The organism is Streptomyces sp. NPDC042201 (assembly GCF_055582185.1).
The window spans coordinates 1-113,158 of record NZ_JBVJDS010000011.1; the positions used below are offsets into that span (position 1 = coordinate 1).

At 68.7% G+C, this 113,158-nt stretch carries 95 protein-coding genes, 1 tRNA gene and 14 pseudogenes (1 of these 110 cut by a window edge); 47 read left to right on the top strand and 63 right to left on the bottom strand.

All coding sequences use genetic code 11. The annotated features are described in order from the left end of the window. Positions 1-218: 218 nt before the first annotated feature. On the bottom strand, positions 219-1,007 hold the full coding sequence (locus ACZ6MZ_RS25075; RefSeq protein WP_384184346.1) for an SAM-dependent methyltransferase: 789 nt from the start codon (positions 1,005-1,007) through the stop codon (positions 219-221). 227 nt (positions 1,008-1,234) lie between these two features. Continuing rightward, positions 1,235-1,948, bottom strand: coding sequence for an SDR family NAD(P)-dependent oxidoreductase (locus ACZ6MZ_RS25080; RefSeq protein ID WP_469354416.1), 714 nt, complete (start codon positions 1,946-1,948; stop codon positions 1,235-1,237). Between the two features lie 240 nt (positions 1,949-2,188). On the opposite strand from ACZ6MZ_RS25080, the gene ACZ6MZ_RS25085 reads away from it, so the two are divergent. Next, positions 2,189-3,088 carry an aminoglycoside phosphotransferase family protein gene (locus tag ACZ6MZ_RS25085; RefSeq protein WP_469354418.1) on the top strand — a complete coding sequence of 300 codons (900 nt, stop codon included), beginning with the start codon at positions 2,189-2,191 and terminating at the stop codon, positions 3,086-3,088. Between the two features lie 111 nt (positions 3,089-3,199). On the opposite strand, the gene ACZ6MZ_RS25090 is transcribed toward ACZ6MZ_RS25085, so the two are convergent. From ACZ6MZ_RS25090 to ACZ6MZ_RS25110, 5 genes are all read right to left on the bottom strand, one after another. Then, positions 3,200-4,060, bottom strand: a complete 861-nt coding sequence (locus tag ACZ6MZ_RS25090; protein ID WP_469354420.1) for an alpha/beta fold hydrolase — start codon at positions 4,058-4,060, stop codon at positions 3,200-3,202. A 155-nt stretch (positions 4,061-4,215) separates the two neighbouring features. Next, complete coding sequence (locus ACZ6MZ_RS25095) at positions 4,216-4,389, bottom strand: hypothetical protein (RefSeq protein WP_389792383.1); 174 nt, start codon at positions 4,387-4,389, stop codon at positions 4,216-4,218. Between the two features lie 766 nt (positions 4,390-5,155). Further along, complete coding sequence (locus ACZ6MZ_RS25100) at positions 5,156-5,377, bottom strand: hypothetical protein (protein WP_384184360.1); 222 nt, start codon at positions 5,375-5,377, stop codon at positions 5,156-5,158. A gap of 75 nt (positions 5,378-5,452) precedes the next feature. After that, positions 5,453-6,157, bottom strand: a complete 705-nt coding sequence (locus ACZ6MZ_RS25105) for a hypothetical protein (RefSeq protein WP_389792381.1) — start codon at positions 6,155-6,157, stop codon at positions 5,453-5,455. A 294-nt stretch (positions 6,158-6,451) separates the two neighbouring features. After that, positions 6,452-6,718 carry an ATP-binding protein gene (locus tag ACZ6MZ_RS25110; RefSeq protein ID WP_389792378.1) on the bottom strand — a complete coding sequence of 89 codons (267 nt, stop codon included), beginning with the start codon at positions 6,716-6,718 and terminating at the stop codon, positions 6,452-6,454. Between the two features lie 119 nt (positions 6,719-6,837). Between ACZ6MZ_RS25110 and ACZ6MZ_RS25115 the strand changes: the two genes are divergently transcribed. Continuing rightward, positions 6,838-7,497 (top strand): lysophospholipid acyltransferase family protein, encoded by a 660-nt coding sequence (locus tag ACZ6MZ_RS25115; RefSeq protein WP_384184371.1) that lies wholly within the window; start codon positions 6,838-6,840, stop codon positions 7,495-7,497. Next, positions 7,494-8,173 (top strand): annotated as a pseudogene (locus ACZ6MZ_RS25120) (integrase); the annotation flags it as partial. The gene ACZ6MZ_RS25115 and the pseudogene ACZ6MZ_RS25120, both read left to right, overlap by 4 nt. A gap of 120 nt (positions 8,174-8,293) precedes the next feature. On the opposite strand, the gene car reads toward ACZ6MZ_RS25120, so the two are convergent. The 10 genes from car to ACZ6MZ_RS25170 all read right to left on the bottom strand — a co-directional run bounded on the left by car (position 8,294) and on the right by ACZ6MZ_RS25170 (position 22,922). Then, positions 8,294-11,683, bottom strand: coding sequence for a carboxylic acid reductase (gene car, locus ACZ6MZ_RS25125; protein WP_469354422.1), 3,390 nt, complete (start codon positions 11,681-11,683; stop codon positions 8,294-8,296). Between the two features lie 193 nt (positions 11,684-11,876). Further along, a complete protein-coding gene (locus ACZ6MZ_RS25130; protein WP_469354424.1) occupies positions 11,877-13,538 on the bottom strand; it encodes a carbamoyltransferase N-terminal domain-containing protein in 1,662 nt (553 codons plus the stop codon). A gap of 115 nt (positions 13,539-13,653) precedes the next feature. Further along, positions 13,654-14,910, bottom strand: coding sequence for a cytochrome P450 family protein (locus ACZ6MZ_RS25135; RefSeq protein ID WP_469354426.1), 1,257 nt, complete (start codon positions 14,908-14,910; stop codon positions 13,654-13,656). Between the two features lie 28 nt (positions 14,911-14,938). After that, positions 14,939-16,363 carry a class II 3-deoxy-7-phosphoheptulonate synthase gene (locus ACZ6MZ_RS25140; protein WP_469354428.1) on the bottom strand — a complete coding sequence of 475 codons (1,425 nt, stop codon included), beginning with the start codon at positions 16,361-16,363 and terminating at the stop codon, positions 14,939-14,941. A gap of 23 nt (positions 16,364-16,386) precedes the next feature. Beyond that, entirely contained in the window at positions 16,387-17,331 is a 945-nt protein-coding gene (locus tag ACZ6MZ_RS25145) for an AurF N-oxygenase family protein (protein WP_469354429.1), read from the bottom strand. Between the two features lie 13 nt (positions 17,332-17,344). After that, on the bottom strand, positions 17,345-17,911 hold the full coding sequence (locus tag ACZ6MZ_RS25150) for a hypothetical protein (RefSeq protein WP_469354431.1): 567 nt from the start codon (positions 17,909-17,911) through the stop codon (positions 17,345-17,347). Positions 17,912-17,919: 8 nt separating this feature from the next. Beyond that, on the bottom strand, positions 17,920-20,016 hold the full coding sequence (gene pabB, locus ACZ6MZ_RS25155) for an aminodeoxychorismate synthase component I (protein WP_469354740.1): 2,097 nt from the start codon (positions 20,014-20,016) through the stop codon (positions 17,920-17,922). Further along, on the bottom strand, positions 20,016-20,846 hold the full coding sequence (locus ACZ6MZ_RS25160; protein ID WP_384184388.1) for an arylamine N-acetyltransferase family protein: 831 nt from the start codon (positions 20,844-20,846) through the stop codon (positions 20,016-20,018). The genes pabB and ACZ6MZ_RS25160 overlap by 1 nt, the downstream gene beginning before the upstream one ends. Positions 20,847-20,860: 14 nt before the next feature. Next, complete coding sequence (locus ACZ6MZ_RS25165) at positions 20,861-21,688, bottom strand: UbiA family prenyltransferase (RefSeq protein WP_469354433.1); 828 nt, start codon at positions 21,686-21,688, stop codon at positions 20,861-20,863. Between the two features lie 79 nt (positions 21,689-21,767). After that, positions 21,768-22,922 carry a cytochrome P450 gene (locus ACZ6MZ_RS25170; RefSeq protein WP_469354435.1) on the bottom strand — a complete coding sequence of 385 codons (1,155 nt, stop codon included), beginning with the start codon at positions 22,920-22,922 and terminating at the stop codon, positions 21,768-21,770. Between the two features lie 860 nt (positions 22,923-23,782). On the opposite strand from ACZ6MZ_RS25170, the gene ACZ6MZ_RS25175 reads away from it, so the two are divergent. Together ACZ6MZ_RS25175 and ACZ6MZ_RS25180 are read left to right on the top strand one after the other, a co-directional pair. Next, a complete protein-coding gene (locus ACZ6MZ_RS25175) occupies positions 23,783-24,166 on the top strand; it encodes a hypothetical protein (protein WP_469354437.1) in 384 nt (127 codons plus the stop codon). Between the two features lie 22 nt (positions 24,167-24,188). Beyond that, positions 24,189-25,496, top strand: coding sequence for a cytochrome P450 (locus tag ACZ6MZ_RS25180; RefSeq protein WP_469354438.1), 1,308 nt, complete (start codon positions 24,189-24,191; stop codon positions 25,494-25,496). Positions 25,497-25,773: 277 nt separating this feature from the next. Here ACZ6MZ_RS25180 and ACZ6MZ_RS25185 read toward each other — a convergent pair. From ACZ6MZ_RS25185 to ACZ6MZ_RS25195, 3 genes and pseudogenes are all read right to left on the bottom strand, one after another. After that, positions 25,774-25,977, bottom strand: a pseudogene (locus ACZ6MZ_RS25185) (transposase family protein); the annotation flags it as partial. A 184-nt stretch (positions 25,978-26,161) separates the two neighbouring features. Then, positions 26,162-26,992, bottom strand: coding sequence for a methyltransferase domain-containing protein (locus ACZ6MZ_RS25190; RefSeq protein ID WP_384184405.1), 831 nt, complete (start codon positions 26,990-26,992; stop codon positions 26,162-26,164). 242 nt (positions 26,993-27,234) lie between these two features. Next, positions 27,235-28,143, bottom strand: coding sequence for an SAM-dependent methyltransferase (locus ACZ6MZ_RS25195; RefSeq protein ID WP_469354439.1), 909 nt, complete (start codon positions 28,141-28,143; stop codon positions 27,235-27,237). A gap of 635 nt (positions 28,144-28,778) precedes the next feature. Here ACZ6MZ_RS25195 and ispH point away from each other — a divergent pair. Beyond that, complete coding sequence (gene ispH / locus ACZ6MZ_RS25200) at positions 28,779-29,729, top strand: 4-hydroxy-3-methylbut-2-enyl diphosphate reductase (RefSeq protein WP_384336048.1); 951 nt, start codon at positions 28,779-28,781, stop codon at positions 29,727-29,729. A gap of 112 nt (positions 29,730-29,841) precedes the next feature. Next, positions 29,842-30,780, top strand: a pseudogene (gene ispG / locus ACZ6MZ_RS25205) (flavodoxin-dependent (E)-4-hydroxy-3-methylbut-2-enyl-diphosphate synthase); the annotation flags it as partial. 131 nt (positions 30,781-30,911) lie between these two features. Here ispG and ACZ6MZ_RS25210 read toward each other — a convergent pair. Beyond that, positions 30,912-31,205: a LuxR C-terminal-related transcriptional regulator gene (locus ACZ6MZ_RS25210; protein ID WP_384184414.1), complete on the bottom strand. Its 294-nt coding sequence runs from the start codon at positions 31,203-31,205 to the stop codon at positions 30,912-30,914. A gap of 272 nt (positions 31,206-31,477) precedes the next feature. Between ACZ6MZ_RS25210 and ACZ6MZ_RS25215 the strand changes: the two genes are divergently transcribed. Then, on the top strand, positions 31,478-31,798 hold the full coding sequence (locus ACZ6MZ_RS25215; protein ID WP_384184416.1) for a hypothetical protein: 321 nt from the start codon (positions 31,478-31,480) through the stop codon (positions 31,796-31,798). A gap of 191 nt (positions 31,799-31,989) precedes the next feature. Here the strand turns inward: ACZ6MZ_RS25215 and ACZ6MZ_RS25220 are convergent, their stop codons facing one another. Beyond that, entirely contained in the window at positions 31,990-33,171 is a 1,182-nt protein-coding gene (locus ACZ6MZ_RS25220; RefSeq protein WP_469354441.1) for an MFS transporter, read from the bottom strand. A 420-nt stretch (positions 33,172-33,591) separates the two neighbouring features. Here ACZ6MZ_RS25220 and ACZ6MZ_RS25225 point away from each other — a divergent pair, with 420 nt between their 5' ends. Then, positions 33,592-33,885: a DDE-type integrase/transposase/recombinase gene (locus tag ACZ6MZ_RS25225; protein WP_469354742.1), complete on the top strand. Its 294-nt coding sequence runs from the start codon at positions 33,592-33,594 to the stop codon at positions 33,883-33,885. Between the two features lie 124 nt (positions 33,886-34,009). Here the strand turns inward: ACZ6MZ_RS25225 and ACZ6MZ_RS25230 are convergent, their stop codons facing one another. After that, complete coding sequence (locus tag ACZ6MZ_RS25230) at positions 34,010-34,390, bottom strand: hypothetical protein (RefSeq protein ID WP_389785698.1); 381 nt, start codon at positions 34,388-34,390, stop codon at positions 34,010-34,012. Between the two features lie 63 nt (positions 34,391-34,453). On the opposite strand from ACZ6MZ_RS25230, the pseudogene ACZ6MZ_RS25235 reads away from it, so the two are divergent. Further along, positions 34,454-34,943 (top strand): annotated as a pseudogene (locus ACZ6MZ_RS25235) (transposase family protein). Between the two features lie 804 nt (positions 34,944-35,747). Here ACZ6MZ_RS25235 and ACZ6MZ_RS25240 read toward each other — a convergent pair. From ACZ6MZ_RS25240 to ACZ6MZ_RS25250, 3 genes and pseudogenes are all read right to left on the bottom strand, one after another. Beyond that, on the bottom strand, positions 35,748-36,668 hold the full coding sequence (locus ACZ6MZ_RS25240) for a PucR family transcriptional regulator (protein WP_469354443.1): 921 nt from the start codon (positions 36,666-36,668) through the stop codon (positions 35,748-35,750). A gap of 480 nt (positions 36,669-37,148) precedes the next feature. Next, positions 37,149-37,766 (bottom strand): annotated as a pseudogene (locus tag ACZ6MZ_RS25245) (IS256 family transposase); the annotation flags it as partial. Beyond that, entirely contained in the window at positions 37,667-37,936 is a 270-nt protein-coding gene (locus ACZ6MZ_RS25250) for an NAD(P)-binding protein (protein ID WP_469354744.1), read from the bottom strand. The pseudogene ACZ6MZ_RS25245 and the gene ACZ6MZ_RS25250, both read right to left, overlap by 100 nt. 389 nt (positions 37,937-38,325) lie before the next feature. Between ACZ6MZ_RS25250 and ACZ6MZ_RS25255 the strand changes: the two genes are divergently transcribed. Both ACZ6MZ_RS25255 and ACZ6MZ_RS25260 read left to right on the top strand, forming a co-directional pair. Beyond that, positions 38,326-39,843: a GMC family oxidoreductase gene (locus ACZ6MZ_RS25255; protein ID WP_469354446.1), complete on the top strand. Its 1,518-nt coding sequence runs from the start codon at positions 38,326-38,328 to the stop codon at positions 39,841-39,843. An 80-nt stretch (positions 39,844-39,923) separates the two neighbouring features. Next, positions 39,924-40,276, top strand: a pseudogene (locus ACZ6MZ_RS25260) (integrase core domain-containing protein); the annotation flags it as partial. A gap of 215 nt (positions 40,277-40,491) precedes the next feature. Here the strand turns inward: ACZ6MZ_RS25260 and ACZ6MZ_RS25265 are convergent. Next, positions 40,492-40,617: a hypothetical protein gene (locus tag ACZ6MZ_RS25265; RefSeq protein ID WP_469354447.1), complete on the bottom strand. Its 126-nt coding sequence runs from the start codon at positions 40,615-40,617 to the stop codon at positions 40,492-40,494. 18 nt (positions 40,618-40,635) lie between these two features. On the opposite strand from ACZ6MZ_RS25265, the gene ACZ6MZ_RS25270 reads away from it, so the two are divergent. Beyond that, positions 40,636-40,932 carry a GNAT family N-acetyltransferase gene (locus ACZ6MZ_RS25270; protein ID WP_469354746.1) on the top strand — a complete coding sequence of 99 codons (297 nt, stop codon included), beginning with the start codon at positions 40,636-40,638 and terminating at the stop codon, positions 40,930-40,932. Here the strand turns inward: ACZ6MZ_RS25270 and ACZ6MZ_RS25275 are convergent. After that, positions 40,887-41,372 (bottom strand): annotated as a pseudogene (locus ACZ6MZ_RS25275) (IS5 family transposase); the annotation flags it as partial. The gene ACZ6MZ_RS25270 and the pseudogene ACZ6MZ_RS25275 overlap by 46 nt on opposite strands. Before the next feature lie 167 nt (positions 41,373-41,539). Then, positions 41,540-41,926 (bottom strand): annotated as a pseudogene (locus ACZ6MZ_RS25280) (transposase); the annotation flags it as partial. A 447-nt stretch (positions 41,927-42,373) separates the two neighbouring features. Between ACZ6MZ_RS25280 and ACZ6MZ_RS25285 the strand changes: the two are divergent. Then, the gene (locus ACZ6MZ_RS25285; RefSeq protein ID WP_469354449.1) at positions 42,374-42,736 is read left to right on the top strand and encodes an enolase C-terminal domain-like protein; all 363 of its coding nucleotides are present in this window, start codon (positions 42,374-42,376) and stop codon (positions 42,734-42,736) included. Positions 42,737-42,834: 98 nt separating this feature from the next. Here the strand turns inward: ACZ6MZ_RS25285 and ACZ6MZ_RS25290 are convergent. The 10 genes and pseudogenes from ACZ6MZ_RS25290 to ACZ6MZ_RS25335 all read right to left on the bottom strand — a co-directional run. Beyond that, positions 42,835-43,302 (bottom strand): annotated as a pseudogene (locus tag ACZ6MZ_RS25290) (hypothetical protein); the annotation flags it as partial. 66 nt (positions 43,303-43,368) lie between these two features. Beyond that, the gene (locus tag ACZ6MZ_RS25295) at positions 43,369-44,604 is read right to left on the bottom strand and encodes an amidase (RefSeq protein WP_469354451.1); all 1,236 of its coding nucleotides are present in this window, start codon (positions 44,602-44,604) and stop codon (positions 43,369-43,371) included. A gap of 40 nt (positions 44,605-44,644) precedes the next feature. Beyond that, a complete protein-coding gene (gene hpaC, locus ACZ6MZ_RS25300; RefSeq protein ID WP_469354452.1) occupies positions 44,645-45,169 on the bottom strand; it encodes a 4-hydroxyphenylacetate 3-monooxygenase, reductase component in 525 nt (174 codons plus the stop codon). 53 nt (positions 45,170-45,222) lie between these two features. Further along, complete coding sequence (locus tag ACZ6MZ_RS25305) at positions 45,223-46,176, bottom strand: PDR/VanB family oxidoreductase (protein WP_389785684.1); 954 nt, start codon at positions 46,174-46,176, stop codon at positions 45,223-45,225. Positions 46,177-46,221: 45 nt separating this feature from the next. Beyond that, a complete protein-coding gene (locus tag ACZ6MZ_RS25310; protein WP_389785682.1) occupies positions 46,222-46,989 on the bottom strand; it encodes an SDR family NAD(P)-dependent oxidoreductase in 768 nt (255 codons plus the stop codon). Beyond that, positions 46,986-47,486 carry an aromatic-ring-hydroxylating dioxygenase subunit beta gene (locus ACZ6MZ_RS25315; protein WP_469354455.1) on the bottom strand — a complete coding sequence of 167 codons (501 nt, stop codon included), beginning with the start codon at positions 47,484-47,486 and terminating at the stop codon, positions 46,986-46,988. The genes ACZ6MZ_RS25310 and ACZ6MZ_RS25315 overlap by 4 nt, the downstream gene beginning before the upstream one ends. A 19-nt stretch (positions 47,487-47,505) precedes the next feature. Continuing rightward, the gene (locus ACZ6MZ_RS25320; protein ID WP_469354457.1) at positions 47,506-48,780 is read right to left on the bottom strand and encodes an aromatic ring-hydroxylating oxygenase subunit alpha; all 1,275 of its coding nucleotides are present in this window, start codon (positions 48,778-48,780) and stop codon (positions 47,506-47,508) included. After that, positions 48,777-49,145 carry a hypothetical protein gene (locus ACZ6MZ_RS25325; RefSeq protein ID WP_389785677.1) on the bottom strand — a complete coding sequence of 123 codons (369 nt, stop codon included), beginning with the start codon at positions 49,143-49,145 and terminating at the stop codon, positions 48,777-48,779. Before ACZ6MZ_RS25325 ends, ACZ6MZ_RS25320 begins: the two co-directional genes overlap by 4 nt. Before the next feature lie 37 nt (positions 49,146-49,182). After that, on the bottom strand, positions 49,183-50,352 hold the full coding sequence (locus ACZ6MZ_RS25330) for an acyl-CoA dehydrogenase family protein (RefSeq protein ID WP_469354459.1): 1,170 nt from the start codon (positions 50,350-50,352) through the stop codon (positions 49,183-49,185). Positions 50,353-50,492: 140 nt separating this feature from the next. Continuing rightward, positions 50,493-51,731: an ROK family transcriptional regulator gene (locus ACZ6MZ_RS25335; RefSeq protein ID WP_389785672.1), complete on the bottom strand. Its 1,239-nt coding sequence runs from the start codon at positions 51,729-51,731 to the stop codon at positions 50,493-50,495. Positions 51,732-51,957: 226 nt separating this feature from the next. Between ACZ6MZ_RS25335 and ACZ6MZ_RS25340 the strand changes: the two genes are divergently transcribed. From ACZ6MZ_RS25340 to ACZ6MZ_RS25405, 14 genes are all read left to right on the top strand, one after another. Beyond that, positions 51,958-53,067 (top strand): Gfo/Idh/MocA family protein, encoded by a 1,110-nt coding sequence (locus tag ACZ6MZ_RS25340; RefSeq protein WP_389785670.1) that lies wholly within the window; start codon positions 51,958-51,960, stop codon positions 53,065-53,067. Beyond that, on the top strand, positions 53,064-53,984 hold the full coding sequence (locus ACZ6MZ_RS25345; protein ID WP_469354461.1) for a sugar phosphate isomerase/epimerase family protein: 921 nt from the start codon (positions 53,064-53,066) through the stop codon (positions 53,982-53,984). Before ACZ6MZ_RS25340 ends, ACZ6MZ_RS25345 begins: the two co-directional genes overlap by 4 nt. 62 nt (positions 53,985-54,046) lie before the next feature. Next, positions 54,047-55,156, top strand: coding sequence for a Gfo/Idh/MocA family protein (locus ACZ6MZ_RS25350; protein ID WP_469354463.1), 1,110 nt, complete (start codon positions 54,047-54,049; stop codon positions 55,154-55,156). Positions 55,157-55,195: 39 nt separating this feature from the next. Beyond that, on the top strand, positions 55,196-56,086 hold the full coding sequence (locus ACZ6MZ_RS25355) for a sugar phosphate isomerase/epimerase family protein (RefSeq protein WP_389785662.1): 891 nt from the start codon (positions 55,196-55,198) through the stop codon (positions 56,084-56,086). 102 nt (positions 56,087-56,188) lie between these two features. After that, entirely contained in the window at positions 56,189-57,697 is a 1,509-nt protein-coding gene (locus ACZ6MZ_RS25360; protein ID WP_469354465.1) for an ABC transporter substrate-binding protein, read from the top strand. A 39-nt stretch (positions 57,698-57,736) separates the two neighbouring features. Further along, entirely contained in the window at positions 57,737-58,678 is a 942-nt protein-coding gene (locus ACZ6MZ_RS25365) for an ABC transporter permease (protein WP_389785659.1), read from the top strand. Continuing rightward, entirely contained in the window at positions 58,675-60,435 is a 1,761-nt protein-coding gene (locus tag ACZ6MZ_RS25370; RefSeq protein ID WP_469354467.1) for a dipeptide/oligopeptide/nickel ABC transporter permease/ATP-binding protein, read from the top strand. Before ACZ6MZ_RS25365 ends, ACZ6MZ_RS25370 begins: the two co-directional genes overlap by 4 nt. Continuing rightward, positions 60,432-61,289 carry an ATP-binding cassette domain-containing protein gene (locus ACZ6MZ_RS25375; protein ID WP_469354470.1) on the top strand — a complete coding sequence of 286 codons (858 nt, stop codon included), beginning with the start codon at positions 60,432-60,434 and terminating at the stop codon, positions 61,287-61,289. Before ACZ6MZ_RS25370 ends, ACZ6MZ_RS25375 begins: the two co-directional genes overlap by 4 nt. Next, positions 61,286-61,753 (top strand): nuclear transport factor 2 family protein, encoded by a 468-nt coding sequence (locus ACZ6MZ_RS25380; protein ID WP_469354472.1) that lies wholly within the window; start codon positions 61,286-61,288, stop codon positions 61,751-61,753. The genes ACZ6MZ_RS25375 and ACZ6MZ_RS25380 overlap by 4 nt, the downstream gene beginning before the upstream one ends. Further along, positions 61,750-62,022 carry a hypothetical protein gene (locus ACZ6MZ_RS25385; RefSeq protein WP_389785650.1) on the top strand — a complete coding sequence of 91 codons (273 nt, stop codon included), beginning with the start codon at positions 61,750-61,752 and terminating at the stop codon, positions 62,020-62,022. The genes ACZ6MZ_RS25380 and ACZ6MZ_RS25385 overlap by 4 nt, the downstream gene beginning before the upstream one ends. 1 nt (position 62,023) lies before the next feature. Continuing rightward, positions 62,024-62,641: a response regulator transcription factor gene (locus tag ACZ6MZ_RS25390; RefSeq protein WP_389785648.1), complete on the top strand. Its 618-nt coding sequence runs from the start codon at positions 62,024-62,026 to the stop codon at positions 62,639-62,641. Positions 62,642-62,659: 18 nt separating this feature from the next. Continuing rightward, positions 62,660-64,120 (top strand): ATP-binding protein, encoded by a 1,461-nt coding sequence (locus ACZ6MZ_RS25395; protein ID WP_389785646.1) that lies wholly within the window; start codon positions 62,660-62,662, stop codon positions 64,118-64,120. Then, positions 64,113-66,668: a family 78 glycoside hydrolase catalytic domain gene (locus ACZ6MZ_RS25400; RefSeq protein WP_469354474.1), complete on the top strand. Its 2,556-nt coding sequence runs from the start codon at positions 64,113-64,115 to the stop codon at positions 66,666-66,668. The genes ACZ6MZ_RS25395 and ACZ6MZ_RS25400 overlap by 8 nt, the downstream gene beginning before the upstream one ends. Then, the gene (locus ACZ6MZ_RS25405) at positions 66,665-67,879 is read left to right on the top strand and encodes a metal-dependent hydrolase family protein (protein ID WP_389785643.1); all 1,215 of its coding nucleotides are present in this window, start codon (positions 66,665-66,667) and stop codon (positions 67,877-67,879) included. Before ACZ6MZ_RS25400 ends, ACZ6MZ_RS25405 begins: the two co-directional genes overlap by 4 nt. Positions 67,880-68,538: 659 nt before the next feature. Here ACZ6MZ_RS25405 and ACZ6MZ_RS25410 read toward each other — a convergent pair. Continuing rightward, positions 68,539-68,612: transfer RNA gene (locus tag ACZ6MZ_RS25410), tRNA-Pro, on the bottom strand. A gap of 104 nt (positions 68,613-68,716) precedes the next feature. Between ACZ6MZ_RS25410 and ACZ6MZ_RS25415 the strand changes: the two genes are divergently transcribed. Further along, complete coding sequence (locus ACZ6MZ_RS25415) at positions 68,717-69,181, top strand: DUF309 domain-containing protein (RefSeq protein WP_469354476.1); 465 nt, start codon at positions 68,717-68,719, stop codon at positions 69,179-69,181. Positions 69,182-69,238: 57 nt separating this feature from the next. On the opposite strand, the gene ACZ6MZ_RS25420 is transcribed toward ACZ6MZ_RS25415, so the two are convergent. The 3 genes from ACZ6MZ_RS25420 to ACZ6MZ_RS25430 are packed head-to-tail and all read right to left on the bottom strand — an operon-like array spanning position 69,239 to position 72,086. Then, on the bottom strand, positions 69,239-69,880 hold the full coding sequence (locus tag ACZ6MZ_RS25420) for a LutC/YkgG family protein (protein WP_469354478.1): 642 nt from the start codon (positions 69,878-69,880) through the stop codon (positions 69,239-69,241). Continuing rightward, positions 69,877-71,370 carry a LutB/LldF family L-lactate oxidation iron-sulfur protein gene (locus tag ACZ6MZ_RS25425; protein ID WP_469354480.1) on the bottom strand — a complete coding sequence of 498 codons (1,494 nt, stop codon included), beginning with the start codon at positions 71,368-71,370 and terminating at the stop codon, positions 69,877-69,879. The genes ACZ6MZ_RS25420 and ACZ6MZ_RS25425 overlap by 4 nt, the downstream gene beginning before the upstream one ends. Further along, positions 71,367-72,086, bottom strand: a complete 720-nt coding sequence (locus tag ACZ6MZ_RS25430; protein ID WP_389785635.1) for a (Fe-S)-binding protein — start codon at positions 72,084-72,086, stop codon at positions 71,367-71,369. The genes ACZ6MZ_RS25425 and ACZ6MZ_RS25430 overlap by 4 nt, the downstream gene beginning before the upstream one ends. A 138-nt stretch (positions 72,087-72,224) precedes the next feature. Here ACZ6MZ_RS25430 and cobF point away from each other — a divergent pair, with 138 nt between their 5' ends. Next, a complete protein-coding gene (cobF, locus tag ACZ6MZ_RS25435) occupies positions 72,225-72,998 on the top strand; it encodes a precorrin-6A synthase (deacetylating) (protein ID WP_469354482.1) in 774 nt (257 codons plus the stop codon). A 155-nt stretch (positions 72,999-73,153) separates the two neighbouring features. Here cobF and ACZ6MZ_RS25440 read toward each other — a convergent pair whose 3' ends face one another. Further along, on the bottom strand, positions 73,154-76,465 hold the full coding sequence (locus ACZ6MZ_RS25440) for a family 78 glycoside hydrolase catalytic domain (RefSeq protein ID WP_469354484.1): 3,312 nt from the start codon (positions 76,463-76,465) through the stop codon (positions 73,154-73,156). A gap of 372 nt (positions 76,466-76,837) precedes the next feature. On the opposite strand from ACZ6MZ_RS25440, the gene ACZ6MZ_RS25445 reads away from it, so the two are divergent. Both ACZ6MZ_RS25445 and ACZ6MZ_RS25450 read left to right on the top strand, forming a co-directional pair. Continuing rightward, on the top strand, positions 76,838-79,225 hold the full coding sequence (locus ACZ6MZ_RS25445; RefSeq protein WP_389785626.1) for a galactose-binding domain-containing protein: 2,388 nt from the start codon (positions 76,838-76,840) through the stop codon (positions 79,223-79,225). 333 nt (positions 79,226-79,558) lie between these two features. Next, positions 79,559-80,470, top strand: coding sequence for an MIP/aquaporin family protein (locus ACZ6MZ_RS25450; protein ID WP_469354486.1), 912 nt, complete (start codon positions 79,559-79,561; stop codon positions 80,468-80,470). A 165-nt stretch (positions 80,471-80,635) separates the two neighbouring features. Here the strand turns inward: ACZ6MZ_RS25450 and ACZ6MZ_RS25455 are convergent. The 4 genes and pseudogenes from ACZ6MZ_RS25455 to ACZ6MZ_RS25470 all read right to left on the bottom strand — a co-directional run. After that, positions 80,636-81,352, bottom strand: a pseudogene (locus tag ACZ6MZ_RS25455) (cupin domain-containing protein); the annotation flags it as partial. After that, positions 81,346-82,284, bottom strand: coding sequence for a DUF6807 domain-containing protein (locus ACZ6MZ_RS25460; RefSeq protein WP_469354748.1), 939 nt, complete (start codon positions 82,282-82,284; stop codon positions 81,346-81,348). The pseudogene ACZ6MZ_RS25455 and the gene ACZ6MZ_RS25460, both read right to left, overlap by 7 nt. A 47-nt stretch (positions 82,285-82,331) precedes the next feature. Beyond that, positions 82,332-83,483, bottom strand: coding sequence for a Gfo/Idh/MocA family protein (locus ACZ6MZ_RS25465; RefSeq protein WP_469354487.1), 1,152 nt, complete (start codon positions 83,481-83,483; stop codon positions 82,332-82,334). A 192-nt stretch (positions 83,484-83,675) separates the two neighbouring features. Next, positions 83,676-84,086 carry an ATP-binding protein gene (locus tag ACZ6MZ_RS25470; protein WP_384184471.1) on the bottom strand — a complete coding sequence of 137 codons (411 nt, stop codon included), beginning with the start codon at positions 84,084-84,086 and terminating at the stop codon, positions 83,676-83,678. Positions 84,087-84,312: 226 nt separating this feature from the next. Here ACZ6MZ_RS25470 and ACZ6MZ_RS25475 point away from each other — a divergent pair, with 226 nt between their 5' ends. The 3 genes from ACZ6MZ_RS25475 (at position 84,313) to ACZ6MZ_RS25485 (ending at position 86,546) form a co-directional block, all read left to right on the top strand. Further along, positions 84,313-84,570: a DUF5133 domain-containing protein gene (locus ACZ6MZ_RS25475; RefSeq protein WP_469354749.1), complete on the top strand. Its 258-nt coding sequence runs from the start codon at positions 84,313-84,315 to the stop codon at positions 84,568-84,570. After that, positions 84,567-85,781 carry a phospholipase D-like domain-containing protein gene (locus tag ACZ6MZ_RS25480; protein WP_469354491.1) on the top strand — a complete coding sequence of 405 codons (1,215 nt, stop codon included), beginning with the start codon at positions 84,567-84,569 and terminating at the stop codon, positions 85,779-85,781. Before ACZ6MZ_RS25475 ends, ACZ6MZ_RS25480 begins: the two co-directional genes overlap by 4 nt. Before the next feature lie 270 nt (positions 85,782-86,051). Then, complete coding sequence (locus tag ACZ6MZ_RS25485) at positions 86,052-86,546, top strand: MarR family winged helix-turn-helix transcriptional regulator (protein ID WP_469354493.1); 495 nt, start codon at positions 86,052-86,054, stop codon at positions 86,544-86,546. Here the strand turns inward: ACZ6MZ_RS25485 and ACZ6MZ_RS25490 are convergent. Both ACZ6MZ_RS25490 and ACZ6MZ_RS25495 read right to left on the bottom strand, forming a co-directional pair. Further along, entirely contained in the window at positions 86,514-86,891 is a 378-nt protein-coding gene (locus tag ACZ6MZ_RS25490) for an STAS domain-containing protein (RefSeq protein ID WP_389673110.1), read from the bottom strand. The two genes, ACZ6MZ_RS25485 and ACZ6MZ_RS25490, sit on opposite strands and share 33 nt — an antisense overlap. A gap of 251 nt (positions 86,892-87,142) precedes the next feature. Beyond that, positions 87,143-87,655, bottom strand: a complete 513-nt coding sequence (locus tag ACZ6MZ_RS25495; RefSeq protein WP_384184482.1) for a MarR family winged helix-turn-helix transcriptional regulator — start codon at positions 87,653-87,655, stop codon at positions 87,143-87,145. A 78-nt stretch (positions 87,656-87,733) separates the two neighbouring features. On the opposite strand from ACZ6MZ_RS25495, the gene ACZ6MZ_RS25500 reads away from it, so the two are divergent. Then, on the top strand, positions 87,734-88,912 hold the full coding sequence (locus tag ACZ6MZ_RS25500; RefSeq protein WP_469354496.1) for a PP2C family protein-serine/threonine phosphatase: 1,179 nt from the start codon (positions 87,734-87,736) through the stop codon (positions 88,910-88,912). A 74-nt stretch (positions 88,913-88,986) separates the two neighbouring features. On the opposite strand, the gene ACZ6MZ_RS25505 is transcribed toward ACZ6MZ_RS25500, so the two are convergent. The 4 genes from ACZ6MZ_RS25505 to ACZ6MZ_RS25520 form a co-directional block, all read right to left on the bottom strand. Further along, complete coding sequence (locus tag ACZ6MZ_RS25505; RefSeq protein WP_389785608.1) at positions 88,987-89,457, bottom strand: ATP-binding protein; 471 nt, start codon at positions 89,455-89,457, stop codon at positions 88,987-88,989. A gap of 112 nt (positions 89,458-89,569) precedes the next feature. Beyond that, the gene (locus ACZ6MZ_RS25510; RefSeq protein WP_389785606.1) at positions 89,570-90,013 is read right to left on the bottom strand and encodes a response regulator; all 444 of its coding nucleotides are present in this window, start codon (positions 90,011-90,013) and stop codon (positions 89,570-89,572) included. Beyond that, entirely contained in the window at positions 90,010-91,743 is a 1,734-nt protein-coding gene (locus ACZ6MZ_RS25515; protein WP_469354499.1) for a sensor histidine kinase, read from the bottom strand. The genes ACZ6MZ_RS25510 and ACZ6MZ_RS25515 overlap by 4 nt, the downstream gene beginning before the upstream one ends. A 14-nt stretch (positions 91,744-91,757) precedes the next feature. Further along, positions 91,758-92,900, bottom strand: a complete 1,143-nt coding sequence (locus tag ACZ6MZ_RS25520) for a PP2C family protein-serine/threonine phosphatase (RefSeq protein WP_469354752.1) — start codon at positions 92,898-92,900, stop codon at positions 91,758-91,760. 448 nt (positions 92,901-93,348) lie between these two features. On the opposite strand from ACZ6MZ_RS25520, the gene ACZ6MZ_RS25525 reads away from it, so the two are divergent. Both ACZ6MZ_RS25525 and ACZ6MZ_RS25530 read left to right on the top strand, forming a co-directional pair. Beyond that, complete coding sequence (locus ACZ6MZ_RS25525) at positions 93,349-93,762, top strand: ATP-binding protein (RefSeq protein WP_469354501.1); 414 nt, start codon at positions 93,349-93,351, stop codon at positions 93,760-93,762. Positions 93,763-93,895: 133 nt separating this feature from the next. Beyond that, positions 93,896-94,249 carry an STAS domain-containing protein gene (locus ACZ6MZ_RS25530; protein ID WP_469354503.1) on the top strand — a complete coding sequence of 118 codons (354 nt, stop codon included), beginning with the start codon at positions 93,896-93,898 and terminating at the stop codon, positions 94,247-94,249. Positions 94,250-94,304: 55 nt separating this feature from the next. Here ACZ6MZ_RS25530 and nhaA read toward each other — a convergent pair whose 3' ends face one another. The 7 genes from nhaA to dnaK form a co-directional block, all read right to left on the bottom strand. Continuing rightward, positions 94,305-96,140 (bottom strand): Na+/H+ antiporter NhaA, encoded by a 1,836-nt coding sequence (gene nhaA / locus ACZ6MZ_RS25535; RefSeq protein ID WP_389785715.1) that lies wholly within the window; start codon positions 96,138-96,140, stop codon positions 94,305-94,307. A gap of 104 nt (positions 96,141-96,244) precedes the next feature. Further along, a complete protein-coding gene (gene trxA, locus ACZ6MZ_RS25540; protein WP_469354505.1) occupies positions 96,245-96,688 on the bottom strand; it encodes a thioredoxin in 444 nt (147 codons plus the stop codon). Next, entirely contained in the window at positions 96,685-99,315 is a 2,631-nt protein-coding gene (clpB, locus tag ACZ6MZ_RS25545; protein WP_469354507.1) for an ATP-dependent chaperone ClpB, read from the bottom strand. Before clpB ends, trxA begins: the two co-directional genes overlap by 4 nt. Further along, positions 99,306-99,689, bottom strand: coding sequence for a chaperone modulator CbpM (locus ACZ6MZ_RS25550; protein WP_389785593.1), 384 nt, complete (start codon positions 99,687-99,689; stop codon positions 99,306-99,308). The genes clpB and ACZ6MZ_RS25550 overlap by 10 nt, the downstream gene beginning before the upstream one ends. Beyond that, complete coding sequence (locus ACZ6MZ_RS25555) at positions 99,686-100,699, bottom strand: DnaJ C-terminal domain-containing protein (protein ID WP_469354509.1); 1,014 nt, start codon at positions 100,697-100,699, stop codon at positions 99,686-99,688. The genes ACZ6MZ_RS25550 and ACZ6MZ_RS25555 overlap by 4 nt, the downstream gene beginning before the upstream one ends. 7 nt (positions 100,700-100,706) lie before the next feature. Then, a complete protein-coding gene (locus ACZ6MZ_RS25560; RefSeq protein ID WP_469354511.1) occupies positions 100,707-101,276 on the bottom strand; it encodes a nucleotide exchange factor GrpE in 570 nt (189 codons plus the stop codon). Positions 101,277-101,285: 9 nt separating this feature from the next. Then, positions 101,286-103,190 (bottom strand): molecular chaperone DnaK, encoded by a 1,905-nt coding sequence (dnaK, locus tag ACZ6MZ_RS25565; protein WP_469354513.1) that lies wholly within the window; start codon positions 103,188-103,190, stop codon positions 101,286-101,288. 311 nt (positions 103,191-103,501) lie between these two features. On the opposite strand from dnaK, the gene ACZ6MZ_RS25570 reads away from it, so the two are divergent. Both ACZ6MZ_RS25570 and ACZ6MZ_RS25575 read left to right on the top strand, forming a co-directional pair. Then, on the top strand, positions 103,502-105,193 hold the full coding sequence (locus ACZ6MZ_RS25570) for a PucR family transcriptional regulator (protein ID WP_469354515.1): 1,692 nt from the start codon (positions 103,502-103,504) through the stop codon (positions 105,191-105,193). Between the two features lie 65 nt (positions 105,194-105,258). After that, a complete protein-coding gene (locus tag ACZ6MZ_RS25575) occupies positions 105,259-105,519 on the top strand; it encodes a hypothetical protein (protein WP_384192681.1) in 261 nt (86 codons plus the stop codon). Positions 105,520-105,566: 47 nt separating this feature from the next. On the opposite strand, the pseudogene ACZ6MZ_RS25580 reads toward ACZ6MZ_RS25575, so the two are convergent. Continuing rightward, a pseudogene (locus tag ACZ6MZ_RS25580) lies at positions 105,567-106,313 on the bottom strand (NmrA family NAD(P)-binding protein); the annotation flags it as partial. A gap of 2 nt (positions 106,314-106,315) precedes the next feature. On the opposite strand from ACZ6MZ_RS25580, the pseudogene ACZ6MZ_RS25585 reads away from it, so the two are divergent. From ACZ6MZ_RS25585 to ACZ6MZ_RS25605, 5 genes and pseudogenes are all read left to right on the top strand, one after another. Then, a pseudogene (locus ACZ6MZ_RS25585) lies at positions 106,316-106,652 on the top strand (ISAzo13 family transposase); the annotation flags it as partial. Between the two features lie 30 nt (positions 106,653-106,682). Beyond that, positions 106,683-106,820: pseudogene (locus ACZ6MZ_RS25590) on the top strand (hypothetical protein); the annotation flags it as partial. A gap of 555 nt (positions 106,821-107,375) precedes the next feature. Then, positions 107,376-107,769, top strand: a pseudogene (locus tag ACZ6MZ_RS25595) (polymorphic toxin-type HINT domain-containing protein); the annotation flags it as partial. 483 nt (positions 107,770-108,252) lie between these two features. Further along, the gene (locus ACZ6MZ_RS25600) at positions 108,253-108,594 is read left to right on the top strand and encodes a DUF2750 domain-containing protein (protein WP_469354755.1); all 342 of its coding nucleotides are present in this window, start codon (positions 108,253-108,255) and stop codon (positions 108,592-108,594) included. A 339-nt stretch (positions 108,595-108,933) separates the two neighbouring features. Further along, positions 108,934-109,539, top strand: coding sequence for a hypothetical protein (locus tag ACZ6MZ_RS25605; RefSeq protein ID WP_469354518.1), 606 nt, complete (start codon positions 108,934-108,936; stop codon positions 109,537-109,539). A 412-nt stretch (positions 109,540-109,951) separates the two neighbouring features. Here ACZ6MZ_RS25605 and ACZ6MZ_RS25610 read toward each other — a convergent pair whose 3' ends face one another. After that, positions 109,952-111,427, bottom strand: coding sequence for a family 43 glycosylhydrolase (locus ACZ6MZ_RS25610; protein ID WP_469354520.1), 1,476 nt, complete (start codon positions 111,425-111,427; stop codon positions 109,952-109,954). Positions 111,428-111,592: 165 nt separating this feature from the next. Here ACZ6MZ_RS25610 and ACZ6MZ_RS25615 point away from each other — a divergent pair, with 165 nt between their 5' ends. Together ACZ6MZ_RS25615 and ACZ6MZ_RS25620 are read left to right on the top strand one after the other, a co-directional pair. Then, positions 111,593-112,510, top strand: coding sequence for a carbohydrate ABC transporter permease (locus tag ACZ6MZ_RS25615; RefSeq protein ID WP_389785577.1), 918 nt, complete (start codon positions 111,593-111,595; stop codon positions 112,508-112,510). Beyond that, a protein-coding gene (locus tag ACZ6MZ_RS25620) for a carbohydrate ABC transporter permease (RefSeq protein ID WP_469354522.1) crosses the window boundary here: on the top strand, positions 112,507-113,158 show its 5' portion. The gene runs 305 nt beyond the window's last position; only the first 652 of its 957 coding nucleotides appear in the window; the start codon lies at positions 112,507-112,509; the stop codon falls past the right edge of the window. Before ACZ6MZ_RS25615 ends, ACZ6MZ_RS25620 begins: the two co-directional genes overlap by 4 nt.

A 113,158-nucleotide genomic window follows, 5' to 3' on the forward strand; every position in this document is an offset into this window, starting at 1 on the left:
AACGCTCGGCTGGGAAACCCCAGCCGAGCGCCTGCAAAAACTACTCGCGGCCCGATCAGACCAACCACGTGTTGCAACAACCCCTAGAAACCGCCACCGGGTCGTGGGGCCCTGGTGGAGCGGGTACGGGTCGAGCGGTTACGTACGCGGCCTCAAGACGGACAGGTAGGACGGGCGTGTACGACGGACAGGCAGGAGGGGCGGGGACGGGTGGGGCGTCAGCCGCCGACGCGGGCCACTCCGGCGTAGATGCCGCTGCCCTCGGCCTCCGGGGCGGACGTGCCCTTGAACCACTCCGGCGCCGTCACCAGTCCCGGCTCGACGAGGTCGAGCCCGTCGAAGAAGCGGCTGACCCCGGCGCGGGCACGGAAGCCCAGCCGGATGCCGCCCTTCGCGTACTCGGCGGTGACCCGCTCCGCCATCTCCGGATAGAGGTCGGATGCCGCGTGCGACAGGACCAGGTAGCTGCCGGCGGGCAGCGCGTCCACCAGCGTACGCACGATGCTGTACGGGTCCTGGTCGTCGGAAATGAAGTGCATGAGCGCGATCAGCGAGAGCGCGATCGGCCGGTCGAAGTCCAGGACGCCACGGGCGTGGTCGAGGATCGCTTCCGGCTCCCGCACGTCTGCCTGGATGTAGTCGGTGACGCCCTCGGGCCTGCTGATCAGCAGGGCCTCCGCGTGGCGCAGGACGATGGGATCGTTGTCCGTGTAGACGACCCGCGCCGTCGGCACGACCTCCTGGACGATCTGGTGCAGGTTCGGCTGCGTGGGGATGCCCGTACCGATGTCGAGGAACTGGTCGATGCCGTCGCCGGCCAGCCAGGCCGCCGCGCGGCGCATGAACTCACGGTTCTGCCGCGCCGCGTCCTTCGCCATGGCCGGAAGCTGCTCCCCCACCTCCTGGTCGACGCGGTAGTTGTCCTTCCCGCCCAGAAGCCAGTCGTAGACGCGTGCCGGATGCGGCCTGCTGGTGTCGATCTGGGGCTTGGCTGTACCGGCCGTCATGACGAGCTCCGTTCACAAGAGGTAGACGCGAAAAAGACAGGCGAGAACCGAGGGGCGGCCGTCGGCCGGCCACCTGCCCTGGCCATGGACTCGCGCGGCCGGGACGCGGTGTACCACCGGGACGAGGTTTACCACCCGACCACCGCCCTGTCAGCGCAGTCTCCCACAGCAACTTGGCGGCGATCATGGGGCGTTGCCCCTCGACGCCGGTCAGAGCCGTACCGGGGTCACCACGGGACCGGGCCGTCGGCGGCGAAGTAGCCGCCCGTCGGACCGTCGGCGCCGATCGTGGCCAGGCGCACGATGATGTCGGCGCCCTCCTGGACCGTCTTGGTACCCCTGTGGTCATTGAGGTCGGTGGCGGTGTACCCGGGGTCGGCAGCGTTGATCTTGAACTCGGGGAGCGCCTCGGCGTACTGGACGGTGAGCATGTTGACCGCGCTCTTGGAGGAGCCGTAGGCCGGGAACCGCGCCGCCTCGAACCGTTCGGGATCGGTGACGCGGGCCAGTGAGCCCAGACCGCTGCTGACGTTCACCACCACGGGGTGGCCGGCGGCGGACAGCAGCGGCAGGAAGGCGTGGATGACCCGCACGATGCCGAAGACATTGGTGGCGTAGATGGTCTCCAGGTCGGCGGCGGTGACCTCGCTGATCGACTTCGAGCCGTCGGCGACGCCGGCCTCGTTGGTCACGATGCCGGCGTTGTTGACCAGCACGTCCAGCAGCCCCGCCTCCTCGCGGACCAGCTCCACCGCCGTCCGGACCGACTCGTCGCTGGTGACGTCGATCGGCAGCGGGCGGGCGCCGATCAGCTGTGCGGCTTCCCGCCCGCGCCGGATGTCACGTGCCCCGAGGAAGACGGTGTGCCCCGCCACGACGAGACGCCGCGCTGTCTCCAGGCCCAGCCCCTTGTTGGCACCGGTGATGAGTGTTGTTGTCATGCCTGTCACTCTCACCCCGACGGACGCGGCCAGCGAGTGCACCGTTCCTCCTGGGCCCGGCACCACCAGGCTGCGACGCGGAACGCGCGTCCGCTCGTTGCCTCGCGGGAAATGAGTTGACCGGCGATGTCCCGGAGCGTTCATATTGCCGTCGGCCGGCGACCATCGGCGGTCCGGTACCTCCGCGCAGCCGCGTCGCCCTGTCGCGTGGTGGAATCACCCCGGTTCAGGAAGGTATCCATGCGCGCCGGCACGATGCACGCTGAGGAGTGGGACATCGACGTATCTCTCGTGCGTCGGCTGATCACCGCGCGGTTTCCGCAGTGGGCGGGCCTTCCCGTCACCCTGGTCGACTCCGCCGGCACATCCAATGCCATGTATCGGCTTGGCGAGGACATGGTCGTACGGCTCCCCCGCGTCGCGGGGTCCGCCAACGATGTGGAGAAGGAGCACCGGTGGCTGCCGCGGCTCGCCCCGGGGCTTCCTGTTGCCATTCCCGTACCCCTGGGCCAGGGAATGCCTGCCGAGGGCTATCCCTGGCCGTGGTCCGTCTACCGCTGGCTCCAGGGCGAGAATCCGGCTGTCGAGCGCATCGCGGAACAAGGCTTGCTCGCCAAGGATCTGGCGGAGTTCGTCGCCGCGTTGCGCCAGATTGATCCCACGGACGGGCCTCTCTCCTACCGCGGCGAACCCCTGGCGATGCGGGACGCCGCGACGCGCGACGCGATCGAGAGACTGTACGGAATCGTCGACACCGGCGCGGCGACCGCCGCATGGGACGCGGCCCTGCGGACCCCCGCACGGCCCGGCCCGGCGGTCTGGATCCACGCGGACCTGCAACCGGGGAATCTGCTGACCGTCCGTGGGCGGCTCAGCGCCGTCATCGACTTCGGGTGCCTGGGCCTGGGCGATCCCGCCGTCGACCTGATCGCGGCGTGGTACGTGCTGCCGGCCGACGCGCGCGGAGTCTTCCGCACCGCTCTGGAGGTCGATGACGCGGCCTGGGCGCGAGGCCGTGGCTGGGCGCTGTCGATCGCGCTCGACGAACTGCGTTACTACCGGGACACGAACCCGGTCATGGCAGCCATCGCACGACACGTAGTCCATGAGGTGGTCACCGATCACGCGCACGCCGCGTGACACCAGCCTGAGCAGCGCCCAGCGCAATCCGACCGTCCGGCCCAACCGCAGCTCGCAACCCTTCCCCCGGTGGGCCGAGGCCGCACCGGGGGAAGGGTTGGCGACGAGCCGTCAGCTGACCGCGTCGATGGCCGCGTCGATGACCTTGGCGACGGCCGCCGGATGGGAGATGAGCGTCAGGTGCGAACCGCCCTTGAAGGTGGTGATCTTCGATCCGGCCCGACGCGCCATCATCAGCTCGGACTCCGGCGTGATGATCTGGTCGCCTGTGCTGATGAAGTACCACGAGGGGATCGTCTTCCACGCCGCGTACGCGGACGGAGTGTCGAACACGGCCATGGACGCGGCGCGCTGCGAGGCCCAGAGGTCGGCGGCCTGCTGGACCGGCAGGTCCTGGGCGAACTTCTTGAGGAAGATGTCCTTCTTCAAGTACAGGTTCGTCACGCCCTCCGGGGCGTTCGCGTACGGAACGCTGTCGAACAGGGTGTTCGCGGGAGCGTTGAGCGCGGACGTCGCGCCGCTGAGCGATCCGGTGGTCTCACCCACCGCCGGCGCGGCGGCGTCGACGTACACGAGGGCCTTCACGTTGTCCGTCTGCGCGGCGGCGTTCGTGATGACCGAGCCGCCGTACGAGTGGCCGACCAGCACGACGGGGCCGGCGATGCTCTTGACGAAGTCGGCCACGGTCTCCGCGTCGGTGGTGAGGTTCTCCAGCGGGTTGGCGATGGCGCGCACGGTGTACCCCTGGCGACTGAGGATCCTCACCTCACCGCTCCAGCTCGAAGCGTCGGCCCAGGCGCCGTGGATCAGCACCACCGTCGGCTTGGCGTCAACACCACCGCCCTCGGGGACGGCGGCCCGGGCACTCGTGGCGGGAGCGGTGGTGGCGAACACCGTGGCGGTAAGGACGGCGGCGAGCGTATACCTGCGACGCGGACGTATCCGCGGGGCGGGAGTGGACGACACGGCCATCTGCTTCTCCTTCGAACGGCGGATGGGCTGGCCTCAGCGTCATCGCCCCGCGACGGCACGGCGCGCGTTGAGGAGCACGCGGGTGAATGGGAACCGCCACCCGGGTGACAATCTCCACGCCTGCGCTAAACGTCCGGCGCCAGGGGGAATCGGGCTCAGCCGGCAAGGGCCTCGACGAGGGAGGCGACCGCTCCCACGGTCACCCCGTACCCCGGGATGGCCACCACCGGCCACGGCACGGATCGGGGTACCAGCACGCGTACGCCCCCGTGCGACGCGTCCCGGGAGACATGAAGAGCCCCCACGACAACAGCAGTGAACAGCGCCACCAGCACGAGCGCATAGCCAACGACGACCTTGGATCGTCCGGAGCACGGGATCCGGCTGTCTCACCTAGGAACGCGACGTGCCCGCAGGCGTCTTGGCAGAAGGCCGCCGGCGCTAAGCGGACACCCGAAGACATACGGCCGCGCCCGCCGTAACCGTCGTGAGGGCCAGGAGCCCGGAAGCCAGTGGAGTGATCCCAGGTGTCGTCACCTCTACGCGCCCGTACCCCGCCCAGTCGCATGCGGAGCCGACCGGAAAATAGGTCGTAGAGAGGTCGACCGGCGCTGAGGAGGAAGGACCGTTCTCGAACCCCACCTTGAGCAGGCAGCGGTCGATCTTGGTGGCGTCACTCAGGGAGGATGTCAGCCACAGCCCGCCAAGGTAAACCAGCACGGTCGCCGCAGCTGCCCACAAAGCCGCCCTGGTAAAGATCTTCTTCCATACTGACACTGCACATCATCCTCCACGCCCGACGACGGGAAAGGGGGCCGAACCGCAGGAACATCAGGGTGAGGCACCGTGGCAGGGCCTGGTCGCCCGCCTGGTGGAGGTGGTGCGGGAGGTGAGGGCCTGGGCCGCTCGCGGGGCGGGTTCACCACCCAGCTTCACCTGAGCGCGGACGGCCGCTGCCGCCCCCTGTCCTTGATCGTCACACCGGGACAGCGGGCGGACCGCACGCAGTTCACCCCGGTCCTGGAGAAGATCCGTGTCCCGAAGCTCGGGCCTGGCAGGCCCTCTGGCTCCGCTCGTGAGCGCCAGGATCAGCTCTTATCCGTCTTCCGGCAGATGGAAGTAGACGGTCCCCGACCGCCAGGGACCGTGCTCGGTCATCTCTGACTCGATCACCACGTCCTGGATCTCAACAGGGCCCAGCACTTCAATGGCATCGGCCAGCCGTCGCAAGAGGGCCGGAACACTATCGCAGCCCGGGCCAGCGGGGTTGGCCTGCGAAAAATGGCGCACGGTCCAATGCTTCGGAGTGTCAATCATGGGCAGATCGTAAGGCCTGCCGTCACCTGGCCAGCAGGCCGACCGCCAGGCCCTGTCCGGTCGGGCTTGGGCGCGTCAGTCGGTGGGCGATAGGGCATCGTCGGGGGCGGCGAGGTGCTGGAAGAACTCCTCAAGCAAGGTGAAGAGCCCTGCGACAGCGTGTTGGTGTTCGTCTTCGGACCACGGCTCGGACGGACGGCCGCCCTCGGGAAAGACGACCTGCACGACCTGCGCGGACCAGACGAGGTTCTGGCCGACCCGGTATGCGTCCGCGAGCCACTGCCGGAATCCGTTCAGCAGTGCTCCGCCGACGGCATGGTCGTAACCGTTGAGGTAAGCCGTCACCGCGTCGTAGGTGATGCGACCGACGTATATGCCCGGCCGCTTGCTGAAGCTCTCCCAGAACCTCTGGTGCGACTCGACCGGCTTCGTCCTGTCCCGGCACCAGGCGGCCGGCAGCCGGGAACGGTCGGTGCCGATGCCCCAGGTGGAGTACGACACTGCCTCTGCTCCGACGCCCAGCGCCGTCAAGAGAACGGCCATGCGCTCGGCCGGATCGACAGGTCCGGACTTCCTGACCCAGACACACGTTCCCGATGGATCACCCTCGTGATGGGTGACGACGAAGTCCGTTCCGCCGAGCGTGAAGAACGCGGCACGCACGGCTCCGTGCCCGTCCCACGACTCCTCGATCGCCAGCCTCAGCCGCCGAGCCACCGCCTCCAGATCCACGGAGAGCAGCGCCAGCGAAACCAGCGGTTCGGTCGCGGCGTGAAACATCGAACGCTGCCACGCCGGATTGCCTCCATCGTCTTGAAAGGACGTCGCAGGCGCCCAATCAGCCTCGGGATCCGGAAGGTTGATCATCTCGGTCACGCGCCCAGTCAATCAGTCGTACTCAGGTCTGCTCGTCGTCCTCCGGCTCCCCGCTGTCGGAGGCGAGGGCCGGGGCCCTACCGGTCGTGTCGGGTTCATTAACCGTGCTGATCCGCAGGCACCCGTCTGTGCCGAACATCTCGATCAACTGCGACAGGTGGGCTCGGGCAATGCTGCGCGTGGGGGACTCTCCAGTAGTCACCCGCGTCCCTCCAGGTCCGCCCACACGATCTTGCCCCAGCGCCGCTCATCCGTGCCCCAGTCGGCCGCCGGCGCCGCCACCAGGAACAGGCCGCGCCCGTCCTCGTCACCATCGCCCGCCTCGCGCACTTCGGGCCGCAGCCGCTTGCAGTTGATCTCTGTACGGGTGACCGGCAGCGCGTCGATGTCGGCGGCCCGGTAGAGCGCGATGTCGACGGTCCCAGCCTGCGACGGAGGTTCTGCGCGCCGCCCGTCGATGATCACCCGGGCGTCCGCACCGGCGCCGGTAACGGCAGGCGTGAAGATGAGTACGACGACTCACGCACCAGCGGAGACCGCCACCGATGATGAAGATCACCACCGTCGAGACCGGGAGACCTCTCATGCTCAGCCGCATCGCCGACATCCTGGTGCCCGCCGTCGGCCGCCTGTCGGTGACCACCGACGCCGACACCGCACTCACACCGGGCAGCATCATCGCCGCGAACCACACCTCACTGGCGGACCCGGCTATCGTGCTCGCCGCTCTGCGCCGGCTCGGCGCCGAGCCGGTCATCATGGCGGCCGCCGGCCTGTGGCGTGTCCCGCTCCTTGGCCGCGCACTCGCCGGCGGGGGGCACATTCCAGTATTCCGCGGAGACCGGCGGGCCGCGGCCTCACTCGACACCGCCGCGGAAGCCCTTGGGCAGGGGCGGATGGTCCTCATCTACGCCGAGGGCGGCCTGCCCCGCCGCAAGGACGCCGCTGAGGCCGCGCCCGGGATCTTCCGCAGCGGCCTCGCCCGTCTCGCCGAGCGCACCGGCGCCCCCGTCGTCCCCGTGGGCCAGGCCGGCGCCCGTCGCGTCACCTCGGGAAGCGTCACCAAACAGCTTGCGGGTTTGACCACCGCACCGGTGCGTCGCCCGGACCTGCATGTTCACGTGGGTGCGCCGCTGCTGCTGACCGGCGGGCGCGAGGTGCGCACGGCAAGGGCCCGGGCAGCGGTGACTATCGCCTGGCGGACGGCAGCCGCCCACCTGGGCGAGCCCTTCCCCTGCCGATGAGCGACCGGGACAAGGACGCGGAAATCCTCGCCCTGCGCCATCAGATCACGGTGCTGGAACGCCAACTCGGCAACGACAGAGTGCGGTTCACCCCGAGCGACCGTGCGTTCCTGGCGGCGTTGCTCCACCGACTCCCGGTGGAGGCGCTGCGCAGGGTGCGGTTGGTGGTCCGGCCGGACACGGTGCTCCGCCGGCACCGGGACCTGGTCGCACGCCGCCACGCCGCCACATCCCGGCCGAAACGCCCGGGACGGCCGCGGACCGTGCGTTCCATCCGCGCCCTGGTCCTGCGCCTCGCGCGGGAGAACCCCAGCTGGGGATACCGCCGCATCCACGGCGAACTCCTCGGCCTCGGGATCAAGGTGGCCGCCTCCACCGTCTGGGAGATCCGGTCACCCTGTCCGGGGCGCGGCTGCATGTGTTCGCGGTAATCGAACACGCCGGCCGCCGGATCCGGATCCTCGGCGCCACCGCACACCCGACCACCACATGGGTGACGCAAGCCGCGAAGAACCTCGTCATGGACCTCGAAGGCGCCGGCTGCCGAGCCCGGTTCATGATCCGTGACCGCGACGGGAAGTTCCCCGCACTGTTCGACACCATCCTGAACGACGCGGGGATCGAAGTCGTGCTCAGCGGCGTACGGATGCCGCGGATGAACTCGATCATGGATCGTGGTGGGCTGCCCCCTGACGAGTTGTCCCCGGTCGGGCGCACCGGCTCTGGGTGGAGAGGTTCTGGCCGACCACACCTGGACCGGGAGACTCGACCGGAGACTTCGCCAGATACAGCGTGGTCAGGCGGTCATCAGGCGCCGCAGGTCCGTCACGTACTTGCGGATGAGAGTTGGGGACAGGCGCGGCACATCCCGATCCGGTCCAATGCCGGCCTCCTGGACGGCCGCCCGGAAGCGGACCGACGGGACGTCCGAACCGGGCACAGCCTCTCCCGGTTCCTGGAGGCCTTGCAGCAAGGGAAGGACGGAGTACTGGCGCTGTGCCTCGGGCAGGTTGCGCAGGGCGGCTTCGATGCGGACGAGCCAGTCACCGTAGCCCGCGATCCGCTCGATACCGTGGCCGTCCTCGATGAGCCACTCCACGAACGTGTCGAGTGAGATGCCGTCATCGTGCGGGTTCACCAGGTTGAAGGTCCGGTACCCGGAGGTGCTCCGTCCCAGCGTGACAACCGATGCCGTGGTGAAGTCGACGGGCAGGCCGTCGTAGTGGGCCCGCGGCCCCTCGCCGCTGTCGGTCCGGTAGAAGGAGTCCGGGGCCACGCCCGTCGCGAGGAGGCTGAACAGCAGTCGGCTGAACATGTCGTGCACGTTCAGCTGCCCGGTGTACCGGCTGTGCGCGAGGATCATGCTGGAGCGGAACACCGTCACCGGCAGGTCGCACAGGTCGTGCGCCTCCCGCAGCAGCACCTCCCCTGCCCACTTGCTCGTCGTGTACCCGCCGGCGTACCCGTCGTCGACAGGCTGGACCGGCAGCGCGGCGCGCACGTCGGTGTCCTCGTCGAGAGGCTGTCCCCTCCGGGATCTGGACACGGCCACGCTGGAGATGTACGTGAACGGCTTGAGCCGTTTGGTCAGGGACAGCCGGATGAGCTCCGCGGTTCCGAGGACGTTGGCGTCGAACAGGTGGCGGTAAGGCAGCACGTGGTTCACCAGGGCGCCCGCGTGGACGATCAGGTCCACCTCACCGGTCAGCCGTTCCCATGTCGCGTCGTCCAGGCCCAGCCTCGGCTCGGCGATGTCTCCTGCCAGCACTTCCAGGTGTTCTGCGGCCAACTCCCGATAAGTGCGAGTCAGTTCGGAGTCGTCGCTGCCGAAGGCGTCGGCCAGTCGCTGTCCGGCGGCATCCTGGTCCTTGCTGCGGACCACGACGATCAGCCTGCCGTCGGCCGGGGCCAGCCGATGGAGCCACTCGAGGGTGAGGAAGCGCCCCAGGTATCCGCTCGCGCCGGTCAGCAGAACGCGGCGTGGCTCCCCGGCGGGGCGCGGGAGGTGGCGGGCGCCGTCGAGAGTCGCCGCATCGATGAACCGGCCCAGGACGAGGTCCTTGGCGTGCGTCTCGCCGGCGTCCTCGCCATGCACCGACGCGAAGGTGGGTCGCGTCACGGTGGCCGTGCGCTTGGCCTCGACGTAGGCGGCCAACTGCCGCAGGTCGTGCGCGGGGCTGATGATGACGTCGACCGGTACCCGGACACCGAAAGTGTCGTGCAACAGGTTCGACAGTGACACCGCGGACAGCGAGTCGCCGCCGAGGTCCCGGAAGTGCGCGGAGGGACTCACCTCTGTCGCCGAGCCCACCAGCAGCGCTCGCGCGGCCAGCTGGACCGTCTCCAGCACCGGCCGGTCGCCGCCCGTGCGGCGCAGTTCGAGCAGCTCCTGGGTCTCGTGGGCCGATATCTCGGCGTACAGATGCTCCAGTCGCTCGCCGTAACGCTCCACGAGCTTGGGCCACAACAACTTTCCCTGGTCCGACAGCAGGCCGTTGGCCTGGCTGAACGGCTCGGCCTCGAGCAGCAGACCCCTGGGGATCTCGTACGAATTGAGGCCCGTGTCCTTCGCGATCCGCTGGAGCGATTCGCTCAGCGGCTGTTCGAGACGTACCCGGTCGTCCCCGTACCGCCGCAGGGCATCGGGGGTGGGCACGACGACAGCGAGCAGGTAGGAGCGCTCGCTGTTGCCGTAAAGGAAGATCTGCCGCACCAACGGGCAGGCGGCGAATATCGATTCCAGCCTGGCGATCGACACGAACTCGCCCTGGGACAGCTTCAGGACACTCTTGCGGCGGTCCACCACGGCGATACGGCGTGGACCGAGCTCCGCGACGATGTCGCCGGTCCGGTAGTAGCCGTCCTCGTCGAAGAGATCCGCCGTCAGCTCGGGATGCTTGTAGTAGCCGGGGATGCCGTCGGCTTTCAGCAGGAGCTCGCCGCGCGGGTGGGGGGCGTCGGTGCGGAAGTAGCCCAGCTCGGGCACGTCGGCCAGCTTGTAGTCGATCACCGGCGGGCTCTGCAACACGCCGTCGGCCGCGATGCCCATGACCTCCGTGGAGCCGTACCCGTTGTGCAGGGGAACGCCGAGAAGGGCCTCGGTGAACTCGGTCAGTGCGGCGGACAACGGCGCGGAGCCGGTTCCGGCCACGCCGACGCGCCCTCCGAGGACGTCCTCGCGGAGTTGCTTGAGCACCTCGGTCGCGGCCCGCTCCGGGTCGGTGCCCGTGGAGGTCCGCCGGTCCAGCTCGCTCTGGTAGAGCTGGTGGAGCATCTCGCACAGACGGGGCACGAGGAACAGCTCGGTGGGCCGTACGAGAGCGGTGTCCTCGAAGAATGTCGACAGGTCGCTGCTGGCGGTGAAGCAGCTGGAGCCTCCGCGGGCCAGTGCGTTCGTCAGCAAGAAGTGGCCGGCGGCATGGCTCAGCGGCATGTAGTTGATGGCGACCATGTCCGTACCGGCCCGCTTCGCCCGGTCCTCCCACATCACCCTGGCGAGCCGCTCGGTGTACATCGCGCCCTTCGGCGTTCCCGTACTCCCCGAGGTGTAGACGAGCATCGCGAGGGGATCCTCGTCGTCGCCCGGGATGTACGGCGGAGCGTCGGGCAGGCCGGCGCCGCGGTCGAGAACCGCCGACAGGGCGACGACCTCCACGTCCCGTCCAGCCTCGGCCAGGCTGTCGCGGGCGGCGGCGAATCGCTCCGCCTGGTCCTCGGCGCGCGGATGATAGTCGAACACGACCAGCCGCCGGACCGAGGGAGTGCGCAGGGACAGCTCGGTCGCGGTGCCCAGTCGCTCGATGCTCGCGGCGACCAGAACCGGCTCGGTCTCCGCCATGATGGACGTCAGATTCTCGGTCGGCGCACTGATCTGCAACGGAACGTTGACGGCGCCCAGATAGCCGCACGCCAGATCCAGTGTCGCGTAGTCCCGGCTCGTGAAGCCGAGGAGGGCGACACGGTCGCCCGCGACGAGAGGGCGCTGCAAGTGGTGATGCCATTCGCTCGCCACTGCGCCGATACGGCTCCACAACTGCCGGTAGGTGGTCATTTCGTAGCGCGGCAGCAGACGGGCCGACACGCGCCCGGTCCGGGCGTCCCGCACGAACTCCCTCGCACGCTCACCGACGGCGGGCCGGTCCTGATAGCGCTCAAAGGCATGTGCCATTACTTGCGCGAGTCGCACGGTGATCTCCGCGTCGTATAGGTGGCGGACTTGTCCGGACCGGCGGCCTGCGATTCCCCTCGCCGGGAGTCGGGGGGCCGTCTCTCCAGGGCGCGACATTTTACAGGTGCCGCGTAATCAGCGGGTGTTGCGGAACCCGGTGATCCAGGTGCCGATTCTCAGCCGGGCCTGTGCACGGACCGGCAAGAGAACGTCACCCCACTCGGGGGTTCGTATAAAGCGTCCCCCCGGACCAGATGTAACGAGTCCCGCCCCAACGGGCAGCTGACTCGACGTCGGGGAAGAAACCCCGTCCCTCGAGGTTCGCGCTCGTGTTGCACAACACGGGTACTCCGCTGATTTCCGCGTAGGCGGTGAGGATACGAGCGGTGTCGGTGTCCTGAGTCGACGCGATGGTCTGGAGCCGAGCGGTACCGTCCAGGTGAACGACCGCCGGGACGCGTTCGGCCCAGCCGGGCCGCATGCGGTGCTCGAAGATCATGTAGGGGTCGGGCGTGCCGGGGGCGAAGACCTCCGACGCACGGTCCTCCAGGCAGATGGGCGCGACGGGCCGGTACGGGGCTCGGTTCTTGATGTCGTTGAGCCGGTCCTTCATCCGGGTGTCGGTCGCGGGCGCCAGGATGCTCCGGTTGCCCAGAGCGCGCGGGCCCAGCTCCGCCCGGCCGGAAAGGACGACCACCGGTTCGCCCTCGGTGTGCAGGAGGGCGGCCAACTGCCGCTCGTCGCAGGGCTGTGCCCGCCACCCGTCGGGAAGGGTGCCGGTAGTGATCCGCGGTCCGCTGTAGACATCCCACTCCAGCGCCGTCCGGCCGCGCCGGAACATCTCGCAGGCCGCTGTTCCGATCGCCGCCCCCGCGTCGTTGGGAAAGGGCGGGACGAAGACCTCCCGAAAGACCTCGCTGGCCCGAATCTCGGTGTTCCACTTGATGTTGAGCGCGCAGCCGCCGCCGAGCACCAGGTTGTGGCCGCCGTCCGGGAAGCGGCTGCGCACCGCCGTGGTGAGCCGCGCGAGCAGGTTGTGGCCGATGTGGGCCTGATAGGTGGCGATGAGGTCCGCGTTGGACAGACCCGGCATCAACTCGTCCCTGTTCGCGGCGACCTTGTCGCCCAGCACGCCCACCTTGTCGAAGGGGAGGTCGCGGAACTCGGCCATGAGGTCGTCGAAGACGGCGAAGGCACCGGTCTCGACCCGGCCTTTGGCCGCGTACGCCATGGCCTTCCCCGCGACGGAGAGGTGTTGGCGGATGTACGTGTCCGACGTGACGTCGTCGGTCTTGAGCAAGTACGGTTCGAACCGCGAGCAGAAGGCCGCGAAGCTGCCTCCGAGGACGGGCAACAGGGCCTCGACGAAGGTCACTTCACGGGTCGCGGCCCGCACATGGTAGAGGCGCGGCGTGATGAGGCCGTCCCAGACCACGACGAACGCGTCTTCGCCCCTGGCGGCGAACGGGCTTGAGCAGTACGTGCCGATGAGATGGTTGGCGACGTGGGTGTAGCCGGCGTAGTTGTCGAAACCATGGCCGCTGAAGGTGTGGCGTTGCAGCGGCCCGTCGTCGCCGGGGCTCTCGAGATACGGTGCGACCCGGAACTGTACCGGCAGGCCACCGGCGTTCACCTTGACGGCGGTCCGGCCCGCGTCGTCTTTCGTGTACCAGCCGTCGACCACGAACTGATCGACGTCGGCGAGTGACAGACCCTCCGCGGCAAGGATCTCAGTCACACGTTCCAGGTCTCCGAGGGAGCTGTAGCGTTCGCCGTTGTTCAGCTTCTCGATCTCGTAGCTGAAGAGAAGGCGACCGTCTTCGATGACGGCAACCCCGCCGTCGTGCGATGCCTTGATCCCGCATATGAGCATGTGGTCAGCCACACCTTTCTGAGAGTCGAATTGACCGCTGCCAGCCGTTCACCTGGACCAGAACCGCAGACGAAACCCTCGAACACGTCATGCCCGGGCGTTCAAGGAATTTCGTTCACGCGCCACTAGGTCCTGTCCGGCGGTTCAGCCGTACCGGCAGTGAGTGGAGCCCGCGAATGATCGTGCTGGTACGCCACCGCAGTTCCTCAGGATCGGCCGCGAGCCTCATGGCGGGGAACGCGTCGAGCAGGGCGCCGAACGCCACCCGCACCTCCACCCTGGCCAGCGGCGCCCCGAGGCAGTGGTGGATGCCATGTCCAAAGGCCAGATGGCCGCCGTCAGTGGGCCTGCGGACGTCCAGCGAATGCGGATCGTCGAAGTGCTGTGGATCACGATTGGCGGAGGCAATCGCCAGCAGCACGAAGTCGCCGGCCGGGATCTCGACGTCACCCATGGTCAGGGACTCCGTCGCACACCGGAAGGAGGCGTGCTTCAGTGGGCTCTCCAGCCTCAGGAATTCCTCGACCGCGCCGGGGAGGAGGGAACGGTCCTCGCGCAGTGCCTCCCATTGGTCCAGGTTCCGCATCAGGTGGAGCGTGCCGTTGCCCAGGGCGTTGAGGGTGGTCTCGAAACCGGCGATGAACAGCAGGTAGGCCGTCGAGACCAGTTCGGTCTCGGTCAGCTGGTTGTCGACGTCGTGTGCCGAGACCAAGGCGGCGAGCACGTCGTCGGTGGGCACGCGGCGTTTGCGCTCGATGAGTTCGCCGAGGTACTCGACCACCTCGGTCGTGGCGGCGGCGGCCGCTTCGGGGGAGTCGCCGGAGACGAGCGCCTTGGACCAGGACTTGAAGTTCTCCTGCTCCTCGATCGGCACACCCAGCAGCAGACAGATCACCCGGATCGGCAGCGGAAACGCGAAGGCGTCCAGCAAGTCCACCGTGTCGTCGTCCGAGAGGGCATCGATCAGCCCGCCGGTGATCTGCTCGATCTCCGGCCGGAGCACTTCGATAGCGCGGCTGGTGAAGGCCTTGCTCACGAGCTTGCGCATCCGGGTGTGGTCCGGCGGGTCGGCGTTCAGCATGTGGCTGGAAATGGCCGGTGAGAAACCGGCACGTCTGTTGCTGTCCGGCTCGTTCTGCGCGAACAGCCTGTCCATCCTGTTCAGATCGGTGCTCAACCGGGGATCCGCCAGTGCGGAGCGCACCGCCTCGTATCCGGTGATGAGCCAAACCGGCAGTCCGCCGCACACGGGGACTCCGGGAGGCATCTTCACCCGGTGCGCCGAGCCTTCGGCGCTGAGCTTCGCGTACACCGAGTAAGGGTCCTGCACGAACGCGTCGTCGAGTTCCAGAGGGGTGGAATCCTGATCCATGGGTGCATCCTCGAAAATGTTGTTGGTTTCACGCGTCGAACGAGGCGGGAGAATCGCTGTGACGTGCGCCCCGGGCCGCGGCATTCACCGCTGCGTCCGGCGCCACGACGCCGGTTGCTCCTGGGTTGAACATCTCGGCGACCACGAAGGCCAGATCAAGCGCCTGGCCTCCGTTGAGGCGCGGGTCGCACGCCGACTCGTACCTGCGGTGCAGGTCGTCGAAACCCAGTTCGGCGCCGCCGCCGACGCACTCGGTCACGTCCTCGCTGGTCAGCTCCACGTGCAGTCCGCCGGCGTGGGTGCCGAGCGCCTTGTGCACCTCGAAGAAGCCTGCGACCTCGGCGAGGATGTCGTCGAACCGCCTGGTCTTGTGCCCGCTGGGCGCCTCGAAGGTGTTGCCGTGCATCGGATCGCACACCCACACCACCGGCGCGCCGGAAGCCGTGACCTTCTCCACGAGTTCCGGCAGCAGGTACTGCACGCGGTGCGCCCCCATGCGCACGATGAAGGTCAGCCGGCCCGGCCGTCGGTCGGGGTCGAGGCGGTCGATCAGGGCCATCGCCTGCTCGGGCGTGGTGGCAGGGCCCAGCTTCACCGCGATCGGGTTGTCGATGGTCGCGAAGTAGGCGACGTGGGCGCCGTCGAGCTGTCTGGTGCGGTCGCCGATCCACAGCATGTGGCCGCTGCCCGCATATCCTCGGCCGGAACGCGGGTTGTAGCGGGTCAGCGCGGCCTCGTAGTCGAGCAGCAGTCCCTCGTGGCTGGCGAACAACTCCGTGGTGCGCAACGGATCGCCGCCGCCGCACGCGTCTTCGCGGGACAGTGCCTGGCCGATTCGACCGGCGAGGTCGTCGTAGCGTTCACCTGCAGGCGAGCGTGAGACGAAGTCCTGGTTCTCCTTGTGCAGTTGGCGTAGGTCGGTGCCGCCACGGGCGCATGCGCGCATGACGTCCAGGGTGTCGCGCGAAGCGTCGTACATCCGAAGTAGCCGGGCCGGGTCCGGCCGTCGTTCGGCCTGGCTGAAGCCGATGCCGTTCACCGCGTCGCCCCGGTAGACCGGGAGCGTGCGCCCGTCGACGGTCTCGGTCGGCCGGGATCGGGGCTTCGCGTACTGCCCGGCCATCCGGCCCACCTTGACCACCGGCACCGTCGACGCGTACGTCAGGATCACGGCCATCTGCTGCAGGAGGCGCAGTCTGCTGTGAATCGCCTGTGCCGAGAGGCGGTCGAAACGTTCGGCGCAGTCGCCACCCTGCAGCAGGAACGCCTTGCCCTCTGCCGCCTGGGCGAGTCGTGCGGTGAGCGTGTCGCACTCCTGTGGCGTGACCAACGGGAGCAAGGCCGCCAGGTGATCCGTCACGTCGCCGAGCTCAGCCAGGCTGGGCCACTCCGGCCGCTGGTGGGCAACGAGTGTCCGCCAGTGCGCGGCGGCTTCGCCGGTGAGGGTCAACATGATCTCCGTCCGCTCCTCATGGCTCAACGGTGCGGGGCCGTCAGCGGGACCATCTCGACGAGGTCGTGGCTGATGCCCAGGTCGTCGAGCAGCAGCTGCAACGGTCCGGTGTCCCGCGCGGGCACGGGACGGGACGCGGCCCACTCGCTCAGCTGACCGGTGTCGATCTCGAAGCCGCCCTGGCCCGCCACGGTCACCCAGGGGTCCAGGTCCGGGGAGCGGAACGCGGTCAGCCCGGTGACGAGTGCTTCGCGGAACGTCCGCTGCTGTGCGCCGTCCAGGTTCCGGTAGAGCGAGCCGCACAACTCGCGGAACACCACCGCGTGTCCGCTCTCGTCCCGCCGGTGCAGATCGGTGGTGATCCGGTTCATCGGCTGGATCTCCTGGGCGGTGGCGAGTGCGGAGAGGAACCCGCTGATCGTCGTCTCGGCGGCCAGGGAGAACGCGATGTCGACGATGTCGCGGTCGAACCCGGACAGCCCGGCTCGGACCGCGTCCAGTCCCTGGACCACCGACCAGACGCCCGGCGCAAACCGCACGTCCGCCAGGTCGCGCCGCCTGCGGGTGACGCCGACGGCGTTGTGGCACATCAGGATGTGATAGTGCTCATCGATGATCGTCTGGTGCAGCGCGTCGACGGCGACGTCGTCGCGGCGGACGGGGATCCGTTCCTGGAGCATCAACCGGCAGGCCGGCAGGATGATCTCGTCCTCGATGGCCGCGGTCTTGGCGTTGTAGGCGATCCACGCCGCGGACAGGATGCGCTCGCGAGCGTCCCGGTCGAGCCGGTCGGCACCCGGCAGGCCCAGCACCGGGACGAGGTGTTCGGGGAAGTCCGGCAGCGCCGCGTCGAAGTGACCGTCGAGGTCGAGCTCGTCCTTCTTGACGGCCACTCGCTTCCCCCAGCGGAGCGTCAACTGCACCAGCAAGTCACGCTCGTGCTCGGGCACTTCACGTGCCGCGGTCATCGGGAAACCTCCTTCATGGGTTCACCACAGGAATCAGGGAGGCGCCGGCCGGAACGGCGAGCGCGGCCAGGCGCGACTGCCAGCGCTCGGCCACTGCGGCGTCCGTGTCCTGGAACCGGCCCAACCCCTCGGTGACCGGCCGGATGCCGTGCAGGGCGTTCAGCGTCCAGACGGGCACGCCGGCGAGATCCGGCGCGGTGGCCTGCTCGGTGACGACCTGGTGCCCTGCCGTACCGGCGACCCGGACGGTCGCGGTGCGCGGTGGCGCGGGGCGCAGCCACATCCGCAGCCGCGTTCCCGACCCGATCTTTACGAGTTCGACGCGAGGAAACCCTCGGCCTCGGGCGGGCAACGACTCGGCGACCGCCCGCAGGAACCGGTTCGTCTGTTCCGCTCCCGGTTCGGAGAACCGGTCGCAGGCCGAACCGAAGCGTTCGGCGTGCCGGTCGAGTCCCCGCACCCGCCCCTCGTCCACGAGCCAGGAGTCGATGACCAGCACCGTCCCGGCGGCGTCGGCCGTCGACCATCCGCCATCGGCGTCCCACCACCGGCGGACGCCCTGGGCGGTCGCTGTGCTCATCGCTCTGTTCATCGTTGGGAGCCGCCCACGTCCGACACCGCCGACGCACGCCGGGCGCGGAGCGACGCTGCCGCCTTGAGCAGCATCTCCTCGTACTCTTCATGCGGGTCGGAGTCGAGCACGATCGCCCCGCCGGCTCCGATGGTCAACCGGTCACCGACGCGGACCGCGGTGCGGATCACGATGTTCAGGTCCGTGCCGCCGGAGAGGCCGAAGTAGCCGAGGGCGCCGGAGTAGACACCCCGGGCCTCCGTCTCCAAGCGGTCGATGATCTCCATGGTGCGCAGCTTCGGCGCCCCGGTCATCGACCCGCCTGGGAAGCACTGCCGGGCGCAGTCCATCGCGCTGACCCCGTCATTGAGCCGTCCACGAACAGTGGAGACCAGTTGGTGCACGGTCTCGTAGCTCTCGACGGCCAGGTATGGGTCGACCTCGATGCTGCCCACCTCACACACCCGGCCCAGGTCATTGCGCAACAGGTCGACGATCATCAGGTTCTCGGCCTGAGTCTTGGCGCTTGAGGCGAGGGTGGCAGCCAGTTCGGCGTCGCGCACCGGGTCGGCGTCGCGAGGGGCTGTGCCCTTGATCGGCTTGCTGGTGACCGTGCGGTCTCTCTCGATGCGCAGGAACCGCTCCGGCGAGGAGCTGAAGACCGTGACCTCGCCAAGGCGTAAGAGCGCGGCGTACGGTGCCGGGTTCGCCCGGCGCAGCCTCAGGTAGAAGGACGTGTCGTCGTCATGGAACGGCATGTGCAACTTGTTGGTCAGGCAGATCTCGTAGCTCTCGCCCCGGTTCAGCTGCCGTCGGCACTCCGTGATGTCCGCCAGGTACTGGCTCCGGCCGCGGCCGAGGTACTCCTCGGCATTCGGGGGCGGGCCGGCGGCAGGTTCGCGCGGCGGCTCGGCGTCGGCCGGGTTCAGGCCCATCAGGAGCGCGGACGTCCGTTCTACCCAGTCCTGCGCGTCGCGCCGGGTCTTCTCGTCGTGGACGGCCACCAGGTAGGTCAGTCCCTCCTGGTGGTCGACCGCGATGACGCGATCGGCGAACATCCAGATGGCGTCCGGCGTTTCGGCGATGTGGCGGGCCGTGGCCCCGCATTCGGCCTTGAGTTCGTAGCCGAAGTAGCCGACGTAGCCGCCGGTCAGGTCGAAGGGCAGGTCCGAGTCGGGGATGCGCCGTTCGCGCAGCCGCTGTTCGAGGACGTCGAACACGCTGCCGGTGACGATGTGGACGCCGTTCGCATCGCGCACTTCCACTGTCCCGCTGCCGGTGCGGTAGGTCAGGACCTCGCTGAGCGGACCTGACGTGTCGCCGAGGAACGAGAACCGGGACAGGCCTTCCTCCACCCGGCTGCTGTCCAGCCAGAAGCAGTACGGGATGTTGTCGAAGAGCTTGAGAAAAATGGCCTCGGAATCGGCAGCGGTCGACACCACCGTGCTGATGATTCCCAGTCCCTCGACCGCGCCGGGCGTGTCGTCGGACAGTGCGGTGACGGTGTCGGTGACGGACGGCCGTTGTCCGTGCTGAGTCCGGCGGGTCAGTTCGGCGAAGTTCTGCAGGATCTCACGCCCGTACTGGGAAGCGACCGACTCGGGGTGGAACTGCACGCCCCACTGCGGCAGATCGCGGTGACGCAGCGCCATGAGCACACCGTCGTCCGCCCACGCGGTGGCGACGAGTTCCTCGGGCAGGGGCTCCTGCACGCACAGCGAGTGGTAGCGAACCGCGACGAATTCACGCGGAACTCCGGCGAACAGCGGATCTCCCTCGTGGGAGATCTTGGCGAGGTGCCCGTGTCTCGGTTCGGGCGCGGCGACCACCGGCGCTCCGGCCAGGTGCGCGATCATCTGATGGCCGAAGCAGACGCCCAGCACGGGCAGCGTGGTGCGGCGCAGCAGGTCGCCGAGGAGGCCGACGTCGCGGGGGTTCTGCGGCCGTCCAGGGCCGGGTGAGACCACGATGTTGTCGAAGTTCTCCAGCCGCAGGCTGGACAACATCGGATCGTCGTTGACCATGACGACCGGCTCCTGGCCGTTGATGTCGGCGATCAACTGGTACAGGTTGAAGGTGTACGAGTCGTAATTGTCCAGCAGCAAGGTACGCATCATGGACCGTCCAAGATTTTCGAGAGCGCCTGGACGTCGCCCGGTTCCAAGGTGATCCCGAAGATCTCCTCGGGAGCGGAAAGCATCTCGTCCACGTCGAGTTCCCGGAAGGTCGCCGGCTCCGCAGGACGTATCTCCGTGAGAGTGCTGCCGGCGAGGACGTGTCTCACTTCGGGCCGTGTGCGCTGGAGGACCATCCGGTGGTTGAACGGCGAGCGCGGATGGGTGAGGCAGAAGTGGTTGAGGAGCTCGAAGTCCGACGGATAGCGCACGTCCGTGGTGAAGCCGTAGAGCTCCACCGGTCCCTCCGGCCGCAGGAACCGCAGCACGTGTTCACCGGTCGGCTCTCGCACGAGATCGAACGACCAGTCTCCGTCCAGCCGCGAGTTCTCCGCGAGCTGGATCGGCTCGTGCGGCCCGTAGCCACCGAAACTCACGTCGTGGAGCCAGCGTTCGCCGTCGAGCTCCACGCACAGGGCCACGTGCAGGGCCGGTCCGAACTTGCTCCCGGTGCGGATCCGCGTCCTGCCGGCGAACGCCGTGAACGTGAACCCGATGCGGTCCAGCACGGCCGCCATCAGCACGACCTGTTCCAGGCACCAGCCGCCGCGGCCCTGCCGCACGATCTTCTCCTGGACGCTGTCCAGGTCCAGCGGCACCACCGCGCGCCCGAGCACCGCGTCGAGGTTGTCGAAGGCGATTGCGTCGACGTGGGCGGTGTGCAGGCCCCGCAGCGTGGAGAGGTCCGGAGCCACGTCGCCCTGGTAGCCCACGCGGGTCAGGTAGGCGTCCAGGTCGACGCCACTGCCCTGCCACATCGAATCTGTCACACGTAGCTCATCCTTCATGTGAACTTCCCGGCGACCACGGCCGCGAGAGTGATCCAACCGAAGTAAGGGTTGGCGACAAAGGCGTCCCAGCACGATTTCGGATCGTCCAGGTCCACACGTACGACCAGGGAGGACAGAAAGATTCCCGCGAGCACGACGATCAGGTAGAACACCCACCCCATCGACATCTGGGAACCGGCCCACAGCACGCCGCCGACGCTGAGCACGACGAACATCGCCAGCCACGCCTTGGTGGCCTCACCGAACAGCAGAGCGGAAGACTTGACACCGATGTTCCGGTCGTACTCCTTGTCCTGGTGGGAGTAGATCGCGTCGTGAATCAGCGTCCAGAAGGCCCCGCAGGCGTACAGGCCGTACACCGCGAGCGGGTAGTCGACGCTCCCGGTCACCGCCGTCCAGCCGATCAGCACGTAGACGCTCATCACCAGCGCCAGGAAGGCCGAGGGCCAGAAGAAGATGCGCTTCATGTAGGGGTACGCGACGATCAGCGGGTACGAGGCCCCGGCGACCAGGGCCGTCTCCACGTTCGCCACCGCCAGGACCAGCAGTGCGACCACGGCCTGTGCGGCGGCGAACAGGAGTGCGTTCCCGACGCTGATCGTCCCCGACGCGACAGGACGCGACACGGTGCGGGCGACTCGGGCGTCGACGTCCCTGTCGACCACATCGTTGACCGCGCAGGCCGCGCCGCGCACCAGCACCGCGGCTACGGCGACAACCACGACCGTCAGCAGGTCTGGTCGTTGCCCGGAGGCGAGGACGACGGCCCACAGCCCTGGAAGCAGGTAGAGCACGTACCCCGTAGGCCTGTCCAGTCGCATCAACAGGAGATACGCGCGGATTGAATCCGGGCTCTTCGTGACTACGCCGGTAGATATCTTGTACAGCATCAGGATCCAATCACCAGGTCACCGGAAGTTGGATCAACCCGCCGATCAGCGTGTTGTGGCGCAGCCTCAGCTCTTCTGCACCGACAGCCAGACGCATGGTCGGGAATCGTGCGACGAGCTGGGTGAGCACCACCTGCAGCTGCATCCGGGCCAGCATCGCGCCGACGCAGTAGTGCGCACCATGCCCGAACATGAGGCTGCCCGTGGTGTCGCGAGTGACATCGACCCGGCCGGGGTCGGCGAAGGCCGTCTCGTCGTGGTTGGCCGCGATGATGTTCAGCAGCACGAAGTCGCCGGTCCGGATGGTAATCCCGTCGATCTCGAAGTCCGTCAGCGCATAACGGGGCATGCCGCCGTTGTGCGGGTTCGGCATCGACATCCGCAGGGTTTCCTCGACCGCGCCGGGGATGAGACTCGGGTCGTGCAGCAACGCCTGCCACTGCTCGGAGTTGGCCAACAACAGCGACACACAGGTGCCGATCCGGGCCACCGTGGTCTCATAACCACCGAACAGCAACAACGCCGTCAGCCCGATGACCTCGTTGTCGTTGATCCCCTCGGTCGCGCAGATCCTGGAGATCACGTCATCGCCCGGATTTCGCCGTTTATCAGCGACGAGTTGCCTGCAATAGCCGAACAATTCGCCCAGCCCCTGCTTGGACCTGACGGGATCCCCGACGTTGGCGGCGTCCTGGGTCCAGCTGCCGAACTGGTCCTTGTCCTCCTGGGGCACGCCCAACCACTCGCACATCACCTGAATCGGCAGCGACAGCGCCAACGCCTGGCGCAGGTCCACCGGTGGCTTCTGCCCGGCCAATCCGTCCAGGAGTTGACCGGTCAGTTTTTCGACGTAGGGCCGCAGCGCCAGCATCCGCTCGGGTGAGAAGTGCGGCTCCAGCAGCGCACGCAACCGAGCGTGGTCGGTGGCGAAGCCGCCCAGCAGGCCGGCGAGAAGCGCCGACCCGCTGTCCTTCGCCGCGGCCTCCGGATCGGGATGGGAGGGGCCGAGCCGGTCATCGTCAAGCAACTGCCTCACCCAGGCATGACCGGTGACCAGCCACGCCTCGTCGCCCTCGGCAGTACGAACCCGATGGACCGCGCCCTGGGATTGGAGCGTGCGCAGCCCTGGCGCGAGTTGCAGCACATTCGTCTGCTCGAAAGGCAATTGAGCTGGGGTACTCACTGACGGCCTCCGCCGGAATCGAGGTTCAGACCACCTTGTCGAAGACGATCACGACGTACTGGAGCTCGTCGCCCCGGTGTCCGTCGAGGAACGAGGAAGGCAGACCTGCCGGCCAGCCCCCCATGCGGTGGGCGGAAAGTCGCCCAGCGGCGGGTTGATCGGGTCCTGGGGCTTGGTCACGTAGTGCCGAGGTGGTAAGGACAGATCCGGGCCAGGGTCGGCTCCAGTGCGGAAGCCTGCAGCCGCATAACGGGCAATACCGTGGACTGCACCATCCTCGGCGACAGGAAGGCTTGGAGCCCGGTCTACGAGATGTCGAGTGCGCTCATCGAGATTCTCCTCCGGTCGCACGCCTTCCCAATTCCTGGTCAGACCTACGCGCATGGGGTTCGCGAATTGCACCACTGAAAATCACTGTGCTGGATATGTTGCTTACTTATCTTCTCAGCCCTTGCCCCACCTCGCCGTACGGTGAAACCTCGGCGAACTGTCGATGACGAAGGCTTGCGCAAAGCTCATGATGCACCGGAATTTGCGTGACCGTTCTGACCGCCATCCTGAACGACCTCTCCTGTCGTGTCAACGACGCGGCGTGAGCATCTTCGACTTTAGGAAAAACCCCAAAGAGGACGGCGTAAGGCCTGGATTGGACTACCCTGCGGAATGATAGCTGCTGGGCGGCACCAAGGCCGTGTTCGAGTCCGGCTATTAAGCCGGCACCAACGACGGCAGACAAGACTTCCTGAGAAGGACTCGGTCTCTACCGACCGGCGTGGACGCCCTGTTCGGCAACGCAAGCCAGGCGTTCCGACGCGGACGTCATGGCACGGAACGGAGTGGGAATGAGTGGCGGCAAGCAGGTCCTGCTGGCCGAGCCGCGGAGGTTCGTCGACTCCGAGCAGGAGGTGCCGGAGGGCGCGGTGTGTGTCTTCTCCGCGCACGGTGTCTCCCCGCAGGTGCGGCAGAACGCGGACGCACGCGGGCTGGACGTACTCGACGCGACCTGCCCCCTGGTGGCCAAAGTGCACCAGGAGGCCCGCCGGTTCGCCCGCGACGGGCGGACGTTGCCGCTGGTCGGGCACGCGGACCACGAGGAGGTCGAGGGCACCTACGGGCACGCTCCCGACCGGACGGTCATCATCGAGACGGTCGCCGACGCGGAGCCAGTGGACCTTCCCCCCGACATCACACAACGTCACCGGTCATTACCGGGAATGGTTCACTGAAAGCTTGAGAGGCGGAATGGCTATGTCAGTTGAATCTGGGCAATTAAATGAAGACAGGTCGTTCGACCCGTATGGCGCACATCGCGACGACCCGTATTCATTTCTGGCCGACATCGGAGAGACGGAGCCGGTGTTCTACGCCCCTTTGCTCAACGCGTGGTGCGTCACCCGGCGCGAGGACATCGTTGCCGTGCTACGAGACGACAGAAACTTCTCGGCGCGCGACCACAACCCCCGCTCCGCGGTCGCGTTGCCCGAGGACGTGAGTCGGATGCTCCGCACTTGGCGCGGTGCTGGTGCTCTGGCCGTCGGCTCTCTCGACCCTCCCGAGCACGCCAGGATCAGGGAAGTACTCAACGTCGGGTTCACGCCGGCCAGGGTCAGAGCGTTCGAACCCACGATCCGTGCGGTCGCCACCGACCTCGTCGAGCGGGCTGCGGTCGCGGCGGAGTTCGACTTCATCACGGCGTTCGCCGTTCCGTACTCCCTTGAGGTGATCTGCCGGCGCCTTGGGATACCGGACGAGTACCTCGACCGCTGCCGCACGTGGTCCGAGCAACGCATCGAACTCATGATGTTGCAGCGCTACACCGATCCTGACCGGCTGCGTGAATGCGCCCGCGGGCTGATGGACTTCGGAGCGTTCGCCCGATCACTCGTGCAGGAACGGCTCGCCTCACCGCAAGACGACCTGATCAGTGAACTGCTCCACGACGGTAAAGCAGGCCAGACGCTCACCGCCGACGAGGCTTCTGTCCAGGTCCCCACACTGATCTTCGCGGGACACATGACCTGTGCCGAGGCGCTTGGCACGATCCTCTTCCAGCAGCTTCAGTCACCCGGCGGCTGGGCCAAGGTGGTCGACGGCACGATCGCCGTACGGGACCTTGTCGAGGAGGGGTTGCGGTTCGACAGTCCGCTGGCGGGCATGTACCGGAGCGCGGTCCGTGACGTAGTGGTCGGCGACGTCCACCTGGCCGCGGGGAGCCGACTACTTCTGCTGTACGGAGCGGCCGGCCGGGACAGCCACTCCCCCACATGTCCGGCCGGGTTCAGTCCAGGCAGTGGGTCTGCCACGCATCTCGCGTTCGGGCACGGCATCCATTTCTGCCTCGGAGCCGGATTCGCCCGCATGGAACTGGAGATCGCGATACAGGCCATCGCCACCAGGATGCCAGGTCTGACTCTGGCACCAGGGCCGCCGCCACGTCACCGGCCAGTGTTTCCGCTTCGAGCGTTGACCGAGTTGCGGGTGCGGCACCGGGGACGGACATCCGGGCGGTCGTCGGGAGATCTGGACGACACGTTGCCCCCTGCAGAACGTACTTGACTCACTTGTCCGACGGCATTGAAGGTGAGGACCGTGGGTTCCACAGATCAGGATGCCGGCTAGCATTTCGTGACGGCCCGTCAGTTCAACTGGCGGGCCGTTTCGGCTTGTCGGACTGGTGATGGGCCTGCCGGTGGCCCGACTGTCGCGTCGGGTGGGCGCCCGGGAGGCGCAGCACCGCGGCGTGGATGGCGTCGGTGATGGTCATGCCGACCGAGTACGACAGCCACCGGCCGCGCTTGGTGAGCCAGGCCACGAACTCGTGGGATGCGACGGTGTCCCCGGCGCCCTCGTAGCCCAGATCGGTCAGGGCGGGCAGATCGTCGCGCATGTCGGCCAGGGAGTCCATGACGTCGTGGTGGCGGGCGCAGGTGATGTCGTGCTCGCGGCCGGATCGCACCGCGGAGACCCAGATAGGCCAGCCGTCCGGCACGGAGATGACCTGGACGTTGCCGCCGTAATGCTCAGCGCGCGTCGCCCACGCCGAGTACGCTGCCGGCCGCAGCTGGCGGCCAGCAGCCGGGACAGGAACTCGACGGTGTCCTTACTTGACGTGACAGACCATTACCGAGAATGGCTCACCATTCAGGAAGCGTCAGGAAGTACCTCGACCTCATCCTTACGCCATGAGACGCCGAGCTGAAAACCGGGGACGGCGCCCGCGGTCATGCGCGGACCGCGGTCAGGAAGAGGTAGCCACTCTCCGGGGTGACCGCGGACAAACGCATGAAATCGATGAGCGAGGTGGCCTGTTCCTCGCCCACCAGACCGACCAGCTTGTCGCGGACGGTCTCCACGGCGTCGGCCATGCGCGCGAGGGTACGGGAGACGTTGTCGCTGATGTCACGGATCTCCACGTCGACGAAACCGTTGGCGGCCAACGCCGTCCGGTATTCGTCCACAGTGCCCAAGGAGCGCACCGCGTAGTTCTCGCAGATGTGGTCCAGGACCACGCGTCCCTCAGGGCTGACCGGGCCGCGCTCGATGACGTCGGCGATGGCGAGGCGGCCGCCGGGGCGCAGGACGCGGGCGGTCTCGGAGAGCACCTGGCCGCGGTCGGGCATGTGCCACATCGACTCAAACGCCCAGGCCGCGTCGAACGAACCGTCGGGGAAGGGCATGTCCATCGCGTCCGTGAACTGGAACGTGGCCCGGTCGGCGAGCCCAGCCGCGGCCGCGAGTTCCGTGGCCCGCGCCACCTGGACGTGGCTGACGGAGATGCCCAAAACGCTCACGTCACAAGCGCGGACGAGCCGCAGCGCGGGATGGCCGATGCCGCAGCCGATGTCCAGGACCCGCTGGCCGGCCTGCGCGGCGATACCTGAGATCATCAGGTCGGTCAGGCGGTCAGTGGCTTCCTCGATGGAGCTGTCGTCGGCGTCGTTCTCCCAGTAGCCGTAGTGTTTGTTGGGGCCCCACGCGGAACCGTAGATCTGACCGATCCCGTCGTACATGTCGGCGACGTCGCTGGGAGCGGGAAACTGGTCGAGCGTCATGAGGCACTCCGTATCGTTGTGAAGGTGGCGGGAAGTCGGCGGCGGTTCAGCCGTACCGGCGGTGAGCCCGCGTGGTTGGCGACGTGGAATCCGGCAGTCACATCGAAAGGCGGGCGGAAACCCGCTGCGCTCGGCTGGGTAACCCCAGCCGAGCGCCTGCGTGATCTACTGACAACCACTGACAACCAGGTAAGCCATCAGGTGTTGCGAGGACCCCGAGAATCCGCCAACATGCTCTTTGCTCACTTCAGCTCGAAGCGCAAGAAACCCAGCCGCAAGCCCCCTGCTTGCCATTCAGTGCCAAGCGCCTGGTTCGCCATCAGAGATATCCTCAGCTGCCTGCGGTCAACTGCTGAAAGGCTGCTGTCATTGTCCAGTACCGCCTTCGTCCAGGCGGCACTCTCCTCCCAGAACGGCAAGGTTTCTGACGTAGCGTCGACGTCATCGACCAATTCAAAACCCGCAGACTGCGCTGCTTCTGCGTAGTCGAGCACCGTAGCCGGTTTTGTGTAGAAGTATTCGGCCCACACATCGGCCCCGTGAGGGCGTGTAATGAATACTTCCTCGATGCACACACTCCCGCCTGGACGAAGCACACGCGCCAGACGCTCGAACCACAGAGGACGGTTGAAATATCCGCTGCTCTCGATTGCTACTGCTGCGTCGTAGGAGCCGTCCAAGGGGAGATGCATTGCATCACAGACCAGTGTTCGGACATTCCCGCCCACACCGCCTTCCCGCGCGAACCCGTCAACTATCGGCGCGTGTTCCGGCGCATTGGTGACCGCCGTGACGTCGGCGCCGTATTCCTGTGCCCAGAAGAGCGAGCCCCCGCCAAGACCGCAGCCGACATCCAGGACTCTCCCCGACAGCCGGTGTTCAGCGCCCCAGATCTTGGCCGCATACCGCAGCAAACCCTCTTGATGAAGCCGTATGCTGCGGCGAATAGCATCCGGCGTCGCATCGTCAGCATTCAGTGGCGTTTCAGAGGAAGGGTAGTAACCTACATGATAGTGAATCCTGGGTCCAGGCCCGTATTTGCGAACAAGCCTAGCTGTTTTGTCGTCGTAGTATTGGCCAACTATTCTTACCTCATCCTGAGGCTCCAGCGCTGTTTGAGGTGAACTTGAAAGTTCATCCAGATGTGCCACGGTCACTCCTCCAGAGCTCGGATGCCGACGACATTGGCGAATGGCCTGCTTTGGTCGTTACGCTGTGCTCGTCATGATTTTGCGAGGATACGTGGTTCGACAAGGATCACCGGACCGGATTCCATGTTCATCAAATGTGCCGGCACCTCCCACATGCGAGAGTCACCCGGCACCGCGGCAAGTAGGCGATCCATGAAGTGGTTTGCGGCACGAGTGGGCCAGGCTGGACGGTTATACCAGCCTTGATCCGAGATCGTTGCCATAGCAGCGCCTCGTTCGAAATGCAGGGTCGCCCTCATGATCTGGAATCTTGAGTCGCCCTGAAATTGAGTGGCAGCTATTGGATTCCATCCTGAACGACCTCTCCTGTCGTGTCAACGACGCGGCGTGAGCATCTTCGACTTTAGGAAAAACCCCAAAGAGGACGGCGTAAGGCCTGGATTGGACTACCCTGCGGAATGATAGCTGCTGGGCGGCACCAAGGCCGTGTTCGAGTCCGGCTATTAAGCCGGCACCCAACGACAGACAAGACTTCCTGAGAAGGACTCGGTCTCTACCGACCGGCGTGGACGCCCTGTTCGGCAACGCAAGCCAGGCGTTCCGACGCGGACGTCATGGCACGGAACGGAGTGGGAATGAGTGGCGGTAAGCAGGTCCTGCTGGCCGAGCCGCGGAGTTTGTGTGCCGGTGTACGCCGAGCGATAGCCATCATCGACCTCGCGCTGGAACAGCACGGCGCGCCGGTCTACGTCCGCAAGGAGATCGTGCACAACCACTACGTGGTGCGCGAGTTCCAGCGCCGGGGTGTCCGGTTCGTCGACTCCGAGCAGGAGGTGCCGGAGGGCGCGGTGTGTGTCTTCTCCGCGCACGGTGTCTCCCCGCAGGTGCGGCAGAACGCGGACGCACGCGGGCTGGACGTACTCGACGCGACCTGCCCCCTGGTGGCCAAGGTGCACCAGGAGGCCCGCCGGTTCGCCCGCGACGGGCGGACGTTACTGCTGGTCGGGCACGCGGACCACGAGGAGGTCGAGGGCACCTACGGGCACGCTCCCGACCAGACGGTCATCGTCGAGACGGTCGCCGACGCGGAGGCACTGGACCTTCCCCCCGACGCACCGGTCGCCTACCTCACCCAGACCACGCTCTCGGTGGACGAGACCAGGGACATCATCGCCGTGCTGCAGCGCAGGTTCACCGACCTGCGCGGGCCCGCCACCGACGACATCTGTTACGCCAGCCAGAACCGCCAGGACGGCATCAGGGCCATCGTGGACCGGTGCGACCTGGTGCTGGTGGTCGGTTCGACCAACTCCAGCAACTCGATCCGGATGGTCGAGGTGGCGCGCAGGCTCGGCGGCAGGGCCGAACTGGTGCCGGATGTGACCCACTTCGACCCCACGTGGCTGGCCGGCGTGAGCACGGTCGGCGTGAGCGCCGGCGCGAGCGCGCCGGAGATCCTCGTCGACCAGCTGCTCGACCGGCTCGCCGAACTGGGTTACGCGGACACGTCTGTAGAACGGGTGGCGACCGAGGACATCGTGTTCTCCCCGCCCACGCGGCTGACCGGAGTGGCGGATGTGCCGTGACCGATCGAGACCGGGCGACCCCTGTAACTGATGGCGCCGGCAAGGACTCTGTTGGCAAGAGCGAGTCGGCGGTGAGGCGCGTCGGCCGTCGTTCCGACCTGTCCGACCAGCCGACGCCACTCTGCAGCAGATCGCCGAACTCACCGCGGCCGGCTGCGAAATCGTGCGAGTCGCTGTGCCGTCGGCAGACGACGCGGCCGCGCTGCCGACGATCGCACGCAAGTCGGGGATCCCGGTGATCGCCGACATCCACTTCCAGCCCAAGTACGTGTTCGCCGCGATCGACGCCGGCTGCGCCGCGGTGCGGGTCAACCCCGGCAACATCCGCCAGTTCGACGACCAGGTCGGCGCGATCGCCCGCGCCGCCAAGGGCGCGGGCGTGCCGATCCGGATCGGCGTGAACGCCGGGTCGCTGGACAAGCGGTTGCTGGACAAGCACGGCGGCGTCACCCCGGAGGCCCTGGTGGAGTCGGCGTTGTGGGAGTGCTCGGTCAAACATCACGACCCGGTGGTGATGATCGAGGCGTACCGCAAGCTCGCCGGCCGGTGCGACTACCCGCTGCACCTCGGCGTGACTGAGGCAGGCCCCCGGTTCCAGGGCACCATCAAGTCCGCGGTCGCGTTCGGCGCGCTGCTCGCAGAGGGCATCGGCGACACCATCCGCGTCTCGCTCTCCGCACCACCGGTCGAGGAGGTCAAGGTCGGCGCGCAGATCCTGGAGTCGCTTGGGTTGCGGCCACGGGGACTGGACATCGTGTCGTGCCCGTCCTGCGGCCGGGCCCAGGTCGATGTGCACACCCTCGCCGAGCGGGTCACCGCGGCACTCGAGGGGTTCCCGGTGCCGTTGCGGGTGGCGGTGATGGGCTGTGTCGTCAACGGGCCTGGCGAGGCGCGCGAGGCCGACATCGGTGTCGCCGCCGGCAACGGCAAGGGCCAGATCTTCGTCAAGGGCAAGGTGATCCGCACGGTCCCCGAGTCACAGATCGTGGAGACCCTCCTGGCCGAGGCCGCACGCATCGCCGAGGAGATGGGCGTGGACGTCGAGGCATGACCGGCCGCACCCGGTCCGACGACGAGAGGAGAGGAGAGGTCTTCCATGACGAACCCGACGAGCTTCACAGGGAAGGGAACTCGTCTCCCTCCACTGGATGTACGGATTACGATCTCGCGAACCACCGTGCGTTAATCCAAAGTTTCACACGCAATGCGCGGGGGCCACGAATCTGTTCGCAGAATCTGGAGGACGAACGCCCTCGAAACCAACGAGACACGATTCGGCGCCTGCAACTTGTCGGACATGACGCGGACGTGATAGTCAATGGTCTTCGAACTGAGGTGCAACTCTCTCGAAAGTCGCCCGCTGGAGAAGCCGGCCGCAACACCCTCCAGGATCCTGCCCTGGACCGAGCTGAGAACCCAGCTACCGACCGGCCGGGACACTTCGCAGCCGTGCTGATCATCATCCATGGCACCCATCCATTCCGTACAGCCGGCTGGGCCAAAGGACCGTAGCCGGAGAAATACAGAGCGAGAAGCACTTGAATAAGATCCTAGGTGGACCCCTCACTCTTTGTCACTGTTGCGCCGTCGCAACCCGTCATTTTCTGTCCACCTCGGAATTCCCTCCAAATTTTGAGGAATTCTGGCCTTGTTCGTGACGTGTGCCGGGGAATGGCGTTGGCCGACGAGCTACGACATGAAGATCATCAGTTCCCGCGCATCCAACCCCGGGGAGGAGACTCAGCCCTGTGTCCACAGCGGAGCAGCTTCGAGGAACGGCCGTAACGAACTTCGCGCGCGATACCAAGACCGCAGCGCCGGCAGAACCGGACGCCCTGATTCAGACCCTGTACGAGGACCTGAGCAGACTGCCGGCCAGCGCACAGCTGGACGCGATGCTGTGCCTGCTGGAGGCGGCCAGGCTGATGCTGCCCACGCTCACCCCGGCGCGTGGCGAGCTCGCCGGCGAAGACCTCGACGACATCCGCGCGGCCATGCGCGCCGCGTCGCTCTCGGTGCGCAGCTACCTGTGGCGGACCGGTGACAACGATCCGGTGGACCGGAAGTGAGACGCTCGAGCCGCCACAAGAAGTGGCGGCTCATCTGTTCCGTGCAGGGCGACCCCCACCCGGACGACACAGTGGAGAAGAAGCCGGTTGAAACACGTGACCGACGAGGCGCCGGTGCTGGTTGTACGTGTGCGACGCCGGCGTTCGACAGCTCGACGAACGCCGGCGTCGTCACCGGCTTCCGGCTGGGCTCACAGCCGGCTGTCGGCGCGTGCCGGTGAGGCTCGCAGCCGGGTCGCGCCGCGCAGGTCGGGCAGGAAGGTCATGGTGATCGCCGCGCAGGCCATGAAGCCCGCGCACACCAGCAGACCGGCACCGAACCCCGCGTTGGCTGCCAGCACTCCCAGCGTGAGCGGAGCGAACGCGGATACACCACGCCCGATGTTGTAGCTGAATCCGGCACCGGTCGTCCGCACCCTGGTCGGGAACAACTCACCCAGGTACACGCCGAAGACGCCCGCGTAGGCCGCGAAGAAGGCGAACATCGGACCCAGCCACAGCAGCATCGTGTGGTCGGCGGTGACCACGTACAGCGGCAAGGTCAGCGCCACACCGGCCAGTGACAGCACCAGTGCGTACTTGCCGCCGATCCGGTCGGCGATCAGTCCGAAGACGTTGTAGCCGACGAACATCCCGATATTGAGCACCGTCATGAACAGCGCGACCGTCGCGGCCGGGATGCCCTTGTCGGCCTGCAGGTAGGTGGGCAGCCACGTGGACGCGCCCCACGCCCCGAACATCGCGAACGTCGTCACGGTCGCACCGAGCAACGTTTTCCTGCGCAGTTCCGGAGCGAAGATCTCCTTCACCTTCACCGGCGTGGTCTTCTGCTCGACCCACTCGGCCGACTCACGGAAGAACAGTCCGACGATGACCAGCGGGATCACCACGCCCACCCCGCCGATGAAGAACAACAGGCGCCAGTCCGGGAGCAGGGCACCCGACAGGACCGCGGCGACCACCCCGCCGATCGGGAACGAGCTGAGTACGAACGCGACCGCACGGCCCCGTTGCGCGGCCGGCCACGTCTCGACCACGTAGGTCGACACCGCTCCCCAGACCCCTCCGAGTCCCAGACCCGCCACGAAACGCAGCACCAGGAACATCGTGAAACTATCAACCACCAAGATCGCCGCGGTGAACACGCCGAACACCGCGAGCGAAACCATCAACGCCCGTTTGCGGCCGTAGTTGTCGGCGAGCCAGCCGACAGTTACGCTGCTCAGCCCGATCCCGAGCAACGTCGCCGTGGCGAGCAGGCCGCCCTGTGTCGTCGTGAGTCCCAGATCGGCGCGGATCACAGGCAGCATGAACGACAGCAGCAAGATTTCCAGCGCGTCGAACATGTAGGCCACGAACGAGCCGATGAGCACAACCCATCTGTTAGATCCACTCAATCGAACCAGTCCATTCAGCCCTCAAGTTTCTCCGCTCGGGAGAACGAATGCTAGGCGCCCGCGCAGGGTTCATCGTGACTCAGCTCCGATTTTCCGCAATTCGCGGAGAACCGTCCGAGAACTCACTAAAAACGGCCACCAGTCGCACCGGCTTCGCGGACGCCTCTTCTCCGGCACAGCGGCCGGCTCGCCAGTTGGATGGCGTCACTCAGGCCGCACCACCAGGCGGCGAACCTGTCCGGCTCGTCGAACTGCGGTCACAGCCCAGGCCCGAGGTTGACGGCGTGGCCGGGGCGGGTCGGACGGGACTTCACCGCATCCCGCCCCGGGATGCGGTTGGCTGGCGACATGACCGAACTACTCAAGCTGGAAGGGACGTTGTAACTGGCGACCTGTATCGATCTCGCGACGCGGGAGGTGGTCGGCTGGGCGATGGCCGACCACCACCACGCCGGGCTGCCGGTCGTCGCCCTGCGGATGGCGGCCGGGCGAGGTGGCCTGGAAATTGACTGCATCATGCACACCAACCGTGGCAGCGAATACACAAATGACAAATTCCGTGCCGAGATACGCAAGTTGTGCATACGACAGTCGATGGGACGTGTCGGCTCTTGTTATGAGAATTCTGTTACGGAAAGCTGGTTTGCCGTCCGCAATGCGGAGATCGGAACCACCGTCCGGAACCCGTGAGGCTGCCCAGGCCGACGTCTTCCGGTACATCGAGATCGAGTACAACCGCAGCCGGCTCCGCAGGCATCCCTAAGGACTGTCCTGTAACTGCTGTTCATCTCCGGCGGGAGACAGCCTGCGGCGGTCAGCAGAAGATGAGCTCGACTTCCTTCTCCAAGCAGTACTTCATGACGGTGACCAGTTGGCGCACGTCGTCGATGCGTCGCTCAAGGACGGGGTCGCCGTCCTCGTGCTGCCGCTGGTCGGTGATTGCCTCCAGCCTGGGCAGCATGGCCGCGCATTGAGCGTGCGCGAGAGAGCCGTCGTCGTCTGGATGGTCGAGTAGCGGTGCCAGCGTGGTGGAGACGCTGCTCCACACGCGGTCTCCACCGAATCCGTTCATCTCCGCAAGGGTGAACCCCTCCGCCTGGGCCAGCCACTCCCTGAACATGTTGAAGCCGGTATAGGACCAGGAGACGTCTGGGCTGGTCACGTCGTCGTCTCCGGGCGAGAGCATGAGCCCCATCCTGTTCCTCCTTGCTTGCCCGATGCCCAGGATCAGTCGCGGGGAGACGTGTCGGCAACTGAAATGATCCGTCGTACGGCTGGTGTGATCACGGCGTCGGAGTCCTCGTGGACAGCCCCGTTCACCGGGCTGAGCCCGCGCGCCTTTGCCAAGCTGATGACGGTTCTGCGGCGCGAGGGTGCAGACGCGGTCCGCAGGGGTCGGCCGTGGAGCCTGCCACTGGAGGACCGGACCCTGCCCGGCAACCGAAACGACTGCAAGGCATGGGAGGAGTCCGGCGCGAAGGCCGCCGTCGGCACGACCATAACCATCGCCGACAGCGGCTATCCGGGCACCGGGCTCGTGATGCCCCACCGGCCGCAAAGGAGAGGAGCTGCCCGACTGGAAGCAGGCCCACAACAAATCCCACAAGCAGGTCCGCGCCCGCGTCGAGCACGTCTTCGCCCGTATGAAGACCTGGAAGATTCTCCTCGACTGCCGTCTCCAAGGCGACGGCGTCCACCACGCCATGCTCGGTATCGCACGGATGCACAACCTCGCCCTCGCCGGATAGACCACCCAGCCGTACAGCACGGTTCCGGAGTCCACTTTCGTCCGCTCGCTCGTGTCGCTCGCCAGCAAGTGCAGGGATCGTGGCCTCGCCGGTCGGATGAGCGCAGTGCATGGCCCATGCGCCTGCGGACGCCCGAATGCCGAGCACTGGGTGGTTGTTGCGAGCTTCGTCACCCGACCGTGAGGACGCGGCGGATGCCCTTTCACATGTGATGGAGGTCGGGCGCTTGTTCGACCGAATCGGTTGGCGGAATCCGGTCCTGATCCCGTCGCGCGCGTGGGCGTCGCGGTTGCACCGCCGACTCGCTGACACCGGAGGGTCGACGTGCTGGGGCCGTCGGACCGTCATGGGGAGCTCGCCGCGGCGCTGTGGTCGCTTGCGAACAGGCTTCGCGACGCAGGGTTACCCGGTCACGAACGTGCCTCCTCGCGACAGGGAGAACCAACACTGAGATCGCTGCAACGCTCCAGGTCAGCAGCCGTGATGTCGAGAAACCTCATCATCTGCCATCGCAAGCTCGGAGTCGGAGGCAGGGCAGGATTTGGTAGGGGTGCTCGAGTGTGCCGCGAGCCGGTCCGCGGCGGACTCGCTGACCGAGCGGTAGTGCTGTCGGGGCGGGCCTGTCCACGGTGCGTGAGTGTGCGATCCGGTACGGGAACGCCGCTGGGGCGCTGTCCACTACATCTGCACGCACGCGATCACGCCCAAGTCGTGAGCGTCGTCCGACCGCTGCAGGTCCGCTACGGAAGCAGCGACGCGCGGCCGGCTACGCGCCGTCCTGCACGGCGATCAGCGCACACCTGGTCATCCATGCAGGGTTTCGGCGATCAGCGCCGCCGTCAGCATCTGCGCGCCCCTGCCACTGGTCGGGTCGCAGCCGGTGACCTCTCCGATCCGCCTCAGGCGGTAGTCCAGCGTGCTGCGGTGGATGAACAGGCTGCGGGCCGCCTTGTTCCTGCTGTAGTCAGAGTCGACGAAGGCAGTCAGCGTCTCCCACAGGACCTTGTGCGCCCGAAGCGGCCTGATCACCGCAGCCAGGTTGGTCCGCACCTTCTCGTGCAGCGTGAACGCATACTCGACCAACACGTCTGAGATCGTGTAGGCACCGCTCGGGCGCAGTCCCGCCACCACCAGCCTCAGCACGTAGGACGCCTCGTTGAACCCATCGACGAGGCGTGCTCTGTCCCGTTCCGCAGTCGCGAGCCAGCCCCTGCCGCCAAGACACTGGGTCAGCCTCGTCACCGAGCGTTCGCCGCTGCCTAAACCGCCTGCCGGGATGAAGAGAATGACGTTGCCGTCCCGGTGCGTCAGCAGTGTGCCCTCTCCCGCCACCGCGCGCAACGCTTCCACCTCGCGGCCGGGCTCCGCAAGCCTCACCACGGCGATCAGGTATCGAGGAGTAAGCCCTTCGAGCACGTCCGCGGGCAGCGGATGACCGTCGGCGAGGTCGGCTGCCAGATCACGCGAAACATCCGCAGTGGTCTTTTGCTGGTATCCGTCGAGGAAGTCCTGCAGCAGGCGACCCCCGGAGCGCGCGATGGCGGCCAGCCTCGGATCACCTGCCGCCGCCTTGGTCAGCAGCTCAACCAGCTCGTCCGGCTCGTTACCGGTCCACTCCTGCCCTGCGGCCCGCACCTTCGCTCTGAAGTCAGCGACCCTGTCCTCCTCCGGCGTCGAGCGGAGCACCTCGACCGGAGATAGCGACCTGCCTATCATTTCGGTCATTTCTTCGCGATCCCCTTCGTGGACTCGGAGCCTGGCCGCAGAATGTACAACACCAGCCAAAAGAATCACTTCCCTAATTTTCCGGGCAACTCGGTAAAGGGATCGGTGAAGGCATCGGTAAAAAACCCTAGGACACGCCCCGGCGCGGCACAAGAGTTCCTTATGCGCCTCTGGGGCCGAGCGGTGGCCCGTATCGCCGCACGCAAACGGGCGTTCCCCTCTGCCGGCGACGATCGCAAAAGAGTGGTCGGAGCTGCGGCATTGAATAGGTTGGCATGTTCCGCCGAGCGGGGAACATGCGAGGCGTTGCCCGTATCCGTCATTTCGAGGACCGATTGACACCCGTTTTCGAGCCCCTGACGAGCCATGCAGTACGGGCGCGGGGACGTCGTCGCGCCGGAGCCAACTGGGCCAGGTGGCCGAGGAGTTGCGCTGTGACCTGGGCGTGTCCAGCCATCGGTGCAACTCGTGTGGTGTGAGTTACCGACGGCCGATGGAGAGTCGGCTGTCGAAGGCGATGTCGAATGCCTGAAGTGCGGGCTTCCATCGCGTGGCGCAGCGTTTGCGGCCCTGGCCGGTGGGGTCCAGGCTCATGATGGCCATGTAGACGCACTTCAGTGCGGCGGCTTCGTTCGGGAAGTGTCCGCGGGCCCTGACGGCTTTGCGGATCCGCGCGTTGACCGATTCGATCGCATTCGTGGTGCAGACGATGCGACGGATCTCGGTGTCGAACTGAAGGAAGGGTACGAACTCGGCCCAGGAATTCTCCAAAAGCCGCACGATCGCGGGATATTTGGCGCCCCACTCCTCCTGGAAGTCCAGGAAGCGGTCCTCGGCGGCCTTCGCGGGCGGTGCGGTGCAGATCGGCTTGAGCGCCTTGGATATTTTGTCCCAGTCCTGGCGGGCCGCGTAACGGAACGAGGCCCGCATCAGGTGAACGACACACGTTTGCGCGACCGCCCGCGGCCATACTGCCGCGATGGCGTCCGGCAACCCCTTCAGTCCATCGCAGACGACCATGCACACATCCTCGACACCCCGGTTGCGGATCTCGGTGAGGACCTGGAGCCAGCACTTGGCACCTTCACCGCCGTCGCCCAGGACACGTCGAGGCTCCCTTGCGGGGACATTGCGTGTGTCCGCGTTCCGCCCAAGTGGTTTCTGACTTCGAAGACGGTCACGTCGAAGCGATGTGACAGAGCATGGGCCGCGGTCATCCCGGACACTCCGGCCCCGATTACCACTGCTGTCGGTTTGTCGTTGTTCATGAGGTCCTCGCGTTGGCAGCGTCGGCGATATACCGAAGGACTGTGGTCGCGGCAGGCAGGAACAGGATCGGCTCCCGGGCGCGGAGCACCTGCCCACAGCAGGTGTCAGCCACGCGGTGCAGGAGGCACGAACTGGGTGCCATGATCCGGCTGCTGGGCACAGACGCCAACGAAACAGTCCCCGCTCGTGCCAGGGAGGCAAACACCAACCTCCGCGCGGTCTCGGCACAGTCGACCTGCGATGGCTGCGGAACGAACCCTCGCGTGCCGCTTCCCGAACTCGGAGTTCGGCGCCCGGTTCATGCGGGTAGCCTCCTTCATTCATCGCCCATCGGTCACAGAAGCCGCCGGGCAGTCCGTGAGGAAATTCCAGATGAATGAGGATGGCTATGGAGCAAATATACGACTACGTCATCGTCGGCGGCGGAACGGCCGGCGCAGTGCTGGCCGCCCGGCTGTCGGAAAACTCTGAAGCCCGTGTGGCCCTTCTGGAGGCGGGAGCCGGAGGGGGCCCTGCGATCATGTCGGATGCGAACCCTGAGGCAGCAGTCGGTCTCTGGGGATCGTCCGTGGACTGGAACTACACGACAACACCTCAGTCAGGTACCGAAAACACTGTCCATACCTGGCCCAGAGGGCGGGTACTGGGCGGTTCCAGCAGTATCAACGGCATGACTCACCTGCGCGGCCACGCATCAAGCTACGACGCCTGGGAGCAGCAGGGCGCCGTTGGCTGGAACTACCAGGAAATGCTGCCGTTCCTCATGCGCAGCGAGCGGGCGAGAGGCCGGGATCCGCGCTTCCGGGGACAAGCGGGTTCCATGACCATCGAGGAGCCGCCCGCCGCGACTCCTCTCGCGCAGGACCTCCATGACGCGGCAGTCGACGCGGGCTTCTCGCGCTGTGAGGACGGTAACGCCCCCCAGGCCGAAGGGGTGTTCTGGTGCGAAAGGAATGTCGCCCGAGGCCGCAGGCAGAGCGCTGCGGACGCGTATCTGCTTCCGGTGCTCTCACGGCCCAATCTCACCGTCGTCACCGACGCACAGGTGCAGCGCCTCCTCATGGACAACGGCCGATGCAGAGGTGCCGAGTACGTTCGGAACGGCAAGCCACGCACCGTCCACGCCGAGCGGGAAGTCGTGCTGAGCGCGGGAACCATCGGATCTCCGCAGATTCTCATGCTCTCCGGCATCGGCCCCGCCGACCATCTGCGACAGCTAGGGATCCCGGTTCGTGCCGATCTCCCCGGTGTAGGCGCCAACCTGCACGACCATCCCCTGGCCTGGATCTCCTACGGGGTGAAGAAGTCCCCGGTACCTGGCCCCTCGCGGCAGGCGATGCTCCTCGCACGCACCGGCCGGGGCAGGGATCCCGACATCCTGATGAGCTTCACGCCCGTGGCGCTGAAACCACGATGGGCAGGTGCCCAAGAGGGCTTCTCGATCCTCTTCGGCCTTGCGACCCCCACCAGCCGGGGCAGCGTGCGCCTGCGCAGCGCGGACCCCACCTCCTACCCTCTCATCGACCCCGCCTATTTGGCCGAAAGCGAAGACTTGGCCCGTATGGTCGCCGCCTTGCGCATGGCACGGCACATCGCGCGGGCCGACGCCTTGTCAGCCTGGCGTGACGACGAGATCCTCCCTGGCCAGGAGGTTGTCACCGACGAAGAGTGCGGTGCGCACATCCGCCACACCGTCGGCACCTACTTCCACCCGGTGGGCACCTGCCGCATCGGCACGGACGACGAGGCTGTGGTCGACACGGCCCTGCGCGTCCACGGTATCGACGGCCTGAGCATCGCCGACGCCTCCGTGATGCCCTCGATTGTCTCGGCCAACACCAACGCGGCCGTACTGGGCATCGCCGAGCGCGCGGCGCACATGGTCGCCACCCGCGCCGTGCGCTGAGGCTGTGGGGCTCGTAAAGTCATCGCTGCAGGTGATCCGCGGTGTCCATGGTTGTCGGTGGTGGCTGGGATCCTGTCCGGATGATCCTGTCGCTGTTTTACCGCACTGCTCGCAGGATGCTGTCCATACCGGCTGTCCTGCTGCGCCGAGACACCGCCAAAGACGCCGAGTTGTTGCCTGCGACGTCAGCTCAAGGGCCCCGTCCGCTACGAGTCGGCCGACCGGTTCTGGTTCTGGGGGCGAACTGGCCCGGCTGGGCCGTCCGATCGCACCGTCCACGGTCTGGGGGATCCTGAACGCCGCGGGCATCGACCCGGCTCCACGCCGGTCCGGCCCCAGCCGGCGCGAGTTCCTGACCACCCAAGCCCAAGGGATCATCGCAGCCGACTTCTTCCACGTCGACACCATGCTCGGAAAGCGCCTGTACGCCATCTCGCTTCGGTCCGACTGACCTGCTGCACTCCACCCGACGAGCCAGGCTCCCGATCCGGGACAAAGTGCCTCAACACATAGCGGGTGCGGGTGTTATCGTCCATCGCATGGCTGAACTGATCGCTCCCACAGGACGGTTGCACTCCTCATCACCAGGACGGGGCTGGCCTGCGTCTGGCTGGCGACGATGACCTCGACAGCCCGGAAGGGTTCGCCTCATGGGTCGAGCGACTGCGCCAGCAGTCCGACCGGTCGCTGCCTGTCGGGGAAGGACGCGTCCACGCCACCCACTGGTAGATCGTCGACGGCGAGACATATCTCGGGGCCATTGACCTTCGGCATTATCTCAACGCCTTCCTGCTGGAAGGCGGCGGACACATCGGCTACAGCATTCGGCCTTCTGCCAGAAGAAGCGGACTGGCCACGTGGGCGCTGGGAGCGGTTCTACCCACGACGCCGGCGCTCGGTCTGGACCGGGTCCTCCTCACCTGTGACGACGGCAACGTCGGCTCGGCGCGCACCATCGAAAGCAATGGCGGCGTCCTCGAGGATGTGCGCAATACCGAAATCGGGGTCAAGCGCCGCTACTGGATTGTTCTCGATGACGCTGGTTACAGCCATTCATTGATAGCCGCGACGAGGACGGTCGCCTCGTAGCGGACGGCTAGCTTGTCGTACCTCGTGGCCACGGCGCGGTGCCTCTTGAGGCGATTGATGCCGCACTCGACGGCGTGCCTGGCCTTATAGTCCTCCGGATCGCACTTCGGCGGACGACCGCCTCGGGAGCCGAGTTTCCTTCGATTGCGCGCCTGATCGGCTTTGTCCGGGATGGTGCAGCGGATGCCGCGTCTGCGCAGATAAGCGCGATTCTTGCGGGAGGCGTACGCCTTGTCAGCGCGCACTCGATCGGGACGGACGCGCGGGCGGCCCGGCCCGATGCAGGGAACGCGGACCTTCTCCAGAACCGGTTCGAACTGCGGCGAGTCTCCGCGCTGTCCAGCCGTCACGACGATCGACATAGGCTTCTGGCCCTGCTCGACGGCCAGGTGCAGCTTGGTGGTGAATCCGCCTCGCGAGCGTCCCAGTCCGTGATCACTAAGGGCTGTCCCGTAATCCGTGGTGGATCAGCGCACGGCGTCAGATACGGTGCATCGCAAGGCGGAGGGACGTCCGCATACTGGATGTATTCGGGCGTTCCGACAACGCAGCGAGGTGCCGTAGCTGTCGTCGTGCGCCCGCCAGGGATTACGGGACAGCCCTTAGGCTCGCTGGAGACACCGCCCGGCGGTTCCTTCTGCAGTTCACCCTGCTTCCGGGCACCGGCCGCATGCTGGTGGGCGCGGCACACAGTTGAGTCAACGCTCAGGTCCCACGTGATCGCACCCTTTGCGTCGGCCACGGACTGGAGCTGCGTGAGGACCCGGTGCCAGACGCCGTTGCGCTGCCATCGGCGGAACAGGTCACAGATCCGGCCCCACGGCCCGTACTCGACGGGTACGTCCCGCCACGGAACCGCCGTCCGAACCCGGAACCGTATGCGCTCGATCAGTTGCCGCCGGGGCCACACAGCCGGCCGCCCGGCCTTCGCCCCCTTCGGCAACAACGGCTCCAGCACCGCCCACTGTTCGTCCATGAGATCTCCCCGCGCCATGAACCACGATCATCCAACGCTCAAGATCCACTTTCGATACACGGCCTAGAAACGGACGTGATCTCCGCGTCGGAGGTCGCTGCTCTGCTGAAGCGGCGGGGGTCTTCGCGCGGAGGTGGCGGAACTACCGGCGGACCCGTGCGGGGGTGAGCCGGCGTGGCTCGGCGGGCCGTTCCCAGGGGCGGCGGACCGGGCGGTGACCGAGAAACGTGCATCCAGCGCCCGGCAGGCGGCGATCACCTCGCTCGCGTAGAACGCGGAGTCCGCCCGCAGCACCAGCAGCCCGCCCGCGCCCGGCGGTGGCGGGCAGGTGCAGCCGCGCGCCGGCCAGGTCGCCCAGGCCGCACCGCTCGGCCAGGCGTATCAGGGGCTCCAGGCCGCCGTACGGCCGAACACCGTGCTGTAGTCGGGGCGGAGGACAGCGCTGACGAAGAGCGTGTCAGTGACGTGCGGTGCAACGTCAGCAGTCTGCGCAGCCGCGTCGGCTCCAGCCAGCCCGCGTTCAGCGCGTCGTACATCGCACCCGGCTTCACCCAGTCCCAGCGCGTGCTGTTCCAGTGCGAGGGGATGGGCGCGGAGGTGGTGATGGGCAAGCAGGTCGACGGCCAGTTGGGCACGGTGTGCACGGTCGCCTTCGGCGCCGCGTACGCCGCCGCCTCCCGCAGCGCCGGCGAACTCTCCAACTTCCTGGACATGAGCGACGACCTGCTCACCGAACCGGTCACGATCACCGACGGCACGCTCGCCGTACGGGACCTGCCCGGTCTGGGCGTCGCGATCGACTTCCGGGCCCTTGGGGAGGGACGATGATGGATCTTGCCTTTGTGCAGTCCGGGCTGTTGGACCGCGGACTCCGAGGCGGTCCAGCCGCGGTTGCCGTCGACGTACAACTCGGCCTCGTCGCACAGGGTTTCGCGGTGCGCCCGGCACACATCGAGGTCGAGCGTGATCGGCCGCCGACCGACCTTCACCTTGAAGGTGGTGATGCCGTACGTGTCGCGGATTCGCTCGGCCTCGACGGCCATCCGTGCCGGGGCGTCGAAGCGGAGCATGTGCGAGACGCGCATCCGGTCGGTGTAGCCGCCGAGGAGTTGGGTGACGGGTTGGTCCAGGGCGTGGCCAGCTATGTCCCAAAGGGCCATGTCTATGGCCGACTTGGCGGCCGGATTGCCGACGGTCCGGTGCAGGCGGGCGTGTACCTGCTCGCGGGCGAACACGTCCATGCCGGTGAGCTGCGGGGCAAAGATCCTCTCGATCACACCGATCACGGACTGCTGTGTCTCGCCGTAGGTGAAGGGGCGGGGCGTCGGCGACTCCGACCAGCCCTTCGTCGGTGTGGACCTGGACGAGCACGTACTCGGCGCTGTGCACCTCACCGCTCGCGAAGCAAAGGGGTTTCACATACGGGATCGAGTACGGGATCGCCTCGATCGCGGTGATTTTCATCGGGTGCCCTCGGCCGTCTCCTGGATGAGCGCCTCCGTGTGCCGGGCGATGCCGAGCAGACGGGCCACGCGGTCGGGATGGCCGACGAGTTGGAGGCCGAGCGGCATGCCGTGCGGGTCGCGGTGGCCGGGGGCGGTGACGACGGGCAGGCCGAGCAGTTGCCAAGGGCGGCTGAGCACGGGGGTGCCGGTGGCGTCCAGCCCGTGCGGGGCGGGGCCCGGTGCGGCCGGAGCGAGGATCACGTCGACCCGGGTGAGCAGGTCCAGGACGCGGGCACGGGCGGTGCGCGCGGTGTCCAGTGCCGCGCGGTACTCGCCCTCGGGGGTCCGGTGCCCGCGCTCCAGCAGCTCACGCAGGGGCGTACTCAACGACTCCGGGTGCTCCGCCTCGCCGGCCAGGGAACGCGCGGCCTCGTACGCCATGACGGTGGCGTGGGTCTCGGCGAGTTCGGGTGTCCGGACCTGGCCGGCCAGGTCGTTCGCCTTGGCACCGGCTGCCGTCAGCGCCCTGAAGGTGCGGTCCAGCGCGTCGAGCATCGCCGGGTCGATGTCGGCCAGTTCGGTGCCGGGCCAGACCAACACCCTGATCCCGTCCGGGAGGTCGGCCCTGGTGCCGTCGACGGCCTCGACCACGGCGGCCAGGTCGGTGACCCCGGCGGTGATCAGCCCCGGCGCGTCCAGGCTCGGGCTGAGCCCGGTGAACCCCCGAGTCGACCAGGCGCCGACCGGGGCGACGTACCCGGCGACACCGCAGAAGGACGCCGGCCTGGTCAGCGAACCCGCCGTCTGCGAGCCCAGCGCCAACGGCACCACGCCCGCAGCGACCGCCGCCGCGGACCCACTGGAGGAACCGCCCGGAGTATGGGCGAGGTTGTGCGGATTGCGGGTCGGGCCCGGCTGGAAGTACGCGAACTCGGTGGTGACCGTCTTGCCCAGCATTACGGCGCCCGCACGGCGCAGCCGGTCCACCAGCCAGGCGTCGGAGCTGGCGATCCGCCCTCGCCGGAGCGCGGAGCCGCACTCGGTGGGCAGCCCGGCGACGTCGATGACGTCCTTGACACCGACCGACACACCCCGCAGCGGCCCGTCCGTGACATGCCCGGCCGCCTCGCGCGCACCCTCCGCGTCGACGAGAGCCCAGGCACGGATGTCCGGCTCGGTCTCGGACAGGCGCCGCAGCGCGCCGTCGACCGCTTCGCGCGGGTCCTGCGCGGCGGATGTCAGTGAGGGCACGTCAACCTGCTTTCGGAGTAGGGGTGGTCCGCAACGGGCCTCAACAGGCCACCGGCGGAGCCGAGTCCAGCCGGTGGAAGGTGCGGTTGAAGTAGACGAGGCTGTGGCCGCCCGGTCGGGTGCGGATCTGCTCGATCTCGACGAACAGCACGCTGTGGGTGCCCATGGCCTTGGAGTCCTTGATGGTGCCGACCACGGTCACCACCGCGTCCTTGAGCACCGGCACGTCATGCGACCGGTCCCAGATGTCCCAGGTGAAGCGCTCGGCCATGGTCGCCTCGGTCGCGCCGGCGAAGTGCAGCGCCAACTGCTGCTGATCCCCGCCGAGTACGTTGACGCACACGCGGCCGTTGGCGCTGAAGACGTCGTGCATGGCGCTCTTGCGGTTGACGCAGACCAGGACGGTCGGCGGATCGTCGGTCACCGAGCAGACCGCGCTGACGGTGATGCCGCAACGGCCGTTCGGTCCGTCCGTCGTCAGGATGTTGACGGCCGCGGGAAGGTGCGCCATCGCCTCCCGGAAGTCCGCCTGATTCGGGGCGCGTTGGGTGTCGTACGCGTTCATGGTCGTCTGTTCCTCTCTGCGCCGGACTCCGGCGCATCGCTTGGCGTGCCCGCTCACCACAGCTCGACCACCAACCGGGGTGACCTGGAGCGTGAGACACACGCGGCGATCTGGTCGCCCGCCGCCTTTTCCTTGGCGGTCAGGCAGTGGTCGCGGTGGTCGGGCTCGCCGTCGAGGACCCGTAGGACGCAGGTGCCGCAGATGCCCTCGCGGCAGGAGGTGTCGAGCGGGACTCCGTTGTCCTCCAGCACTTCGGCGATGGTCTTGTCGGCCGGCACGGTGTAGACCTCGCCGGTGTCGAGTTCGACCTCGAAGCTCTCGCCGGGAGCGGCGTCCGGCTGGTCCGCCGCCTGGAACAGCTCGGAGTGGATCTGGCCCTCCGGCACACTGTGGGCCGCGAGCGCGGCGACCTGTTCCATGAACCCCTGGGGTCCGCAGGTGTAGACGTGTGCGCTCGCCGGGAGATGGGTGAGCGCGTCGGAGAGTGCCCGGATCGCCGCCTCCCGCCCGTGCCCGAAGTGGAGGACGACCCGGTCGGCGAAGGCGGACTCCTCCAGCCGGTCCGCGAAGGCCGCCTCGGCCCGGCTCCGCGCCACGTAGTGCAGCCTGAAGTCCGCACCGGTGCCGAGCAGTTCGTACGCCATGGCCAGCAGCGGGGTGATACCGATGCCGCCCGCGACCAGGTGGTGCTCGCTCGCGCCGGAGTCGAGGCCGAAGAGCTGCCGGGGTGTGCCGATGCGCAGCTCCGTGCCGGGTTCCGTCTTGTCGTGCAGGGCCTGGGAGCCGCCCCGGGACGTCTCCTCGCGTTTGACCGCGATGGTGTAGGCGTCGGGGTCGTGCGGCGGTCCGCACAGCGAGTACGGACGGGTGATCCCGGTCGGCCCGGTCACATCGACGTGGGCACCGGCCGGGTAGCCGGGGAGCGGGCCGCCGTCGGAGCGGGCCAGCCGGAGGACCTTGACCGCGCCGGTGACGGCGACGGCCTCGGTGACGGTGACAGTGAACATCCGTCTGCCTTCACATTCGGGGCGGAACCAAAGGGGCGAGGGGCTTCAGCGCATGTAGAGGCCGCCGTTGGCGTCCCAGCACGCCCCGGTCGCCGTGTCCGCGTTGTCCGCCGCCAGCAGCACGGCCATGTCGGCGATGAACTCGGGGCGCCCGAGGCGGCGCACGGGAATCGAGGCCTCGATCTGCGCGAGCCTGTCCGGGTCGACGTTCTCGCGGACGGACGGCAGTTCCTGCGGGCCGGGGGAGATGGCATTGACCGTCACGCCCTGCGGCCCGAGTTCGCGGGCGAACACCTTGGTGAGCGTGGTGACGCCGCCCTTGGCCGCGGCATAGTGCGCGCCGGTCGCCGTGCCGCCGTTCTGCCCGGCGAGCGAGGCGATGTTGACGATGCGTCCGTATCCGCGTTCGGCGAAGTACGCGCCGAGCACCTGACAGCCGAGGAACGTGCCGTCGAGGTTGGCCGACACGACCGCGCCGAAGCTGTCGGGAGTGATGTCCATCAACGCCTCGACCTTGGAGAGGCCCGCGTTGTTGACCAGGACGTGGACGGCGCCCCAACGTTCGACCAGGTCGTCCAGCACACGTACGAACGCCGCCTTGTCCCGGACGTCCAGGCCGAGCCCGACCGCGGAACTCCCGGTCGGGTCCAGGTCGGCGGCGGCCTTGACCGCGGCTTCCCCGTCCAGGTCGGTGACGGCGACGCGGTAGCCGCGGTCGTAGAACCGGGAGGCGATACAGGCACCCAGGCCGCGGGCCGCTCCGGTGACCAGCGCGACGCGCGGCTGGTCGTCCTCCCACCCTGCCGGGCTCACAGGAGGAACCCCGAAGCCGTCACGGAGTCCTCGGAGTTGATCAGACGGACGACCTTGCGGACGATGCGGGGACCGTCGTCGGTGAACCTGACGCGGTGCGTGACATCGGCCGCCAGGACGAAGGTCTCGCCGCGCTTGTAGCCCACGACCACCTGCGCCGAACAGATCTCGATGGAATCCTCGGACTCGTCACGGGCGGCGATCGTGAAGCGGGAGGCGGTGCGGACCGTACGGGCCGCGGCCGTCGCCGAGATGGAGAAGCCACCGGTCAGCCGCTCGATGCGCATCCGGCGCATCCGGTCGTCGTCGTACACCAGGTTCAGCGAGCCAACGAAGTCCGTCGTCTCCGGGTCGATGGGGATGACGTACTCGCCACCCTCGGCCCACAGCGTGTCCCACTCTTCGTACCGCTTGGCGTCGAGGAGGCGGGCCTCGCGCCAGATCAGGGAGAGCGCGGCGAGGGCGCGCGGGTCGTCGAGTGGCAGTTCTGCATCCACAACTGCCGTACTGAGGCCGTCACTTGACATCGGTCATCATCCTCTTCCACATCGCGTACGCCTCCCGCATGCCGGTCTCGTCGGTCGCGTGAGAGGTCGGCTGGCCCAGGTCGTTGGGCTTCTCCCGGCCAAGGCCTCGGTTGACGAGGATCGGCATGTCGACGCCGCCGGCCACGCCGCGCTGGACGCGATTCCATGCCTCGGCGTCATCGGGACTGCCGAAGCCGAACGGGCCCTGGAAGTGCTCGTGGATGCGGAGCCGCTCGCGGTTGACGATCTCGGGGCCGCCGTCCAGGCCGAGGGCCACATGCCGGATCTCCGTCTCCGCGACCGAGACGGGCCGCAGGACCCGGAAGAAGGACATGGACATGGCCACGTTCGGGAACAGGTTGAGGTTGAAGCCCGCGCCGTGCAGCGAGCGCACGATCCGCCGCACGCGCTCCGGAGGCAGGTCCTTCGACAGCTCCTCGATGACATGACCGAAGCGGTCCTGGAGCTTCTCGGTGCCGTCGTCGACGTCCAGGTCGGCGTGCTCGGCGACGGAGACGGACACGCTGTGGCCGTTGCCGAGGGCGTGGGTGACCGCGCTCTCGTCGGTCATGATCGACAGCATGCTCGCGGTCTCGGCGTCCACGGACGACATCCAGGAGCGGTGCACGATCGGGAAGTGGTACCAGTCAGTCGTGTTCTCCAACTGGATCTTCCAGTTGCCCTGGAAACGGAACTTGTGCTCGCCCTGCACCTTGATCGGATAGCCGGCGCCCTGCTTCATGAAGCGGTCGATCCACAGCCGCGCCCCGCCGAGGAAGTCCTCCAGCGGTTCGATCTCGTCGCTGAAACTGGCGAAGATCATGCCCGCGTACGTCCCGACCTTGAGGCGTTGCAGCGGCAGGTCCTTCTTCTCCGCGACGTCTTCGTAGCCCTCGGGATAGGGGATGCCGCGCAGCGTGCCGTCCAGGGCGTACGACCAGGCATGGTAGGGACAGGTGAAGCCGTTGCCATTCCCCTTGGTGACCTCGCAGACGCTGGCGCCGCGATGGCGGCAGCGGTTGAGGAGCACATTGATGCCGCCCCGGCGGTCGCGGCTGACGATGACGGGACGGCGGCCGACCCAGGCCGTCTTGAAGTCGCCCGCCTTGGCGATCTCGCTCTCGTGGGCCACCCACACCCAGGTGCGGTGGAAGATCCGGTCCATCTCCAGCTCGAACAGCTCCGGGCCGGTGTAGAGGGTGCCGGCGACGCGGTCGTCCTCGACGAGCGCGGCGATGTCGGGAATCTCCGGGGAGACGGTCATCGGGTGACCTCCGGCTCCGGCAGCGGACGGCCGACGCGCGCCTCGATCTTCATGTAGCGCCACAGCCCGTGTTCACCGACCTGGACGGTACGGAAGAGGTTGCAGGCCGCGGCCACCGTCGGCTGGTCGGTCACGTCGGCGAGGACGTACGACGTCCAGGGCCAGGAGCCCGAGGGGCCGACCATGTGCTGGTCGTCGTCCATGGTGCCGAGGACGCTCACGCCGGGCAGCTCCCAGAGCTGGGAGAGCATGGTCGTGAACCCGTCCCAGACCGCCTTGCCCTGACCGGTGGGCAGATCGAAGAAGTTCTGGTTGACGCCGATGCAGAAGAGCACCCGCAGAGGTTTGTTGCCGGACTCGGGCATGGAGGGGTTCCTGCCTTTCAGGGGTGACCGGGGCCTGTCAGAGGTAGCCGGGGAAGGGCTGGACGCCCATGAGGACCGCGCCGGCGCCGTCGTACATGCCCTCCTGGAGGAAGGCGTGCTGCGGGACGACGGACGCGTCGCGCAGGAAGCGCTGCATCGGGTTGCCGTCGGCGATGGCCGGGATGCCGCTGAGCTGGTACGCGGCGCGGACGACCTCGAACGAGGTCTTCGCGAGATGGGCGGAGGCGAGCCGGAGCAGACTTGCCTGCTCGGGGGTCGCGGGATCTCCCGCCTCCACCGTCGCCCACACCTCGCCGGTGGTTTCGTAGAAGAAGGCGCGCGCGGACCGGAGCTCGGCCTCTGCCTGGCCCACCGCGATGCGGTAGGTGGCGCGCTCGGCGGGCTTCGGGGCGCCGGTGAATCCGGCGCGGCCGCCGCTGGCGATCACCTGGTCGAGTGCGGCGCGGGCGACTCCGAGACCGACCACGGCAAGGACCTGGGCGGCGTAGGGGACGGTCGGGTAGCGGTACAGCGGTTCATCGACGGTGGGTTCGCCGCCGCGTACGAACGTCCACTCCTCGGGGACGAGCGCTCCGTCGGCCACCAGGTCGTGGCTTCCGGTGCCGCGCAGGCCGATGACGTCCCAGTTCTCGACGATCTCCAGCTGCTCGGGGCGCAGCACGGCGGTCAGCGGACGACCGGCGTTCTGCTGACCGGCCTTGTCCCCACTCGCCTTGATGCCGACACCCAGGACGTCCGCGCCCTTGCAGCCGCTGGCGAACTTCCACCGGCCCGAGACCCGGTACGTGCCGTCGACGAGTTCGGCCGGTTGGACGGGGAACAGGCCGCCGGCGAAGGCCACATCGGGCCCGTCGGCGTACAACTCGGCCTGGGTCTCCAGGGGTAGCGCGGCCAGATAGACGAGGGACGAGCCGAAGCTGGCCACCCAGCCGGCCGATCCGTCGACCTCCGATATCCGCTCGATGAGCCGCAGGAACTCGGCCGGCGGCAGTGCGTCGCCGCCGAAGCGCTTCGGGGCGCCCGCCCGGTAGAGACCGGCTCGCTTGAACTCGTCGACCATGTCCTGCGGAACGTGGCGCTTCTCCTCGAATTCCGCGCGTCGGTCGGCCACTTGGGACAGCACGCGGTCGAAGGCCGCTCGGGCGTCGGAATCGACCGGTGCCGGGGAATCCAGCGACTGCGTCATGGGACAAACTCCTCGCATTGCCGGGCGGTCCTCGATCCCGCCGTGCCTTCACGCTAGGCGCGGCAGGAACGGGCCGACAATTGGGAGTTGGCTGGAGTGTGTAGGGGATTCCTTTACGTGGTCCGGCGCGCCAGGAGCCCTTACGTGGGCTCGCTCGCAAGGAGTCGTGCGATGCCCGGCGGGCTGAAGATGTCCCGGGTGGCGAGCGCGATCCCGCCGTGGATTCCGGCTGCGGCGCCGAGCTGGGTGGTGGTGATGGTGAGTTTGCGGGTGGCCAGTGGCAGGGCGCGCTGGTAGACGACCGCGCGGACTCCGGAGAGCAGATCGTCGCGGAGTTCGCTCAGCGGGCCGCCCAGCACCAGGGTGCGGGGGTTGAACATGTGCACCAGCATCGCCACCACCTCGCCGATCTCGGTGGCCGCCTGGCGCAGCGCGTGCAGGGCGGGCGGATCACTGTTGGCCACCCGCAGCGCCAACTCGTGCGCGCCGTGCAGCGGGTCCTCGCCCGTCGCCTCGGGAATACCGAGGCTGCGCAGGATCGCCCGGTGGGAGGCGAGCGCTCCCACACAGCCGAGGTTGCCGCAGGCGCACAGCACATCGCCGCCGCCGACCGCCCGGATGTGGCCGATGTCGCCGGCCGCCCCGTCGGCTCCGCGGTACACGTCACCGTTCGCGGTGACGATCCCGGCACCGATACCGCTGGCGATCTTGATGCACAGCAGCGGAGTGTCCGCCGTGGCCTGGCCGGCCTCGCCGAGCGCCATGAGGTTGACGTCGTTGTCCACCACGACCGGGCAGCGGAAGACCGTGCGCAGGTGCTCGGCGACGGGGTAGCCGTCCCATCCGGGCATCCCGGTCGGACGTACCGCGCAGCCCTGCTGGAAGTCGACGGGGCCCGGCAGACCGACCACCGTCTCGCGTACCCGGTCCGGGTCGCGGCCGTGCTTCGCCAACAGGCTCGACAGCCGCTCCGTCACCACGTCCAGCACCGCCCGGGGCCCGGCGTCGATCCGGATGTCTACGGTCTCGTGCGCGATCACCCGCTGGGTGAGGTCGGCGATGGCGACCTGGCTCGACGGGGTGTCGATGTCTGCGACGGCGATGGTCCCGGCCTGCGGGCTGATCGTCAGGACCCGCGGCGGGCGTCCCCGGACCGACTCCCTGCTCTCGAGCTCCTGGAGTATGCCGCGCGCCACGAGGTGGTCGACCTGCTGGCCCACGGTCGAGCGGGCGAGGCCGCTGCGCCGGGAGATCTCCGCGCGGCTGGTCGCCTCACCGGAGACCACGAGGTCCAGCACCCTGCGCAGCGCGACCGGCACCGGGGAGGACGGGGCCGTTTTGGCGGTGTGTCCCTCGCTATATCCGTCGCCTTTATGCATTCCAGTGACCTTAATGATGCCGTCTTCCGTCCGTCAATGGACTCTTCAGGCCAACGATGTCGGGATCGCGCCGAGATCGTTTCGGTTTAGGCCAGATGTTTGTTCGATGTTAGGCCTTCCAGAAAATTAAATAGGGCCTCTTGTGCTTTTCCGACGAACTAAACGATGGTGATGCGCAACGCGGCGTTCAGGCCGCGGTCGGTCGGAAGACGGCGGAGGTGCACCGGTGAATGGTTCCCTGCGAGCGGTCGTGGTCGGGACCGGAATGATCGGCGCGGTACACGCCGCGGCCATCCGCTCGGCCGGGGGTGTCCTCGCCGGAGCGGTGGCATCGACTCCCGGGCGCAGCGCACAGGTCGCCAAGGAGTGGGACGTACCGGCTCGGTATCCGGACTTCGATGCGGTACTCGCCGACGAGAGCGTCACGGTGGTGCACCTCTGCACGCCCAACGCCCTGCACGTCCCGCAGGCCGAAGCGGTCCTGCGCGCCGGCAAGCATGTGATCTGCGAGAAGCCGCTGGCCACGTCCGCCGCCGACGCCGAGCGGCTGACCGAACTGGCCGAGCGAGCCGGGCTGTTGCTGGCGGTTCCCTTCGTCTACCGCTATCACCCCCTCGTCCGGGAGATCCGCGACCGCCGCCTGCGCGGTGAGTTCGGGGCGTGGCAGCTCATCCACGGCAGCTATCTGCAGGACTGGCTGCTGGCCGAGGACGCGACGTCCTGGCGGGTGGACCCGGCCGAGGGCGGGCCCTCGCGGGCCTTCGCCGACATCGGATCCCACTGGTGCGATCTGGTGGAGTGGGTCGCCGGAGTCCGCTTCACCGAGCTGACGGCTCGCATCGGCACCACGTTCGCGAACCGGCCCACCGAGGACGTGGCCGCCGTACTGCTGCGCACCGAAGACGGTGTCCTCGGCACGCTGACGGTCTCCCAGGTCTCGGCGGGCCGCAAGAACCGGCTGTGGTTCGAACTCGACGGCGCCGATGGCAGTGCGGTCTTCGACCAGGAGAACCCCGAGACCGCCTGGCTGGGCGCCCGGGACGGCGCACGGATTCTCGTACGCGATCCACAGCACGGCTCCGCCGAGCAGCGGCGCCTGTCCCGGCTGCCCGCCGGACACGCCCAGGGCTACGCCGACTGCTTCAACTCCTTTGTCACCGACGCCTATACGGCCATCGAGGGCGGCGCGCCCGACGGCCTGCCCACCGGTGCGGACGGGGCGCGCTCGGCCCGGCTCGTCGAAGCCGTACTGCGGTCGGCCGGCTCCCTCGCCTGGACCGACGTGTCCGCTCCGCGCGACCAGGAGACCCTCATCAGCCAGGAGACCCTCATATGAAACTCGGAATGCTCACCGCCTGTCTGCCGCAGCTCTCCCTGGCGCGGATCGCCGCCTGGGCGAGCGAGGCGGGATACGAGGCACTCGAGGTCGCCGCCTGGCCGCGGACCGGCGGCCGTGACTTCGAAGCCGCACACCTGCCGGTGGCCGACTTCGGCACCCGACAGGCAGACGAGACAAGGGAGTTGTTTTTGCGTCATCGGCTCCAGCTCTCGGCGCTCGCGTACTACGAGAACAACCTCCACCCCGATGCCGGGCGCCGGGAAGAGATCCACGCCCACCTCAAGAAGGTCATCGACGCCGCGGCCTCCCTCGACGTTCCGTACGTCGGCACCTTCGTCGGCCGCGACTGGACCCGGCCCGTGGCGCACAGCCTCCGCGAGGCCGAGAAGATCTTCCCCGAACTCGTCGAGTACGCGGGCGAACGCGACGTACGCCTCATCATCGAGAACTGTGTGATGGAGGGCTGGCACCCGGACGGTTACCCGGGCAACCTCGCCTACTCGCCCGAGCTGTGGGAGTGGATGTCCTCCCTCGGGCTCTACCTCAACTGGGATCCGTCGCACCTCACCTGGATCGGCGTCGACCCGGTGAAGACCATCGCGCCGTACGCCGACCGGATCGTCCACGCCCAGGCCAAGGACGCCGAGATCCTGCCCGGCGCGATCGACCGCTACGGCTTCTTCGGCAAGGCGGTCGAGCGCGACGACCCCTGGGACAACGGCTGGTGGCGCTACCGCGTCCCGGGCCGCGGCCAGGTCGACTGGAACGCCGTCGTGGACGCCCTGTACGAGAACGGCTTCACCGGGACGCTCTCGGTCGAGCACGAGGACCCCGTGTGGAGCGGCACCGAGGAGAAGGTCAAGACGGGGCTGGAGATTGCCCACCGCACGTTGCGGCCACTGATCGTGGCCTGACGGGCCGCGCCCCGCCACTCGACCGACACGTCCCCCAACTGACAAGAAAGCGCAGGAGATTCATGGCTCAGGAGAACACGCGGCACCGCATCGGGATTCTGGGCGCGGGCAACATATTCGGCCGTTACGTCGAAGGTCTGCGTAATTTCCCGGAGCTGGAAGTGGTCCGCGTCGCCGACATCGACCCGGCCCGCGCCAAGCAGGCCGCCGCCGAATTCGGCATCCCGGAATGGGGGGACGACACCGAACTCCTCGCCGACGACAGCGTCGAGATCATCATCAACATCACGCCGCCGCAGTTCCACGCGAAGACCACCATCGCCGCGCTGGAGGCCGGAAAGCACGTCTACGCGGAGAAGCCCCTTGCCGTTACCGTCGAGGAGGGCAGGAGCATCCTCGAAGCCGCGGCGCGCAGCGGGCGGCTGCTGGGATCGGCTCCCGACACCTTCCTGGGCAGCGCGGTGCAGACCGCGAGGCACGCGATCGACGCCGGGCTGATCGGCGAGGTCGTCGGTACCACCGCCTTCGTACGCTCCAGCCGCGCCGAGACCTGGCACCCCGACCCCCGTTCCTTCTTCCAGCCGGGCGCCGGGCCCGTGTTCGACATGGGGCCCTACTATCTGGCGGCTCTGATCAACTGCCTCGGCCCGGTGAGCTCGCTCTCCGCGGCCACCCGCATCGGCGCGAAGACCCGCAAGGTCACGAGCCCCGACCGCGTGGTCGACGAGATCACCGTCGAGGTGCCCACCCACGCGTCCGCCGTGCTGACCTTCGCCTCCGGGGCGATCGGCACTGTCCTGATGAGCTTCGACGTCTGGGACACCGAGCTGCCGCGGATCGAGATCTACGGCACGGAGGGCACGCTCGCGCTGCCGAACCCCAACTTCTTCGACGGCGACGTACGGATCAAGCGCCACCAGGACAGCGACTGGGAGGTGCTCACCCCGGTGACCGAACTGTTCGGCGCCGTCGGCACACCCGAGCAGCACCGCCGGGGCCTGGGAGTACGGGATCTCGTCGGCGCGCTCGCCGGCGAACCGCACCGCGCGAACGGCGAGTTCGCCTTCCACACCCTGGAAGTCCTCGCGAGCTTCGAGATCTCGCAGCAGGAGAACCGGGTCGTCGCACTGGAGAGCAGCTGCGAGCGCCCCGAGCCCCGCTACGCCCACTGATCCCGAGCTTCGTCCCGCACACTGAAAGGACCCGAGAACATGAAGATCAGGCAGGACCGTCTCGCCATCAACCCCCTGCAGTGGGTCGCGAGCCCCGAAGGCTGGATCGACCCCACCCTCGCGCCGCCGCTGGAGAACAGGCTCAAGGCCATCCGCGACGCGGGCATCACCGCCGTGCACAGCGACGTCCCCGGCGATATGAAGGCCTCGGCGTACGCCGCGCTGCTGGCCGAGCACGGACTCAGCGCCGCTCCCGGTTACGTTCCCGTACGGCTCACCGAGGACGAGGCCGAGCGGCAGCAGTACAGGGACACCGCCGCGCGGGTCGCCGAACAGCACGCGGAGCTCGGCGTGCCCACGATGTTCCTCGCCATGGGGATGGCCAAGGACGCGGTACGCGTGGCCCGCCCGGCGGTCGGCCAGGACGCCGACCAGGACCGGCTGGAACGCGTACGGGACCTGCTCGCGGAGACGGCCGGGATCATCCGCGCCCAGGGGATCACCCCCGCCTTCCACCCACACGTGGGCACCTGGGCCGAGACGGAGGAGGAGACCCGCTTCATCCTCGACACCGTCGACGCCTCGGTCCTCGGGTTCGGTCCCGACATGGGCCACCTGGCCTGGGCGGGCGCCGACGCCGCGCAGCTCGTCCGCGACTATGCCGACCGCGTGGCGAGCGTCCACATCAAGGATCTCGACCTCAACCTTGCCGCACAGGCGAGGGAGGGCGGCTGGGACTACCGCAGGACGGTGAAGGCTGGCCTGTGGTCGGAGCCGGGTCACGGAAACGCCGACATCGAGGGCTTCGTCGGCGCGCTCCCGGACGGCTTCGACGGCTGGCTGATCATCGAGGTGGACCGCGGGGCCCAGCCGACCCCGGAGGAGAGCGTCCGACGGTGCGGGGAGTGGGCCGCCAAGTACGTGCGGTGACCCACAGGCTCGGAACGTCGAACGACTGGTTGTTCACAGCTGGGGAGCGGGACGACCAGGGGGAGCCGAGGAGACAGTGGTAATGGAACAGATGGAGAGATCATGCGCAAGACAGCGGCGTTCATCGGCGCCGGATTCCTGATCATTACGACCGCGGCCTGTGGCGGCACCGCCTCGACCGGTGCCACCGACAAGACGCTGACCATCTCCGAGTCGGTCACGGCCACGCCGTGGGACCTCGCGAAAGCCAGCATGGGCCCCGAGGCCCAGTACTACCAGCCGGTCTACGACACGCTGATCCGGCTGAACACGAAGAACGAGCCCACCCCGAACCTGGCCACTTCGTGGACGTACGACAAGGCCGAGACCACCCTCACGCTGAAGCTGCGCAGCGGTGTGAAGTTCACCGACGGCACGGCGCTCGACGCACAGGCCGTCAAACAGAACCTCCTGCACACCAAGAGCGGTACGGGCACGGCCGCCGGCGAGATCCGGGACATCGCGAGCGTCGACGCCGTGGACGCCCGGACCGTCGTCATCAAGCTGAGCCACCCCACCGCCGCCCTGCTCCCCGCCCTGGGCCAGGTCTCCGGCATGATCGCCAGCCCCAAGTCACTGTCGAACCCGAAGGCTCCCGTCGGCTCCGGCCCGTACCGGCTGGACGCCTCGGCGACCACGGCCGGGCAGACGTACACCTACACGCGCACCTCGGGCTACTGGAACGCGAAGGCCTTCCCGTACGACAAGATCGTCATCAAGTATCTGGCCGACCCGACGGCACGTACCAACGCCCTGCTCACGGGCCAGCTCGACGGTGCCTCGCTCAGCCTCAGCCGAGTCAAGACCGTCAAGGGCCGCGGCCTGAACGTCGTCACCTATCAACCCGGTGACATCGAGGGCCTGTTCATCTGGGACCGGGCCGGCAAGATCGTCCCCGCGCTCGGCAAGCTGAAGGTCCGGCAGGCGCTCAACTACGCCTTCGACAAGCAGGCCATCATCAAAACGGCGAAGACCGGACTCGGGGAGCCCACCACACAGCTGTTCGCCCCGTGGGAGGAGGGCTACGACGCCTCGCTGAACTCCACGTACTCCTACGACCCGGCGAAGGCCAAGAAGCTCCTTGCCGAGGCCGGTTACCCGAACGGTTTCTCGGTCACCATGCCGGACCTGTCCGCCCTCTTCCCGCAGGAGCAGGAAGCCCTCACCCAGTCCCTCAAGAACATCGGCATCAAGGTGCAGCTGGACAACCTGCCGAGTGACCAGATCTTCAGCAGCATGCTCTCCGGCAAGTACGCCCTGTCCTACTTCAAGCTGGGCGCCCCGACCTCGTGGGACAAGGTCCAGCTGGAGTTGACCAAGGACGCGACCTGGAACCCCTTCAAGTACCACGACCCCAAGGCCGACGCCCTGATCACCCAGATCTCCAAGGCATCCGGAGCCGAGCGCACCGCGCTGTTCAAGAAACTCAACACCTACGTGGTCGACCAGGCGTGGGACGCCCCTTGGACTCCCACGGTGAACGCCTACGGGACCGCCAAGGACGTGAAGGTGACACCGCAGCCCGGCATCAACTTCCCGCCGATCTACAACTTCGCGCCGGCCAAGAGCTAGCGGCAAGGCCGCTGCGACCCGCGGAAGGAGGAACTGACCGTGCTTGTCTTCTTGCTCCGGCGCATCGCCGCCGGCGTCGTCCTGGTGGTCGTCGTGGCCACCGCGACGTTCCTGCTGCTCAGCCTGACCGGCACCGACGTGGCCCGCAACATCCTCGGCGAGACCGCCTCGCCGTCCCAGGTGTCCGCCAAGGCCCATGAACTCGGCCTCGACGAACCCCTGGTGGTCAGGTACGGGCACTGGATCGACCGGGCCGTGCACGGCGATCTGAGCCAGTCCTGGTTCACCGGCGACTCGGTGAACCAGTCCCTGGCGAACACCCTTCCCGTCACGCTCTCCATCGTCCTCGTCGGCATGCTGATCGCCCTGGTCCTCAGCATCGCCCTGGGGACCGTGGCAGCGCTGCGCGGCGGCTGGGTGGACCGCGTCGTGCAGTTGGCCGCGGTACTCGGCACCGCGATCCCCAGTTTCCTGATCGCCCTGGTCCTCGCGGTCGTCATGGCGGTTCAGCTCAGACTGCTGCCGGCCACGGGGTATGTCGCGCTCGGCACGTCCGCCTCGGGATGGCTCCAATCGGTCATCCTGCCCGCCGTGGCGCTGGCGGTCGCGGCCACGGCGGCCACGGCGATGCAGGTGCGCGGGGCACTGATCGACGTCCTGCGGGCCGACTTCGTCCGCACGCTGCGCAGCCGGGGACTCAGCACCCGCAGCGTCGTGTACCGGCACGCGCTGCGGAACGCCGCCCCACCCGCCCTGACCGTGCTCGCCCTCCAGTTCATCGGCCTGATCGGCGGCGCGGTCGTCGTGGAGAAGGTGTTCGGGCTGCCGGGCATCGGCACCCTCGCCAACTCGGCGGCCGTCCGAGGGGACGCGCCCGTCCTGCTCGGCACGGTCGTGGTGACCGTGACCGTCGTCGTCGCCGTCAACCTGCTGCTGGACATCGCGTACGGCTGGCTCAACCCGAAGGTGCGTGTCTCATGACCGTCCCGGAGACCGCAGCGATCCCGAAACGGGACCGCCTCCTGCGCCGGACCCTGCGCGACCCGCTGGCCGTCGGCTGCCTCGTGGTCCTGGCGCTGGTGATCCTCGCGAGCCTGGCCGCCCCGCTGCTCACCGACTACGCACCGGACCACAGCGTCCTGTCGGACACCCTCGCACCGACGTCTGGCGCCCACCCGCTCGGCGGCGACGGCGTCGGCCGGGACGTGCTGTCACGGCTGCTGTACGGCGGCCGGACAAGCCTGCTCGGCGGCACGCTCGCGGCCCTGGTCGCCTTCCTGGTCGGCGGACCGCTCGGCCTGGTCAGCGGCTTCTACCGGGGCTGGTTCGACTCGGTCGCCGGCTGGATCATCAATGTGATCATGGCCGTGCCCGCCATCATCGTGATGCTGGTGGTAATGGCGGCCGTCTCCCAGGACCTCAACGTCGCGATGATCGTCCTGGGCGTCATCATGGCGCCGATGGTCTTCCGCCTGATCCGCGCCTCGGTGGTCTCGGTGCGCGAGGAGCTGTACGTCGACGCCGCACGGGTCTCCGGCCTCGGCGACCCCCGCATCATGCGGCGGCACATCCTGCCGGTGGTCATCGCGCCCTCGGTCATCCAGGCGACACAGCTGTTCGCGGTGGCGATCGGCATCCAGGCCGGTCTGTCCTTCCTCGGTCTGGGAAAGTCGTCCCAGGCCAGCTGGGGCGCGATGCTCAACGACGGCTTCACCAACGTCTACACCACACCGAGGCTGCTGGTGTGGCCGGGCCTCGCGATGGGCGTGACCATCCTGGCGGCCAGTCTGCTCGGCAACGCGGTGCGCGACGCACTGGGGACGACCGAGACCCGGGTGGTCCGCCGTCGTCGGCCGGCGCCCAGGAAGACCGCTGCCGGCGTGCCGTCCGATCGCCTGCTCACCGTGGCAGGCCTCCGCATCAGCTACCCGAAGCCCGGAGGTGCCGGCGGTTCCGGCGGCGACAAGACCGTCGTCGACGGGATCGACCTGACCGTGGAGCGCGGTGAAGTCCTCGGCCTGGTGGGCGAGTCCGGCTCCGGCAAGAGCCAGACGGCGTTCGCCGTCCTCGGACTCCTCCCGAACGAGGCCGAGGTGACGGCGGATCAGATGGCCTTCGTCGGCGAGAGGTTGCTCGGGGTGAGCCAGGCCGCACTCAACGCTCTGCGCGGCCGCGGGATCGGATACGTACCGCAGGAGCCCATGTCCAACCTCGACCCCTGCTTCCGTATCGGCTCCCAGCTCGTCGAACCCATGCGCAAGCATCTGGGGATCTCCAGGGGCGAAGCCCGCACCAAGGCACTGGAACTCCTGGCACGCGTCGGCATCCCGGACCCGGAGCGGGTGTTCAGGTCGTACCCGCACCAGATCTCGGGCGGCATGGCCCAGCGCGTACTGATCGCGGGCGCCGTGTCGTGCGATCCGCAACTACTGATCGCCGACGAGCCGACCACCGCACTCGACGTCACCGTCCAGGCCGAGGTGCTCGACCTCATGCGCTCCCTGCAACAGGAACGCGAGATGGGCATGATCCTCGTGACCCACGACTTCGGCGTCGTCGCCGACATCTGCGACCGGGTCGCCGTCATGCAGACCGGACGCATCGTCGAGACGGCACCCATCGAGAAGATCTTCGCGTCGCCCGAGCACCCGTATACGCGGATGCTCCTCGACTCCACGCTCGAAGGCGGCCCGGCGCGCGCCGCCCTGGGCGCCCCCTTGAAGGAGGTGACGTCATGACCGCTCGCCCCGCGGCTCCGGCCGCGCTGCTCGAACTCGAAGACGTCGTCGTGGAGTACGCGGGCAAGGGCCGCCGCGCGCAGCCCTTCCGCGTCCTGCACGGCGTGTCCCTGTCGATCGCACCCGGCGAGACACTCGGCCTGGTCGGCGAGTCCGGCTCCGGCAAGACGACCCTGGGCCGCGCGGTCCTCGGCCTCGCCCCCGTCACCGGCGGTGCGATCCGCTACGCCGGAAAGCCGGTCTCGGGGCTCGGCAAACGGGAGCGCCGGGCGCTGAGCAAGGACATCCAGGTCGTCTTCCAGGACCCGTTCACCTCGCTGAACCCGGCCATGACCGTCATGGACATCCTCACCGAACCGATGCTCGTGACCGGTGTCTCGCGCACCAACGCGGAACGCCGCGTCCAGACCCTGCTCGACCAGGTGTATCTCCCGCACGACGCGGCGCAGCGGCTGCCGCGGGAGTTCTCCGGCGGCCAGCGGCAGCGGATCGCCATCGCACGCGCCCTGTGCCGGGATCCCAAACTGATCGTGTGCGACGAGCCGGTCAGCGCCCTGGACCTGTCCACGCAGGCACGGGTGCTCGACCTGTTCATCGAGATCCAGGAGGCCACGGGGGTGGCGTATCTGTTCGTCACGCACGACCTCTCCGTCGTACGGCACATCAGCCACCGGGTGGCCGTGCTGTACCGCGGCGACATAGTGGAGACGGGCGACGCCGCCCAGGTCACCGAGCACCCCGAACACGCCTACACGAAACGGCTGTTGCTCGCCGCACCCGTCCCCGACCCCGAACGGCAGGCCCAACGCCGGGCGGAGCGACTGCGGTTGGCGCGAGAAAGGAACGCATCATGAGCGAGAGGCCGTCCGAGGGGCCGGCCGTGGACACGACGTCCTCGGTCGTGGACACCCTGACCCGCTACCTCGCCCTCTGCGACGTTCCGGTCCGTACGGAAGGCGAGTTGGGGGACCTCTTCACCGAGGACGCGGTCTGGCAAGGCGGCGGCAGCGAGTACGCCGAGAAGTTCGGCCGCACCGAGGGCCGCGAGGCGATCATCGAGATGCTGTTGGCCTACCTGCCGCCCACCCCTCACTTCCGTACGAATGTGCACCTGCTCTTCCCCGGCGTGGTTTACGTCAAGGGCCTTGCCGCCCAGGGGAGTTGGCCGATGCAGCAGCTCTCGCGCTACGAGTCGGGTGTCGCCGAGGTCATGGTCGCAAAGCTCGACGTGACCTTCCGGATCGGCCCGGACCATCCCCGAATCTCGGCCTTCCGCACTGAACGACTGTTCAGCGCCCCATTGACGGGAGAGCGATGAGCGCGGACACCCACGACCGGACGATGTTCCTGACCTGCTACGCCGACACCCACCACTACGGCTGGCACCACGTCGACCTGTTCGTGCACGACATCGCTGGCCAGGAGGTCAACTGGGTCCACTGGCAGGTCGATCAGGACGGTCCCGACGGCGCCGACGCGGCGACCGCGCGGGTCGAACCCGCCCTGCGACGCACCAGCGAGTGGAATCGCGGCGTCAGCGCCGACGGGAGCGAGTACTGGATCGCCCAGGCTGCCTGGGGCGATTGAGATGTGCCTCGTCTACATCCTGGACGACGACGAGGAGTTGTGCACCTCGCTGGCCTGGCTCCTGGAGTCGGTGGGCATCCGCGCGCAGTGCTTCTCCGACGCCCGGGCCTTCCTGCGGTCCTACGACCGCGACCGGCCCGCCTGCCTGGTCCTCGATGTGCGGATGCCGGAGATCAGCGGATTTGGCGTCCAGGAGATGCTGAACGAGGCGGGGGCGGCGCTGCCCGTCGTCTTCGTCTCGGCGCACGGCGACATCCGGATGTCGGTACGGGCCCTCCAGAACGGGGCCGTGGACTTCCTGGAGAAGCCGTACGACCCCCAGCACATGCTCGACGTCGTGCAGGCGGCGCAGCGGACGGCGCGGGAACGCTTCGACGAACTGGCCCAACGGCGGGATCTGCTGCGGCGGTTGGACAGCCTGACCTCCCGCGAACGGGAGGTGCTGTACCTGGTGGTGGACAGCGTGCCCAGCAAGCAGATCGCCGGGCGGCTCGGCATCAGCACGAAGACCGTCGACGTACACCGCACCCGTATCCGGGAGAAGACCGGCGCGGAGAGCGTCGCGACGCTGGTCCGCGACGTACTCCGGCTGGGACTGCGGCTCCCGGCCGCCCGATGAGAGCGACGGCAAGGCCGCATGAATGATCTCGCACCAGCCGACTTCCGGGCCCTGACACAGGCCTTGAAGTACTGCGTGCTGCTCCACGACGCGAGGACGTACGACATCCTCTGGGCGAACCAGTCGGCCTGCGACCTGCTGGAGTGGACCGTCGACGAACTGAAGCCGCTCAAGGCCCCCGACATGAGCAAGAACGCCCGCCAGTACAGCCGGGAACTCGGTCACCGCTGGCTCGGGCAGGCGGTCGAGGACGGTGTCAGCGCCACAGAGTGGTGCTACCGCTCCAAGAGCGGCGAGGAGATCCTGACCGAGGCCGTCGCGATCCGCGTGGACCTGCCGTCACGCCCCGTCGTGATGGTCCAGTTCCGCGACATCGCCGAGGAGAAGGCCGTCCGCCGCGATCTGTTCCGCACCGAGGGGCGACTGCGTACCTTCCTCGGCAATCTGGCCGAGGGCATCGTCGTCCTCGACGACGGCGGCGGTGTGGTCTTCGCGAGCGAGTCCGCCGCCAAGCTGCTCGGCGTCGGCGTACTGGCCCTGCACGGTGCCCACTTCGCGGACTACTGCCGCGACGGCGCCGTCCCCGAGCGCGAGGGCCGCTACCGCCTCGGCGCACCCGGCGGCGAAGCCCGCTGGTACGCGGCCACCTGCCAGCACATCGACATCGAGAACGATCTGCGCGGCCGGCTCGTGCTCTTCTACGACATCACCGACCGGGTGCGCGCCGAGGAGGAACACCGCCGGGACACCCAGCACCTCAACCACCTCGCCCGCTACAACGCCATGGGCGACATGGCGATGGCGATCGCGCACGAGGTGAGCCAGCCGCTCGCCGCCGCGTACAACTTCGTGGAGGGAGCCCGCGGGCGGCTCGCCGCCGGCGACGAGTCCGTCGCCTGGGGACTGGACAACGCCGTACGTCAGATCGAGCGGGCCCGGCGGATCCTGGGCAGTCTGCGGCAGTACGTGGGCCGCCTGGAACAGTCCGAGCAGCTGACCGACCTCAACACGATCGTCGAGGACTGCGCCTACTTCATCGACGTCAGGGCTCAACAGCACGCCGTGGACGTCGAGTTCGACCTCACCGACGAGCCTCTCCCGGTGCGCTGCGAGAACGTCCTCATCGGGCAGGTCGTCATGAACCTAGCCTTCAATGCCATTGAGGAGATGGCCAGTTGGTCGCCGGGGGAGCGCAAGGTCGAACTCACCACGCGGCGGACGGCGGACGGAAACGCCGAACTCGCCGTCCGTGACCACGGCCGGGGCCTGCCGGTCGACCTTCCCGGCGACCGGATCTTCGACGGCGTCTTCACCTCGAAGGAGAACGGCAGCGGCATCGGCCTGGCCCTGAGCCACCGCATCATCACCCGTCACGGCGGCCGCATCCACGCGGCCGGGAACCAGTCGCAGGGAGCGGTCTTCCGCTTCGCTCTCCCCCTCGTGCCGGCCCAGGCCCACTCGAAGGAAGCACATGCCTGATCAGGACATCCACGTGACCGCGCTGCGGGCCGAGCACCACAGGGAGCCGCTCGGGATCGGAGAGCCCCGCCCCCGGCTGACCTGGCAGACCGTCACCACCCGAGCGGGCTGGACCCAGTCGGCGTACGAGATCCGGCTCACGGACGGTGAGCGGGAGCTGCACACGGCCCGTCGTCTGTCCGCGGACTCGGTCCTGGTGCCCTGGCCCGGCGACCCCCTGGGCTCGCGGCAACAAATCGGCGTGTCCGTACGGGTATGGGGGCCGAAAGGCGCGGGTCCGAGCCCGTGGTCCGCGCCGCTGACCGTCGAGGCCGGGCTGCTCGAACCGGTTGACTGGCAGGCCCGCTTCGTGTCCCCGGCCTGGCCCGAGGCCACCGACCGGCAGGTCCCGCCACCCGTCCTGCGCGGAGCCTTCCGGCTGCGCGCGCCCGTGGCCTCCGCCCGCCTCTACGCCACCAGCCACGGCCTGTACGAGGCCGACATCAACGGCGTACGCGTCGGCGACCACGTCCTGGCCCCCGGCTGGACCCACTACACCGAGCGGCTGCGCCACCAGACGTACGACATCACCGAAGCGCTGCACCTGGGGAGCAACACGGTTGAGGTGCTGCTGGCCGACGGCTGGTTCCGCGGCCGGATCGGCTTCGGCGGCGGACGCCGCAACATCTACGGAGACCGGCTGGCCGCCCTCGTCCAGATCGAGGTGCGCTACACCGACGACACCACCGAAACCTTCGGCAGCGACTCGGGATGGCAGGCCGCGCACGGCCCGATCCTCACCTCCGGGATCTACGAGGGCGAGGAGTACGACGCACGCCGCGTACCCGCCGAGTGGAGCCCGGTCGAGGTGTTGTCGTACGGCCTGGCGCCGCTGGTCGCCCCGGACGGCCCGCCCGTACGCCGTACCGAAACGCTGGCTCCCGTCACCGTCCTCACCTCACCGTCCGGCCGTACGATCCTCGACTTCGGTCAGAACCTCGTCGGCCGCCTCCGTATCCGGGTCACCGGCGAGGCCGGACGCACCGTAACCCTGCGCCATGCCGAAGTGCTGGAGGACGGCGAACTCGCCGTGCGCCCGCTGCGCGAGGCCCGCGCCACGGACACGTACACCCTGCGGGGTGAGGCGGGCGGCGAGTCGTGGGAGCCACGCTTCACCTTCCACGGCTTCCGCTATGCCGAAGTCACCGGGTGGCCGGGAGACATCGGCGACGGCGACATCCAGGCCGTCGTCCTGCACACCGACATGCGCCGCACCGGCTGGTTCAGCTGTTCCGACCCGCTGCTCAACCGCCTGCACGAGAACGTGGTGTGGGGCATGCGCGGCAACTTCGTCGACATCCCCACCGACTGCCCGCAGCGCGACGAGCGGCTCGGCTGGACCGGCGACGTGCAGATCTTCGCCCCCACTGCGACCTTCTTGTACGACTGCTCCGGCCTGCTGCGCTCCTGGCTGACCGACCTCGCCGCCCAGCAGTACCCGGACGGCCGGGTTCCGATGTACGTGCCCTTCTTCCCCGACCGCTTCCCCGAACTGCGCGCCGCCGCCTGGGGCGACGCGGCGGTCGTCGTGCCCTGGGTGATGTACGAGCGCTACGGCGACCTCGGCATCCTCGCCGCCCAGTACGACAGCATGAAGGCCTGGGTCGACGGCATCACTGCCGTGGCCGGTGACCGGCACCTGTGGAACACCGACCGTCAGCTCGGCGACTGGCTCGACCCCACCGCCCCGCCGGACCGCCCCGGCGACGCCCGCACCGACAGACAACTGGTCGCCACCGCCTACTACGCCCACTCGGCCTCGCTGCTCGGCCGCACCGCCCAACTCCTCGGCCGGGACGACGATCACGCCCATTACACGAAGCTGGCCGCAGAGGTACGGGCCGCCTTCCGCGACGAGTGCGTCACCCCCGACGGCCTCCTGACGAATGACGCCCAGACCGCGTACGCCCTCGCCCTGCACTTCGGCCTTCTCGCCGACGCCCATCGAGCCCAGGCGGGCCGCCGCCTCGCCGAACTCGTCCGCGAGGGCGGCTTCCATATCGGCACCGGCTTCATCGGCACGCCGCTGATCTGCGACGCGCTGTGCGACGCGGGGGAGTACGACACGGCGTACCAACTACTGCTCACGAAGACCTGCCCGTCGTGGCTCTACCCGGTCACCATGGGGGCGACCACCGTCTGGGAACGCTGGGACAGCATGCTGCCGGACGGTACGGTCAACCCCGGCGAAATGACCTCCTTCAACCACTATGCCCTCGGCGCCGTCGCCGACTGGCTGCACCGCACCGTCGCCGGGCTCGCCCCCGCGGCCCCTGGCTACCGCCGCATGCTGGTCCGCCCCCGCCCCGGTGGCGGACTCACCCACGCCTCCGCCACACACGACACCCCGTACGGCCGCGCCGCCGTGTCCTGGTCTCGCATCGACGGTGTGCTGCGCGTCACGGTCACGGTCCCGCCCGGCACCACCGCGCTGATCGACCTGCCGGGCATGGCGGAGTGGCCCGAAGTCGGCTCCGGCGAACACCGCTTCCTTACGGAGATGCCATGAACACCCGCTACCAGCACGCGGTCCTGATCGACGGAACCGGAGCCGCGCCAGTACCGGACGCGGTCCTCGTCGTGGACGATGCCGGTCTCATCGTCTACGCGGGACCGGCGGCCACCGCGCCCCCGACACCGACGGCGGTGACGGTGAATCTGCGCGGACGCACCCTGCTCCCCGGCTTCTTCGACTGTCATACGCACCTGTGCATGACCCCGGGGCGCGGGCTCACCGCGGGCCTGACCGTCGACCCGACCGTGGAGACGTTCGAGATTGCGGAGCGGCTGCGCACAACCCTGCACGCGGGTGTCACGTCGCTGCGTGACCTCGGTGGTCTGCCCGCCGGTTATCGCAGCGCCGTCGATCGCGGCCTCGTCGAGGGCCCCCGGCTTCAGGTCGCCGTCAAGGTCATCGGCCACACCGGTGGCCACGCCGACTGCTCGCTGCCCAGCGGTGTGAATGCCGCCCCGCATCTGACCGAGCTCGCCGACACCCCCGACCAGGTACGGATCGCGGCCCGACGCATGCTGCGCGACGGCGCAGACGTCATCAAGGTCTGCGCCACCGGCGGCATGGGCAGCCCGCACGACGACCCCGACGACGAGGGGCTGACCCCGGACGAACTGAAGGCCGTCGTCGACGAGGCCCGACGGCATCGCGGGAAAACGGTCGCCGCACACGCCCAGGGCACCGCGGGCATCCGCAACGCCCTCCAGGCCGGTGTCACCAGCATCGAGCACGGCTACGGAATGACCGACGAGCTGTGCGATCTGGCCCTGGAGCGGGGAGCCGTCCTCGTCCCCACCCTCGCCACGGTCTTCGCCCCGCTCGACGAGGCGGCCATGCCCGATTACCACTTCCGCAAGAAGAGCCGCTGGGCCGGCATTACCAAGGAGAACATCGCGAACGCCATCGCCCGTGGTGTCCCGATCGCTCTCGGCACGGACGCCGGCGTCGTCGTGCACGGCCGAAACTTGAGCGAGTTGTCGTATCTGGTGGAACTCGGCATGGACCCGCTGGCCGCGATCACCGCAGGCACGCTTACCGCGGCCCGGCTCCTCGGGGTCGACGACCGACTGGGCTCCCTGGAGGCGGGGAAGACCGCGGACTTCGTGGTTGTCGGCCAAGACCCCTTGCGCGACATCGGCAGCCTTGGCCGACCGGAGAATGTCGTACTGGTCGCCCAGGCGGGAGCGCTGCGCAAGAACCTCCTTTGAGCGAGGCAGGGTTGGCGAGGGCCTCGACGTCGGACAGACCTGAGTCCCTTGTGTCCGCCAAGGTGGGCGTGGCACCCCGCCGCGAGGTGCCATGGGATCCGTGTTCAGCTGCTGCCGATGGTGCTCTACGGCGCAGGGCGATGAAGCCGCCCGCGATGGCGAGGACGCCGGTGGCAGCTGCGGCGGCGATGCCGCCCGTGCCGGTGGCGGCGAGGTCGTCGCCCCGACCGCCCTGCGGCTGGGTTCCGCTGGAGGCGTCGGAAGTAGGCGTCGCGGCGCCGGTGTCGGAGGAGGACGCCGTGTCGGGCGTACTCGCGGACGGTGTCGGTGTGGTGGCGGAGACGATCGCCTTGTCCCGGGTGAAGGCCAGGGTGCCGAAGCCGAGGTGGTCGAGGCCACCGCCGGCGCAGGATCGCCGGCCACGGATCACTCATCACCACCCAGAGCTACCTGCACCCGGACGTCCACAAGATCAAAGCCGCAGGCGCGGCGCTCACCGCACACCTGAGCGCACTGCGGGCTCCGCTCCCTGCCAACTCCCGTTGTCATCACCCGCTGACACCGGGCAAGGAACCCTGGTCCCCACCTGGTCCCCAAAAAAGATCAAGGGCCGGTTTCGGATGTCTCCGAAACCGGCCCTGACCTGCGACTGTCTCCAGTCGGGACGACAGGATTTGAACCTGCGACCCCTTGACCCCCAGTCAAGTGCGCTACCAAGCTGCGCCACGTCCCGGTGCCCGGCCTCACCGGCGGGATTCCCCCGGTTGGCCACGCAAGAGAACATTACCTCACTCCGTGCAGCCGGGAGACAGCCCCTGTCCGGGCGACAATCGACGTATGAAGGAGAACCGGCGGGACCGTGACAGCGAGGGGCGGGCGCGGAACGCGCGGCCGCGGGATGGGCTGGGGCGGCCGTTGCCGTACGGGGCGCAGGGGGTGGAGCGGCAGCCGGAGGGGGTGGTGCGTACGCCTGAGGAAAGCGTCAGGGAGGCGCAGCGCCTGTTGGACGAGGGGAAGCCCTTCCACGCGCACGAGGTGTTCGAGGACGCGTGGAAATCGGGCCCCGACGCGGAGCGGGCACTGTGGCGGGGGCTGGCTCAGCTCGCGGTGGGGCTGACGCATGCCGCCCGGGGCAATACGGCGGGCGGGGCACGGCTGCTGCTGCGCGGCGCGGGCGGGATCGCCGCGTACCCCGCCCCGCACGGCATCGATGTCGACGGGCTGACCGCCTGGGCCCGGGAGCTGGCGGGGCGGCTGGACGGCCCGGTGGACGCGGCCGACGAGGCCCCACGGCTGACCTGACGCGGCTGATGTCACGCGGGTGACGTCACGCGGGTGGCGTCACACGCCGGCCGCCGTTCAGTCGGTGAGCAGGATGACTTCGAGGGTGCGCGGGCCGTGCACGCCTTCCACCCGGTCGAGTTCGATGTCGCTGGTCGCGGACGGTCCCGAGATCCAGGTCAGGGGGCGGGTGGGGTCGAGGCGGGGCATGGCCTGGGGTACGGATCCGACGACCTGGTCCGGGACGCGTACGACGCAGATGTGGTGGTCGGGGACGAGCGTGATGCGTCGGCGTCCCTGGTCGGGGCCGGCGTCGAGGACAAGGGTGCCGGTCTCGGCGATGGCAAGGGCGCAGCCGGTGACGACACTGTCGACCGCGTCGAGTTCCTGGGCGGTGCCCTCGGGGTCGTCGTGGACCTGGGTGATGCCGGTCCCGATCGCGGAGAGCCAGGACGGCGGGAGCAGCGGCGGTACGAGGACGGCCCGCGCCCCGCGCCCGGCCAGCAGGCCGGCGATGAGCGAGGGGAGCTCCTCGGCGTCCGACCGGTGGACGATGGCGCGATAGTCGGCGAGGTTCTCGGCGAGCAGCTCGATGACGCGGTCGTCCGAGGTGTGGGTGGTCAGATAGTCGCGGCGTGCCTCCGGGGCGTCGGGGGCATCGGCGACGGCGCCCCGGATCCGGGCGAGGATCCGCTCCCGCGAATCCGAACCGGTGCTCATGTCCCGTTGTCCTTCCGGTCGTTCGCGCGCTCGCTCCCGCGGACGGCGCTCTTGCTGTCGTTCTTGCTCTCGTTCTTACGGTTCTTCTTCCACCAGTCACGGAACGACTCGGGTGGCAGTTCCGGCAGATCACGCGTGTCGGTCCAGGCCCCGGCGCCCGGGAGCCGGGACGGATGCAGTCTCCGGGTCCTGGACGCGGCCCGCTCCCCCGCGGCCATCACGCGCGGATGGTCGAAGACCCACCCCGCCGCCTTCATCGCGGCCTTCTCCAGCCGGTGGCCCTTGCCGCCCTGGTCCGCGACCCGCTCCCGCAGGTGCACCAGGACCTCGGGGATGTCGATGGCGACCGGGCACACGTCGTAGCAGGCGCCGCACAGGGAGGAGGCATACGGCAGTGACGCGTCGATCTCGCTGCCGGTGCCGCGCAGTTGGGGGCTGAGGATCGCGCCGATCGGGCCCGGGTAGACGGAGCCGTACGCGTGCCCGCCGGCCCGTTCGTACACCGGGCAGACGTTCAGACAGGCCGAGCAGCGGATACAGCGCAGGGCCTGCCTGCCCACCTCGTCGGCCAGGGTGTCGGTGCGGCCGTTGTCCAGCAGCACCAGGTGGAAGGTCCGCGGGCCGTCGGTGTCGTGGGTGCCGGTCCACATGCTCGTGTACGGGTTCATCCGCTCGGCCGTCGACGAACGCGGCAGGGTCTGAAGGAAGACCTCCAGGTCCTGCCAGGCCGGCACGACCTTCTCGATACCGACGACGGAGATCAAGGTCTCGGGGAGGGTCAGGCACATGCGCCCGTTGCCCTCCGACTCGAAGACCACGAGCGTCCCGGTCTCCGCGACCATGAAGTTCGCCCCGGAGATGCCGACCTTCGCCCGCAGGAACTTCTCCCGCAGATGCAGCCGGGCCGCCTCGGCGAGTTCGGCGGGGGAATCGGAGAGCCCCTCCGGCGCCGCCCGTCCCCACGCGGCCATCCGGTCACGGAAGATGTCACGGATCTCGCCCCGGTTGCGATGGATCGCCGGGACGAGGATGTGCGAGGGACGGTCGTCGCCGAGCTGCACGATGAGTTCGGCCAGGTCGGTCTCGTACGCGGAGATGCCTTCGGCTTCGAGCGCCTCGTTCAGGCCGATCTCCTGGGTGGCCATCGACTTGACCTTGACGACCTCCGACTCGCCGGTGGCCTTCACCAGGCCGGCCACGATCCGGTTCGCCTCAGCGGCGTCGGCCGCCCAGTGCACCACCCCGCCGGCCGCCGTGACCGACTCCTCCAGCTGGATCAGGTACCGGTCCAGATGGCGCAGCGTGTGGTCCTTGATCTGCTTGCCCGCCTCGCGCAGCGCGGCCCAGTCGTCCAGCTCCGCCACCGCCTTGGCCCGCTTGTCGCGGATCGTGTGCGTGGCGTGCCGCAGATTCCCGCGCAGTGTCGCGTTGCCCACCGCGGCCTTCGCCGCCACCGGAAACGCCGGCATCCCCAGATACGTACCGCTCATGACCAGGGCTCCTCTTCCGTCGACGCCAGAATCTCCGCGAGATGTACCGCGCGCACCGGGGCGTCCTCACGGCTCACGATCCCGCCGATGTGCATCAGGCAGGAGTTGTCCGCGCCGCACAGCACATCGGCTCCGGTGGAGACGGCGTTGCGTACCTTGTCCTGGCCCATCGCCGCGGAAACATCGGAGTTCTTGACCGCGAAGGTGCCGCCGAAGCCGCAGCATTCCTCTGCCCCCGGCAGCTCCCGGAGCTCCAGGCCCCGCACCGCCTCCAGGAGCTTCCGCGGCCGCTCGCCCAGCCCCAGCAACCGCAGACCGTGGCATGAGGGGTGGTAGGTGACGGCATGCGGGAAGTACGCGCCGACATCCGTCACGCCCACCACATCGACCAGGAACTCCGTCAGTTCGTACGTCCGTGAGGCAAGGGACGCGGCGGCCGCGTCGCCGATCTTCGGGTAGTGGTGGCGGACCATCGCCGCGCAGGATCCGGACGGGGTGACCACATACTCGTACCCTTCGAAGGCCCGGGCCATCCGCCGTACCAGCGGCTCGGTCTCGCGGCGGTAGCCGGTGTTGAACTGCGGCTGGCCGCAGCAGCTCTGCGCATCGGGAAAGTCGACTTCGACCCCGAGCCGTTCGAGGAGCCGTACGGTCGCGATCCCGGTGGACGGATACACGGCGTCGTTGACGCAGGTGACGAAGAGGGCGGCACGCATGGGCGGAGCATATGTCGCGTGCGGCGGCGTGCGTAAGACCTTCGAAGACTCTGATGGATCATCAGATATCCGATGAATATCCGCCGCCTCTCCGCGCGAGGGCGGGATGGCCGGAGGGCATGGGGCAGACTCGGTCCGGTGAGAAAGATCTATGTCATCGGTATCGGGGCGGGCGACCCGGACCAGCTGACCGTGCAGGCGGTCAAAGCGCTCAACCATGTGGATGTCTTCTTCCTGCTCGACAAGGGCGAAGAGAAGTCCGACCTCATCGCGCTCCGGCACAAGATCCTGCGGCGGCACATCGACGGCCGCGCCTATCGGCTGGTCGAGGCCCGTGACCCCGAGCGGGACCGCGTCGCCGACAGCGCCGCCTATCCCGGAGCCGTCGACGACTGGCGGAGCCGACGGGCCGCCCTCTGCGAGCGCATGATCATCGATGAGCTGGGTGAGGGTCCTGGCGAGGACAGGACCGGGGCGTTCCTCGTCTGGGGCGATCCCGCCCTGTACGACTCCACGCTCGCCGTCCTGGAAGAGATCCTGGAGCGCGGCACGGTGCGGTTCGACCATGAGGTGATTCCCGGCATCAGCAGTGTCTCGGCGCTGGCCGCCCGGCATCGCGTCGGGCTGAACCGTGTGGGCCGGCCCGTACAGATCACCACGGGCCGGCGGCTCGCCGAGGGCTGGCCGGACGGGGTGGACGATGTCGTCGTGATGCTGGACGCGCATCAGTCGTTCTGGCACCATCTGGCGGCGGATCCCGTCATCCACTGGGGCGCCTATGTGGGTACGGAGGACGAGATCCTGGTCTCCGGGCGGCTCTCCGAGGTCGCCGGGCGGATCGAGGAGCTGCGGTCGGCGGCGCGGTCCAGGAAGGGCTGGATCATGGACACGTATCTGCTGCGGCGCGACTGAGACGTCGCGCCGCGGCCGGGGTGCCGTCGCCCGGCGTGGCGCGGCGCCCGCCCCCTCGTCGGCCGCGCCACCGGTCGTCATGTGCCGCGCCGGACGACACCTGTCACTCGCCCCTCCCCCGTCAGCCGTGCCCTCAGAACCGCGCCCCTTCCCCGTCAGCCCCGCCCCACGAAGTCCCAGGCGCCGTGCTCCGCCCGGTACACCACGAAGCCCGGCTCGGTGCGCAGATAGCCGGCTCCGGCCGGTGCCGTGACGTCTTCCCGGCGCTCCGCCGGTACGTGGATCTCCGCCGTCGCCCCGACCGGCACCCGGACCGTGAGCCGCAGATCCTCGCCGATCTTCGACCACGCCACCGCCGCCGTGCCGCGCACCGTGCGGATCGAGGTACGGGCCCAGCTCACCCCGGTCCGTCCGTCGGGCCGGACCGTGAAGGTGCGGTAGCCCGCGTCGCCCGGCCGCAGTCCCGCGACGTTCTCGTACAGCCACTGGACGACCGTGCCCTGGAAGTAGTGGTCGCGCGAGCGCGAGTCGAGCGGCCACATCTCCCACATGGTGTCCGCGCCGTTGTCGAACCAGTAGCCCCAGCTCGGATACGTACGCTGGGTGGCGATGGCGTGCGCGACCTCCGGGCGGCCGTGCGCGCACAGGACGCGCAGCAGCACGCTCGTGCCGAGCGCCCCGGTGTTGAGATGGTTGCCGCGCGCCGCGATGTCCGCGACGAGGCTGTCGAGCACCGAGGCGCGAGCGCCGCTCGGCACCAGGCCGAAGGCCAGCGGAAGGGCGTTGGAGGTCTGCCGGTACCCCGGATCCTTTGCTGTGCGGTAGTGCCCGGAGGCGTCGAGGAATGCGGCGTTGAACGCCTCCTTCAGCCCGTTCGCCGCCGCCCGGTAGCGCTCCGCGACCTCGCCGTGGCCGAGCAGATCGCCCAGCTCGGCCGTCTGCGTCAGCGCGCGGTGCAGATACGCGGTCGCCGTCAGCCGGGTGTCCTCGGGCGGGTTGCCGCCGTAGCCGGGCGGCAGGTAGTCACCGAGCGCGGTGACCGCGAGACCGTCCACCACCCGGTCGAGTTCCCAGTCGAGATAGCGGGTCACCGTCGGCCAGTGCTCGCGCGCCACCCGGTCGTCGCCGTAGATCCGGTACATCTCGCGTACCAGGAACGGATATACGGTCGTCCACTCGGGGGAAGGCCCGAGATCGCCGTAGCCCCAGCCGCCACTGGGCACGATCACCGGCAGCTGGCCGTCGGCGTTCTGACTGTCCGCCAGATCGCCGAGCCATTTCGCCAGGAAGCGGTGGACCCCGAAGGCGTACTCCATGATCGGCGCTCCGAGCTGCGCGTCGCCCGTCCAGCCGTTCTTCTCGTACATGGGGGTGTCGGTCGGGATGCCGTGCAGATTGTTGAGCAGGGTGCGGCGCATCGCCCGGTCGAGCTGCTCGTAGAACGGCTCCGAGCAGCCGAAGCTGCTGACCTCCGCCACCTTGGTGTGCACCACCCGGCCCCGCACATCCTCGGGGCGCGGCCGGGACGGGAGCCCGCTGACCTGGACATATCGGAAGCCCTTGTACGAGAACGACGGCTCCCACACCTCGGCGCCCGCGCCACCGGCGCAGATGTACTCGTCGCGCTGGAACCGTCCCGGCACATGACCGGTCTCCGCGTGGACGCTGCCGTCCTCCTTGAGCTTCTCGCCGTGGACGAGCTGAACGACGGTACCGGCAGGGGCGGTTACCGTCAGCCGGGTCCACCCCGCGGTCGTACGGCCCATGTCGACGACGTACACGCCGGGGCGCAGCTCGGTGATCGCCGTCGGGGTGAGGGTCTCGATGACCTCGATGGGGTCGTGCGGCTGCGCGCGGAGGGCGCCCTTGGGGGCCGTCCTGGGCGTGGGGTGACGCCAGGCACTGTCGTCGAAGCCGGGCAGGGTCCAGCCCGTGGGGGCTCGCCGGGCGTCGTATGTCTCGCCCGCGTAGAGGGAGTTGGTGAGCGTCGGGCCTTCGGTGATGCGCCAGTCCGTGTTGGAGACGACGGTGGTGCGCGTGCCGTCGGGGTGCTCGGCCTCCAGCCGGCACAGCAGCCGGGGCTCGCCGTGCCACGGCGGCCGGTGCCAGTTCCAGACGTTGGGGGTCGTCATGCCGAAGAAGCCGCGGCCGAGGGTCACTCCGATCGCGTTGTTCCCGTCGCGCAGCAGCGCGGTCACGTCGTGCACGGCGTACATCACGGTCTCGTCGTAGTCGGTGAAGGCCGGGTCAAGGACCTGACTGCCGACCCGCTTCCCGTTCAACTCGGCTACGTAGTAGGCCAGTCCGCTGATGTAGAGCCGGGCGCGGCTGACCGGCTTGCGTACGGTGAACTCGCGGCGCAGCAGGGGTGCGGGCGCCTCGGGCACGGCGACCGAGACCCCGGCGCCCCACGGTCCCTGGCCGTAGGGGGCGAGGACGGTCGCCGGGGACCAGTCGCCGTCGGCGAAGTCCGGCTGTTCCCAGCCCGGTTGCTCGGTGTCCGCGCAACGCCAGAGCGCTCCGGTGACCAGCTGATGGCTCGCGCCACCGGCTGTCTCGACGAGCAGCCGTACCAGCAGGCCGCCCGGATTGACCGAGACACTGCCGCGGTTGGTGGCGAGGGCCGCGAGGACGATCCGGTCGCCGGCGGACCGTACCGCCTCGGTGACATCGGCCATCTGGCCGGTGCGCCAGCCGTCCACCTGCTCGGGCGCGTGCAGCACCTGCCGGCCGTCGAGGTGAAGGGTGAAGTCGTCGTCGGCCGTGGCGACGACCGTGGCACGCGTGATGTCCGCGCCCGCGGGGAGGTCGAGTCCGGCGCGGAACCACCGTGGCCCGGCGGGGGCGTCGCCGGTGGTCGCTCCTTCGGTCCAGATCCAGGACGCGCCGTCGAGGGCCGGCGGCTCGGCGGGCTGGTCGGCGCCTATCCACTGGGCCTGCCACTTCTCATCGCCGAGCGCGGTCTCCCACCAGCCCGCCGTGCTCCACTCCGAGGCATGTCCGTCGGCGTCCCAGACGCGGACCTGCCAGTGACAGCGGGTACGGGGCGGCAGCGCGGGGCCGGCGTAGGGAACGGCGACACTGCGGTCGGAGGTCACGCGGCCGGTGTCCCAGAGCGGTCCTCGGCCGGCCGCGAGGTCGCGCGGGTCGGTCGCGGCCCTGATCTGATAGGCGCTCTGGCGTGCGCCCCGGCCGTCGCGTTCGCCGCCACGCCCGCCACCGTCACGGCGGTCACCCTCGCCGTCGAGCTCCCAGGACAGCAGCGGGGCGGCGATGTCGGTGCCGAGGAGCTGCTCCGCGTACTCGACCGTGGCGGTCGCGATCCGCAGCCCCGCCCGGGCGCCCTTACCCACTGAGGTGCCGGCCGGGGGCGTGGCGGCGGCCGGGGAGGCGGCGGCCAGCCCGGCGATTCCGGCTCCCGCGCCCACCACGGAGGTGTGCAGGAGACCTCGGCGTGTCCAGCCCATGCCCATCGCAGCCCCTTCGATTGAAACGTTTCATGTCCGGCGTCAAGCATCGTAGGGCCGACCTCGAACGCACTACAAGAGGTGTGCACGGGCCCGGCGTTGAGGGTGCGCCACGGCGCGGCCCAGGACTGCGGCGGCGTCCGAGGCGGCTCCGCCGGACGAGCCGCCGGACGAGCCGCCAACTCGCCATCACCCCTATCGCGCAAGCGAGTTGAGCGCATTCATCCGGTATGCGCAGCGCCACCCATCCGCTCGCGTCGAAGATTTTTACTTCTGCCTTCAAAAATTGCGCAGATTCATAGACTTTCTGCGGCCCCACTTCTAGCCTTTTCGCGTCCGCAGAGTCCCCACGAGCCGCAAGGACGTATGTCTGTGACACTCCCCCCTAGACGCCGCTTGCTCCGGCGCAGCATTTCCGCATCCGTGTCCCTCGCACTCGCTGTGGCCGGGACAGCCGCAGCGGTCGTGCTCTCCACCGCACCCGCCGCTCAGGCAGCGGCGGTCCCCGCCCCCTCCCCGGTCAACGTCCCCGGCCGCGGCGCGACATTGCCGTTCAAGGAGCAGGAAGCCGAGTACGCCGCCACCAACGGCAGCCTGATCGGACCCAACCGCCTCTACGGCACGCTGCCTTCGGAGGCGTCCGGCCGGCAGGCCGTGACGCTCGACGCGGTCGGCGAGTACGTCGAGTTCACGCTCACCGCACCGGCGAACGCGATGTCGTTCCGCTACTCGCTGCCGGACAACTCGGCGGGCACCGGCCGGGACGCCACCATCGACCTGCGGGTCAACGGCAACTCGCTCAAGAGCGTGCCGGTGACGTCCAAGTACGGTTGGTACTACGGCGGTTATCCCTTCAACAACAACCCCGGCGACACCAACCCGCACCACTTCTACGACGAGACCCGCACCATGTTCGGGTCGACCCTGGCGGCCGGCACCAAGGTCCGGCTCCAGGTCTCCTCGACGGCCTCGTCACCGACGTTCACCATCGACCTGGCCGACTTCGAGCAGGTCGGCGCACCGATCGGCAAGCCCTCGGGCGCGCTGGACGTGGTGAGCGACTTCGGCGCCGACCCGACCGGCGCCGCCGACTCGACCGCCAAGATCCAGGCGGCGGTCGACGCGGGCAGGACTCAGGGCAAAGAGGTCTACATACCGCAGGGCACCTTCCAGGTGCGCGACCACATCGTCGTCGACAAGGTGACGCTGCGCGGTGCGGGCCCCTGGTACAGCGTGCTGACCGGACGTGACCCGTCCGACCGCAGCAAGGCCGTCGGCGTCTACGGCAAGTACGCCTCGGCGGGCGGCAGCAGCAATGTCACCCTCAAGGACTTCGCCATCATGGGCGACATCCGTGAGCGCGTGGACAACGACCAGGTCAACGCCATCGGTGGCGCGATGTCCAACTCCGTGGTCGACAACGTCTGGATGCAGCACACCAAGTGCGGCGCCTGGATGGACGGCCCGATGGACAACTTCACCATCAAGAACAGCCGCATCCTGGACCAGACCGCCGACGGCGTGAACTTCCACTACGGCGTCACGAACTCCACGGTCACCAACACCTTCGTCCGCAACACCGGGGACGACGGTCTGGCCATGTGGGCGGAGAACGTCCCGAACGTGAAGAACAAGTTCACGTTCAACACGGTGATCCTGCCGATCCTGGCGAACAACATCGTCACGTACGGCGGCAAGGACATCACCATCTCCGACAACGTCATGTCGGACACCATCAGCAACGGTGGCGGCCTGCACATCGCCAACCGCTACCCGGGGGTCAACTCCGGTCAGGGCACCGCGGTCTCCGGCACCACCACGGCCGCGCGCAACACCCTGATCCGTACCGGGAACAATGACTACAACTGGCGGTTCGGCGTCGGCGCGATCTGGTTCAGCGGTCTCAACGAACCGATCAACGCCACCATCAACATCACCGACTCCGAGATCCTGGACAGCTCCTACGCCGCGATCCATCTGATCGAGGGCGCGACGAACGGGCTGCACTTCAACAACATCCGGATCGACGGGGCCGGTACGTACGCCCTGCAGATCCAGGCCCCGGGCACGGCCTCGTTCACCAATGTGGTCGCCACCCATATCGCCCAGCCCAACCCGATCCACAACTGTGTGGGCAGCGGCTTCCAGATCACCCAGGGCGCCGGCAACTCGGGCTGGTACGCCAACCCGCCCGCGTGCACCGGCAACTGGCCCGACCCGGTGTGGACCAACGGCGGCGTACCGGGCGGCGGCAACCCGCCCACCGACCCGCCCACCGACCCGCCGACCACGCCTCCCACCACCCCGCCCACCACCCCGCCGACAACTCCGCCGGCGGACACGGGCAACATCGCCCAGGGCCGTCCGGTCACCGAGTCCGGCCACGCCGATGTGTACGGCGCGGGCAACGCGGTGGACGGCAACGCCAACACGTACTGGGAGAGCACGAACAACGCGTGGCCGCAGACCATCACCGTCGACCTGGGCGCGTCGAAGGCGGTCAAGCGTGTGGTGCTGAAGCTTCCTCCGTCGTCGGCGTGGTCCACCCGCACACAGACCCTGAGCGTGTCGGGGAGCACCAACAACTCCACGTACAGCACGCTCAAGGCCTCGGCGGGTTACACCTTCAATCCGTCGAGCGGTAACACCGCGACCGTCAATCTGGACGGGACGTCGACCCGCTATCTGCGGCTGACCTTCACCGGTAACACCGGCTGGCCCGCCGCGCAGCTCTCCGAGCTGGAGGCGTACACGAGCTAGCGCCGCGAGGGGTTGCCAGTCATCCTTCTCGGGACGAACGGAACGCCCGGCCGGTGTCTCCCGGCCGGGCGTTCTCATGTCCTGGGCCATTGCGCCGTCGGGGTCCACCGGCGTCGCCGTCCCGCACGGTTCACCCATATGGCCGGGAGGAATTTTCTCCCGGTGGACTCCTCCTGATCGACATGTTCCTATGCTGTGAGACAGGTAACACGCCATCACCCGAATAGCCGATGCGGTCTCGCGACCGACCGTTTCGAGGCCCGCGCGGAGGTTATCTCCGCGGGTTTCGAGCATGCAGATCGCAGGCCGGACTCATCTGAGACAGGAGGAGTAATGGCAGATACCGGTTCGAGGCGTCGCGGCTACCGAGAAGGACTCGGCGGCGAATTGCTCGCGGAATTCCTCGGAACATTCGTGCTGATCCTGCTGGGCTGCGGGTCGGTCGCCGTCGCCGTCGCCGGGCTCCCCGGATCGGGGCGCCAGGTCGGCGCGTTCGGTGCGGCGAACTGGCTGATCGTCTCATTCGGCTGGGGATTCGCCGTGGTCTTCGGCGTGTATGTCGCGGGCGGTGTCAGCGGGGCGCACATCAACCCCGCGGTGACGCTCGCCTTCGCCGCGCGCCGGGGCTTTTCCTGGAGAAAGGTCCTTCCCTACTGGGGCGCACAGCTCGTAGGTGCCTTCCTGGGCGCCGCTGTTGTCTTTTCCTCCTACCACTGGGCCATCGACGCGTTCGACAAAAAGGCCGGAATCGCCAGGGACCAGTCGCTTTCCACCTTCTCGATTTTCGCCACCTTTCCGGCCGAGTACTTCGGCAGTTCATGGTGGGGGCCGCTGCTGGACCAGATCATCGGCACCGCGGTGCTCGTCATGCTCGTTTTCGCTCTCATCGACACGCGGAACACCGCACCCGCGTCCAACCTCGGCCCCTATCTGACGGGCATGGTCGTCGTCGCGATCGGCCTCAGCATCGGCACGAACGCCGGTTACGCGATCAATCCCGCACGCGACTTCGGGCCCCGATTGTGGACCTACATCATGGGCTGGGGAGACATCGCGATTCCCGGGACCTATCAATGGTTCAGCCACTACCTCTGGATCCCCATTGTCGGTCCGCTGGTCGGGGGACTCGTCGGAGCCGTTGTCTATGACCTGTTCATCGGACGGGTGCTCGACGCCCGCCGCAAGGTCGGCGAGGGACGGGAAGGCGGCCGGGCCGGGGACGAGAGGTCGAACGCGCCCGAGTAGCCGAGGTCGAACGCGGTGCGGTCACGGTCCGCCGGTCCGTCCCGCCGGGCCGGCGTCAGGGCCGTCGTCAGAGCCACCGCCAGGGCCGGTGTCAGGGCCGCCCCCCGCGCCGGAACCACCGCCGGAGCCCCCGTCCGTGACGTCGTCCGGAGCGCCGAGGATGTCGTACGTGTCCAGCCGTCCGCACATGCCGAATTTCCCGCGCGCGGCGGGGCGTCGGGCATGGACCCGCGACGCGGCGAGATGTGAGGCGTCTCCTGCCGCGAGCCGGTCGAGCTGGACGCCGGTCTGCCGCGCCGCCTCGGCCGCCCCCGCCTCCCAACGGGCCCGCCAGTGCGCCACCTTGGGCCGTACGAGCGCGGCGGCCGCCCGATGGAAGTCGAGCAGCGGCTGTCGGTCACCGGACTCCCATGCCGTACGAAGCGTCACGAAGCCCTCGATCGCGAGATCGCGACGGCGGCGCGCGGCGGCGCTCTGCTCCGCCTCGGACGCGTCCGGGATCCCGACCGCCCGCGCGTAGGTCTCCGGGTCGGTGAGGTACTCCGGCGGGAGGGTCAGCACGGCGTCACCGGCCTCGGGCAGCCCGTTGTTCTGCATCAGGACGACGATGCGCAGACCGTCCTCGTTGACGAGGCGGTGGATGGTGCCGGGCGTGAACCAGACGACGGCGCCGGGCTCCAGCGGTGTGGTGTCGGAGCTCTCGGCGCCGAGGGTCTGCACGGCGCCACGGCCCGCGGTCACCACATACGCCTCGGAGCAGGTGAGGTGCAGGTGTGGGGTGCCCCCACAGAGCCCGTCGGCGGCCTCCCAGTCGTACACACTCAGATGGGAGACGGCGACGGCGCCCGGCAGTCCGGCGAATCCCGCCGCCGGGCTCACCATGCCAGCCCCTTGAGGTACGCGGCGATGTCGTCGCGTTCCCAGCGGCCGTCGGCCACGACGACACGCCAGCGCCGGGTCAGCGTGTCACCCGGCCGGAGGACCAGCTCCTCGTGGAACGCCCAGGAGGGTGCGACGGCCGCGAACGGGTCGCTGCGTACGAACCAGTGGGCGGGGTGCTCTCCCCCGGCGCCCGTGTGGTCGTTCTCCGGCGCGTGCGCGAAGACGACCGTGGCGTGTCCGTCGACGGAGTCGAACTCTCCGCTGTACGCGACCCAGGGGGCCTGCGTCCCCATCAGCTCCTCACCCTCCAGCTCCGGGCCGAGCAGCCGCCCGGCCCGGAAGGCGCGCGGGCCGCGCCAGAAGAGACCGGTGTAGCCGGCCATCTCCCGGCCCTCGGTGGTGGGGCTGCCGAAGCGCAGCGGCTCGTCCCGGCGGTTGGTGACGGCGCTCGACCAGGTCAGCGTCCAGGCACCGGCCGCCGGATCGAGGTCATGGATCTCGATCCGGCGGGACTCGTCGGCCCACGCGTCGCCGTCGTGGTTGCGCCAGGCCAGCCGTTCGGCGATGACGGCGCGTCCTTCGGCGGCCGACACCTCGTCGAAGCCCTCATGGCTCATCGAGCCGACGCGCTCCGGCAGAGGGAGGTAACCCTCGCCGCGCACATAGGAGTTTCCGCCCCACAGGTTCTGTCCCGACAGATGGGAGGCGGTGAGCTGGAGGCCCTTGTGCCAGCGGTGGTCGTTGGGCCGGTAGTCGGTGACCACACCCCCGGAGAGCGTGCGCAGCGGATGCAGATACGGCTTGGGGGCCTCCCACGCCGCCTCGGGCCGGTAGACATAGCTGAGCAGGGTGACCCCGCCGGACCGCAGGTCGATACGGTCGCCGTGCGCATGGGTCAGCCGCAGACCGGGCGGCACGGCCGGATCGGCCATCGCCGGAACGGCTGCCGTCGGAACGAGTGTGATCGGTTCGGGCGCGGTCATACGGGCATCTCCGTGACGGGGACGGGCCGCGGCGCCCAGCCGGGGATATTGCCGTGCAGGGCGGCGTGGAAGGGGTCACCCGGGCCGATCTCGCCGGCCCTGACGGTGGTGTCGGTGAACGCCGACTTGTAGAGCGCGGTGATCAGTTCGAGGCTGGTGCGGCCGTCGGCTCCGCTGCCGCGCGGCCGGCGGCCGGCCCGCAGATCGGCGACGAGCGCACGCAGCTGGGCCAGATGCGAGCTGGGCACGTTCTCGCCCATGTCGCGCCAGCCGGCCAGCTCCGCGGGATCGACCCCGGGGGCGGGGGTGATCCGCCAGTCGTCGTTGGTGTGCCCGTACAGATGCGTCACTTCGACGGTGGCGCGCTCACAGTCGACACGGATACGGCTCACCTCGGCCGGGCTGAGCACACTGTTGACGATCGTGGCCAGCGCGCCGCTCTCGAAGCGGACGAGCGCCGTGGAGACGTCCTCGGTCTCGACATCGTGGACCATCCGGCCCGCCATGGCGCGTACCTCACTCCATGGTCCGAGCAGATCCAGCAGTAGATCCATCTGGTGGATGCCGTGGCCCATCGCGGGACCGCCGCCCTCGTTGGCCCAAGTGCCGCGCCAGGGCACGGCGTAGTACGCGGCGTCCCGGTACCAGGTGGTCTGGCAGTGGGCGACCAGCGGGCGGCCCATCGCCCGATCGGCGATCAGGGAGCGGGCGTGCAGGGCCCCGGAGCCGAAGCGGTGCTGGAACACGATCGAGGCGTACGGTCCGCCGTCCGCGCCCTCCGCCGCCTCGATGGCGTCGAAGTCGGCGAGGGACGGGCACGGCGGCTTCTCGCACCACACCCAGGCGCCGGACCGCAGTGCGGCGACGGTCTGCTCGCGGTGGAAGACGGGCGGCGTGCAGACGGTGACCAGGTCCGGGCGGTGCTCATCGAGCATGCGGCCGAGGTCGGTGCAGGGATGCGGGATGCCGCCGTCGGCGCAGAACACGCGAACGGCCTCCTCGTCGATGTCGAAGGCGGCGACCGTCTCGATGTCGTCGCCGAGGGCCTGGAGAGCCGGGAGGTGGGCGCCCCTGGCGATCCCTCCGGTGCCGATGACGGCGGTGCGGATCCGCCGGTCTGTCAGGGTGCGCGGAGACGTCGCGAACACTCCCTTCGGGGTTTGGGCCTTCGGGGTTCGGGCCTTCGGGCTTCGGGACGCACGCCGGCGACCTCCCGCTGCGGGCCGCCGCACAGCAAGCGCTTTCTACGAGCAACGTAGATCGCCCGCACCACGGTGTCAACGCACCGTTCCGGACACCCGCGACCCGCCAGGACCGCCCCCGTACGGACCCGCCGCGCGCTACCGCGCGAGAACGGCCCGGATGGTCTTCCCGCCGCCGGGGCGGGGGCGGACCGTGACCTTTTCGGCCAGCCGCTGGACCATGGGCCAGCCGAAGCCGCCGGTCCTGCCGGTGAGATCCGGCGTACGGTCCTGGGGCTGCGCGGGGCTGGGGTCGTTCACCACGATCTGCAGGCTCCGCCGGTCCGCGCGCAGTTGCAGGGAAGTGACCTCCCCCGCGTGCCGCAGCGCGTTCGTCACCAGCTCGGACACCACCAGGACCAGATTCTGGGAGGTGTGCGCGGAGGGCGTCGGACACAGGCCGGCGAGAAACCCGTACGTCGCGTCGCGGGCCTCGGCCGCCCGTCGCGGCCGGCAGTCGCGCTCGGCGGGGTGGGGGGACTGGTGGTCGGTCGTGTGCGGGTGGTGCATACATCTCACCCCGTCGATTGGGCTTCTCTTACGGCCATCTCCTCCCGCCGTTTACCCCCGCGATCGATGCCGAAGAGTCTCCCGGTGAACCTTGTGGTTCCTGGGCCGCCGTCCCGGCCCCCGGTGTTCCCGAGCCACACCGGAAGGCCGAAATACGTGTACATGGTCTCCACTCGTGGGGGCAGACGGCGAGAGCGACAGACCCCCGACGACGGAAGGCACGCCCGTGCTCATGGCTCACCCCGCGATGCTGCGCAACCTTGTGCAGCAGTACGAAGTCCTCCAGATCCTGCACGCCGAGAAGGAAAGCCCGGAGACGCGCAGAAGACTGGAGGACCTCACCTACACGCTCTGTGTCTCCACCGGGACGCGCGTCGTCGATGAGGCCCTCGCCGTCGCGGAACGGCAGTTGGCCACCGCCTTCGCCGACCAGGCGGCGGTGTCGGTCACCGCGGGAGAATCAGTGGCGCTGACCGTCCGATGAGTACTCGCCAGGAAGCGCCGAAGCCGGGCACAGGTCCCGCACCCTCCCCGTCGGCCCCGCCGTCCGGGCAGCTTCTCCGCCGCCGTCTGGAGAGGCTGCTCGGAATCGCCGCGACCGAGGGCAACGCTCTGGTCCGGCTGCGCAACGGCGACCAGATCTTCGCGGCCATGCTGGAGAGCATCCGGGGCGCCGAGCACACCGTCGACATGATGACCTTCGTCTACTGGCGCGGGGAGATAGCGAGGGAGTTCGCGGAGGCTCTCGCCGACCGGGCCCGCGCCGGGGTGCGCGTCCGGCTGCTGCTCGACGGCTTCGGCAGCCGGCTCATAGAGCAGAGTCTGCTGACGGCGATGGCGGACGCCGGGGTCGAAGTGGCCTGGTTCCGCAGGCCGTTGTGGATCACGCCGATGAAGCAGAATCACCGCTGCCACCGGAAGGTCCTCGTGGTGGACGAGTCGACCGCGTACACCGGCGGGGTCGGGATCGCCGAGGAGTGGTGCGGCGACGCCAGGAACGAGAACGAATGGCGTGACACCCATGTGCGGGTGCGCGGGCCCGCCGTGGACGGGATCGCCGCCGCGTTCGCCCAGAACTGGGCCGAGTGTCATGACGAACTCTTCGACGACCGGGACCGTTTCATCGAGCACCCCCAGCAGGGCGACGCCGTGGTGCAGATCGTGCGCGGCTCCGCGAGCTTCGGCTGGCAGGACATGCAGACCCTGATGCGGGTGGTGATCGAGTCCGCCCAGGACCGGCTGCGGCTGGCCACCGCCTATTTCGCGCCGGACCCGTATTTCGTGGACCTGCTGTGCCGGGCGGCCGCGCGCGGGGTCGATGTGGAGATCCTGCTGCCGGGGCCGCACACCGACAAGCGGGTCTGCCGGCTGGCCGGGCAGGACCACTACGAGGAATTGCTCGCCTGCGGCGTCCGGATCTGGGAGTACCAGCCGACGATGATGCACGCCAAGGTGATCACCGTGGACGGTATCGCCGCTCTCGTCGGCTCCACCAATGTCAACCGGCGCTCCCTGGACCACGACGAGGAGGTCATGCTTGCCGTGATCGACGAGGACTTCGCCGCCGTCCTGGACGCGGACTTCGACGAGGATCTGACAGCGAGCGAGCCGATCGAGCCGGCCCGGTGGAAGCGGCGTTCCGTCGCCCAGCGCGCGCGGGAACTCGCGGTCATGCCCATCCGCCGGTTCCTCTGACCGCGCGCGACGACGACGTACGGGCGGCGTACGGACGACGTGACGGCAACGTGACGACGGTGTACGGACAGCGTGCGGACGGTGTGCCGACGGCCTGGCTTCAGTCGGCCGCCTGCCCCGTCCTCGTGTGAAATCCGGATGAGCGGGCATTGCAGAGGTCAGACAGCACGGCCGGATCCGGCCTCCCCGGCGAACCGGTGTTCCGTCAGGACGTTCAAGGGTTCCTCCGGCGGCGCCTGACCGGTCGTCACTCGGGGAACGGATGGGCACATGGAAGGCCGTCGACCGGAAGCGCCGGCAGGGGCATCAGCCGCATCGGCCGAAACCCTGTACGAGGCCGCCGAACAGCTCGCGGTGTCCGCCGAGGCCATCACGGAGATCGCGGCGACCGCGGCACTCGCCGTCGATCCACGGCTGCTGCGCCACCGGCTGAGAGTCCTGCTGATCGTCCAGGACCACCCCGGGATCAATCTGACGGGTCTGGCCAGGGCGATGGGGCTGACGCTCCCCCGCGCCAGCCGGATGTGCAGCGGGATGGAGTCGGCGGGGATGCTGGAGCGCCGTCCCGTGATCGCCGACCGCCGCGAGATCGAGCTGGCGCTGACCCCGGAGGGCGCGGCCCTGCTGGCGGACTACCGGGGCCGCCGGGCGGAGGAGATAGCGGAGATCATGCGCCGGATGCCGGCGGGTGAGCGCCGCGATCTCCTCACCGGGCTGCGGGCGTTCGCCGTGTCACTCGACGCCGTCAGAGGCGAGTGGTCCTGAGGGCCCGACGGGATCCCCCGGCCCGGCGGCCGCGAGCGCGCTCTCGACCGTCTCGTACACGGGCAGGGCCTGCTCCAGCCCGATGACGGCGAAAAGGCGCTGCACGAAGGCGGACGGCTGGGCCAGGCGCAGCCTCGGGCCGAGTGCGCTGTGGGCCTGGAGCAGCACGTTCACCGTGGTGGAGTCTGCGAAGCTGACGCGGGACAGATCCACGACGACGGGTCCTGTCACGGTCCCGCCCGCCTCGGTGAGCGCCGTGGCGAGCGGTGCGATGTTCTCCAGATCGAGATCGCCGCTGACGGCGAACACGATCGCGTCGCCTTCCTGTCTCGCGGCCATTCCCATGGTCGGGCCTGCGCTGTGAGGAGGTTGCACGGAGATCCTTCGGGGGCTGTAGAGGAGGACGGTCAGGGATGCCGTCCGGCCGCGCCGCACAGCAGGCGGCCCCACGGCTCACCAGACGGTGCCACCACGATAGAAGCGATAGTTGCCATTTGACAACATTCTCTGGTGGGCAACAATCTGTTCACTGCTTCCGCACAAGGACTTTGCGCGGAGAGTAACGTGTCACTGCCAGGAAGTGGGCCTGAATGAAGCTATGCGCTGTCCGCCACGTGGCTCCGCTCGGAGCCGGCGGGTGCGCTGTCGGCTCCGAGGCTCGCGACCGCCGCGGCGCGGAACGCGGCGAGCCCCTCCGCGAGCATGACGACGTCCGCGGGGTCCATACGCTCCAGCACCATTCCGACCTCCCGGGTGCGGAAGGCGCGGTACTCGTCCAGCACCTTGTGCCCACGCCGGCTCAGCCGGAGCTCGACCTCCCGGCGGCTCGTCGGACTGGGCGAACGGACCACGAGGCCCATCGCCTCCATCCGGTCACAGAGCCTGCTCAGCGAGGAAGGGCGCGAACCCAGTACCTCACCGAGCGTCCGCAGGTTGGCGCCCTCATGCTTTTCGATGACGAGAAGGGCTCGTAGTTGGGAAGGCGAGACCGGTCCCGACGGCGCGGCCTCCTGGCCGCGGCCCCACAGCACCTCAAGCAGCTCCGAGGCGGCGCAGGCGGCCTCGGCTACCTGCTCGCGGTGGGGTGGCTGACCGGTGAAGCGGGACATCGATGCACTCTTTCATCCGGCACGGGCCTTTGTCAGCCCAGACGGACCCGACCCTGGAAGAAGAAGGCCTGAACGACAGTGACTCTACTCGCGGATGTGGAAAGAGCGGTCCGGACAGCGGCGCCGCATGCCCTGGTGGACACGGTGCGTAACGCGCTCGCCACGACGTACGGTGCGACATCCGTACAGCTCTATCTCGCCGACTACGGGCTGACGGTACTCCAGCCGGTCGACGCCGTCACCCATCCCGCCGACGCGCTGTCGCTGCACAACACCCCGGAGGGCCGCGCTTTCGGCAGCCAGGAGCCGCACGAGCAGCAGGTCAGGCACCGGGACGCGGTGGACCACCATCTGCCGGTCACCGTCCGTGGCGAACGTCTCGGCATCCTCACGGTCCGGCTGCCCGGCGACCGCTCCACTCCGGACACGGTCGAGGATCTGACACAGCTGGCCGAGCTGCTCGGGCACGAGATCCTGGTGGCCGAGCGGGACACCGATCTCTACCAGCGGGCACGCAGGGTGAACCGGCTGACGCTGGCGGCGGAGATGCAGTGGGAGCTGCTCCCCGCACGGGCCTGTACCGCGCAGGAGTACGCCATCGGGGCCCAGCTGGAGCCCGCCTACGCCATCCACGGCGACAACTTCGACTGGGCGTCGGACGCCGACGAGCTGACGCTCGCGGTGACCAACGGGATGGGCGAGGGCATCCAGGCGTCGCTGCTCACCAATCTCGCCGTCAACGCCCTGCGCAATGCCCGCCGGGCCGGAATCGGTATCGCCGACCAGGCCGCCCTGGCGGACCAGGCACTGTACGAACAGCACCGGGGCGCGTCCTACGTCTCGACGCTGCTCCTGCGGTTCGAGCTGGGCACCGGCAAGGTCGAGGCGGTGGACGCCGGGTCGCCGCAGCTGTGGCGGCAGCGGGACAAGACCGTGGAGCGGATCGACCTCGACGCTCAGCTGCCGCTCGGCATGTTCGAGGAGTCGGACTATGTGGCGCAGACGTTCGACGTTGCGCCCGGCGACCGGCTGCTCTTCGTCAGTGACGGAGTGTACGCGGCGGTCTCACCCCAGGGCGAGATCTACGAGGAGCGGGCGCTGGCCCGGGCGATCAGCGCGACGAGTCTGCTGCCCGCCGCCATGGTGCCGCGCGCGGTGCTCAGCGAGCTGGCCGCCTACCGCGAGGCCGAGTCGACCGACGACGCGCTGGTCGTCTGCATGGACTGGTTCGGCAGGCAGGAGCAGGACGCCCAGTAAGCCGGGGCCCGGTGGAAGCCGGGCCGGTAGAACGTGACGCGGGGCCCGGAGCCGTACCCAGGACCGGGTCCGCGTCAGGCCGGGGACGAGCGGCGCTCCAGGTCGAACATGGCCTGGACCCGCTTGCCGACCGGAACCCGCTCGGCGGTGAGCCGGTCGCACAGCGCGTGGACGATCTCCATGCCGTGTCCGCCCACCCGGCCCGGGTCCTGCCCGTAGCGGCGCGGCAGGGCCGAGCTGCTGTCGTACACGGTCACGATCACCTGCCGGGCCGTGCCCTCCAGCTCCAGCAGATACGGTCCATGGCTGTGCCGCTCCGCGTTGGTGATCAGCTCGCTGACGACCAGGAGCAGATCGTCGCCCGTACGGCCGCCGAGCGTGGCGAACCACTCGGCCTCCAGCTGCTGCAGGAACCGGACGGTGAGCAGCCGCGCCTCGGCGATACAGCCGGGTTCCCCGGTGAATTCCGCAGCCCGGCGGAGCGGCTGTACGGAATCCGCCACGAGGGGGGCGAATGCCGTATCGATGATGGTCTGCTCGTTCATACGCTCCTGCCCGCGCACCGGTGAGGGCGATCCGGGCCCCTCTTCTCCGAGGCCCTTATGCCCTCACACGCCGACGCTATGCCCGATGGTTCCGTGAGGGACGTCACGTGTGTCACGTGCGTCCCGGCAGCCTGACCACGCTGACGAAGAATTCGTCGATCTGCCGGACGGCCTTGATGAACTGGTCCAGGTCGACCGGCTTGGTCACATACGCGTTGGCGTGCAGCTTGTAGCTGCGCAGGATGTCCTCCTCCGCCGATGACGTGGTCAGTACGACGACGGGGATCAGCGCCAGATCCGGATCCGTCTTGATCTGCTCCAGCACCTGCCGTCCGTCGTACTTCGGCAGATTGAGGTCGAGCAGGACGAGATCCGGCCGGGGAGCTCCCTCGTGGGCGCCGCGCCGGTAGAGGAAGTCGAGGGCTTCCTCGCCGTCACGCACTACGTGGAGGGTGTTGCGGATCTTGTTGTCCTCGAACGCCTCACGGGTCATCAGCTCGTCGCCGGCGTCGTCCTCGACGAGCAGGACCTCGATCGGCTGTACAGGGGTGCTCACAGGGCGGCTCCCGGTGGAGTGGTCGGCAGGGCGTCGGCGGAGGCCGGGGCCTCGGCGGGGACCGGGGCCTCGGCGGCCTCATCGGACCCGGCGGGCGCGGCGGACTCGTCGGGCGCGGCGATGGCGGGCAGGGTGAAGTGGATGCGGGTGCCGCCTTCGGGCACGGGCTCCAGCCAGATCCTGCCGCCGTGGAACTCGACGATCTTGCGGCAGAGCGCCAGCCCGATGCCGGTGCCTTCGTACTCGTCCCTGGCGTGCAGCCGCTGGAAGATGATGAAGACCTTCTCGGCGAACTCGGGCGCCACGCCGATGCCGTTGTCCGAGACGGTCAGATGCCACTCGTCGCCTTCGCGGGCGCAGCCGATGTCGATCCGGCAGGGCTCGTCGGGCCTGCGGAACTTGATCGCGTTGCCGATGAGGTTCTGCCAGAGCATGGCGAGGGTGGTCTGGTCGCCGGTCACCTCCGGCAGCGGGGTCTCCCGTACGAAGGTGGCGCCGGACTCCTCGACGACCAGGGCGAGATTGCCCAGCGCTCGGTCGAGGACGGTGTCGAGACCGACGGTCTGCCAGGCGTCGTGCACCCGCCCGACCCGGGAGAAGGTGAGCAGATCGTTGATCAGGATCTGCATCCGCTTGGCGCCGTCGACCGCGAAATCGATGTACTGCTTGCCCCGGCTGTCCAGCTGGTCGCCATAGCGCTTCTCCAGCAGCTGGCAGAACGAGGCGACCTTGCGCAGCGGCTCCTGCAGGTCGTGCGAGGCCACGTACGCGAACTGCTCCAGCTCCGAGTTCGAGCGGCGCAGTTCCTCCGTCTGTTCCGCGAGGAGGGCCTCGCGCGACCGGGTAGCGGCGAGTTCATCGGCGAGGCGCCTGCGCATGTCCTCCACGGCCGCGCCGACGGCCCGCAGATCGGACGGGCCGCCGACTTCGATGCGCCGGTCGAACGCTCCGGCGCGTACGTCGTCGGACGCGGCGCGCAGCGCGTTGAGCGGCCGCCCCACCATGCGGTGCAGCACGAGGGCGAGGCCCACCACCGCGATGACGAAGACGCCCAGGATCACGAAGAGCACGGCGTCACGGAGCTCGCGGGCGTCGGACAGCTGGGAGCGCGCCCGGTCCCGTGCCTCGTCCAGACGCTTCTGCTGCGCGGCGAACAGGTCACGCAGCCCGTCGAACCCCGCCTTGCTCTGCGTCAGCCGTTCCGCGGAGGCCGATTCCGCGCCCCGGGTCCGTACGGAGGTGATCAGCGGCTCCGCCTCCTCACGCCGCCAGTCCTCGGCGGCGCGCGTGATGCGGGTGAGGTCCTCCGTGAGCAGGGAGTCGGACTTCAGAATGGTGCCGAGGCGCTGGGTGAACTGCCGCTCGTCCTTGCGGCCCTGCTCGTACGGCTGGAGGAATGAGGGATCCGCGGTCAGCGCGAAGCCGCGCACCCCGGTCTCCTGGTCGAGCAGGGACTTCTGCAGCTGGAACACGGTGGACCTGGCGGGCTGGATGTGGTCGACCAGCTCGTTGGTGCGGTCGTTCGTCTGTGACAGCAGCACACCGCCGACGAGCGTGCAGCCGCACACCACCAGCACCAAGGCCGCGAGGATCAGCTGGACCCAGCCCTGCACGGAGAGCCGGGACCGCGTGGTGCCCCATCCCGGCGGGCGGCCGGAGTTCCGCCCGGCACCTGTCGTGGTCCGGTCGGCCGTGGTCCGGTCGGCATGCGTCGTGGGTCCGGTACTCATCTTCTCCGTGCTCATCATGTGTCGCCCCAGCCGAGATGGAGGACGGCGACATCGTCCGCGAGACCGCCGTACGGAGCGGCTCCCTCGCTGGCCTCGTCGACCAGCGCGTCGACGAAGGCGTCCGCCGGCAGGGCGCCGTGCTTTCTGGCCAGTCTCAGGAGCCCGTCCTCGCCGAGCCGGGTCGACGGGCCCGTACGCCCCTCGAAGAGGCCGTCGGTGAAGAGCACCACATGTCCTCCGGGCAGCAGCGGCAGTTCGGTCTCGGTCCAGCGGCCCATGCCGGGCAGCAGCCCCAGCGCCATGCCGACCTGTGGCTCTTCCCAGTGGACCTCGGAGCCGTGGCGCACGAGCAGTCCGGGGTGGCCGGCGCGGATCACCCGTACCGCCCGGCCGCCGGCGGGAAAGACCAGCGAGGTGACCGTCGCGAACACATGCTGGTCGGCGCGTTCGGCGACGAGGATCTCCTCCAGCAGCCGCACCTGGTCGAGCGGTCGCGTCCCGCACAGCACCGCCGTGCGCCAGGCGACCCGCAGACAGACCCCGAGGGCCGCTTCCGCGGCGCCGTGGCCCGAGACGTCGCCTATCACCGCGTACACCGTGCCGTCCGCGGTCTGTACGACATCGTAGAAGTCGCCGCTCAGCAGGCCGTGGGCGCGTCCCGGCTCATAGCGGGCGACGGCCTCGAAGTCGTCCCCGCGCAGCAGGGGAACGGGCAGCAGGCCGCGCTCCAGCCGGGCGTTCTCCTGGGCCATCAGCTCGTTGGCACGGAGGGCGGCGGAGGCCTGTTCGACCTGCTTGCGCTGGAGGGCGTAACGGACGGCTCTGCTCAGCGCCTCCGGGTCGAACCGCCCCTTGACGAGATAGTCCTGCGCGCCGGTCGCCACGGCGGCGAGCCCGGCCTCGCCCTCGGCCATGCCGGTGAGCACCACGATGGCGGCGCCGGGCGCGCTGCGGACGATGCGGGTGACGGCGTCGACCCCGTGGACATCCGGCAGATGCAGGTCGAGCAGTACGCAGACCGGGGTGGTGCAGGTCGCGAGGAACCGCTGCGCCTCGGCCATCGTCTTGCACCAGGTGAGCGAGGAGTCCAGATCGCTGTCGACGAGCATCTCCTCGACGAGCAGCGCGTCGCCGGCGTCGTCCTCGACCAGCAGCATCACCGCGTCGACGGCCCACAGGGAGTCACGTACGACCGCGGAGACGTGCTGTGACGGTACGGCTCCGGCCGTACGGCGGCCCTGCACGGGACGCGATGAGAGACCCACAGGCAACTCGACCACACTCCACCCCCTCACCCGGCGGCGCCGGGGTCGCCCCGGCGTCGTTCGGCCGGAAGCATATGCGACAACCGGAGCATCGTTCCGCTCCTGTTGGGAGGAGCCATCCCGGGGGTGCACTTACGACAAACCGACCTGCCGGAGTGGCGCCCCGCACCACTCTGATTGACGTACTCCGGTTCACCCGCAGGGGAAACATGCGATGCTCTCCGGCGGACCCGGGGCCACGCAGGACACATGGCCCGCGTGACATACCGGGCACAGCGGGCATAAGTACAGGCATGAACTCAGTTGCGTGAATTCCACAACCGCGTACGGGGGTGCGGGGATGACAACGGTCGACGACGGGGCGGACAACGCCGTCACGGGAGCACCGGCTTGGCTGGACGCGCGCCCGGCGGGCACGGCGGAAGCCCGCGCGCTGGTGCGCTCCTTCCTGGACCGGCGCGAGCCGGCGGTGCCCGAGCGCACGGTGGTCGATGTGCTGCTGATCGTCTCGGAACTGGTGACCAACGCCATACGGCACGCCGAGGGAGTGACCGCCTTCAGGATCGCCGCCCGTACGGGAGTGGTCGAGATCACGGTGCAGGACGCGAGCGCGCGGCTGCCCGAGCACAAGGAGCACCGGGGGGACTGGCTGCCGGGCGGCTACGGCTGGCCTCTGGTGCACCGGCTGGCCGAGGTCACGGTGGTCCCCCTGGGGGACGGCGGCAAGCTGATCAGGGCGCTCGTCCGTCATTGACCGGGCGGGCGGCCACCGGCCCGCTCGTCGGCCGTTTCCGTGCCGGTGTGTCCGTGACCGATTCCGGACGACGACCGGCCACCAGGTGATCACTCCGGCGACGGACGGGCCTCGCATGGCATGCTGTCGCCCCATGAGTCCCGACCACCGCCAGGCACCGGAGCACGCCGTCGTGACACATCGCCCCGTGGGGGATTGCCTTGTCGTGAGTCTGACGGGCGATGTGGACATCGATGTCGCGCCCGAGATCGAGCTCGCGATCAGCGACGCCGGACGGTTCGGCGCGTCATGTGTCGTCCTCGACCTGTCCCGCGTGGTTTTCGCCGACTCGACGGTCCTGCATCTGCTGCTGTCCGCGGCCCGCCGCTACGAGCTGCGTATCGTCGGCCCGCTGCATCCGTCGCTGCGGCGGCTGCTCGACGTGACCGGTTCTGCGGCGGGTTTCCCGGTCGATCCCGATCTGGAGAGCGCGCTGCTGCGTCGCTGACGAAGACTGGCCGGAAGCGGACTGCCTGCGGCGGAGCGCGATGGCGGCCTGATCATCAGGAAGGCTCGATCAGCGCGGACCGTTCACGGGCGGCGCGTACGGCGGCGGAGAGGCCCGCGATGTCGTAGGCGCCGTGGTGGCGCCGCCCGTTGACGAAGAAGGTCGGCGTACCCGACACGCCGCTCACATCGGCGGTCTCGACATCCTCGGCGACCCGGGCGGCGCCCGTGTGCGACCGCAGATCCCGGTGGAAGCGGTCGGCGTCCAGCCCGAGATCCTCGGCGTAGCGGAGCAGATCGCCGGGCTGGAGGGCGTCCTGCCGGCCGAGCAGGAGATCGTGCATCTCCCAGTAGGCGTCCTGCTCGGCCGCGGCCTCGGCCGCCTCCGCCGCGAGCTGGGCGTTGGGGTGGACGTCGTTGAGGGGCAGATGGCGCCAGACGTACCGGACGTCCCCGAAGTCCGCGAGCAGCGCACGGATGACGGGCTCCGCCAGCCCGCAGTACGGGCACTCGAAGTCGCCGTACTCGACGACGGTCACCGGCGCGTCCCGCGGGCCGCGTACATGGTCGTGGTCCGGGTCGACCGGGTCCGACAGGTCCACGATGGACTCTGCGGTGCCGAGCAGCGCACGGATCCGGGGACGCCGCGGCAGCGTCCCGATCACCCAGGTGACCAGCCAGGTGGCGGCGAACGAGCAGATCACCGCGGTGAGGATGCCGATCTTCGCCTCCTCCAGCCGGTCACCGCGGAAGGCGAGGGTGGCGATCAGCAGGGACACCGTGAAGCCGACGCCGGCGATGGTGCCGCCGGCCGCGGTGGCGCCCCACCCGACCGGCGGGCGAAGCTGACCCCGGCTCAGCCGGGTGGTCAGCAGTGAGGCGCCGAGGATGCCGACGGGCTTGCCCACGACGTAGGCGAACAGAATGCCCAGGGTGATCGGCGAGGTGAAGGCCCGCGCCAGCTGACTGCCGCTGATCGTGATGCCCGCGTTCGCGAGGGCGAACACCGGCACGATCACATAGCTCGTCCAGGGGTGGTACAGCCGCTGGAGCCGCGCGTTGGGGGAGATCGCCGAGGCCAGCCCGATGCGCGCGGATCGCTCCAGCTCGGGTGTCGGCTGCTCGCGGAAGAGCCGGAACAGGCCGCTCGCCCGCTCCAGATCGCCGCGTGCTGCCGGGTAGGCGTACGTCATCAGCCCCATGACCAGGCCGGTGACGACGGGATCCACGCCGGACTTCAGCAGAGCCACCCACGCGGCCGTCGCGAGCAGCCCGTACACCACGCCCCGCCGCACATGGGCGGCCCTGACGACCAGGATCACCCCGAAGATCCCGATGGCCACCACCAGCGCCGGCATGGAGACATGACCGCTGTAGGCGATGGCGATCACGCCGAGCGCCACGAAGTCGTCCACGACGGCGACGGTGAGGATGAAGACGCGCAGCCCCCTGGGCAGCCGTGTCCCGAAGACGGCGAGCATGCCCAGCGCGAACGCCGTGTCCGTGGACATGGCGGCGCCCCAGCCGTGCACCGAATCGTGTCCGGCGTTGAAGGCGAGATAGATCGCGACCGGCACGATCATGCCGCTGACACCGGCCAGCAGCGGCAGCGCGACCCGTTTACGTTCGCGCAGTTCGCCCATGTCGAACTCGCGGCGCGCTTCCAGGCCGACGACGAGGAAGAACAGCGCCATCAGGCCGCTGTTCACCCACTCGCGCAGCTCCAGGGAGACACCGGCGGAGCCGATACGGACCGCGAGGTCCGTCCGCCAGAACTCCTCGTACGTTCCCGGCCCCGCGTTGGCCCAGACGAGCGCGGCGAGGGCCCCGGCCAGCAGAAAGGCGGCGCTGCCGGTCTCCGTGCGCAGGAAGTCGCGCAGCGGGGTCCGCATGTCCTCGCCGCACGAGGTCTGGCCGGAGAGACTCGGGGTTGCCGGAGGCACAGTCACTCCGTCATTCTCCTGCGGGGCCCGACGGGACGCGCGTGCGCGGCGGGTCAGGCGGGCTGGGCGGTGTCCGTCAGGGCCTTCTCCACCCATTGGCGCAATGCGGGGGCGGGCACGGCTCCGGCCTGACGTGCGACGGGCCGGCCGTGGTCGAGGACCAGCAGGGTGGGCACGGCCTGGACCTCGAAGCGCCGGGCCACGGCAGGCGATGCGTCGATGTCGACCTTGACGAGTTTGATCCGGCCGGCCAATTCGGTGGCGACCTGTTCGAGCGCGGGGCTGACCATGCGGCAGGGTCCGCACCAGGTGGCCCAGAGATCAACCAGGACGGGCAGCTCGGACTGTTCCGCGACGGTGCCGAAGTCCGCGTCGCCGGCTGCGGCGATCCAGGGGAGGGGAGCCTGGCAGTTGCCGCACCTGGGCCGGCCCTGCGCGGCGGCGGGCAGGCGGTTGGCCTTGCCGCAGTTGGTGCAGCGGACGGTGGCGGCGCTCATGCGGCCCCCTCCTCCGGCTCGTCCTGGAAGGTGACGACCAGCTCGCCTTCCCGGGCGTCGACCAGGATGGTCACGCCCTCGCGGACCTCGCCGCCGAGCAGCGCACGGCCGATCTTCGTCTCGACCTCGTGCGAGATGAAGCGGCGCAGCGGCCGGGCTCCGTAGACCGGGTCGTACCCCTCGGCCGCGATCAGGCGGCGGGCCTCCTCGGTGAGGACGAGGGTGATGCGCTGTTCGGCGAGGCGCCGGCGCAGCTCGTCGAGGAGCAGGTCGACGATGCGTTCGATCTGCGCGAGGCCGAGCGGGTGGAAGAGCACGATGTCGTCGACGCGATTGAGGAACTCCGGCCGGAAGTGGCTGTTGAGCTCGCCCATCACCAGGTCACGTGCCTCGGGCTTGATCTCGCCGGCGGCGGTGGCGTCCTGGAGCAGGTACGCGGAGCCGAGGTTGGAGGTCATGATGACGACGGTGTTGCGGAAGTCGACGGTACGCCCCTGGGCATCGGTGATCCGGCCGTCGTCCAGCACCTGGAGCAGGGTGTTGAAGACATCGGCGTGGGCCTTCTCGATCTCGTCGAAGAGGACGACCGCGTAGGGCTTGCGGCGTACCGCCTCGGTGAGCTGGCCGCCCTCCTCGTACCCGACGTACCCGGGGGGTGCGCCGACCAGGCGGCTGACGGTGTGCCTCTCCTGGTACTCACTCATGTCCAGGCGGATCATGTTGCTCTCGCTGTCGAAGAGCGCGGCGGCGAGGGTCTTGGCGAGCTCGGTCTTCCCGACGCCGGTGGGGCCGAGGAAGATGAAGGAGCCGATCGGCCGGCGCGGGTCTCGTACGCCGGAGCGGGCCCGGATCACCGCGTCGGCGACCAGCTGGACGGCTTCGTCCTGTCCGACGACCCGCTCGCGCAGGATCTCGTCCAGGCGCAGCAGCTTCTGCCGTTCGCCCTCCTGGAGCCGGGTGACGGGTATTCCGGTCCAGGCGGAGACGATCCCGGCGATCTCGTCGGCCGTGACCACCTCGCGCAGCAGCCGGGTCTCGCCCTGCTTCTCGGCGAGCTGCTCCTCTTCGGCGGCGAGGCGGCGCTCGAGTTCACTGATGGTGCCGTAGCGGAGCTGGGCGGCGCGATTGAGGTCGTACGCGCGTTCGGCCTCCTCGGCCTCCTGCCGGGCGCGTTCCAGCTCCTGACGCAGTTCCTGGACCCGGCGGATGGCCTGGCGCTCGGCCTCCCACTGGGCGTGCTTGGCGTCCACCGCGGAGCGCAGGTCGGCGAGTTCACGGCGGAGGTCCTCCAGGCGGGCGCCGCTGGCGGGGTCGGTCTCCTGGCCGAGCGCCGCCTCCTCGATCTCCAGCCGGGTGGCCCGGCGGGTGAGTTCGTCGAGCTCGGCGGGCATCGAGTCGATCTCGGTGCGCAGCCGGGCGCACGCCTCGTCCACCAGGTCGATGGCCTTGTCGGGGAGGAAGCGGTCGCTGATGTAGCGGTGGCTCAGGGTGGCGGCGGCGACCAGCGCGCCGTCCTGGATCTTGACGCCGTGGAAGACCTCCAGGCGCTCGCGGATGCCGCGCAGGATGGAGATCGCGTCCTCGACGGTCGGCTCGTCCACCAGGACGGTCTGGAACCGGCGTTCGAGGGCGGCGTCGGACTCGATGCGCTTGCGGTACTCGTCCAGCGTGGTGGCGCCGATCATGTGCAGTTCGCCGCGGGCCAGCATCGGCTTGAGCATGTTGCCGGCGTCCATGGCGCCCTCGGCGGCGCCGGCGCCGACGACCGTGTGCAGCTCGTCCACGAAGAGCAGGATCCGGCCCTCCGCTCCCTTGACCTCGGCCAGCACGGCCTTGAGCCGCTCCTCGAACTCGCCGCGGTACTTGGCGCCGGCGACCAGGGAGCTCATGTCGAGGGAGAACACGGTCTTGTCCCGCAGCCCTTCCGGGACGTCGCCCCGTACGATCCGCTGGGCCAGGCCCTCGACGATGGCGGTCTTGCCGACACCGGGCTCGCCGATCAGTACGGGATTGTTCTTGGTCTTGCGGCTGAGGATCTGGATCACCCGGCGGATCTCGGCGTCCCGGCCGATCACCGGGTCGAGGCGGCCGGTGCGGGCCTCCACCACCAGGTCACGGCCGTACTTCTCCAGGGCCTCGTAGGCGTCCTCCGGATTGGCGGAGGTGACGCGCTGGTTTCCGCGCATCCGGGTGAGCGCGGTCAGGAAGGTGTCCTTGGTGACGCCCTGTTCGGTCAGCCGGCGGCCGGCGGCGGTGGCCGGCCCCTCGCCCACCAGGGCGAGGACCAGATGTTCGGTCGAGACGTACTCGTCCTTGAGCCGCCTGGCCTCCTGCCCGGCGGTGTCGAGCAGCCTGGCGAGCCGCTGGGTGACCATCACCTGGCCGGGCGCCGCGCCCGGGCCCGTGGTGCGCGGGCGCGTGGCGAGGTCTGCCTCGACGGCGGCGCGCAGCGCGGCCGGGTCGGCGCCCGCCTGGCCGAGCAGCCGGGTCGTCAGACCGTCCTGCTGGTCGAGCAGGGCCAGCAGCAGATGTTCGCCGTCGACCTCGTTCTGGCCCAGCCGCACCGCGACGCTCTGTGCTTCCTGCACGGCTTGCTGGGACTTCTGGGTGAGACGGTTCATGTCCATGGGGTTCGCTCCTTGACCGCCCGCTCGCTGTGGCGCAGCTCTCGCTCCAGCCGCTCGATACGGTCGAGGAGGTCGAGGACGAGCCCGATGGCGGCGTAGTTGAGGGACAGTCCGGTCCGCAGCCGCTGGACCCGGGCGATGGCCGACGGGGCGCCGGTACGGAACCACAGCCGGCCGCCCGCGTCCCGCTCGGCGTCCACCAGCCCGAGGGCGACGAAGCGGCGGACCAAATCGGGTGGCAGGCCACTGCGGAGGGCGACGCTGTCCAGGGACAGCCGGTAGGGATCCACCCGGTAGATCCGCGCCAGCGGATAGCCGGCGCCGGCGTACTCCTGTCCGGCGCCTTCAGCGGGAAGATGCCGATGGGCTCTCATGTCTGCTTCCTCGGGTCGAAGGTCGAGACGGCGGCCAGCTCCTCGAACAACTCACGTTCGCGCGGGGTCGGCGAGGGGGGCACCCGCACCCGGATCTCGGCGTAGAGGTCACCGGGTGAGCCCTTGGGATGGGGCATCCCCTCACCGCGCAGCCGCAGCCGGCGGCCGGTGGAGGTACCCGGCGGGACGTGGACCTTGGCGGTGCCGCCAGGACCGGTGACCGGGACGGTCGCTCCGAGCGCGGCCTCCCACGGGGTGACGGGCAGGTCGACGTGGATGTCGCGGCCCGAGAGGCGGTAGCGGGGGTGCGGGGCGATACGGACCACCAGGTAGAGATCCCCGGCGGAGCCGGGACCGCGGCCCCGGCCGCCCTCCCCCGCGAGCCGGATCCGCTGGCCGTCGACCACACCGGCCGGAATGTTCACGTCGTAGCCGCGCTCCCCGCCCGGGCCGCCGAGGGTGATCTTCCGGCGGCCACCCCGGTATGCCTCTTCCACAGTGAGGGTGAGTTCGGCCTCCTGGTCGGCGCCGGGGACCGGCCCGCCGCCGCCCCGGCCCGCCCGGCCGCCGAACATGCCGCCGAAGAGATCCTCGAAGTCGATGCCGGAGGTGTCGAAGTCCCCTTCGGTCCAGACCTGGGAGCCCCGTCGGCCGGTGTCCCCGCTGCCGCTCCCAGTTCTGCTCCCGCTCGCGCTCCCGCGGAAGGGGCCGCCGTACGAGCCGCCGCGGTACGCACCGCCTCCGCCGAAGCCCTGGGCGGCGGCCGCCCGTTCGTCGTAGTCCTCGGGGATCTGGCGGAAGTCGGCGCCGAAGCGGTCGTAGCGGGCCCGGGTGTCGGGGTCGGAGAGCACGCTGTACGCCTCGTTGATCTCCTTGAAGCGGTCCTCGGCCGCGGGATCGCGGTTGACGTCCGGATGATGCTGGCGGGCCAGGGTGCGGAACGCCTGCTGGATCTCGGCCGCGTCGGCAGTGCGCGGGACGCCCAGTATCTCGTAGTAGTCGCGTGCCATGGCGCTCTCACTCCTGCTTGCGGCTGACCGCTACGGCCGCGGGCCGCAGTTGCCGGTCGCGCTCGCCGTAGCCGGGGCGCAGCACCTGAACGACGGTGCCCGGGGCGGTGTCCGGGGCGTCGACCACGGAGACAACCTCGTGCAGCGTGGGGTCGAAGGGGACACCGGTCTCGTCCTGGCGCGGGTAGCCGAGGTTGCGCAGCACCTCGACGGCCTGGTCGCGGACCGCCTGGACCCCCTGGACGATCGCGCCGGGGTCGGCGCCCGCGTGGGCGAGTGCCAGTTCGAGGTTGTCGAGGACCGGGAGCCAGGCCGCGGCGACCCTGGCGCGCTCGGCCTCCAGTTCGCGGGGACGGTCGCGGGCGTGGCGCTTGCGGAGGTTGTCCAGGTCGGCGAGGGCACGCCGCCAGCGGTCCTCCAGCTCTTCGGCCTTGTCGGCCTCGTGGGCATCCTCGGCCTCGTCGGCCTTGTCGGCGTCGGGCGCCGAGGGGGCCTGCTGCTGCTCGGGCGTCTCCCCCTCCGAAGGCTCCGGCGGGGACGCCTCCCGCAGGGGACGGGCCTGGTCGTGTTCGGACATCACGCCGCCTCAGCCCCGGTCGAACTCGGCGTCGATGACGTCGTCGTCGCCACCCGAAGGCTTACCCGAGGGCGTTCCGCCGGACGCCGGCCCCGGCTGGGCGCCGGGCTGCGCCGACTCGCCGGAGTGGGAGGCCAGTGCGGCGAAGACCTGCTGGAGTTCGGAGGTGAGGTTACGGGCGCGGTCCACCGGCGCGTCCTCCTTGACGGCTGTGCGCGCCTCTTCGATCAGCAGCTCGGCACGGGCCCGCTCGTGCTGCGGCGCGGCGTCACCGAGGTCGTTCAGCCGGCGCTCGACCTGGTAGGCGGCCGCGTCCAGCTCGTTGCGGGCGTCGACGGCCTCGCGCAGCGCCTGGTCGGACGTCCGGTTACGGTCGGCCTCGGCGATCATCCTTTCGACCTCTGCCGGGTCGAGGTTGGAGCCTTCGCTGATGGTGATCGACTGTTCGGTGCCGGTGTCCTTGTCCTTGGCACTGACCTTGAGGATGCCGTTCGCGTCGATGTCGAAGGTGACCTCGATCTGGGTCTCCCCGCGCCGTGCGGCCCGGATGTTCTCCAGCCGGAAGCGGCCCAGCACCCGGTTGTCGGCGGCCAGTTCGCGTTCGCCCTGGAGCACCACGACGTCCACGGCCGGCTGGTTGTCCTCGGCCGTGGAGAAGATCTCGGACCGGCGGGCGGGGATCGTGGTGTTCCGCTCGATGATCTTGGTCATCACGCCGCCCGCGGTCTCCACGCCCAGCGAGAGCGGGGTGACGTCGAGCAGCAGGACATCCTTGACCTCGCCCTTGAGCACTCCGGCCTGGACAGCGGCGCCCAGCGCCACCACCTCGTCCGGGTTGACGCTCATGTTGGGGTCCTTGCCACCGGTCAGGCGCCGTACCAGCGTCTGCACCGCCGGGATCCGGGTCGAGCCGCCGACGAGGATGACCTCGTCGATGTCGTTGTCGGTGACCTTCGCGTCGCCCATCGCCTGCTTCACCGGGTCGAGGCAGCGCTCCACGAGGTCGGCCGTGATCTGATCGAAGGTGGAGCGGCGGACGGTCTCGGTGAGGTGCTTGGGCCCGGAGGCATCCGCGGTGACGAACGGCAGGCTCACCTGGGTCTGGGTGACCGAGCTCAGCTCGGTCTTGGCCTTCTCGGCCGCCTCGAACAGCCGCTGCAGGGCCTGCGGGTCCTTGCGGAGGTCGATGCCCTCGGTCTTCTGGAAGTCGTCCGCCAAGTGGTCCACCAGCCGGCGGTCGAAGTCGTCGCCGCCGAGGTGGGAGTCGCCGGCCGTGGAGCGTACCTCCACCACGCCGTCGCCCACGTCCAGGATGCTGACGTCGAACGTGCCACCGCCGAGGTCGAAGACGAGGACGGTCTCATGGCCCTTCTTGTCCAGCCCGTAGGCGAGCGCCGCCGCGGTCGGCTCGTTGATGATCCGCAGCACCTCGAGACCGGCGATCTTCCCCGCGTCCTTGGTCGCCTGCCGCTGCGCGTCGTTGAAGTACGCCGGCACCGTGATCACGGCCTCGGTCACGCGCTCGCCGAGCGACTTCCCGGCGTCCTCGGCGAGTTTGCGCAGCACCTGGGCGCTGATCTCCTCAGGCGCGTACTGCTTGCCGTTCACGTCGAAGCGGGCCACCCCGCCCGGCCCCTCCACCACGTCGAAGGAGACCGCCCTTGCCTCGTCGGAGACCTCGTCGTAGCGGCGGCCGATGAATCGCTTCGCGGAGGTGATCGTGCCCTTGGGGTTGAGGATCGACTGCCGCCGGGCGAGCTGCCCGACCAGGCGCTCGCCGTTGTCGGAGAAGGCGACCACCGAGGGTGTGGTCCTGGAACCCTCGGCGTTCGGGATCACCGTCGGCTCACCGCCCTCCCAGACCGCGATCACCGAGTTGGTGGTACCGAGGTCGATACCGACTGCCTTCGCCATGAGAATCTCCTCCGTAGTGATACGGACCGGACGGCCGTAGTGATCCGGACGGCCGTAGCTGTACGTACCGGACGGCCGTAGTGGTACGGATCGGACGGCGCGGCCGTCGGCGGCACCCGCACGGGCTCGCACCCACACCTGCTCAAAGCGTCGCTCGGCGCTTCCCGCCCCGCCTCGCCCTGGCAGGACGAACCCGCGGCGGCTCTCCGGTCCGCAAGGACGGCGTGGAGCTCCCGGCGGCTCGCCGTGAACTCCGCGCCGGGCAGCGTAATGTGGTGAAAGGGGTGCTCTTCCGAACGAAGGGACCTTTTATGGTTGCCGTCCCCTTCACGACGGCCCCCTCTCTCCGACCGGTCCTGCAGCCCGTCGCGGGCCCGTACACCCGCCGGAACCTCAGCGCGGCGACACTCGACGACGCCGACGCGTGCGAGGTGCTGTGGGCCGCCACGGCCGCCATAGCCGCGATTGGTCCGTTCACGACCGAAGCGGCTTATCTCGTGCACCACCGCGCGCCACAACGCTGCCCACCATGGAATGCGGCCGCCGCGGGCACGTCACGGCCCGGCGGCACAGCGGCCGCCGGCCGCCTCGAACGATGGATCGGCGCCCTGGACGGCCACAGTGGACGTCTGCACGACGGCGAGGACGGCGACGCCTCCTGGATACGGGCCATCGCGCTGCGTCACCGCGAACGCTGCCTCGGTTACCTCGTCATCCGCGCGCGCTACCCTCCCTCGGCCGAGGAAGCCGTACTGGCCGATCTGCTCGCCCGGCAGGCCGGGATCGCGCTCGCGAATGTCGCCCTGTGCCGGTCAGAGCGGGCCCGCACCGAGGAGCGCGCCACTGTCTCCGTTCTGGAGAGCCGAAGCGAATACCACGACGCGCTGTCCCGCGTCGCGGCCTCCGGCCGGGGCGAGGAAGGCATCCTCGAAACCCTCCACGAACACACGGGGCTCCCGGCGCTGACCGAAGACCTCTTCGGCAACCTGCGGGCCTGGGCGGGCGCCTCCCGCCCCGAACCGCCCGGACGGGAGCCCCGGCAGTGGGACGAGCTGCTCGGAAACGCACGGCACCGGCCCGGCGCCGTCCGTGACCGGGACCGGCTGATCGCCCCCGTCGAGATGGCCGGCGAGCTGCTCGGCATGATCTCCCTGGTCGACCCGGACCGGCGGGCGACGGAGATGGACGCCTCCGCCCTCGAACGGGCGGGCCTGGTCCTGGCCCCGGAGCTCTCACACGAGCGCGCACTCGCCGAGCTGGAACCACGGCTGCGGCATGACCTCGTCGAGAAGCTGATCTCGGGCAGGGCGACCGAGGACGTCTTCGCCCGCGCGGCCACCTTCGGCCACGATCTGCACCGGCCGAACCGCGTCGCCCTGCTGCGCTGGCCCGGACCCGCCGAACAGGCGGCGCTCGGCGACGCGGTCGCGCGGGCAGCCGAGCGCCTGCGGCTGAACGTACTCATCGGCGCCCGCCGGGACACCACGGTCGTCCTGGTCGCGGGGCTGGAAGCCGGGGACGCACTGTACCGAGCCGTCTCGGACAGCCTCGGCGCCCCCGGAGCCGTCGGAGTGGGCGGCCGCTGCGAGTGCCCCGCGGACCTTCCGCACTCCTACGACGAGGCTGTCCGCGCCCTCGCCGTACGCCGCGGATCTCGCGATCCGCACGGCAGCACCGACTTCGAGGAGCTCGGTCTCTGCCGCATGATGGGCACCGGCGACGGCGAACGGGAAGCCGACCGGTTCGTACGGGAATGGCTCGGCGCCCTGCTGGACTACGACTCCCGCCACCACACCAGCCTGGTCGCCACGCTCTCCCACTACCTGGAGAGCGGCGGCAGCTACGACGCGGCCTCGGACCTCCTCTGCATCCACCGCAGCACGCTGCGCTACCGGCTCCAGCGGATCCGTGAGATCACCGGCCACGACCTGGGAGACGTCGAGACCCGGCTCAACCTGCACGTGGCGACGCGCATCCGCAACGTCCTGACAGAACCCCCCTGAGCTTCCTCGAGCCGGCGGGCCCGGCACGCCAGTTTTGAACCAGGAGCGCGGGGCAACCGGCCGCTATGGACAGAAACGAAGAGGTAGAAGAGGTAGTCGAGACCCGTGGCAACGAGCATCACGTAGTGCTCGCCGCTGACGCCAATGGTGACGGCAAGACGGACGTATGGATGACCGACACCACGGGTGACGGGAAGGCCGACCTCTACCAGTTCGACACCACTGGCGACGGACAGATCGACGTCACCATGGTCGAACAGGCAGACGAGGCCGGCGAGGACCGGGTCGTGGTCGAAGGCGACGGCGGCCATCCGGTAGAGGCCTGAACCCCTCTCCCTGACGCACGTTGCGTCGGGATCCGGCCGGGGCAGCGTCAGGCCGCGTCCCGTAGGTGCGCCTGTGCCCATTCCTCGAAGCTGGTGAGGGGGATGCCGAGGGCCTGCGCGTACTCCGGCCGGGCGGGCTGGCCGACCACGTTCATCCGTTCGTGCGAGGCGCCCATCCCTGGCATCCCGGCGGCGGTCGCCTCCTCCTCGGTCATGTCGGGCGCGGTCAGTTCGGTGCCCAGAGTCCGGGAGAGGATCTCGGCGATATCCGTCATCGTCAGGCACTCGCTCGCCAACTCCAGCTCGACGCCGTCGAATCGCTCCGGCGCGGCAAAGGCCGCAGCGGCGGCGTTGCCGATGTCGTCGACCGCGACAAGAGACAGCTGGGTCTCGGGCTTCACAACGCTTACGAGTCCGCCCTCGACACCTCGGGGGAACAGGAAGGCCATGGAGGGCAGGAAGTTTTCCATGAAGAAGCCCGGCTTGATGAGCGTCCAGTGCGTGAAGCCCGCTTCACGGACCCTGTCCTGGATCCCGGCCTTGGTGGCGAAGTAGGGCTCCATCGCGGCCCAGCGGCCCTCCGCCCAGCCGGGGGCCTCGGTGTGCTGCCCGGCGCCGGAGACGGACGAGTGCACGAACTGCGGCACACCGGCGGCCATCGCACCCTCGATCAGATTGACGGCCTGCGCCAACTCGCCCTCGAAAGCACGCCCGTTCATCTCGGGCATCTGCACCGAGAAGACGGCACGGGCCCCTTCGGCGGCCCGGGTCACGGAGTCGCGGTCGTCGAGATCGGTTCGCCGCGCTGCTGGCCGACGTCGAGCAGTACATCCTCGCCCCCCATCAGCCTGAACCACGAGCGGGCCCGGCATCGCACCTTGCGGCGCGGCCCGCTCTCGCTGTCCGACCGGCTGCTGGCCACCGTGATCCGACACCGCTGGAAGACACAAGTCAGAGCACTGACCGCACTGTTGGGCTCACCAAGGCAGGCAGTCGGCAACGCGGTCCACGAGATCACCCCGGTCCTGAAAGGGCTCAGCCACCCCATCAAGCCCGCCCCGATCACCCCAGCCACCGCCCAGGACCTCGCGAACCTCATCAGACAGGGCAGCACCAAAACGATCAGCTATTAATCGACAGCTCCCTGCTCCTCGGCCACGCCCATGTCGGCGTCACAGCCGACGTCTACGCCCACGTACGCCTCCGCGTACGACGCGGCAGGCAATACCCGTGAGTACGACACCGGTATCGGCCAGTTCATCAGCGTCGACCCACTGCTGAATATCGACCAGCACCAATCTCTGAACGGCTACGCCTACGCCAACAACACTCCTGTCACGGCGTCCGATCCCACGGGGCTCCGCCCCGACGGGGCCTGCGGTGGAAGCAATAGTCAGTGCAACGGAAGTACCGAAACTTTCACTAAGACCAAGTCGGGCTGGAACTTCAGCAGTACTAAGAATGACACCGGCTTGACCATCTACGACACAACAGCGTTCAACAGAGTTGAAAACTCTGCACTCTCCCACATAACAACCGTCATCTATGACTCCATGCCGGATCCATCGGGGGCCGCGGCGCTGCTGGACTCCTTCTGGGAGTCTTACCAGCCGAAGTATTACGAAAGTGACTGGAGCCGCCAGCTCACTGCTTATGCGACGGCAGTAAATGTCTGTCATCAGTCCAGCGAATGCCCGGACGACGTCCTCGACCTCTTCTACGGCATTCAGCTGAATATAATCGCCAGTGATGTCGGCATAAGCAACGGCGTCCCGCACGTCAGACCCGCTATGACAGGTAAATCCGGGTCCGGAAAGCCTGGAAGGACCGGAAATCCTGGAAAGGCCGGAAGTCATTTTAAATGCTTCCTTGCCGGTACCGAAGTGCTTATGGCGGACGGAACGGCCAAGGCGATCGAGGATGTTGAAGTCGGCGACTCGGTCCAGGCGACCGACCCTGAGACAGGTGAGTCTGGGCCCCGCAAGGTGACTCAACTCATCGTCACAGTGGACGACAAGCACTTCAACACCCTTTCCATAGCGACAGAGGACGGTGTCGAACGCCTCACGACAATGATACGAGCACCCCTTCTGGTCGCCCTCCGAGAAGCATTGGCTGGGAGCGGCCGAGCTGATGCCCGGCATGACGCTGCTCACTGACGACGGCGACACCGTGATCGTCACAGCAAACCGAGCCTTCACCAAGCACGCCCGGACCTACAACCTCACCGTGGACGACCTCCACACGTACTAGGTGCTGGCGGGCGAGACACCTGTACTCGTTCACAACAGCAACTGCGGTGGGCGTTGGAAATTGGACGAAGATTATTCCAAGCCCAATAAGAATGGCGTCGCGCCATCCTTGTCCACCATGCGTAAGCGATTTTGGAAGAACGAAGCGGCGGAGCCGGGCGCCGCAGACCAATACGGTGCCACGAACATCGGTCGCATGAAGCGGGGATCGGCGCCACAGCGGCAGCGTCCGGACGGATCGTGGGAATCAATGGAGCTGAGCCAAGAACCTATTCCCGAGCGGGATGGTGGGATGTTGCTAACACCGTGATGGCCAGAGGATCATGCAATTGTGGATCCCGGAGGATACCGTAGGCTCCCGCCCGGTTACTAACGCTGCGGACGGGCGCGGCACTAGTGCCCTCTGGCGCCGCGTTCAAGCGCGCTGCTCAAGTCGGGACGATCTAGGAGGATTCAAGTGAGCACAAGTGGGGCGCAGGCGGTGGCCTTCTTCCGCGAGATCGTTCAGACTCGTACCATTTGGTGGGTTCGAGATGACGACGGCAGTCCGACGCCGGTCTCAAGTTCTGGGCGACCAGCATTTCCCTATTGGTCGTCGGAGGCCCGTGCGCAGCGCGCTGCTCAGCTATGGGGTCCTCAATTTCGTGCTGTTTCAATGCCGCTGGATCATTGGCGAAGCGCGGCTTTGCCGGATCTAGCCAAGGATGACTTCCGGGTAGGGATTAATTGGAGTGGACAGCACCTAACTGGGTGGGACTTCACTGTCAATGAAGTGATCAATCGTCTCATTCGCGAGCTTGGCGAACCACCATACGACCGGTAGATTCGGTTGAGTGACAGCGCTCGGGCGCAGCTTGAATTGTCCTCTTAAGAGCGGTCAGAAGCCCCACCAAGATTTGTTTTTGGTGGGGCTTCTGTGGTGCTTGACGGCAGCGCTGACGGCAATGTCAGCGGAGACGTCTGCGGCGGGTGGGTCGTCGGGGGTGTCGGTGGGGTAGAGGGCGTTGCCGAGGGTGTCGATGGCGTGGCGTTGGAGTGTACGTGGCTGCCTTGGCGCCGGTGGTCTTGACGAGCGGGTGGGGTTGACCGGCCGGTGTCTTGTATCCGTACTTCGGTGGCGCCGACGTAGAGGATCGTGTCGCCATCTCCGGTGGCGCGGCGGATGAGGAGAGTCCACACGGGCACGAGCAACGCCGTCACCACGAGCGTCGTAGGTGAAGCACTGGTTGTGGGCTTTGGTAGTGCCGCCAAGGGTCGTGGGATCGAGGATGGACTCGACGTTGCCGGCGTCGTCCTGGGCGAAGTTGAGGTCCTGCAGCATGTACGCGTGAGTCTGGTCAGTGACGTGACTGCGGGTGAGCCGGCCGGTGCCCGCCTCGTACGTGTTGGTGATGTAGGTGTTCTTGGCACCCGCGCCGAGGGTGAGTTGTTCGGCCTGGCCGAGGGCGGAGTAGGTGACGCCAAGAAGGTAGGTGTTGGTGCCGGAGAGTCCGGTGGTCAGTCCGAGAGAGTTGTACTACGGCTGAATGATCTCGGTGGGGAGGCCGGCGATGCCGGGTTCTTTGGTGTTGTTGACGCTGCCGTCGAGACGGTAGTCCGTGCCGAAGGTCGTCTTCGCGGTCACCGCGCCCGAGGTGACCAGTGGGTCATCGCCCGGCAGAATGACATCGGCGCTGGTGGCGCGGCCGAGGCTGTCGTAGGCGGTGACCTGCTTGGTGTAGGCCTTGCCAGTGACTCCGCCGTGCCGTCATCACTGACGACAAACTGAACCTGCCGCCTGACCCCCGAAGCGAACAGATCACCCACATATCGAAAGCAGACCGCTCAGCCTTCTTCGCGCCTCGAACTCCCCACCAGGCAAGGGGCGTTACCGCTCCGTCGCTTGGTGATTACTCCAAGCGAGATGTCGACGCTCGCAACGGGATCTTCCGCAACGCGAAGCAAAGATCATCAAGCCCGGGACGGACCTTCCGGCCGCGAACGCCTCAGACTTCACCGACCAACCGGCCACCCGCCTCCAGAAGCCCGCTCGCTGAGCGTCACAGACTCCGGGGGAAGCCCTCGCTCATCAGCGTGCGGCGGGTGGCCGCGCCGGCCCTTCGTCGGCCCCGCCCGCGTCAAAGCAGGGCGGGGCGAGGCGGGCCCCGCTGCTTGCCGGACAGCCTTGCGGGCGATGAGTTCTAGCTCGGCCACACCGAGACGTTGTCGATGTTGAGCCATGTGCCGCCGGGGCCGTCCGTCCATATGCCGATGCGGGCCGTGCCGGTGGTCACCGTGAACGTCACCGTGCGCTTCGTCCAGCCGGGCCGGCTGGTGCGCAGGTCGGTCCGGATGTCCGGCCCGCCGTGGTTCTTGACCTCGGCGTAGGCCAGGTTCTGGCCGCCGCTCGACTTGTGGTCGAAGGACAACGTGTAGGTGCCGTTGGGCAGGGTGAGGTCCTGCCTGACCCAGGCCGAATAGGGGCTGGGGTGCCACATCGTGAGCTGCCGGTCGTCGGGGCCGTTCGTGCCCACGTCGGTCTTCGCCGCGCCGGCGGTGCCGGAGACGTCCCACTGCGGTGGGGCGACTCCGGCGGCGTCCTGGTCGAACCGCCCGTTCGCCACCTCGTTGACCGTGAGGGTGCCCGCCGCGGCGTCGACGTCGACGTCGGTGCTGCCGTGCAGCTTCGGGATGCCCGAGGCGAAGGTGACCGGGTACCAGGCGTTGCGGCCGACGCCGTCGGGGGCGGGTGCGGCTCCGTCCTTGAACTGGGAGTACCGGTCGCCGTTGTACAGGTAGGAGGTGCCCTGGCTGCCGACGACGGGGATGATCTGCTCGAACTGGGTGCCGAAGGAGTTGGCCGAGGAGGGCTCGGTCGGGACCGTCTTCCATCCGCTCCAGCCGGTGAGGTCGCTGCTCGTGCGGTACGAGGTCGGCGTGGCGTTCCACCAGTCCTTGCCCGAGGCGAACATGTAGTACGTCGCGCCCGCCTTCACGATGGCGGGCGCCTCGTGGACGTTGTCCCACACCGACGAGATCGCGGGCTCCACCGCGGTCCAGTTGCTGTTGAGGGGTGCCACGTTCACGGAAACGTTCCGGGTGGTGGCGTTGTCGCCGACGTAGACGAGGTAGGCGTTGTCGCCGTCGACGAAGACGGAGTGGTCGCCCATCGTGTTGCCGTTGACGGTCGTACTCGGTCCGGTGGGGGTGTAGGTGCCGTCGACGGTGGGGCTGGTGGCGAACAGCACGTTGTTCCCCAGCGCCCCGTCGACCTCCACCACCAGTACGAACGTCCCGGACGCCGGGTTCCGTACGAGCTGGGGGCGCCCGAGCCAATTCCCTTCGGCGAGGTCTCCCTCGGTGCCGTCCTGGCTGAGGATGGGGCCCTCGAACGTCCAGTTCTCCAGATCGGTCGAGCTGTAGAGGTTGACGTCCTTGGCCGCTCCGCTCACGAGCTTGGTGCCCGCCCAGTAATAGGTGGATCCCACCTTGAGCACGTTCCCGCCCTGGGCGAGGATCTCGTTGCCCGCGGTGTCGTGCCACATCGTGTCATTGGCGATGAAAGACGCGGGTTCCGCGGCGGCGGCCGTCGGTGAGAGGCTGCCCGCGGCGGCCGTCGCCAGGGCGACGGCGGCGGCCAGGGCGCCAAGGCGTAGTTGGTGCGATCGAGTGTTCATGTGGCTCCTCCGTGATCGATCCAAGCGGCCGGATCCCCCGTGGTCTGAAAAAAATTATCACGACGGCTACCAATCGCGTCATGGGTGTGAAATAAATTTGCGCATGGTGGTCGGGCCAACCTTCGCCCACCGGCTCCACACACGTCTCAGCGCACAGGAGTACCCATGGGAAGAGAGTCGGGCCCCTCACCCGCTCCGCCGACAACGACCTGGCGGCGGGACAGGCGCCGGCTGACCGGATGGGCGTTCGTCCTGCCCTTCGCGATCCCGTTCCTCGTGGCGGTCATCGCTCCGATCGCTTACACGATCGGGCTCAGCCTGTTTCAGGAACGGCTCATCGGCGGCGTCTCGTTCGTCGGCCTGGACAACTACCAGGAGCAGCTGACCGACCCGCGCTTCTGGGACGCGGTGGGCCGGGTGAGCCTGTTCGTCCTCATTCAAGTGCCGGTCATGATCGGCCTCGCGCTCGCCGCGGCCCTCGCCCTCGACAGCGCGAAGCTGTACGCCCCGGCCCTCTTCCGGCTCGGCATCTTTCTCCCATACGCGGTGCCCGGCGTGGTGGCCGCACTGCTCTGGGGCTATATCTACGGCGCACAGTTCGGCCTGGTCGGAGACCTCAACGCGTTCTTCGGGACCGCACTGCCCGACCCGCTCTCGAGCGCACTGATCCTGCCGTCCATCGGCAACATCGTGCTCTGGCTGTACGTCGGCTACAACATGCTCGTCTTCTACGCCGCCCTGCAGGCCGTGCCCCGCGAACTGTACGAGGCCGCGACGATGGACGGAGCGGGCGCCTGGAGGATCATCCTGAGCATCAAGCTGCCCGCCATCCGCTCGACAACCGTCGTCGCCGCGGTCTTCTCGGTGATCGGCGGCTTCCAGCTCTTCAACGAGCCCAACATTCTCCGAGGGCTGGTACCCAACATCATCAGCACCGACTTCACGCCCAACATGTACGCCTACAGCCTGTCGTTCGCCGGGCAGCAGTACAACACCGCCGCCACCGTCGCGGTGGTCATGGGTGTGGTCACGGCCGTCGTCGCCTTCACCGTGCAGCGCCGCGGTACGGGGAGGACGGCATGACGAACACGCTCAAGGAGCCGCCCTCCCGCGTGGACACCGCGCCCGGGAAGCCGTCCGGCCCGGCGCGGCCCGCCGGGAAACTCCGCCGGAGCACCGCGCGCCCCGGGCCACGCCCGCGCCGCTCGGTCCTCCTCACCCTGCTCATGGCGCTCCCGCTCGTGTACAGCGTGATGCCGCTGCTCTGGCTCGTCATCAACTCCACCAAGTCGCGCGAGCAGCTGTTCTCGACCTTCGGCCTCTGGTTCGGCAGCGACATGTCGCTGTGGGACAACATCGTCGGAGTCGTCACCTACGACGACGGCATCTACCTGCGCTGGCTCGCGAACACCGTGTTCTACGTCCTGGTCGGCGCCGGAGGCTCCACCTTCCTCGCCGCGCTCGCCGGATACGGCCTGGCCACGTACGACTTCCCCGGCAAACGCGCGTTCCTCGCGGTGGTCCTGGGCGCGGTCGCCGTTCCCAGTACCGCCCTCGCGGTGCCGACCTTCCTCCTCTTCAGCGAACTGGGCATGACGAATACGCCGTGGGCCGTCCTGGTTCCCGTGCTCGTCACCCCGTTCGGGCTCTATCTCCTGTTCAGCTACGCCCAGGAGGCCGTACCCGACGAGGTCATCGACGCGGCGCGGGTGGACGGTGCCGGAGAGTTCC

Coding starts and splice junctions, on each gene's coding strand:
- ACZ6MZ_RS25075 (WP_384184346.1), bottom strand. CDS start 1,007: ATGACGGCCGGTACAGCCAAGCCCCAGATCGACACCAGCAGGCCGCAT.
- ACZ6MZ_RS25080 (WP_469354416.1), bottom strand. CDS start 1,948: ATGACAACAACACTCATCACCGGTGCCAACAAGGGGCTGGGCCTGGAG.
- ACZ6MZ_RS25085 (WP_469354418.1), top strand. CDS start 2,189: ATGCGCGCCGGCACGATGCACGCTGAGGAGTGGGACATCGACGTATCT.
- ACZ6MZ_RS25090 (WP_469354420.1), bottom strand. CDS start 4,060: ATGGCCGTGTCGTCCACTCCCGCCCCGCGGATACGTCCGCGTCGCAGG.
- ACZ6MZ_RS25100 (WP_384184360.1), bottom strand. CDS start 5,377: ATGATTGACACTCCGAAGCATTGGACCGTGCGCCATTTTTCGCAGGCC.
- ACZ6MZ_RS25105 (WP_389792381.1), bottom strand. CDS start 6,157: ATGTTTCACGCCGCGACCGAACCGCTGGTTTCGCTGGCGCTGCTCTCC.
- ACZ6MZ_RS25115 (WP_384184371.1), top strand. CDS start 6,838: ATGCTCAGCCGCATCGCCGACATCCTGGTGCCCGCCGTCGGCCGCCTG.
- ACZ6MZ_RS25130 (WP_469354424.1), bottom strand. CDS start 13,538: ATGCTCATATGCGGGATCAAGGCATCGCACGACGGCGGGGTTGCCGTC.
- ACZ6MZ_RS25135 (WP_469354426.1), bottom strand. CDS start 14,910: ATGGATCAGGATTCCACCCCTCTGGAACTCGACGACGCGTTCGTGCAG.
- ACZ6MZ_RS25140 (WP_469354428.1), bottom strand. CDS start 16,363: ATGTTGACCCTCACCGGCGAAGCCGCCGCGCACTGGCGGACACTCGTT.
- ACZ6MZ_RS25145 (WP_469354429.1), bottom strand. CDS start 17,331: ATGACCGCGGCACGTGAAGTGCCCGAGCACGAGCGTGACTTGCTGGTG.
- ACZ6MZ_RS25150 (WP_469354431.1), bottom strand. CDS start 17,911: ATGAGCACAGCGACCGCCCAGGGCGTCCGCCGGTGGTGGGACGCCGAT.
- pabB (WP_469354740.1), bottom strand. CDS start 20,016: ATGCGTACCTTGCTGCTGGACAATTACGACTCGTACACCTTCAACCTG.
- ACZ6MZ_RS25165 (WP_469354433.1), bottom strand. CDS start 21,688: ATGCGACTGGACAGGCCTACGGGGTACGTGCTCTACCTGCTTCCAGGG.
- ACZ6MZ_RS25175 (WP_469354437.1), top strand. CDS start 23,783: ATGAGTGGCGGCAAGCAGGTCCTGCTGGCCGAGCCGCGGAGGTTCGTC.
- ACZ6MZ_RS25180 (WP_469354438.1), top strand. CDS start 24,189: ATGTCAGTTGAATCTGGGCAATTAAATGAAGACAGGTCGTTCGACCCG.
- ACZ6MZ_RS25190 (WP_384184405.1), bottom strand. CDS start 26,992: ATGACGCTCGACCAGTTTCCCGCTCCCAGCGACGTCGCCGACATGTAC.
- ispH (WP_384336048.1), top strand. CDS start 28,779: ATGAGTGGCGGTAAGCAGGTCCTGCTGGCCGAGCCGCGGAGTTTGTGT.
- ACZ6MZ_RS25210 (WP_384184414.1), bottom strand. CDS start 31,205: ATGGGTGCCATGGATGATGATCAGCACGGCTGCGAAGTGTCCCGGCCG.
- ACZ6MZ_RS25230 (WP_389785698.1), bottom strand. CDS start 34,390: ATGGGGCTCATGCTCTCGCCCGGAGACGACGACGTGACCAGCCCAGAC.
- ACZ6MZ_RS25240 (WP_469354443.1), bottom strand. CDS start 36,668: ATGACCGAAATGATAGGCAGGTCGCTATCTCCGGTCGAGGTGCTCCGC.
- ACZ6MZ_RS25250 (WP_469354744.1), bottom strand. CDS start 37,936: ATGAACAACGACAAACCGACAGCAGTGGTAATCGGGGCCGGAGTGTCC.
- ACZ6MZ_RS25255 (WP_469354446.1), top strand. CDS start 38,326: ATGGAGCAAATATACGACTACGTCATCGTCGGCGGCGGAACGGCCGGC.
- ACZ6MZ_RS25265 (WP_469354447.1), bottom strand. CDS start 40,617: ATGCCGAAGGTCAATGGCCCCGAGATATGTCTCGCCGTCGACGATCTA.
- hpaC (WP_469354452.1), bottom strand. CDS start 45,169: ATGAACGCGTACGACACCCAACGCGCCCCGAATCAGGCGGACTTCCGG.
- ACZ6MZ_RS25305 (WP_389785684.1), bottom strand. CDS start 46,176: ATGTTCACTGTCACCGTCACCGAGGCCGTCGCCGTCACCGGCGCGGTC.
- ACZ6MZ_RS25320 (WP_469354457.1), bottom strand. CDS start 48,780: ATGACCGTCTCCCCGGAGATTCCCGACATCGCCGCGCTCGTCGAGGAC.
- ACZ6MZ_RS25325 (WP_389785677.1), bottom strand. CDS start 49,145: ATGCCCGAGTCCGGCAACAAACCTCTGCGGGTGCTCTTCTGCATCGGC.
- ACZ6MZ_RS25330 (WP_469354459.1), bottom strand. CDS start 50,352: ATGACGCAGTCGCTGGATTCCCCGGCACCGGTCGATTCCGACGCCCGA.
- ACZ6MZ_RS25335 (WP_389785672.1), bottom strand. CDS start 51,731: ATGCATAAAGGCGACGGATATAGCGAGGGACACACCGCCAAAACGGCC.
- ACZ6MZ_RS25345 (WP_469354461.1), top strand. CDS start 53,064: ATGAAACTCGGAATGCTCACCGCCTGTCTGCCGCAGCTCTCCCTGGCG.
- ACZ6MZ_RS25350 (WP_469354463.1), top strand. CDS start 54,047: ATGGCTCAGGAGAACACGCGGCACCGCATCGGGATTCTGGGCGCGGGC.
- ACZ6MZ_RS25355 (WP_389785662.1), top strand. CDS start 55,196: ATGAAGATCAGGCAGGACCGTCTCGCCATCAACCCCCTGCAGTGGGTC.
- ACZ6MZ_RS25360 (WP_469354465.1), top strand. CDS start 56,189: ATGCGCAAGACAGCGGCGTTCATCGGCGCCGGATTCCTGATCATTACG.
- ACZ6MZ_RS25370 (WP_469354467.1), top strand. CDS start 58,675: ATGACCGTCCCGGAGACCGCAGCGATCCCGAAACGGGACCGCCTCCTG.
- ACZ6MZ_RS25375 (WP_469354470.1), top strand. CDS start 60,432: ATGACCGCTCGCCCCGCGGCTCCGGCCGCGCTGCTCGAACTCGAAGAC.
- ACZ6MZ_RS25380 (WP_469354472.1), top strand. CDS start 61,286: ATGAGCGAGAGGCCGTCCGAGGGGCCGGCCGTGGACACGACGTCCTCG.
- ACZ6MZ_RS25385 (WP_389785650.1), top strand. CDS start 61,750: ATGAGCGCGGACACCCACGACCGGACGATGTTCCTGACCTGCTACGCC.
- ACZ6MZ_RS25390 (WP_389785648.1), top strand. CDS start 62,024: ATGTGCCTCGTCTACATCCTGGACGACGACGAGGAGTTGTGCACCTCG.
- ACZ6MZ_RS25395 (WP_389785646.1), top strand. CDS start 62,660: ATGAATGATCTCGCACCAGCCGACTTCCGGGCCCTGACACAGGCCTTG.
- ACZ6MZ_RS25400 (WP_469354474.1), top strand. CDS start 64,113: ATGCCTGATCAGGACATCCACGTGACCGCGCTGCGGGCCGAGCACCAC.
- ACZ6MZ_RS25405 (WP_389785643.1), top strand. CDS start 66,665: ATGAACACCCGCTACCAGCACGCGGTCCTGATCGACGGAACCGGAGCC.
- ACZ6MZ_RS25415 (WP_469354476.1), top strand. CDS start 68,717: ATGAAGGAGAACCGGCGGGACCGTGACAGCGAGGGGCGGGCGCGGAAC.
- ACZ6MZ_RS25420 (WP_469354478.1), bottom strand. CDS start 69,880: ATGAGCACCGGTTCGGATTCGCGGGAGCGGATCCTCGCCCGGATCCGG.
- ACZ6MZ_RS25425 (WP_469354480.1), bottom strand. CDS start 71,370: ATGAGCGGTACGTATCTGGGGATGCCGGCGTTTCCGGTGGCGGCGAAG.
- ACZ6MZ_RS25430 (WP_389785635.1), bottom strand. CDS start 72,086: ATGCGTGCCGCCCTCTTCGTCACCTGCGTCAACGACGCCGTGTATCCG.
- ACZ6MZ_RS25440 (WP_469354484.1), bottom strand. CDS start 76,465: ATGGGCTGGACACGCCGAGGTCTCCTGCACACCTCCGTGGTGGGCGCG.
- ACZ6MZ_RS25450 (WP_469354486.1), top strand. CDS start 79,559: ATGGCAGATACCGGTTCGAGGCGTCGCGGCTACCGAGAAGGACTCGGC.
- ACZ6MZ_RS25460 (WP_469354748.1), bottom strand. CDS start 82,284: ATGGCCGATCCGGCCGTGCCGCCCGGTCTGCGGCTGACCCATGCGCAC.
- ACZ6MZ_RS25470 (WP_384184471.1), bottom strand. CDS start 84,086: ATGCACCACCCGCACACGACCGACCACCAGTCCCCCCACCCCGCCGAG.
- ACZ6MZ_RS25480 (WP_469354491.1), top strand. CDS start 84,567: ATGAGTACTCGCCAGGAAGCGCCGAAGCCGGGCACAGGTCCCGCACCC.
- ACZ6MZ_RS25485 (WP_469354493.1), top strand. CDS start 86,052: ATGGAAGGCCGTCGACCGGAAGCGCCGGCAGGGGCATCAGCCGCATCG.
- ACZ6MZ_RS25490 (WP_389673110.1), bottom strand. CDS start 86,891: ATGGGAATGGCCGCGAGACAGGAAGGCGACGCGATCGTGTTCGCCGTC.
- ACZ6MZ_RS25495 (WP_384184482.1), bottom strand. CDS start 87,655: ATGTCCCGCTTCACCGGTCAGCCACCCCACCGCGAGCAGGTAGCCGAG.
- ACZ6MZ_RS25505 (WP_389785608.1), bottom strand. CDS start 89,457: ATGAACGAGCAGACCATCATCGATACGGCATTCGCCCCCCTCGTGGCG.
- ACZ6MZ_RS25515 (WP_469354499.1), bottom strand. CDS start 91,743: ATGAGTACCGGACCCACGACGCATGCCGACCGGACCACGGCCGACCGG.
- ACZ6MZ_RS25520 (WP_469354752.1), bottom strand. CDS start 92,900: ATGCTGCTGGTCGAGGACGACGCCGGCGACGCGCTGCTCGTCGAGGAG.
- ACZ6MZ_RS25525 (WP_469354501.1), top strand. CDS start 93,349: ATGACAACGGTCGACGACGGGGCGGACAACGCCGTCACGGGAGCACCG.
- ACZ6MZ_RS25530 (WP_469354503.1), top strand. CDS start 93,896: ATGAGTCCCGACCACCGCCAGGCACCGGAGCACGCCGTCGTGACACAT.
- nhaA (WP_389785715.1), bottom strand. CDS start 96,140: ATGCGGACCCCGCTGCGCGACTTCCTGCGCACGGAGACCGGCAGCGCC.
- trxA (WP_469354505.1), bottom strand. CDS start 96,688: ATGAGCGCCGCCACCGTCCGCTGCACCAACTGCGGCAAGGCCAACCGC.
- clpB (WP_469354507.1), bottom strand. CDS start 99,315: ATGGACATGAACCGTCTCACCCAGAAGTCCCAGCAAGCCGTGCAGGAA.
- ACZ6MZ_RS25550 (WP_389785593.1), bottom strand. CDS start 99,689: ATGAGAGCCCATCGGCATCTTCCCGCTGAAGGCGCCGGACAGGAGTAC.
- ACZ6MZ_RS25555 (WP_469354509.1), bottom strand. CDS start 100,699: ATGGCACGCGACTACTACGAGATACTGGGCGTCCCGCGCACTGCCGAC.
- ACZ6MZ_RS25560 (WP_469354511.1), bottom strand. CDS start 101,276: ATGTCCGAACACGACCAGGCCCGTCCCCTGCGGGAGGCGTCCCCGCCG.
- dnaK (WP_469354513.1), bottom strand. CDS start 103,190: ATGGCGAAGGCAGTCGGTATCGACCTCGGTACCACCAACTCGGTGATC.
- ACZ6MZ_RS25570 (WP_469354515.1), top strand. CDS start 103,502: ATGGTTGCCGTCCCCTTCACGACGGCCCCCTCTCTCCGACCGGTCCTG.
- ACZ6MZ_RS25575 (WP_384192681.1), top strand. CDS start 105,259: ATGGACAGAAACGAAGAGGTAGAAGAGGTAGTCGAGACCCGTGGCAAC.
- ACZ6MZ_RS25605 (WP_469354518.1), top strand. CDS start 108,934: ATGAGGAGAGTCCACACGGGCACGAGCAACGCCGTCACCACGAGCGTC.
- ACZ6MZ_RS25610 (WP_469354520.1), bottom strand. CDS start 111,427: ATGAACACTCGATCGCACCAACTACGCCTTGGCGCCCTGGCCGCCGCC.
- ACZ6MZ_RS25615 (WP_389785577.1), top strand. CDS start 111,593: ATGGGAAGAGAGTCGGGCCCCTCACCCGCTCCGCCGACAACGACCTGG.